The 115343-nt window shown below is 41.8% G+C and carries 98 protein-coding genes and 1 tRNA gene (1 of these 99 running past the window's edge); 30 read left to right on the top strand and 69 right to left on the bottom strand.

Annotation, left to right across the window (positions count from 1 at the left end):
* Positions 1-984, top strand: the 3' end of a protein-coding gene (locus AKG39_RS13170) for an HD domain-containing phosphohydrolase (protein WP_083439550.1). The gene continues 1512 nt to the left of window position 1, outside the view; the window shows 984 of its 2496 coding nt (coding positions 1513-2496); its start codon lies beyond the left edge, outside the window; its stop codon occupies positions 982-984.
* Positions 985-1111: 127 nt separating this feature from the next.
* On the opposite strand, the gene AKG39_RS13165 is transcribed toward AKG39_RS13170, so the two are convergent.
* Both AKG39_RS13165 and AKG39_RS13160 read right to left on the bottom strand, forming a co-directional pair.
* Positions 1112-1744: a DUF47 domain-containing protein gene (locus tag AKG39_RS13165; protein ID WP_050740863.1), complete on the bottom strand. Its 633-nt coding sequence runs from the start codon at positions 1742-1744 to the stop codon at positions 1112-1114.
* Between the two features lie 12 nt (positions 1745-1756).
* A complete protein-coding gene (locus AKG39_RS13160) occupies positions 1757-2809 on the bottom strand; it encodes an inorganic phosphate transporter (RefSeq protein WP_050740862.1) in 1053 nt (350 codons plus the stop codon).
* A 531-nt stretch (positions 2810-3340) separates the two neighbouring features.
* Here AKG39_RS13160 and AKG39_RS13155 point away from each other — a divergent pair.
* The 3 genes from AKG39_RS13155 to AKG39_RS13145 all read left to right on the top strand — a co-directional run bounded on the left by AKG39_RS13155 (position 3341) and on the right by AKG39_RS13145 (position 4478).
* The gene (locus AKG39_RS13155) at positions 3341-3652 is read left to right on the top strand and encodes a DUF6442 family protein (protein WP_050740861.1); all 312 of its coding nucleotides are present in this window, start codon (positions 3341-3343) and stop codon (positions 3650-3652) included.
* A gap of 6 nt (positions 3653-3658) precedes the next feature.
* Positions 3659-3868 (top strand): helix-turn-helix transcriptional regulator, encoded by a 210-nt coding sequence (locus AKG39_RS13150; RefSeq protein ID WP_050740860.1) that lies wholly within the window; start codon positions 3659-3661, stop codon positions 3866-3868.
* A gap of 88 nt (positions 3869-3956) precedes the next feature.
* A complete protein-coding gene (locus AKG39_RS13145) occupies positions 3957-4478 on the top strand; it encodes a YbaK/EbsC family protein (RefSeq protein WP_050740859.1) in 522 nt (173 codons plus the stop codon).
* 45 nt (positions 4479-4523) lie between these two features.
* Here the strand turns inward: AKG39_RS13145 and AKG39_RS13140 are convergent, their stop codons facing one another.
* The gene (locus AKG39_RS13140) at positions 4524-5438 is read right to left on the bottom strand and encodes a histidine kinase dimerization/phospho-acceptor domain-containing protein (RefSeq protein WP_341408271.1); all 915 of its coding nucleotides are present in this window, start codon (positions 5436-5438) and stop codon (positions 4524-4526) included.
* A 343-nt stretch (positions 5439-5781) separates the two neighbouring features.
* Here AKG39_RS13140 and cax point away from each other — a divergent pair, with 343 nt between their 5' ends.
* Complete coding sequence (gene cax, locus AKG39_RS13135; RefSeq protein ID WP_050740858.1) at positions 5782-6825, top strand: calcium/proton exchanger; 1044 nt, start codon at positions 5782-5784, stop codon at positions 6823-6825.
* 58 nt (positions 6826-6883) lie between these two features.
* On the opposite strand, the gene AKG39_RS13130 is transcribed toward cax, so the two are convergent.
* The 4 genes from AKG39_RS13130 to AKG39_RS13115 all read right to left on the bottom strand — a co-directional run bounded on the left by AKG39_RS13130 (position 6884) and on the right by AKG39_RS13115 (position 10230).
* Positions 6884-7681, bottom strand: coding sequence for an ABC transporter permease (locus AKG39_RS13130; RefSeq protein ID WP_050740857.1), 798 nt, complete (start codon positions 7679-7681; stop codon positions 6884-6886).
* Positions 7674-8597: an ABC transporter ATP-binding protein gene (locus AKG39_RS13125; protein ID WP_050740920.1), complete on the bottom strand. Its 924-nt coding sequence runs from the start codon at positions 8595-8597 to the stop codon at positions 7674-7676. The genes AKG39_RS13130 and AKG39_RS13125 overlap by 8 nt, the downstream gene beginning before the upstream one ends.
* A gap of 377 nt (positions 8598-8974) precedes the next feature.
* Positions 8975-9655, bottom strand: coding sequence for a response regulator transcription factor (locus AKG39_RS13120; protein WP_050740856.1), 681 nt, complete (start codon positions 9653-9655; stop codon positions 8975-8977).
* A gap of 371 nt (positions 9656-10026) precedes the next feature.
* Complete coding sequence (locus tag AKG39_RS13115; RefSeq protein ID WP_050740855.1) at positions 10027-10230, bottom strand: CsbD family protein; 204 nt, start codon at positions 10228-10230, stop codon at positions 10027-10029.
* A 168-nt stretch (positions 10231-10398) separates the two neighbouring features.
* On the opposite strand from AKG39_RS13115, the gene AKG39_RS13110 reads away from it, so the two are divergent.
* A complete protein-coding gene (locus AKG39_RS13110; protein ID WP_050740854.1) occupies positions 10399-11205 on the top strand; it encodes an EcsC family protein in 807 nt (268 codons plus the stop codon).
* A gap of 188 nt (positions 11206-11393) precedes the next feature.
* On the opposite strand, the gene AKG39_RS13105 is transcribed toward AKG39_RS13110, so the two are convergent.
* Complete coding sequence (locus tag AKG39_RS13105; RefSeq protein ID WP_050740853.1) at positions 11394-14807, bottom strand: bacterial Ig-like domain-containing protein; 3414 nt, start codon at positions 14805-14807, stop codon at positions 11394-11396.
* Between the two features lie 291 nt (positions 14808-15098).
* On the opposite strand from AKG39_RS13105, the gene AKG39_RS13100 reads away from it, so the two are divergent.
* Complete coding sequence (locus AKG39_RS13100) at positions 15099-15845, top strand: LytR/AlgR family response regulator transcription factor (RefSeq protein ID WP_050740852.1); 747 nt, start codon at positions 15099-15101, stop codon at positions 15843-15845.
* A complete protein-coding gene (locus AKG39_RS13095; protein WP_050740851.1) occupies positions 15842-17167 on the top strand; it encodes a sensor histidine kinase in 1326 nt (441 codons plus the stop codon). The genes AKG39_RS13100 and AKG39_RS13095 overlap by 4 nt, the downstream gene beginning before the upstream one ends.
* Positions 17168-17272: 105 nt before the next feature.
* Here the strand turns inward: AKG39_RS13095 and AKG39_RS13090 are convergent, their stop codons facing one another.
* The 3 genes from AKG39_RS13090 to AKG39_RS13080 all read right to left on the bottom strand — a co-directional run bounded on the left by AKG39_RS13090 (position 17273) and on the right by AKG39_RS13080 (position 20091).
* On the bottom strand, positions 17273-18250 hold the full coding sequence (locus tag AKG39_RS13090) for a uroporphyrinogen decarboxylase family protein (protein WP_050740850.1): 978 nt from the start codon (positions 18248-18250) through the stop codon (positions 17273-17275).
* A 205-nt stretch (positions 18251-18455) separates the two neighbouring features.
* Entirely contained in the window at positions 18456-19088 is a 633-nt protein-coding gene (locus AKG39_RS13085; protein ID WP_050740849.1) for a corrinoid protein, read from the bottom strand.
* A 199-nt stretch (positions 19089-19287) separates the two neighbouring features.
* Positions 19288-20091, bottom strand: coding sequence for a methyltetrahydrofolate cobalamin methyltransferase (locus tag AKG39_RS13080; RefSeq protein ID WP_050740848.1), 804 nt, complete (start codon positions 20089-20091; stop codon positions 19288-19290).
* Between the two features lie 476 nt (positions 20092-20567).
* Here AKG39_RS13080 and AKG39_RS13075 point away from each other — a divergent pair, with 476 nt between their 5' ends.
* Entirely contained in the window at positions 20568-21248 is a 681-nt protein-coding gene (locus tag AKG39_RS13075) for a TetR/AcrR family transcriptional regulator (RefSeq protein WP_050740847.1), read from the top strand.
* Between the two features lie 159 nt (positions 21249-21407).
* Here AKG39_RS13075 and AKG39_RS13070 read toward each other — a convergent pair whose 3' ends face one another.
* The 3 genes from AKG39_RS13070 to AKG39_RS13060 all read right to left on the bottom strand — a co-directional run bounded on the left by AKG39_RS13070 (position 21408) and on the right by AKG39_RS13060 (position 25826).
* Positions 21408-22289 carry a patatin-like phospholipase family protein gene (locus AKG39_RS13070; RefSeq protein ID WP_050740846.1) on the bottom strand — a complete coding sequence of 294 codons (882 nt, stop codon included), beginning with the start codon at positions 22287-22289 and terminating at the stop codon, positions 21408-21410.
* 221 nt (positions 22290-22510) lie between these two features.
* Complete coding sequence (locus AKG39_RS13065; protein WP_160316194.1) at positions 22511-24313, bottom strand: DUF4153 domain-containing protein; 1803 nt, start codon at positions 24311-24313, stop codon at positions 22511-22513.
* Positions 24314-24566: 253 nt separating this feature from the next.
* On the bottom strand, positions 24567-25826 hold the full coding sequence (locus AKG39_RS13060; RefSeq protein WP_050740844.1) for an HD domain-containing phosphohydrolase: 1260 nt from the start codon (positions 25824-25826) through the stop codon (positions 24567-24569).
* Positions 25827-26110: 284 nt separating this feature from the next.
* Between AKG39_RS13060 and AKG39_RS13055 the strand changes: the two genes are divergently transcribed.
* Complete coding sequence (locus tag AKG39_RS13055; protein WP_050740843.1) at positions 26111-26977, top strand: response regulator; 867 nt, start codon at positions 26111-26113, stop codon at positions 26975-26977.
* Positions 26968-27426, top strand: a complete 459-nt coding sequence (locus AKG39_RS13050; protein WP_050740842.1) for a chemotaxis protein CheX — start codon at positions 26968-26970, stop codon at positions 27424-27426. Before AKG39_RS13055 ends, AKG39_RS13050 begins: the two co-directional genes overlap by 10 nt.
* 285 nt (positions 27427-27711) lie before the next feature.
* Here the strand turns inward: AKG39_RS13050 and AKG39_RS13045 are convergent, their stop codons facing one another.
* Together AKG39_RS13045 and AKG39_RS13040 are read right to left on the bottom strand one after the other, a co-directional pair.
* Positions 27712-28497, bottom strand: coding sequence for a GIDE domain-containing protein (locus AKG39_RS13045; protein WP_050740841.1), 786 nt, complete (start codon positions 28495-28497; stop codon positions 27712-27714).
* 6 nt (positions 28498-28503) lie between these two features.
* Positions 28504-29172 (bottom strand): PspA/IM30 family protein, encoded by a 669-nt coding sequence (locus tag AKG39_RS13040; protein WP_050740840.1) that lies wholly within the window; start codon positions 29170-29172, stop codon positions 28504-28506.
* 505 nt (positions 29173-29677) lie between these two features.
* On the opposite strand from AKG39_RS13040, the gene AKG39_RS13035 reads away from it, so the two are divergent.
* A complete protein-coding gene (locus tag AKG39_RS13035) occupies positions 29678-31171 on the top strand; it encodes a carbon starvation CstA family protein (protein ID WP_050740839.1) in 1494 nt (497 codons plus the stop codon).
* A gap of 285 nt (positions 31172-31456) precedes the next feature.
* Here the strand turns inward: AKG39_RS13035 and AKG39_RS13030 are convergent, their stop codons facing one another.
* Positions 31457-32044 (bottom strand): hypothetical protein, encoded by a 588-nt coding sequence (locus AKG39_RS13030; protein WP_050740838.1) that lies wholly within the window; start codon positions 32042-32044, stop codon positions 31457-31459.
* Between the two features lie 361 nt (positions 32045-32405).
* On the opposite strand from AKG39_RS13030, the gene AKG39_RS13025 reads away from it, so the two are divergent.
* The 5 genes from AKG39_RS13025 (at position 32406) to AKG39_RS13005 (ending at position 37373) form a co-directional block, all read left to right on the top strand.
* Positions 32406-33326 (top strand): ribokinase, encoded by a 921-nt coding sequence (locus tag AKG39_RS13025; RefSeq protein ID WP_050740837.1) that lies wholly within the window; start codon positions 32406-32408, stop codon positions 33324-33326.
* 358 nt (positions 33327-33684) lie between these two features.
* The gene (locus AKG39_RS13020) at positions 33685-34509 is read left to right on the top strand and encodes an AraC family ligand binding domain-containing protein (RefSeq protein ID WP_050740836.1); all 825 of its coding nucleotides are present in this window, start codon (positions 33685-33687) and stop codon (positions 34507-34509) included.
* A complete protein-coding gene (locus tag AKG39_RS13015; protein WP_050740835.1) occupies positions 34510-35424 on the top strand; it encodes a DMT family transporter in 915 nt (304 codons plus the stop codon). It begins immediately after the preceding gene.
* A gap of 72 nt (positions 35425-35496) precedes the next feature.
* Entirely contained in the window at positions 35497-35931 is a 435-nt protein-coding gene (locus AKG39_RS13010) for a MarR family winged helix-turn-helix transcriptional regulator (RefSeq protein ID WP_050740834.1), read from the top strand.
* Between the two features lie 68 nt (positions 35932-35999).
* Entirely contained in the window at positions 36000-37373 is a 1374-nt protein-coding gene (locus AKG39_RS13005; RefSeq protein WP_050740833.1) for an MATE family efflux transporter, read from the top strand.
* A gap of 247 nt (positions 37374-37620) precedes the next feature.
* On the opposite strand, the gene AKG39_RS13000 is transcribed toward AKG39_RS13005, so the two are convergent.
* Together AKG39_RS13000 and AKG39_RS12995 are read right to left on the bottom strand one after the other, a co-directional pair.
* Entirely contained in the window at positions 37621-38091 is a 471-nt protein-coding gene (locus AKG39_RS13000) for an NUDIX domain-containing protein (RefSeq protein ID WP_050740832.1), read from the bottom strand.
* 353 nt (positions 38092-38444) lie between these two features.
* Positions 38445-40793: a GGDEF domain-containing phosphodiesterase gene (locus AKG39_RS12995; RefSeq protein ID WP_160316193.1), complete on the bottom strand. Its 2349-nt coding sequence runs from the start codon at positions 40791-40793 to the stop codon at positions 38445-38447.
* 246 nt (positions 40794-41039) lie between these two features.
* On the opposite strand from AKG39_RS12995, the gene AKG39_RS12990 reads away from it, so the two are divergent.
* The 6 genes from AKG39_RS12990 (at position 41040) to AKG39_RS12960 (ending at position 49338) form a co-directional block, all read left to right on the top strand.
* Entirely contained in the window at positions 41040-41441 is a 402-nt protein-coding gene (locus AKG39_RS12990; RefSeq protein ID WP_050740830.1) for a bacteriohemerythrin, read from the top strand.
* A 74-nt stretch (positions 41442-41515) separates the two neighbouring features.
* Positions 41516-41704, top strand: coding sequence for a hypothetical protein (locus AKG39_RS20105; protein ID WP_050740829.1), 189 nt, complete (start codon positions 41516-41518; stop codon positions 41702-41704).
* A 107-nt stretch (positions 41705-41811) separates the two neighbouring features.
* Positions 41812-44577, top strand: coding sequence for a methyl-accepting chemotaxis protein (locus tag AKG39_RS12980; protein WP_050740828.1), 2766 nt, complete (start codon positions 41812-41814; stop codon positions 44575-44577).
* A 156-nt stretch (positions 44578-44733) separates the two neighbouring features.
* On the top strand, positions 44734-45081 hold the full coding sequence (locus tag AKG39_RS12975; protein WP_050740827.1) for an encapsulin-associated ferritin-like protein: 348 nt from the start codon (positions 44734-44736) through the stop codon (positions 45079-45081).
* Positions 45082-45094: 13 nt separating this feature from the next.
* The gene (locus AKG39_RS12970; RefSeq protein ID WP_050740826.1) at positions 45095-45892 is read left to right on the top strand and encodes a family 1 encapsulin nanocompartment shell protein; all 798 of its coding nucleotides are present in this window, start codon (positions 45095-45097) and stop codon (positions 45890-45892) included.
* A 731-nt stretch (positions 45893-46623) separates the two neighbouring features.
* A complete protein-coding gene (locus AKG39_RS12960; protein WP_242852613.1) occupies positions 46624-49338 on the top strand; it encodes a methyl-accepting chemotaxis protein in 2715 nt (904 codons plus the stop codon).
* A 145-nt stretch (positions 49339-49483) separates the two neighbouring features.
* Here the strand turns inward: AKG39_RS12960 and AKG39_RS12955 are convergent, their stop codons facing one another.
* From AKG39_RS12955 to AKG39_RS12915, 9 genes are all read right to left on the bottom strand, one after another.
* Complete coding sequence (locus AKG39_RS12955) at positions 49484-51292, bottom strand: EAL domain-containing protein (protein ID WP_050740823.1); 1809 nt, start codon at positions 51290-51292, stop codon at positions 49484-49486.
* Between the two features lie 291 nt (positions 51293-51583).
* Positions 51584-52336, bottom strand: a complete 753-nt coding sequence (locus AKG39_RS12950) for a CPBP family intramembrane glutamic endopeptidase (protein ID WP_050740822.1) — start codon at positions 52334-52336, stop codon at positions 51584-51586.
* Positions 52333-52911 (bottom strand): TetR/AcrR family transcriptional regulator, encoded by a 579-nt coding sequence (locus tag AKG39_RS12945; protein ID WP_050740821.1) that lies wholly within the window; start codon positions 52909-52911, stop codon positions 52333-52335. The genes AKG39_RS12950 and AKG39_RS12945 overlap by 4 nt, the downstream gene beginning before the upstream one ends.
* Positions 52912-53152: 241 nt before the next feature.
* Positions 53153-53623, bottom strand: a complete 471-nt coding sequence (locus tag AKG39_RS12940) for a chemotaxis protein CheD (RefSeq protein ID WP_050740820.1) — start codon at positions 53621-53623, stop codon at positions 53153-53155.
* 13 nt (positions 53624-53636) lie between these two features.
* Positions 53637-54464: a CheR family methyltransferase gene (locus tag AKG39_RS12935; protein WP_050740819.1), complete on the bottom strand. Its 828-nt coding sequence runs from the start codon at positions 54462-54464 to the stop codon at positions 53637-53639.
* A 105-nt stretch (positions 54465-54569) separates the two neighbouring features.
* Positions 54570-56297, bottom strand: coding sequence for a methyl-accepting chemotaxis protein (locus AKG39_RS12930; RefSeq protein ID WP_050740818.1), 1728 nt, complete (start codon positions 56295-56297; stop codon positions 54570-54572).
* A gap of 266 nt (positions 56298-56563) precedes the next feature.
* Entirely contained in the window at positions 56564-56797 is a 234-nt protein-coding gene (locus AKG39_RS12925) for a FeoA family protein (RefSeq protein ID WP_050740817.1), read from the bottom strand.
* Positions 56773-57549, bottom strand: coding sequence for an HD-GYP domain-containing protein (locus AKG39_RS12920; RefSeq protein WP_050740816.1), 777 nt, complete (start codon positions 57547-57549; stop codon positions 56773-56775). Before AKG39_RS12920 ends, AKG39_RS12925 begins: the two co-directional genes overlap by 25 nt.
* Positions 57550-57577: 28 nt before the next feature.
* Positions 57578-58318 (bottom strand): GGDEF domain-containing protein, encoded by a 741-nt coding sequence (locus AKG39_RS12915; RefSeq protein WP_160316192.1) that lies wholly within the window; start codon positions 58316-58318, stop codon positions 57578-57580.
* A 733-nt stretch (positions 58319-59051) separates the two neighbouring features.
* Here AKG39_RS12915 and AKG39_RS12910 point away from each other — a divergent pair.
* Complete coding sequence (locus tag AKG39_RS12910; protein ID WP_050740814.1) at positions 59052-60140, top strand: GerMN domain-containing protein; 1089 nt, start codon at positions 59052-59054, stop codon at positions 60138-60140.
* 161 nt (positions 60141-60301) lie between these two features.
* Here the strand turns inward: AKG39_RS12910 and AKG39_RS12905 are convergent, their stop codons facing one another.
* Entirely contained in the window at positions 60302-60949 is a 648-nt protein-coding gene (locus AKG39_RS12905) for a hypothetical protein (protein WP_050740813.1), read from the bottom strand.
* A 260-nt stretch (positions 60950-61209) separates the two neighbouring features.
* Here AKG39_RS12905 and AKG39_RS12900 point away from each other — a divergent pair, with 260 nt between their 5' ends.
* Together AKG39_RS12900 and AKG39_RS12895 are read left to right on the top strand one after the other, a co-directional pair.
* Positions 61210-61407 (top strand): CsbD family protein, encoded by a 198-nt coding sequence (locus AKG39_RS12900; protein WP_050740812.1) that lies wholly within the window; start codon positions 61210-61212, stop codon positions 61405-61407.
* A gap of 118 nt (positions 61408-61525) precedes the next feature.
* The gene (locus AKG39_RS12895; RefSeq protein ID WP_050740811.1) at positions 61526-61729 is read left to right on the top strand and encodes a CsbD family protein; all 204 of its coding nucleotides are present in this window, start codon (positions 61526-61528) and stop codon (positions 61727-61729) included.
* A gap of 177 nt (positions 61730-61906) precedes the next feature.
* Here AKG39_RS12895 and dhaM read toward each other — a convergent pair whose 3' ends face one another.
* From dhaM to AKG39_RS12825, 14 genes are all read right to left on the bottom strand, one after another.
* The gene (gene dhaM / locus AKG39_RS12890; protein ID WP_050740810.1) at positions 61907-62290 is read right to left on the bottom strand and encodes a dihydroxyacetone kinase phosphoryl donor subunit DhaM; all 384 of its coding nucleotides are present in this window, start codon (positions 62288-62290) and stop codon (positions 61907-61909) included.
* A gap of 3 nt (positions 62291-62293) precedes the next feature.
* Positions 62294-62932 (bottom strand): dihydroxyacetone kinase subunit DhaL, encoded by a 639-nt coding sequence (dhaL, locus tag AKG39_RS12885; RefSeq protein WP_050740809.1) that lies wholly within the window; start codon positions 62930-62932, stop codon positions 62294-62296.
* Between the two features lie 108 nt (positions 62933-63040).
* Positions 63041-64033 carry a dihydroxyacetone kinase subunit DhaK gene (gene dhaK, locus AKG39_RS12880; protein ID WP_050740808.1) on the bottom strand — a complete coding sequence of 331 codons (993 nt, stop codon included), beginning with the start codon at positions 64031-64033 and terminating at the stop codon, positions 63041-63043.
* A gap of 181 nt (positions 64034-64214) precedes the next feature.
* Entirely contained in the window at positions 64215-64616 is a 402-nt protein-coding gene (locus tag AKG39_RS12875; protein WP_050740807.1) for a VOC family protein, read from the bottom strand.
* Positions 64617-64783: 167 nt separating this feature from the next.
* Positions 64784-65554 carry a tryptophan synthase subunit alpha gene (gene trpA, locus AKG39_RS12870; protein WP_050740806.1) on the bottom strand — a complete coding sequence of 257 codons (771 nt, stop codon included), beginning with the start codon at positions 65552-65554 and terminating at the stop codon, positions 64784-64786.
* Positions 65547-66731 (bottom strand): tryptophan synthase subunit beta, encoded by a 1185-nt coding sequence (gene trpB, locus AKG39_RS12865; protein ID WP_050740805.1) that lies wholly within the window; start codon positions 66729-66731, stop codon positions 65547-65549. Before trpB ends, trpA begins: the two co-directional genes overlap by 8 nt.
* The gene (locus AKG39_RS12860) at positions 66728-67336 is read right to left on the bottom strand and encodes a phosphoribosylanthranilate isomerase (RefSeq protein ID WP_050740804.1); all 609 of its coding nucleotides are present in this window, start codon (positions 67334-67336) and stop codon (positions 66728-66730) included. The genes trpB and AKG39_RS12860 overlap by 4 nt, the downstream gene beginning before the upstream one ends.
* Position 67337: 1 nt before the next feature.
* Complete coding sequence (gene trpC, locus AKG39_RS12855) at positions 67338-68111, bottom strand: indole-3-glycerol phosphate synthase TrpC (protein WP_050740803.1); 774 nt, start codon at positions 68109-68111, stop codon at positions 67338-67340.
* Entirely contained in the window at positions 68108-69124 is a 1017-nt protein-coding gene (gene trpD / locus AKG39_RS12850; RefSeq protein WP_050740802.1) for an anthranilate phosphoribosyltransferase, read from the bottom strand. The genes trpC and trpD overlap by 4 nt, the downstream gene beginning before the upstream one ends.
* Entirely contained in the window at positions 69117-69701 is a 585-nt protein-coding gene (locus tag AKG39_RS12845) for an anthranilate synthase component II (protein WP_050740801.1), read from the bottom strand. The genes trpD and AKG39_RS12845 overlap by 8 nt, the downstream gene beginning before the upstream one ends.
* Complete coding sequence (gene trpE / locus AKG39_RS12840) at positions 69701-71164, bottom strand: anthranilate synthase component I (protein WP_050740800.1); 1464 nt, start codon at positions 71162-71164, stop codon at positions 69701-69703. Before trpE ends, AKG39_RS12845 begins: the two co-directional genes overlap by 1 nt.
* A 459-nt stretch (positions 71165-71623) precedes the next feature.
* Positions 71624-72235, bottom strand: a complete 612-nt coding sequence (locus AKG39_RS12835) for a TetR/AcrR family transcriptional regulator (protein ID WP_050740799.1) — start codon at positions 72233-72235, stop codon at positions 71624-71626.
* A gap of 65 nt (positions 72236-72300) precedes the next feature.
* Positions 72301-73560, bottom strand: coding sequence for a glycosyltransferase (locus AKG39_RS12830; protein ID WP_050740798.1), 1260 nt, complete (start codon positions 73558-73560; stop codon positions 72301-72303).
* Between the two features lie 142 nt (positions 73561-73702).
* Entirely contained in the window at positions 73703-74455 is a 753-nt protein-coding gene (locus tag AKG39_RS12825; protein WP_050740797.1) for a SagB/ThcOx family dehydrogenase, read from the bottom strand.
* 186 nt (positions 74456-74641) lie between these two features.
* Between AKG39_RS12825 and AKG39_RS12820 the strand changes: the two genes are divergently transcribed.
* A complete protein-coding gene (locus AKG39_RS12820) occupies positions 74642-76012 on the top strand; it encodes a PhoH family protein (protein ID WP_050740796.1) in 1371 nt (456 codons plus the stop codon).
* 82 nt (positions 76013-76094) lie between these two features.
* Here the strand turns inward: AKG39_RS12820 and AKG39_RS12815 are convergent.
* The 3 genes from AKG39_RS12815 to polA all read right to left on the bottom strand — a co-directional run bounded on the left by AKG39_RS12815 (position 76095) and on the right by polA (position 79696).
* Positions 76095-76181, bottom strand: a tRNA-Leu gene (locus AKG39_RS12815).
* 220 nt (positions 76182-76401) lie between these two features.
* A complete protein-coding gene (gene coaE, locus AKG39_RS12810) occupies positions 76402-77013 on the bottom strand; it encodes a dephospho-CoA kinase (protein ID WP_050740795.1) in 612 nt (203 codons plus the stop codon).
* 40 nt (positions 77014-77053) lie between these two features.
* Entirely contained in the window at positions 77054-79696 is a 2643-nt protein-coding gene (gene polA / locus AKG39_RS12805) for a DNA polymerase I (protein WP_083439543.1), read from the bottom strand.
* A 196-nt stretch (positions 79697-79892) separates the two neighbouring features.
* Here polA and AKG39_RS12800 point away from each other — a divergent pair, with 196 nt between their 5' ends.
* Together AKG39_RS12800 and AKG39_RS12795 are read left to right on the top strand one after the other, a co-directional pair.
* Complete coding sequence (locus AKG39_RS12800) at positions 79893-80111, top strand: helix-turn-helix transcriptional regulator (RefSeq protein WP_050740794.1); 219 nt, start codon at positions 79893-79895, stop codon at positions 80109-80111.
* A complete protein-coding gene (locus tag AKG39_RS12795; RefSeq protein ID WP_050740793.1) occupies positions 80108-80851 on the top strand; it encodes a DUF3169 family protein in 744 nt (247 codons plus the stop codon). Before AKG39_RS12800 ends, AKG39_RS12795 begins: the two co-directional genes overlap by 4 nt.
* 59 nt (positions 80852-80910) lie before the next feature.
* Here the strand turns inward: AKG39_RS12795 and AKG39_RS12790 are convergent, their stop codons facing one another.
* The 16 genes from AKG39_RS12790 to AKG39_RS12715 form a co-directional block, all read right to left on the bottom strand.
* Positions 80911-82215: a helix-turn-helix domain-containing protein gene (locus AKG39_RS12790; RefSeq protein ID WP_050740792.1), complete on the bottom strand. Its 1305-nt coding sequence runs from the start codon at positions 82213-82215 to the stop codon at positions 80911-80913.
* A gap of 12 nt (positions 82216-82227) precedes the next feature.
* Positions 82228-83697: a helix-turn-helix domain-containing protein gene (locus AKG39_RS12785; RefSeq protein ID WP_050740791.1), complete on the bottom strand. Its 1470-nt coding sequence runs from the start codon at positions 83695-83697 to the stop codon at positions 82228-82230.
* A 401-nt stretch (positions 83698-84098) separates the two neighbouring features.
* Entirely contained in the window at positions 84099-90866 is a 6768-nt protein-coding gene (locus tag AKG39_RS12780; RefSeq protein ID WP_126981281.1) for an FN3 associated domain-containing protein, read from the bottom strand.
* Between the two features lie 533 nt (positions 90867-91399).
* Entirely contained in the window at positions 91400-94906 is a 3507-nt protein-coding gene (locus AKG39_RS12775) for a molybdopterin-dependent oxidoreductase (protein WP_050740789.1), read from the bottom strand.
* Positions 94907-94920: 14 nt separating this feature from the next.
* Positions 94921-96672, bottom strand: a complete 1752-nt coding sequence (locus AKG39_RS12770) for an NADH-quinone oxidoreductase subunit NuoF (RefSeq protein WP_050740788.1) — start codon at positions 96670-96672, stop codon at positions 94921-94923.
* On the bottom strand, positions 96669-97208 hold the full coding sequence (gene nuoE, locus AKG39_RS12765; protein WP_050740787.1) for an NADH-quinone oxidoreductase subunit NuoE: 540 nt from the start codon (positions 97206-97208) through the stop codon (positions 96669-96671). The genes AKG39_RS12770 and nuoE overlap by 4 nt, the downstream gene beginning before the upstream one ends.
* 289 nt (positions 97209-97497) lie before the next feature.
* Positions 97498-97995, bottom strand: a complete 498-nt coding sequence (gene ilvN / locus AKG39_RS12760) for an acetolactate synthase small subunit (RefSeq protein WP_050740786.1) — start codon at positions 97993-97995, stop codon at positions 97498-97500.
* A gap of 9 nt (positions 97996-98004) precedes the next feature.
* A complete protein-coding gene (gene ilvB, locus AKG39_RS12755) occupies positions 98005-99642 on the bottom strand; it encodes a biosynthetic-type acetolactate synthase large subunit (RefSeq protein ID WP_050740918.1) in 1638 nt (545 codons plus the stop codon).
* A 143-nt stretch (positions 99643-99785) separates the two neighbouring features.
* Complete coding sequence (locus tag AKG39_RS12750; RefSeq protein ID WP_050740785.1) at positions 99786-100955, bottom strand: DUF362 domain-containing protein; 1170 nt, start codon at positions 100953-100955, stop codon at positions 99786-99788.
* Positions 100945-101784: a CvfB family protein gene (locus AKG39_RS12745; protein ID WP_050740784.1), complete on the bottom strand. Its 840-nt coding sequence runs from the start codon at positions 101782-101784 to the stop codon at positions 100945-100947. The genes AKG39_RS12750 and AKG39_RS12745 overlap by 11 nt, the downstream gene beginning before the upstream one ends.
* Positions 101785-101871: 87 nt before the next feature.
* Complete coding sequence (locus tag AKG39_RS12740) at positions 101872-102318, bottom strand: hypothetical protein (protein ID WP_050740783.1); 447 nt, start codon at positions 102316-102318, stop codon at positions 101872-101874.
* Positions 102315-102812, bottom strand: a complete 498-nt coding sequence (gene coaD / locus AKG39_RS12735) for a pantetheine-phosphate adenylyltransferase (protein WP_050740782.1) — start codon at positions 102810-102812, stop codon at positions 102315-102317. Before coaD ends, AKG39_RS12740 begins: the two co-directional genes overlap by 4 nt.
* Positions 102775-103371, bottom strand: coding sequence for a 16S rRNA (guanine(966)-N(2))-methyltransferase RsmD (gene rsmD / locus AKG39_RS12730; RefSeq protein ID WP_050740781.1), 597 nt, complete (start codon positions 103369-103371; stop codon positions 102775-102777). The genes coaD and rsmD overlap by 38 nt, the downstream gene beginning before the upstream one ends.
* A gap of 8 nt (positions 103372-103379) precedes the next feature.
* Positions 103380-105419: an ATP-dependent DNA helicase RecG gene (gene recG, locus AKG39_RS12725; protein WP_050740780.1), complete on the bottom strand. Its 2040-nt coding sequence runs from the start codon at positions 105417-105419 to the stop codon at positions 103380-103382.
* 33 nt (positions 105420-105452) lie between these two features.
* A complete protein-coding gene (locus AKG39_RS12720) occupies positions 105453-107066 on the bottom strand; it encodes a DAK2 domain-containing protein (RefSeq protein WP_050740779.1) in 1614 nt (537 codons plus the stop codon).
* A 12-nt stretch (positions 107067-107078) separates the two neighbouring features.
* Entirely contained in the window at positions 107079-107423 is a 345-nt protein-coding gene (locus AKG39_RS12715) for an Asp23/Gls24 family envelope stress response protein (RefSeq protein WP_050740917.1), read from the bottom strand.
* A 140-nt stretch (positions 107424-107563) separates the two neighbouring features.
* On the opposite strand from AKG39_RS12715, the gene rpmB reads away from it, so the two are divergent.
* On the top strand, positions 107564-107752 hold the full coding sequence (rpmB, locus tag AKG39_RS12710; RefSeq protein WP_050740778.1) for a 50S ribosomal protein L28: 189 nt from the start codon (positions 107564-107566) through the stop codon (positions 107750-107752).
* Positions 107753-107816: 64 nt separating this feature from the next.
* On the opposite strand, the gene AKG39_RS12705 is transcribed toward rpmB, so the two are convergent.
* The 7 genes from AKG39_RS12705 to AKG39_RS12675 form a co-directional block, all read right to left on the bottom strand.
* Positions 107817-108452 carry a thiamine diphosphokinase gene (locus AKG39_RS12705; protein ID WP_050740777.1) on the bottom strand — a complete coding sequence of 212 codons (636 nt, stop codon included), beginning with the start codon at positions 108450-108452 and terminating at the stop codon, positions 107817-107819.
* The gene (gene rsgA, locus AKG39_RS12700; RefSeq protein WP_050740776.1) at positions 108452-109339 is read right to left on the bottom strand and encodes a ribosome small subunit-dependent GTPase A; all 888 of its coding nucleotides are present in this window, start codon (positions 109337-109339) and stop codon (positions 108452-108454) included. The genes AKG39_RS12705 and rsgA overlap by 1 nt, the downstream gene beginning before the upstream one ends.
* An 18-nt stretch (positions 109340-109357) precedes the next feature.
* On the bottom strand, positions 109358-111286 hold the full coding sequence (pknB, locus tag AKG39_RS12695; RefSeq protein ID WP_050740775.1) for a Stk1 family PASTA domain-containing Ser/Thr kinase: 1929 nt from the start codon (positions 111284-111286) through the stop codon (positions 109358-109360).
* A complete protein-coding gene (locus AKG39_RS12690) occupies positions 111276-112022 on the bottom strand; it encodes a Stp1/IreP family PP2C-type Ser/Thr phosphatase (RefSeq protein WP_050740774.1) in 747 nt (248 codons plus the stop codon). The genes pknB and AKG39_RS12690 overlap by 11 nt, the downstream gene beginning before the upstream one ends.
* Positions 112019-113050 carry a dual-specificity RNA methyltransferase RlmN gene (gene rlmN / locus AKG39_RS12685; protein WP_242852612.1) on the bottom strand — a complete coding sequence of 344 codons (1032 nt, stop codon included), beginning with the start codon at positions 113048-113050 and terminating at the stop codon, positions 112019-112021. Before rlmN ends, AKG39_RS12690 begins: the two co-directional genes overlap by 4 nt.
* Positions 113051-113256: 206 nt before the next feature.
* A complete protein-coding gene (gene rsmB, locus AKG39_RS12680) occupies positions 113257-114582 on the bottom strand; it encodes a 16S rRNA (cytosine(967)-C(5))-methyltransferase RsmB (RefSeq protein ID WP_050740773.1) in 1326 nt (441 codons plus the stop codon).
* Complete coding sequence (locus tag AKG39_RS12675; RefSeq protein WP_050740772.1) at positions 114582-115277, bottom strand: zinc metallopeptidase; 696 nt, start codon at positions 115275-115277, stop codon at positions 114582-114584. Before AKG39_RS12675 ends, rsmB begins: the two co-directional genes overlap by 1 nt.
* Between the last annotated feature and the right edge of the window lie 66 nt (positions 115278-115343).

Below are 115343 nucleotides of genomic sequence, written 5' to 3'. Positions count from 1 at the left end.
CGGCTGGACATCGAAAAAAATCTGCCCCTGACTATTGCCCTGCTGGACGTGAATGGATTAAAGCTCACCAACGATGCCTTTGGGCATTTGGCCGGGGATACTCTTTTGAAAAATGTAGCAGACCTGCTCACCAATGCCTGCCGGTCTTCGGATATCATTTCTCGCATCGGCGGGGATGAATTCACCATTCTCTTTCCCCAAACAGATTCCGATGAGACAGCAAAAATAATTAAATGTATTTATGAGGCCGCCGCTAGTTTGAATCCCAATACCATTGTGCTTTCGGTATCAATTGGCTGGGAAACCAAAACCGCCATGGAACAATCCATCAATGATCTTTTTATAAAAGCTGAAGATCACATGTATCGAAAGAAACTGGTTGAAAGCCAAAGCATGCGCCATCAAACCCTTCAGCTCATTATGAATACCCTGCATGAAAAAAACGAACGAGAGAAAAGACATTCGGACCAGGTGAGTATCATCAGCAAGCAAATCGGTGAAGCCATGAACCTCGATTACGAGACCATCAAGGAACTTGAAACCGCCGGTTTACTCCATGATATTGGCAAAATTTCAATCAGCGAGGCTATTTTGAACAAACCGGGACCACTTCTTCCATCCGAGTATGACGAGGTCAAAAAACATCCGGAAATCGGTTATCAAATCTTGAAATCTGTAGATGCCTATTCATCTCTGGCCGAGTATGTCCTGGCTCACCACGAACGCATGGATGGTCAGGGCTATCCGCTCGGACTAATTGGCGATAAAATTCCCCTGATCGCCCGAATCATTGCGGTAGCGGATGCCTATGAAGCCATGTCGTCGGACCGAACCTATCGAAAAGCCCTCACCCCCACTGAAATCATTAAAGAACTTAGGGATAATTCATTCACGCAATTTGATCCTGAAATTGTTGAGATATTCATTCACAAGGTATTAAATAAGCTGGCCACTGCCACGGGAACCATGGTTGAAGCAATCTAAGCTCGCTGTGAAGTACCTGCCTATCGATTCATTGGCTTTATCGCCCATACAAAAACCCCATAAGCAGTGCTGCTTATGGGGTTTTTGTATGGAAGACAAATCTTTCTTTTTTTTCAGAGCTTGGCGGTTAAGAATTTTTCAGAATAATTCCTGAAATAATGTCCGCCGCATCTTCAAAAGAATCACAGCTTTTTTCGAAGTAATCATAGATTCGGATTAAAGATACGGTATCAAGGGGATCTTTTCTTTCAATAAAGAGTTTTTTAACGGATTTGGTATATAAATCATCACCCAGATTTTCATATCGATTTATGAGAATAATCGCTTCGTGAAGGGCTTTGGGTTTTTTGAAATTTTTCAGGTCTTTGACGGCTTTATGAAGCTCTGCCGCCGATTTTTCAATCAGTTCCACAAATGAAAGCATCTCCGGCGCAATGGCTGAAATTTGATACATATCCATGTAGATTAAAATATCTTCGATTAAATCGATGATGGTATCCAGTGCGCAGGACAATGCAATAATATCTTCCCGTTCGATGGGAGGAAGAAAATCGCTGAACAGAAAGTTCATCATCACATAGCGCTGTTCATCGGCATTGCGTTCGATTTTATGCAGTTCGATGAGCTTTTCATCCAACTGGCTTAAATCATAGTCATTTAAAACCTCATTTAATAAGTGGGATGCATCAAGAATTAAATCGGATACGATTATAAATTCCTTATAATAATTATATCCTTTTGTTTTGGTTTTTTTAGCCATTGTATCTCCTTCTTAAAAAATTCTCATAAATATCAGGGCCATCAGAAAACCGATTAAGCCACATCCCGGGAATGTAAGCACCCAGGCCCAAACCATTTCTTTAACCGTTGACCAGTTAACCGAGGAAAAGCGCTTTGCTGCGCCAACGCCCATAATGGCCGTTGTCTTAGTATGGGTTGTGCTCACCGGTACCCCAAAAAGTGAAGCGATAAGCAAACAGGCGGAGGCTGCGACATCCGCACTAAATCCCTGATAGGTTTCCAGCTTGACCATGTCCATTCCTACGGTTTTGATGATTTTTAAACCGCCGATGGAAGTTCCGATGGCCATTACCAGGGAACACAGGATCATCATCCAAACCGGAATGACAAAATTGGTGGCATCCGAAGTTCCTTGTCCAAGGAAAATCCCCAGCATAAAAATCCCCATGAATTTCTGACCATCCTGAGCACCGTGCATAAATGCCATGGCTGCTCCGGCTCCAATCTGGCCTTTTTTAAAAAAGCCATTAGTTTGCTGTCGGGACATATTTTTGCAGATGCGCATCACAAATTTTACCACAATGTACCCAAAACCAAAACCCAGCACCGTCGAAGCGACGAGTCCATAAATAACCTTAATCCAGGCATCTCCGTTGATACCGCCAATACCACCCTGGAGGGCAATGGCTGCTCCGGATAATCCGGCGATTAACGCATGACTTTCACTGGTGGGAATCCCAAAATACCAGGCTGCGGTGGCCCATAGTACAATGGCAAAGAGCGCCGCGCACAGGGCGATGATTGCATCATCAGGATTCCCACTGAAATCAACCATGTTGGCAATGGTTTGGGCAACCGTCGCATTAATGGCAGTCATTACAAAAACGCCCAGGAAATTAAAGACAGCCGCCATCATAATCGCTTTTCTGGGTTCCATGGACCGTGTGGATACACAGGTAGCAATGGCATTTGGTGCATCCGTCCAACCGTTTACAAGAATAACCCCAAGGGTCAGGACTACAATTATCAATAACGCCGGATTTCCGGCGATATCATTGATAAACTCTGAAAAAGATAATGTCATATTTTTTTACATTTACCCCGTTTTCTATGCCCAATGAAAAAACAATTAATATAATTGTTTTTTCATTGGGCAACTTTTTAGCTGTTTTTTTGCCGTTCTCATTTTACTACACAAAACACAATAATAGAACTGTTTTTTTATAAATATGGACTGTTTTTTATTGTTTTTTTTTGCTGCTTCCATGTTGATCCGCGCATCAATTCATTCTGAGTTTTTACCTTTGACCAAAATAGCAATACCCCTGTTTGCTCTCATACCTGACCTAACGCAATTGAAAGCGTTTTCGGCACAATCAGCAGGAATAATGCATTGGAATTAATCATTGCGTAATTGAGAATCATTCAAAAATGTCTGGTTTAAAGTATTAAAATTTCAGCCGATTTTTAGGAAATGCTCAGAGACTGAATATATTTTTGATTGTCAGCAATGTTCCGCTAATTGACAAGTACAACTTCCATAATGTCTTCCATACTTGACATAGTGGTTGGCATCACGTATAATCATCTTATCAAAATGAAAGAAGGTTACAAAATGGATCGCAATGAAATTTTAACCCGTAACAAAGACAGTAAAGCCAAAGATGAAGGGCTTGTGTATGTTGAAGACAAGTCACGGCGCTACGGCGAAATCGGCTTAAGCATTATGTTTATTCTGCTGGTTTTTTATAATTTTGCCAAAGGTCTTCCCATCTATGACCTGCTGGCAATCTTCTGGGGATACCTGGGTATGAGCTACGTCTATAAGTACCGCGCCTCAAAAACAAAGGGAAACCTGGTCCCCGCTATTGCCGGCTTGATTGCAGCGGTTGTTTTTTTGCTGGATTACATCCTACAGACCTGGTAATCCCCGATGGAAAATAATCTGATTTTCAATAACCGGCTGCGCATGTGGCGTGCTGAAAAACGCATCACCCAGGAAGCATTAGCCGACATGGTAGGTGTTTCCCGCCAAACCATCAGCTCCATTGAAAATCTGCAGTTCTGTCCCAGCGCCAAACTGGCCCTGCTGATCTGCGTGGCTCTTGATAAAAAATTCGAGGATGTCTTTTATTTTGAGTGATCCTGCAAGCCGTTTCATGCGTTGTTTTAGAACGCTCAAATCTGTGATAATATATTATGCATAAATACAAAGAACAGGAGATAAAAGTATGGCAATCGAAAAAGTACGAGACTATTTTACCCAATGGGGACTGGCTGAAAAAATACTGGAATTTGAAACCTCATCCGCAACCGTAGAACTGGCCGCCCAGGCACTGGGCTGTGCCCCTGAACGGATTGCAAAAACCCTATCGTTTCAAGTCGATGATCGGTGCATTCTGGTTGTCACCGCCGGGGATGCCAAAATCAATAATGCCAAGTTCAAAGCCCAATTCCACACCAAGGCAAAAATGCTGGCGGCTGAAAAGGTGAATGATCTGGTGGGACACGATGTTGGCGGGGTTTGCCCCTTTGCGGTCAATGACAATGTGGCAATTTATCTTGATGCTTCACTGAAACGCTTTGAAACGGTTTTTCCGGCCTGCGGCAGCGGCAACAGTGCCATTGAACTTTCCATTGATGAGCTGGAGAAATATTCAAACAGCACCGACTGGATTGATGTCTGCAAAAATTGGGAAACCTCAACTGTTCTGGCGGCATCCATTCCTTCCCTGGCCGAAACAATTGCCTAGGATTACAAATCTAAACAGATAATCATAAAAAATGGACAGCATTTCCTACCCGGAGATGCTGCCCATATTTTTTTTAATAATTTTAGATTTGTCACACAATGGCAGTTCAACCCGTATTTCCAGAAGATTGTCCTGAAGCACGGCTTTTGCATGCCCCCGCATCTCCTCGGCCAGATGTTTGACAATGGACAGTCCGATGCCGGTGGTTTTTCCTCGGGCTTTGTCTGCGGTATAGAAGCGGTCAAAGACTCGGCTCACCTCAATCTCCCCGGGGGTTTTTACCGGATTTTGAAAGGCGATCACCCCATAGTCTTTGGCTCTTATTTCAACCTTAATGTTCCCGTTTGAATGGGCGATACAGTTTCTGATGAGATTTTGGATGATCCGGGTAGTCATTTCTTTATCGCCAAGTGCATACACCGCCGGGGCTTCTTCGATGGACACAGAAAGATTGTTCGCTTCAAGCACCGCCACCGCGGATGCCAGGCACTCCGCTACAAGCTGGGTGAGATTAAGAGGTTCGATGATCGGTTTGAACTCCCGATTCAATAAGTAGGAGTATTCATAAAAGTGTTCGATAAGACTCCCCAGTTCACCCACGTGTTTTTGGGCAATATTGAGTTTTCGCCGCTGCTCATCCGCGAGATCACCATTTTCCATGAGCTGCTGATAGCCCTTGATGGCGGTGAGAGGGGTTCGCAGATCGTGGGATATATTGGCAATGAGTTCCTTAAACTGCTTTTCTTCCCGAATGCCGTTAAGCCGAAGGGTTTCTTCGGCTTTCAGACTATTATTGATGTTGGCAGCCAGACGATTAAGCTCCGGGTTAATGAGTTCCAGCGTCAGGGGTTGTCGTGTTTTTTCAGCCAGCCGTTTTGCCAGCTGGGTGTTGATACTGTGTAATTGGTATTGAACATAACCCATATATAAAAACATAAGCAATAAGATAAAGCCAAGCACAATGGTCAATAGTTTTGCCTCCTTTTATTGATTGAATCTTCATCAAGCAGTTCATCGCAACCGTAAGTAACGTACCGCCAAACCTCTCTGTCGACATTTATTTATCGTTGTATGCTGCAAGATCGTACAGGCTATCGCCTGTTCAACCTGATGCACACAACATGATGAAATAAAAATTCGCAGAGAGGCTTGGCTACATTCAGTCCGGATCAACCTTTTTCAATTGTTTTTTTTGCCATACTGTGTTATTCTTTTGAAAGTGCTATGGAAAAAGTGCATTGAAATGATGCCTTAATCGCTGAATTAAGAAAAATCGAAAAAGCAAGAAAGATGTGAGCTAACAATGAAACTATTACGGTACCTGCTAATTTTTGTCCCTATAAGTATTATCGGTGATTTATTACATGTTTCTCCAACCCTGCTGTTTGTGCTTTCGGCCCTGGCGATTATCCCTTTGGCGGGAATCATGGGCGAAGCCACCGAAGAAATATCCTTTTATTCCGGCCCCCGGATCGGCGGATTCCTCAATGCCACCTTTGGCAATGCCACCGAGCTGATCATTGCGTTTTTCGCTTTGAAAGCCGGATTATTCGAGGTTGTTAAAGCCTCCATTGCCGGGTCAGTTATCGGTAATATCCTTTTAGTATTGGGGCTCAGCATGCTCGTCGGGGGAATGAAGTTTAAAAACCAGACTTTTAATAAACAATCCGTTGAGGTTTCGTCAAGTATGTTGTTATTTGCGGTGATTGGCTTAACCATCCCGGCAATTTTCACCCATACCGTAGCGGCGGATCTGCTCAATACCCGCTATGAGGGTTTAAGTGTAATTGTGGCTATCATTATGTTCGGCATTTATATTTTAAGTCTATACTTTTCATTCTACACCCACAAGGATATTTATTTTGTGGAGCCTGATGAAGGTGCCGTTGCCAAGTGGTCCCTTAAAAAAGCAATTATGGTTTTGATTGCCGCCACAGTGATCCTCGGCATTGAAAGCGAAATTTTTGTGGGGGCCGTTGAGCCCATGACCTCAGCCCTTGGTCTCAGCGAGTTTTTCGTGGGGATCATTATCGTGCCGATAATCGGCAACGCCGCGGAACACAGTACCGCTGTTGTCATGGCCTATAAAAACAAAATGGATGTGGCGGTGGAAATTGCCATTGGTTCCAGTTTGCAGATGGTACTTTTTGTCACCCCGGTACTGATTTTTCTCAGTTTATTATTTACCCCGATGTCCATTGTTTTCAATGAGTTTGAACTGGTAGCCCTTATTTTTTCGGTTCTCATTGCCAACCGAGTGGCCATTGACGGAGAGTCCAACTGGCTGGAAGGGGTTCAGCTTCTGGCCGTCTATGCAATCATTGCCGTTTCCTTTTTTATTTTATAAATGACCAGACAATTTGATTTGTAACCCTAAGCCCTGAGACTAACCTAAGTCTCGGGGCTTATTTTATTTCCGCCTTTCGAAAAGCACCGTAGGTAATCACCAGCATCACCGCCATGAATAAAAGGCTGCCGATAATTGCTGAGACAAGGTCCCCGGTTCCCGAATCCATGGTTAAAAAAATGGAATCCCCGCCAAATGGTGTTCTGGCTAAAATAGCATCAATGATTTCATAGCTTGCACTTAATGCGATGAGCTGGGCACTGAGAATGGTAATGGCATAATAAATGGCAACCACCAGAATCGGTTTTTTCAGCGCAAAGGCAAGGGGTACACAGACACTGAGCTGGGATGCATAGACAATCATCAGGGTCAGCATCACCATGAGCATTTTCAGAAAATCCGGTGCCGCAAAAGCATTACCGGATCCGCTTGTCAGAAGATTAAGAAATCCCAGGGCCACTGCATCCATGCCAAATTCAGAACCGTTCATTAGCGCAAACCCGGTGGCCAGGGCATAGGGCAGCAGCAAAATGGCAATGCCGTAGAAAAAAACGATGGCTTTACTGATGATCACCGCCATTCGGCTTGAGCCCGCAGCAATGGCGTCATGGATGGTTTTATTGTCGAAATCGCCGCAGATGAAGGTTCCTGCCAGGACTGCACCGAGAATGCTCATCATGTTAATATCCGAGAACATAAAACCGATGCCGGTCATTCCCACATCGAGTTTTCCTTGTGGTATTAAATAGGCCATGACCGTCAATATGAGGGCACTGAGGCCGGTGATGCCAACGAGTATCTTAATGGCCGTGGATTTTCCCAGTTTAAATAAATCGGCGCGGATGAGGTTAAGCATTGCCGCCACCTCCGATCACAGAAATAAAGTAGTTTTCCAGGGTATCTCCCTGGACACAAAAATTCGTCACCACAATGCCGTTATCAAAAATAGCCTGGGCCAGGGTTTGTTTATCATCCAAAAAATCATAAAGTTTCACTGTCTGATCCGGCATGACCTTGAAATTTCTTGTATTCAGCTGCATCTCCAAAACACTGACCAGCTTTTCCGGGGCATTACAGCTGATTAGAATGTGGTGCCGGCAGTTTTCTTCAAGCTGCTCCAGGGTAAGAGTCTGTTTGATCTCACCTTTATGAATGATGATATAATCCGTTGCGGTTTGGTACAGCTCCGGCAGATTATGGCTGGAAATTAAAATGGTCATTTGCCGTTCGTCGCATAGTTTTTTCAGAAGATTCCGGATTTCTACCACACCAATGGGATCAAGGCCGTTAATAGGTTCGTCCAGTATCAGCAGTTCCGGGTCCCCGATCAGGGCGGTGGCAATACCCAGACGTTGCTTCATCCCCAGGGAAAAGTTCTTCGCCTTTTTCTTCCCGGTGTCAGCCAGGCCCACCAGAGCCAGAAGTTCAGCCTCAATTTCCTGATTGGGAATTCCCCGCAACATCCGATGAAATTTGAGATTTTCCCGGGCGGTCATATTGGGCGACATCCCGGGATATTCAATCATCGATCCCAGCCGTTTGCGTTCGACCTGGAGTTCCCGTTCCCCTGAATATCCGAAAAGCTCTAGGCTTCCGCTTTTGGGAAAACTCAGTCCGGCAACCAACCGCATCAGCGTCGTTTTTCCGGCACCATTCTGTCCGATAAGTCCGTAGATTTTCCCGGCTTCCAAGGTAATCGACACATTGTGCAGTGCATCCGTGCCCTTATAAGTTTTTGTGAGATTGTTTGTTTTCAACACATAATCATTCATTGTATTCACTGATCCTCTCTTGACTTTTACGGCAACTGCAAACTGCATGAACTTTGCTGTTAGTTTAAATCAACAATTTTCAACGCCTCGGTTGAATAGTCAATTACTTTTTGTTTCACTTTAAGGACAATTGTTAATCGTTGTGTGCCACAAGATCGTACACCTTCGGTGTTCGCCTTGATGCCCACAACTTGATGTAACAATTGTCCTTAAAGCGTCTGTTGTTTTAGTAGACTGTTCAAGGGCAATAAAAATCACCTCATGTAAAATGGCGGCAAAGATCAAATTACTGTCGCAATTACCTATGATCTCAGTTTAGGATCAAAAGGTTTAGAAAAGGTTAAGGCTGGAAAGAAAAATGTCAGAAAAGGGATAATTCAAACCTTGCATAGCCGATAGCCCAATCCCCAGACGGTTTCGATATAGTCTTCTGTGGGATTGGCCTTCTTCAGTTTGCTGCGCAGATTGCTCATATGGGTTTTCACTGCATTGTCATCCCCTAAATAGTCATCCTCCCAGACGGTTTCATAAAGGTTAGCCTTGGTGAAAACCTTGCCCTGGTATTCTAATAAAAGTTCCAGGATCAGATATTCTTTAGCCGTTAATTCGATCTCCCTATCACCCACGCACACCCGCTTGGTGCTGTGGTCCAGAACCAGATCCTTGTACTTATAAACTTTATTTTCCTGAATCGCCCTCTGACAACGGCGGAGATTGGATTGGACGCGAGCTACCACTTCCCCTAAATCAAAGGGCTTGGTGATGTAATCATCCGCACCGATTTTAAGCAGGTCGATTTTTGTACCCACCAGTTCTTTGGCAGAAATGATGATCACCGGTACATTCGAAAAAGTCCGAACTTCTTTTAAAACCTCATCCCCACTTTTATAGGGAAGCATGATATCCAGAAGAATCAAATCATAGTTATGATTTCTAATTTCCCGGAGCCCATCCGTTCCCGTATAAATGGATTTCACTCCAAAGCCGGCATCGGTCAATGCTTCTGCCAGCATAAGATTCACATCATTATTGTCTTCAACAATTAAAATAGTGTTCATATCCGATATTTGATACCTCGCTTCACTTTTGTTAGTATTTATTCGATAATAAAATTATAACACTAAAGGAAGCGCTTTGTCTTCAACATCAATGTCGGTCTCGCAGAAAATAAATTTATCCTGATACCTCCCATAGGAATAGTCCTCTCATTTTCTTAAGCTTTGCTGAATTTCAAGTTTCTCTAAAGGTTGCCGCGTTAACATTAACCTATGAGATAAACATCTCTCCTTTTTCTTTTCATTCCCAATAAAAAAGCAACGCGCCCATCCGGGGTTCGTTGCTTTTTTTATTAGGAATGAAAATGAGTCCTGGGGACAACGATTTACCATTGTCCCCAGGACGGGTTTAGCAGCATGCGAATTATCGGCTGCTATTTTTTGAATTTTGCTTTCAGATCTTCAATGGCTTTTTCAGCGGCTTCTTTGGTCATGCCGTATTTTTCCTGAAGCTTGCCCATCAGAATTTTTGCATCGCCTTTAACCACATCAAGATCTTCGTTTGTGAGTTTTCCCCATTGTTTCTGAACTTCACCCTTAACCTGTTCCCATTTTCCTTCAAATATATCTTTATTCATTTTGTTTCCTCCTCGAAATTTTATTTTTATCTTTTATTATTATATAGCTTGATCCTTTAACCTAGCGCATTTTAGTTGAAAACGAATGTATATCTAAATTAAGACCTGACATAATGTCTATTATAAGAAACTCATGGTAATATGAGCTATTAGAATGGAGATAAAAAAATGAAAAAGGATCAAATATTGTTAAAACAGCTGACTATTGTTGAGAAACATGAACAAAAATTTTTAAATCAGAAAGAAAATTCATATATTAAATTGAAATTTACACCAGTTATCAATAAAATTCAAACCAGCATACCAGCCAAATTAAGTTCTACCCTGGATGTTGCTTTTTACAAGGGATTTCAGCTTGTCTTTGAAAAAGGGAATGCTTTCGTCGAAAAAACCTATAACAAAGACAAAATCGATTCGGAATATGATTTAAATAATTACGCCATCGATAAATATATAAATAAAAAGTATCTAAAAAACATTGACAAGCAATCAAAGCAGTCAAAGTTAATCAATGAATCTATTTCCGCCCTGGAAGGCGGCGTCCTTGGCTTATTAGGCATTGGCCTTCCAGATATACCACTCTTTATCGGCGTTATTATCCGAACCATCAATGAAATAGCCCTGTCTTACGGATATCAGTATCAGACCGATTGCGAAAAAGCCTATATTCTCTATTTAATCTGCGGTGCCATGGCAAAAGAAGATGCGCGTAAAGAATATAATGAAAAACTTGATCTGCTGGCTAATAATATCGATACAAATGCAGGCACCAGCGTTCATTTAGAAACCGTCATGAAAGAAACCTCGGACCTCTTATCAGCTACCCTTTTAACCGCTAAATTTGTCCAGGGCCTGCCGATTGTGGGTGTCATCGGTGGCGTCGTCAATCCTTTAATCATTAATAAAATCGGAAAATACGCCCGGATCAAATATCGAAAACGCTATTTGCATTCTAAGGTCAATGCTTGTGAGTAAATAAACCCCCAGACAATAAGCGATCTCATGGCTGCAACTATTATTTTTCAGCAATAAGGAAGCCAACGCATATTAAAAAAACCTCCATCCGCTAATCTGATGAAGGTTTTTTTAATTCTAACATTCTAAAACGCCGTCGTCTGTCATTCTATCTGCTGAGCAAGGCTTGTTTTTATAGTTACGGCAGCTCAGATTTTATTGGTTACTGTGATTACAGGTTTTTTGATCGGGGACGTCCCATAAAATACACTGACATCATATTTTGATGTGGTATCATTCCAAGTCACGGTGGCGGTTGAGCCGTATTTGATGAATACATTTACCGCGGCCTGCACCCACGCTGTCTTAGTTTCCTGATCCATTTGATTTGCTATCGGAATTTCATAAGTACCTGATTCAATGCTTTTAGCATCAAGAAACGCTTTGTCCCCATCAGTATAGTCGGTTGTTGTGGTATGCAGCATCGCCAGGTCGGTCCTGGTAGTGCCAGTATAAAACAGCGCCGGATTTCCAGCCGAATCTTCGGCATATAAATAAACAACATATTTTGTCAGCGGTGTTAAACCAGCTATACCTTCATAAAACAATGTCTCTTTATTCAATGTACCGGTTTTTGTTGGCGCAATCTTAATCTCCGCCGGGGTCATTGCCGCAGGTTGGTCTCCGGTATATGATTGAAGAACATAGTAATATGTCACGGCTTCGTTAAATTGAAACCGCAGCTGAAAAGAAGTCGGTTGACTGCAATAATATGCAATCAAACCTTCTCCCGATAATCTCGGCAACAGGGTGATATTGGCAACCGATTTTCCAGTATTTACGATTGTATAGTCTTCCGACGTACTGTAAATATTCACATAAACAAAAAATTTTATAGGATCTCCAGTTGGTAAACCGGTGACATCTGAAATGGTCAGTGTGCGCATTAACCCGGTCCCGGTAAGAGTTCCTTTCTGGGCACCATCCAGCTTAATGTTATCGATACTCAGACCTACCGGCTCCGAGTCAAAGGTTAGGGTTAATTCTGTGGTCATCGCCGTAGCAACCGAGCCTGCATTTGCATTTGCCGTTACCGTATAGTTCACGGATTTGGTAAATTTAAAATTTTCAGCCGGGCCGGCCGTTTGAGTCTCTGTTTCTGCCATTCTAACCTGCAGCGTTATTTTTCCGGTCAGATCTGGAAGGTTTGGTAAAGTTTCGTTATAGGTTGTCCAATGCGTTCCGTCTTCAGAAAACTCCATGGCAGCGGTCAATCCGGACATGGTATTTTTACTGTCATTACGTGACACATACCACAGCTCCGGACCATCAGCCTTTGTTACCGAAATATTAAAGCTTGCGGTCCTGCCACCGAAGGTTACAGTCAATGTCTGAACTGCGGCAAGGTTTGTACTGTCAAATCCTGAAACATTATTATCCACAATCGTCAGGTCTTCTTTCATACCATCACGATAGGTTCCAGTTACAACCAGACCCGTAAGGTCAAGGCTGCTATCGCCGATTTTGTAAGTGGTCTTTGTCGGCGGGGCTGTAACTGCAATGCTGTTAAGGTATGTAACGGTTATCGAACTGGTCCATGCCGATGCAAAGCAGTCTGATCCGGCCGGGTATCTTAAGCGAAATACTGTTGTTTTAGAAGAAAGTTGGCTTTCTTCATCGGGGAACGAAATTATTCCATTCCCATCAGCTGTCATGTTTGTAAATATTTCGGTACCAATAACGTTCAAGCAATAGGCTGTATTGGCGGCAGCTCCGACAATCTGATTAATCCCATCCAAAAAAGCTCCTGTCGGCGTTGCCGGGGCCGGGGGCCGGGCCGGTATATCCAACCATTGAACATTCCCTGCCGGCGTGTTTCCAGCCGCTTTGACTCTGAAATAAAGTGTTTTCGCACTGTCTCCCGGGTTTAACGGAACTTTCTCGCCTGTTCCCGTTTGGGAAGAAATCATTTCACTGTTATCCGCATATTCCACAGAATCAGGGACGATTTCAGCCGTTGTTTCGTTGCTGCAGTCAATGGTATACAACGGTGCCGGAGGCGCCGCCGGACTTTCTACCATTACTGCTGTTACTGCCGTTATCGCCCCATTATCGGCTGATGCGGCAGTGATGTTAGCCGTTCCCAACGCAACCGCGGTGACCAAACCATTGCTGACGGTTACCACTGTTTCATCACTTGATGACCATAAAATATTCTGATTGGTGGCATTTGTGGGTTGAATGCCTGCTGTAATGGTACTGGTTGTGTTCACCCCGGTTAAGGTCAGACTTTCTTTGTCGACAGTAATCCCGGTTACCGATACGGTATAGCTCCCTTCGCCTCCCGGTGTTGGTGCAAGAGGTCCCGGTATCACCTGGGGCTGAATAATAACCCCAGGTGATACGATCTGATACTCCGGCACTTTTTCGTAGGTTACCTCATCGGCATTGACTTCTGCATTTTTAATGGTGCCTGCACCTCTTATATGACTGGCTCCGTTGAAGATGATCCGATTTACTGTGGCCTTTGTATTCAGGCTGATCCCGCTGCCGCATCCCTCTGGAGCTACGATAATATTTTCGATAATGGTTGCGCCTCTCAACTCAAGCTGAGAGTCCGGCTGATTGATAAGAATACTTTCGAAGCACCCTTCAAGAACAACGTTTCCGCCGCCGGAGATGATGGTTTCACCATTAACCCTGAGATTTGTTAGGATCACCTCGCCGCTGCCAACTTCATCTTCAATGATTATATTGCCATCAATATTAAAATTCCTGAGCGTCACCCCGCCACCCTGGATGATAACATCTCCATGAATGGTTTCCGTTCCGCTTTCCGGCCCATAAAATCCGGCTTTCATAAAATATTGTGTTGTTTTATTTAACACCAATGCCTCAGAGGCAGTTTGGATGGCTGTCGTTGCCACATCAATCGCAGTCTGACTATTATGTCCATCCACCGCATCCTCATTCATGACAGTCTGAAGATTCTCCCAGGATTGCACTGTATAATCTGTTTCATTAAGTAGTTCAATGGCAGCTAGAATTTCATTATAGCGTGTTAAATTCACGATTCTGATTTCTATCCCTTCCAGCCGCAGACTCCGACCTTCGGTTCCGGCAGTTTCGCCATCGGCGGACCATTCTGTTTCCCAGCCGTCATTCTGCACGTGGGTTCGATACTGTACTGAATAATTGGGCATATTAACCAGTTGGATTTGAATGCCTTCCATCCTCAGGCACCGACCTTCGGTTCCGGCGGTTTCTCCATTGGCTGTCCAAGCTGTTTCCCAGCCATCATTCTGCACATGGGCCCGATAGTCAATCATCGCTCCATCCGGCACCGCTCCGGAGAGTTCAATCTGAATCCCTTCCAGCCGCAGACTCCGGCCTTCGGTTCCGGACATCTTCCCGTCTGCTGTCCAACCGGTTTCCCATCCATCATTCTGAATATGGGTCCGATAATTTACGCCCATTACCGTATTTTTCACGTTTTCCGTTGATCCTGCCGCTGTTTCGAGTTCGACTGTCTGGATTTTCGATGCTGTCGCAAAAACACTTGTCGAAAAGACCAGGGCAAACAACAGAAGCATTACCAAAATTTTAATTGCATTTTTCTCCACGTTTAACACCTCTCTTATTGTTCTGCCAGCTGCGACGAGTTATTAATATTATCTAAACATTATTTACGCCCGTTTAAAGCAGGTTCTAAACACTCTTACCAAACTTTTTTGATGTATATCGTCGCTCTTAACTTAATTTTATCCGAAATAAAAAATATAACAATATTTCCTGCCCCAACCGCATTTTACAGAGCCCCAATAACATCCCGATTACTTTCTACTCTTGCATCCTGACAGTCATTTACCTTATAATAAGAACAGACATCGACGACACAATAACGGAGGTTTAAAATGATTCAATGTCTGATCTGCGACGATGAAGCATCGGTAACAAATAATCTTTATGCGCTAATTGAAGATTACAACCGCCATTATCAAACAAACATTTGCTGCCAAGTTTTCAATAATCCCATTCTGGCGGCTGAGACCGTGCCGCAAGAAAAATATGATCTTTATCTGCTGGATATCGTGATGCCCAACATGACAGGTATCCAACTGGCCGAAACCATTCGAGCCAATGACAATAGCGGTATTATCGTTTTCCTGACAAGCTCACCTGAATATCACGCCGAAGCCTTTTCTCTGGAAGCTCTGCAATATCTACAAAAGCCCGTGAATCAATCCGCTTTTTTTCGAGTTCTGGGTCGTTCGCTTACTTATATCAGCCGACAGCGTTCCGCCGCCTATGTGACGATACAAACCCGAACCGGCATTTATACTTTAACACCAGAGCTAATTATTTATGTGGAATCCAACCGCCATATCCTGACCTTTTTTATTGATAACGCCTTGCCGGTAAAAACCCTCAGTGGTTCCCTGTCTTTGGAGAAACTCATGGGAATCCTTAATGATTCCAGCTTCTATGCCCCTTACAAGGGGTATATTATTAACTTTGAACACGTCAATTCCATGGACAAACATGGATTTACCATGTCAAATCAAACGACTGTCCCTATCTCAGAGCGTCAATATTCCAAAATTCGAAAAGATTATTCTGACTATCTCCTCAAAACCAGTGAAAGAGCAGAAAACAATTGATTTATCATTACCTTGGAGCGCTGCTGACCTTACCCTTGTTGTTTGCCATTTTATCAACCATTATCGAATTCAGATTTCCCAGAAAAAAGTGTATCCTTCTTATGACAGCTACCATTGCTTTCCTCTATTCACCAACGGCGGTGCTGATTCTGATGGGATTTAATCTGATGGAACTTTATTCTTATGTCTCCCTCAGCACCGGGGTTCCCTGTCTTTTGTGTTTTCTATACCTGGCCAGATACCGGGATGGCAGTTTTCTGTTTGCTTTTCTCAGTGTCTATGTGCTGGCTGCATTCGGCACCATCTTTTCTTTTATTGCCGCTATTTATCTGCCTTTTCAGAATGAAATTGAAATTATATTTTTGCATTTCAGTTTTCTTTTAATACTGTATTTAATTTTCCGATATCTCTTTCGGGCTAAGTACTTTCCAGCTGCAAGAGCCAGGGGCAACCTGTGGTCGCTGTACTGCCTGCTACCCCTGCTCAGTCTGGTGCTAATTAAAATGTATGCCAATTCTCCCGGCCAAAATTGGGACATTGGCAACAAAGTAACCCTTCCCTATCTCGGATTTATTTATCCCTATGCAATTCCTGCACTAGTCGTATTGTTGGTTCTTTTTTGCTGCATGCTCATTCTCATTATGCTGATGATTACCTCCAACCACCGCATTGCCATGGAACGCGAAGAAAAAATGCATCTTGATTTTTATGCTGAGACCCTGAATCAACGGCTTGCGGATACCGAAGAAAAGAATGACAACCTCCGAATTCTCCGTCATGATATTCATTTCCACATTAATGCGGTATCTTCTATGTTGCAGCAGCATAAAATGGATGATGCTGCAACATATCTTCATGATCTGGGAGGCGTTTTTAACCAGACCAAAATCGAAAAATACTCGGTCAATCCTTCGCTTAATGCCATTCTTGATTTCTATGCCCAAAAAACTGCAGAACTGAGCATTGGTTTTATTCATGCCATCAAGGTTCCCAGGGAAATGCCCCTGGCTGACATCGATCTGGGTGTGATTATTTCCAATGCACTGGAAAATGCCATCAATGCCTGTAATAAAATGTCCGATCAGTCAAAACCCTATGTGGACATAAAATTTATCAGACATCGCCAGCAATATATTTTGGATATTTGCAATCCCTATGAAGGATTGATTGCTTTTGATGATAACAGACTCCCCATTACCGAAAGGACTGGTCATGGATATGGTACCAAAAGTATCATTGCCATCTGTAAAAAATATAATGCTACTGTCGATTATCTGGCAGAAAGCGGGATATTTACCCTTCGAATTATGTTTACGGAATAACAAAAAAAGATCAATCCCGGCCAAGGGGGTCTAGGCCGAGATTGATCTTTTTTTGTTATCGGAGGGTAAATTTATTAGATGTTAAATCGTTATTATTGTTGATGTTTAGAACATTTCCTTGCTTAATCGGTCGATGACTGCGGTTGCTTCTTCATAGACGCCTGGGAATGAGCTGAAGTTTAAACCCTGGGTCAGGTTAGGAATGAAGTATAGTTTTCCGCATTCTTCGCAGGCTTTTTGGGTATATTCAGCAACGATTTCCGGTGTCCATCCGGGGAAATCAACCACACCGGTGTCAATGTCCCCCATGAAGGTGATTTGTTTCCCGTATTTTTCGATGAGCTCAGGAACGTTGTTGGTGGTCATAACGCCCTGCCAGATATCAATGCCCACTTCAATCATCGAAGGGACCAGGTTAACACCATAGGAGTCACTGTGGTGAACAATGAGTTCAACGCCATTGGCTTTGTAGTAACCGTAGATCTTCTTATAGGCCGGAACAAAGAATTCTTCAAACATTTCCGGCGAAACGAATGACGAACGCTGGCTGCCCCAGTCATCATGATGGAAAATACAGTCCGGATGCAGCCGGGCAATCATTTCTTTGGCATAAGCCAATTCATAGTCAACCAGATAATCGATAAGGTCATGCATGTCTTCCGGTTCTTCATACAGAGCCATTAAGGCATCTTCCATGCTCATCAAGTGATGGGTCATTTCAAAGATCCCGGGGGCAACAAAAGCAGTGACATATTCTTCATTGCGGTCAACCGCATTGGCGTGGGCAACAGCGGCAGCCCAGGCTTCGTCGGAAGTTTCAACGGCCGGCGCCTTCACTTGTTCGCGCCACATAGTAATATCTTTTAATACCTTATGGGCATCATCATGAATCGGGAAACCGCCTAATTGGCCTTCTGGCCAGGTAAAGGTAATACCCCAGCCATTTTTGATTGTCTGACCCGGGCCAACCATTGCTCCCAAAGGTGCTTCCATAATCAGATTCATAAATTCATATTGATTCACAAACCGGTCAGGATTTCCGCCTTTAATCGTTTCCAATAAATTCTGTCGTTTCGTTAACATAGTCATTCCTCCCTGGATTTATATTTGTTTATATTGTGACAGTCATTAATAATCGACCTTTAAACCGAACTGTTTGTTGTTATAAACGATTTTTTAACGTCTACGGCGGACATCACGGAGAGTATCCGCCGTAGACGCGGAAAAATTGTTTGATATCAATAAGCAGCGAGGAACGTCGTTTTTCTGTCAGTAGGTTTGGGCTGGATTATGCGATTGCCAGTTCTTTGGCTTTCACTGCGGCTGTTCCGGCATCAGGAGCAAATCCGTCGGCGCCAATTTCAGTGGCGTATTCCGGTGTCACCGGAGCTCCGCCGACAATCACCTTGAATCCGGTTAAACCGCTGGCTTTAATGGTGGCAACGGCTTCTTTAAGCGCTGGCATGGTGGAGGTCAGCAGACCCGAGCAGGCCACGATCTTGACATTGTCATTGTCTTTAATGGCCTGGACAAAGGTGTCGGCCGGTACATCAACGCCAAGGTCAACCATATCAAATCCGGCACTTTCGATCATCAGCGAGACCAGGTTTTTACCGATGTCATGTAAGTCTCCGGCAACGGTACCGATAATACAGGTGCCCAATTTGGAGGAACCATCGCCGGCCAGGTGGGGTTTCAGAACATCCACGCCTTTTGACATGGCTTTAGCGGCGATCAGCATTTCCGGAACGAAAATTTCTCCGGTTGAGAATTTTTCACCGACCACACCCATGGACTCAACCATTGCATCCAGAATATCCTGGGGATTATTCCCAGCATCCAGTGCTTCCTGTACCAGACCCGGAACGAGTTTGGATTTTCCTGCTTCTACTTTTGCTTTTACTTCTTCAATTTTAGACATTTTTTTCTCCTCAAATTATTTTATTTAGTAACCTGTGATGTGTCGTGCTGTCTGTTGATATAAGACAATTTTTCCACGCTACGTCGGACACTCTCCGAGATGTCCGCCTAAGACGTTACAAAATTGTTTATATCAACAGACAGCACTCTAAAGGTTGGTTTGTTGTTAGCTTCTAAAATTCAATTTTTATGATGGTTTATTATTTTACCGGTCCAAAGATGCCTTCGCGGTAGGCGCCGATATATTCCATGCAGTAGTCGTCTTCGCCCAGCAGGGCTTCGGTAGCAAAGATGATGCCCATTAAATCCCGGTTTAAAGGATCAAGGATGGCACTGTCCAGTCCGGCGTTCATGGCCAGAACCACAAAGCCCATGTTAACCATTTTACGAACTGGGAGGTTAAAGGAAATGTTGCTGACTGCACCGGTGACATGGATGGTGGGATACTGAGTTTTGATTTCTTTGATGACTTCGGTGACCATGGCAATGCCGTCTTCGGAAGTGCAGAGCATTTCAACCAGGGGATCAATGTGCATCCGGGCAGGATCGATCTTATATTCCTTGACTTTGGCCATTAAATCGGCAAAGACGTCCAGACGGTCTTTGGCGGTTTTAGGAATGCCTTTGTCGCTGTTTAATAGGGCCACACATTCCCATTTGGTGTCGGCGATGGCAGCAAATGCGGCGTCAATCTTGTCCCCTTCCAGGGATACGGAATTGAACAGTCCGGGTTTGTTACAGTAGTTCATGGATGCGATGCAGGTATGGACGTTAGGGCTGTCCACGGCTATCGGCAGATCGGTGGCATCCTGGACGATATCGATGAGCCATTTCATGGTTTCCAATTCAATGTCGTCATCCACCGATGCGCAGACATCAATGTAATCCACTCCGGCCTCGGTTTGTTTGATGGCCAGATCCCGAATAAAAGCGGCATTCTTTTCCTTAATTGCTTTGGCGGTTGATGGAATCGCCCCGTTAATCTTTTCTCCAATAATAATCATTTTTTTACCTCCCTGGTAATTTTTATATTAAGTAATTGCGGATACTTGGTTGAAATGGTTGAGGCATCATGACAAACAGGCGTACCTCTGTTTGCCACTGAAGCCTGGAGATAACAAGGGGCTTGAAACGTTTTATGATTTAGCCTCATTGTTTTACTATCTCCTTTGATGATGTTATTTGTCCGAACTCATTTAAAAAGGGGTAGTTTTTTAAACCAATATTGATAAATAACATGTCGCTTGTACGTGTATAGTATAGCACCACTGTAAAGGTACGTCAATGATTTTATTAAATGCATTTAATATTATTAAATCAACCAATTTCTCTTATTGATTAGTCGTTTTGAATAAATATATCGTAGTTTATTAAATGCACACAATATTTATTTTTGCGAATGGTTTACTTCTTTTCTTGTTGAAAATTTAATGATTCTGTGTTTAAATGAAATGAATTCAAATTATGAAAAGGAACGATTATGACCATTATTATAGAGAAAACCAACAAACAGCTTATTTACGATACCGCTAAAAATCTTTTTTTTACCGAAGGTTATCATGTGGGGTTTCGTCGTATTGCTCAGGAAATTGGCATCAGCCAGGGACTCATTACTTATCATTTTAAGAACAAACACAATATTGCCATCGAAATTTACAAAGAAGATTATCAAATCCTGTCCAGTTATCTCAAGTACTATGTTAATCCCGATGATGATGTTTTTTTATACATTGTAAGTTTTTATAAACTATGTATGTTAATTATAAAAGCAAATCCGGAAAAACTGGATTTTGTGATTGCCACTCAATCTGAGGACATTACGTATAAAGCCATTTATGCCGGGAGTCTCAAGCAAATTTACGCCAGGCTCATTGCTCAGCAAATGAAACCCAATGGCTATACCCCTGAAAAAAATCTCAGCCTTTTTCTGACCACAATCTACTCTGTCTATGAGGGTCTCCTAAAAAAACGCAGTACTGATTTTGAATTTACCGATGACGAGATTATAAGCCTTTCGGTTAATTTAATGTACTACTGCCTCGGTTACGATCAAGATCCCGGGCGGACCACTGATATCATCGAAAAAGCATCACAACGTGTGGTTGCCCTGCTTAAAAGCTATCCCCATTTATTGGATATCCACCGCTATCTCATTAAATAGAAACGCAAAAAAAAAAGCACCTGCATGGGTGCATTTTTTTTGTAGAAATAATCGTCCTGGGGACAATCGTAACATCAGGGGTCTGCATCATAGCGGACAGGCGTTAGCTTGTCCGATCATGTGGCAGACCACGATTTACCATTGTCCCCGGGACGTTTATTATTGCATTCCCAGAAAGGCTTTCCATTGGGGTAAATCCCGGCGTCCCTGGGCATAGCCCAGCTCATAGCTATGGGAGAGTTTGTCAAAGTCAATCTCCCGGTTGGATACCGGCATGGTTTCGGGGTACACGAGAAAGGCCTTACCATCCTTTTCCAAAGCTTCCAGTTCGTCCAACGTTTGATTGTAAATGATGTGACGCGTAAGCATGGCTTCAGCCACCTGGGGATGCTTTCGATAATAAGTCTTAATGAATCGTTGAAATTTCACCGGACTTTTCCGGTAGCCTTTTTCACGGGTGAGCACCACGAAGAACTTTTCGTAACCATCCTTTTTCGCAATGTCCAGAGCAATCCCGCCGCCCAGACCACCATCCACATAATAGTTTTCTTTGTAGTAGGTGGGAGGCATAAAAATCGGCATGGAGGATGAGGATCGCACAATTTTCATGAGGTCCTGCATGTCCTGGATATCATCCTTGGTATAGTAAATAACCTCGCCCCGGTCCCGGTGAAAAACCCCGATCCGGAGCTGGGCCGGATTATTCATAAATTTTTTAAAATCCAGGGGCAGTGATTCCCCGGGTAGTGAGGTTTCTTCATAAATATACTGAGAACGGAAAAAGCCTTCGCCTTTGAAAAAGGATTTCCAGCCTCCGAATTCGGGATCCAACACCAGGTCCACGAAGGAACGCTTGGCCCGCCGGGTATCTCTTGCCAGATAGTTGACACTATGGCTGGAGCCGGCTGAAATACCGGCAACGTAATTGAAATACAGCTCGTTCTCCAGCAGATTATTCAAAAATCCGGCAGTGTAGCTGGCCCGCATTCCCCCACCTTCAAATATCAATGCCGTATCGTTAATGTTATTAATCATTGTCATGGATCTTCTGTCTCCTCTTTCTTTTTCTGGTAATTATAAAACTAATAAACATCGAACAGTTGTTGCTTTACGATTAGTTTCCACAAACGATTTTGTAACGTGCAGGCGAACAGTCCTAAGACTGTACGCCGTGCAGTGTAAAAATTGTTTCGTGCGAAACTGATTGCAAAGCACACGGCACTTTCGCATTATCTGCTTTTTAAGTCTTTAAATTACCACGCTTATTTTATTTTAATGAGCACATAAAAGTCCCCGTTGTACACAGTCTCGGCACCTGATTTTTCAATATTCAAAAACATTGCCACCAGCGAAATATCGGCCTTGTCATTTCCCTGGGTATAGGTGGCCTCTTCGGCGGACATGGCGTCTTTGCTGGTGGTATAATTGCCACCTGCGGATGTATCGAAATGGTCAAAAACGTCCTGCATATTCACGGTGATTAATTCCTCACCTGCTTCATCCGTCAGCCTTAGTGCTCCCGGCGACGGTGTTTTTTCCTGGGTAAGGGTATAGATTTTTCCGTCTTTTTCAAAATCGCAGACCAACGACGTTGATTTCGTGTCCTGATAGTAGAAGTTTACCACAACAAAGGTATCATATCCACTTATGCTAAGCGGGGAGCCCTGATCGAGACTCAGATAAACGGATCCCTGGCCGTAGGGATTTTCCTGGTAGCGGTAAAACCCGAAGGTATTGTAGAAATTATCATAAAGGTCAAAATCCGCTCCCAAGTAGGGGATGTCTTTGGTGTAGCCCATCATGCTAAGATAACTGATGGTATCGGAAATGGTTTTTTTGTCTTCCTCGGAAACCGTTGCATTGGGGGTAACCGTATCGTCCCCGAGCATATTGTTTTCAATAAGCACCGAGGTGAGCATTGCCACCTGATTTGCCCGGCTGACGGTAAAAGCATCCACCGGGGGAATAATCGAAATAGCTGCAAAACCAATCAGCAGGGCGGCGATGATGCCGTTTTTGCGCACGGGCATCAAACTCAGCAGAACACCGGTTACTGCCGCAAAGATTCCGAAAAGAATCACATAATAACGGCCATAGGTGATTCCTGTATCCTGGGTTCTCAGAACCGAAGACACAATCTGAAACACCACAATAGGAACCAGCACTTTGGGAAAAATTTTGCGAAAATACACTGCAAATTTATTTTCCAGCCGACTGGACAGAATATAAACCAGAATGACCCCAACGGCAAAGCCTACCAGCATGGGTTCCAGGCGGTTGTCGGTCCAGAATGGCCCGGTGATATTGGTTGCGATGTAGATTACCAGAATCACCGTATAGACTGACAGCAGTGGGATAATGATATAGGATATCAGAATCTCCAGAAACTTCGGACAGCTGGCGGATCGCGTAATTTTCTCCTGATTAGCTTCGATTTCCTCGGGGAAACGGTTTTTATCGGACTCGCCCGGGTAAACCGGAATCAGGGACAGGAAATAAATGGGTGCAAAAAGCATTCCGACAATGTTGAGAGCATGAATATACGACTTTTCCGGGACCTTGAAAAGAAGCAGATCAACCGCTGCGAGAATCAGGGTGATTCCCAAAAAGATGACACCGGAGAAGAGCAGGGAATTAAACAGAGCCTTAAAGGCGATCATAAAACTTTCGTTGAAGCTGATCCTGCTTTTAATTACCGGCACCCAGATATAAGCAATCAAAAGCGCCAAAAGCGCCACGGATGTCCTGATCCATGTTTCAACGCTGGTGGTTGTGTATTGTCTGACAATGAGAAAATAACCCAGGGTCAGAACCAGGCAAAGACCCATCAGGGCCAGGCGATGGCTAGTTTTATAAAAAAAGCGTTCCCAGGCCGCCTGGAGGGTAAACCCGAGGCTTGCACCAACCACATAGGTCAGCAGATATTTAGTATAATCCACGTCCTGGTGAATGGCCATGGCATTGACCACGGCAGCAGCAGTCAGAAAAATTACCGTCAGGGGATAACGGGACAGAGCCTCATATAAGCCACTGAGTTTCTCACGAAGCTTTTCTGTGATTTTCATTGTCAAATCCTTTCCGCCTAAATTTTTCAGGCCAAACATCAAAGGAATCCCAGATCTGTATATTCGCAAAATCATTAATTACCAATATCTTTTATTTAATATTATACCCATTATTGATTAATTAGATTGATTAAAATAACTTTTATTTATAAAGTTGACAAATGAAACATTTCAAGCCATGATAAAAACCTCCCTGAAATCTTTTCGGAAGGTCTTTCATGCTGCCGATTGTTTTAATGAGTCCTTAACCCGATTAATAGTCCAAAGCCCGGGCAAAATCGTTATAGCGATTCCGCGCCTTTTTCTGGGCCTTAATCCGGACCTTGTTGATGTCCTGGTAATAGGCAACTAAGGTATCCACTATTTTCTCATCAATCTTTTTTTCCACTGACATTAATTGGAGAATTTTAATCACCGCATCTTTTTCCATTCCCTTGCGATATGGTCGGTTTTCGGATAAGGCCGTAAAAATATCCGCCACTGCCATAATCCGGGCACCCAGAGACAAGTCCTTCCCCTTAAGTTTAAAGGGATAACCTGTACCATCCAGTCGTTCATGATGCATGGATGCATACTCCTTAATGTCTTCAAGTCCCTTGATGCGATCCAAAAGAACATAGGTATGGTAAGCATGACCTTTGACTAGGGAAAATTCTTTGACCGTAAGTTTACCGGGTTTTTCTAAAATTTCTGTGGGAACCATTAATTTACCAAGATCATGGACATAACCCGCCACCTGAATTTTTTTACAGGTCATTTCATCACAGTTTGAATGCTGGGCTAATCGTTTGGCAACAGCTGACACGCCTTCACTATGAACCGCGGTGAAATTGCTTCTGAAATCGATGATTCGGGCAAATAATTTGGCAATGCCGATGAGCTCATCCATATTAACTGGCTGGTATTTGAAAATAATTTTTTTATAATAATTTCTACCGTTGGCAATGGATTCCAGATCATACCAGAAATATTCTTTTTCTTTGAGCCGTTTAAAAGCATTTACATAATCGGGACAAAATTTTGTTCCCGAAGCAGCTTTTATGCGATTATAAATTACATCGATTTGATCGATTATTTTATCCTCTTTGGAAATCAGAGTGGCAATGCGATCGGCTAAATGAATAAGGTGACTTTCCAATAAAACATCTTCCCCATCTTTTTTAAGACCATTGCCATGATCCCAATCCACATGATGAAATTTAATAATTTTAGCAATTTCGTGGAATTCCCGGTAATCCTTTAGAAGCATCCAGCCGATTTTCGCATGTTTATGAGGATTCAATACTTCGAATTTCAAAACATTAATCCGCTCCTGCATACTTAAACCGCCAATATCATGTAAAATAGCAGCTACGCTTAATTCATTCTGTTTCTCTTCATCGAATTTCAACTCTTCTCCCAAGTTATAGGTTATAAAAGCAACTTGTCTTTGATGATTATTAAGTTCCGGGCTTACCATGTCAGAAGCTCTTGATAATTCCAGGGTCAATTCCGCTAAAGAGATCATTGTCATTGTACCTTCCTTAAATGTTTTGGTAAAAAGCATTGTGCTATAGAATCATAATTGTGTCAAGTTAAAAAGCATCCGACTAATAATCAAGTTTCCCTTAACGCTTTTCTGTGGCTTTTAACTTTAAATATGTTCTTATTAATGGTCATTATAGCACAAAGGGTTTTTGTATCAAACAAAATCAATAGATATTTCAAAACCTGCAAATATATTACTTGACGTACACCCATTTTCAGAAATAGAATAAAGCATGCAAAAAATATCAATTATCTCAAAGGGGTGAATTAATGGGAAGTTTAAAAATAATGATCGTCGATGATTCAACTTTTTCAGTTGCGGTTTTAAAAAACATGCTGGAAAAAAGCGGTCATGAAGTGGTGGCTACGTCCTTCAACATGCATGATGCAATCGAACAAGCCAAGGCTGGAACCTTCGATTTGATTACAATGGATATGACCTTACCGGATGGCGATGGCATCGAATGTTCAAAAGAGATTTTAAAAAACACAAACGATGCAAAAATTATTGCCATCAGTTCCATGATGGATGAAGAAATCATTAAAAATGCTCTTGATGTAGGCATTAAAACCTACCTCCAGAAACCGGTGAATCAAAACGAATTAGACGCAGCCATTGAACGATTGTTTGAAGGTGAAGAGCTGTACGATATCTTGAAAAATAATTATGAAGATGCCTTTAAAGAATCCATCTTCAGCTTTTTGAAAAGAGAAATCGGCGGTGAAATCCTGATTGATGACAACGCACTCACCTCTGCAGCCACGAGAAATTCTTCGGGAATCTCAGTAACCATTGGGATCATCGGAAGACACAGCGGCAGATGTGTCATTGATATGTCTGAAGATACAGCTTTAAACATGACAAAGAAAATATTACAGGATGACGGCCAGTCCATTGATACGGCAATCGCTTTTATCAGCGAGTTTACCAATGTTGTTGCCGGCAATGCCTGTTCTCTTCTAAACGGATTAAATCGGTCATTTGGTCTTAGAGTTTCTCCTCCGACGGTTTTTCGGGGAAATGATATTACCATATCTCTTGGAGATTTTTTAAATAAATCCTACATTATAAAAACAGATCTCGGCGACGTTTTTATGAATGCAGGTTTTCAGAAAGTGATGAATGAATGGAAATAGAAATGATTAAACCCTTTACCACTGCCGTAACTGATGTTTTACCACAGTTAGGCTTTCAATGTGTTACACAAAAAGAAATCACCGTTAAAAGCAAAAAAATTATTGCCAGCGGCGTAGTTGTCACCCTGGGAATCGTCGGAGATAAGAAAGGCAATGTGGTTTATACCATTAATAAAGAAGGGGCAAAAAACATCGCATCAATTATGATGATGGGCATGCCCGTGGAAGAATTGGATGACATGGCCAAAAGCGCTCTTTCGGAGCTGTCCAATATGCTCACTGCCAACGCCGGCATTAATTTTTCAAATGATGGCATCACTGTGGATATCTCGGTTCCGACCCTGATGTACGGGGATGATATTGAGTTGAGCATGAACAAGGATGAAATCATTTGTGCTGAATTTGATGTTGACGGCATTAAGCTGGAAATCAGCATCGCCCTGGACTAACAGTAGCAATAAAACGTCCCGGGGACAATGGTAAATCGTTGTGTGCTGCAATTCGGACAGCCGATCGGCTGTTCGCCTTGATGCACACAACTGATGTTACCATTATCCCCGGGACTTACTTTTTGCTTTTTTCCAGTTTGAGAAAACTGTCTTGGGGACAGTGGTAAATCGTTGTGTGCTGCAATTCGGACAGGCTGTCGCCTGTTCGTCTTGATGCACACAACTGATGTTACCATTATCCCCGGGACTTACTTTTTGCTTTGTCTTTTTAGAAAAATGGTTGGGCTATATTAAAAACATGACTGCAATACCTGCAATGAAGCCGGCGGCGCCGATGCCCATGGCGATGAGTTTCTCGTTTTTAATATCGTCTAGTAATTCACCTTCGGATTTATATGTGACATGGGAAGATTTTTTTGTTGTTACGGCTCTGCCTACATAAAGACGGTCCGCTCTTTTATGGATTTCCCCAAGAATATACATGGGTTGATTTTCGGGCAGGATTTCCTCGAAAAAGCGATATCCTAAAAAGCGGGATCCCCTTGTCTTTGAAAAATTGAAATTAAAGTTTTCCTTCACCCAGTTGGAATCCTCGGATTCAAAGCGGTTGCAGCCGGGCATTAAATCGACGTCGCTACCGAAACTTTCGATATCGATATATACCTTTTCTTCGGAGCTGCTGTCTGAGAGATAAATTTCCACCGGGCTTTTTTCCCTGGATAAGGATGTTTCCAGCTTATCAGTGACAGTTCTGGTGTTTCCCTTATCGTCTCGTTCGGTGCGTGTCTCTTCATGAACCGAATATACTTCATTTTCATAATAGGCAACGGGACGCTGTGAAAAAGGTGCATCCACATCTCCGGTGACGCTGTTGAGCTTACCTTTAACCTCACTGTAATGCCGGTAGTTTTCATCTAAACTCGACAAATCACCGACAATATCCAGCACATCCTTAATACAGCTTGTTTGCTGAAACTGAATTTCCGCAACCTTTTTTGTATTCTTTTGAAAAACATAAACGGCGTAACCGATACCGGCCAACATAATCAGTAATCCAATAATAAATTCCATAGATGCCTAGCTTATTCCTAATTCTGCTTTAAGCTTGGCCAATTCATCATTCACCGCCGCATCTTTTTCCAGCGCTTCAAATTCATCTGTTAAACTGTTGTTTTCACCAGCCATTTCAGTGAAGGCCTGGGCTTCTGCTTCTTTGGCGCTTACCTTTTGTTCCATTTTATCAAGCTTTGAAAAAGCACTGGCGCTGTCGGTGCCACCCAATGAGGTACTGATACCCTTTTGAGCGTCTGCCATTTTTGAACGGGCAATGAGCATATTTTGTTTCATCCGGGCTTCTTCGAGCTTAGCTTTCAATTGGTGAACCTGATCTTTTAACTGGCCGGTCTGCATACTCATAGAATCATAGGCTGCCTGGAACTGAACCAGATTCTGATCCACGCTTGTTTTCTGAGCCAGGGCTTTTTTAGCCAATTCTTCGTTTCCTGCCAGCAAAGCAGTTTTCGCTTTTTTGCTCCAGTCTTCCGAGGATGCTTTGGCAGCTTCCAACTGTTTTAATGCCTGTTTTTCACTGCCCATCGCCGAACCCAATGCCTGGGTGGCGCTATTTACCTGGGCGTCCATGTCAATGATAATCTGTTTCACCATTTTTTCCGGATCTTCTGCCTTGTCCAACATGTCGTTTACGTTTGCCTTTAATAAATCTCCGAGACGTTCAAAAATTGCCATTCTTTCCTCCTGATGTTTTTTGTGTATAATGGACACTTAAAATGCCCGGGCTCATTGATTTTATGCGTTTTTTACGCAATTCGCATCAACTTTTCGTTCTTTTTCTACATAATCATATTAACAAATCCGGGAAAATAAGTCTATTTATTTTTTTATTATATTGCAACAAGAAGGATAAAAATTGATATCTTGTTTATCAAAAAAACATTAATCCGTCAAGTATGGTATAATATCAGTAATAAAAATATCGGCTGTAGAGTTTCAATTATAAAAATAATGATACCGAAGAGTCTATTTTTTTAAACAACATACATAGGTAATTGATCAAGTATAATATGCTTCATTTTTTGTTTATATGAAATAATTTTCCCGTATATATCTCATATTTCGTTGAATCGCGAGCCTGTAACGCTATACAAATTATTATTAGAAACTGACATCAAAGCAAGCGTAAGTTTTTATATACTTCTCAATTCCATGTAAATAAATATCGAAGGAGAAAGAATTGCTTACATTTATTATCGGAATAGCCATTTTAATTTTCGGAGGATTTTTCTACGGAAAATTTGTAGAAAAGATTTTCGGTTCCGACGATCGCAAAACCCCGGCCATTGCCAAGGCCGACGGAGTGGATTTTGTAGGAATGAAAAAATGGAAAAACCAACTCATTGAATTACTTAACATCGCCGGAACCGGACCGGTGCTGGGACCAATCCAGGGCATCCTTTTTGGTCCTCTGGCCCTTATTACCATTCCCATTGGCTGTGTCATCGCCGGCGCCACCCACGATTACATGAACGGCATGATATCGATGCGAAACGGCGGCGCTCAAATGCCTCGAATGGTCGGAAAATATCTGGGGAAAGGCACCAACCGCATTTATACCGTGGTATTATGGATTTTGATGCTCCTCACCGGAGTTGTTTTTATTTACACCCCTGGGGATCTTATTGTCAAGGATATCCTCAACATGAACGCCGGTCCTCAAAATATGACCATTTGGATCGTTTATGCCTTTATTTTTGCCTACTACTTCATTGCCACCTTTTTTCCCATTGATAAGATTATCGGTCGGGTTTATCCTATCTTCGGAGCCATTCTGATTATTTCCGCTATCGGTATCTTTATTGGAATTATCGGCGACGGCGGTGCCAATTTGGCAAACCTGTCCTGGTCAACGATGCCGAATCATCCCCTGGGCCAGCAATTTATTCCGGTGTTCTTTATCACCGTAGCCTGTGGTATTCTCTCCGGCTTCCACGGCAGCCAGTCCACGCTTATTTCACGAACCGTCACTTCCGAAAAAGAAGGTCTTGGCACCTTTTACAACATGATGATTGTGGAAGGCTTCATTGCCATGTGCTGGGCTGCCGGAGCCATGATTCTCTTTAACCGGGGAATGGATTTATCTACCGGTGCCACAGCGATGGTCGGAAATATTTCCAGGGAATTTCTGGGATCTGTTGGTTCGTTCTTTGCCATTCTCGGTGTGATTGTCCTTCCCATTACCTCAGGAGATACAGCTTTTCGTTCCCTGCGACTGATGGTGGGCGAAACCTTTAACATCGATCAGACCGTTGTTTCCAAACGAATCCGCACTACACTGGGAATCTTTGTTCCTGCCATTGCCATTCTTGGTTTTGCCAAATCCTCTCCTAATGGGTTTAATCTCCTTTGGCAGTACTTTGGTTTCACCAACCAGTTTGTCGCCATTTTTGCCCTAGCTATGGCTACAGTATACCTGAAAACCGAAGGTAAATTCGCCTGGATCACCATGATTCCGGGGATGTTTTACACCTTCATTGTCGTCAGCTACATCTCTCATGCACCCATTGGTTTAGGCCTCGAATCCCGTTTGGGATCCTTCATTGGCCTCGATCCCAGCAGCTATGCGATTTCCTACTCCGTTGCGGCAATCTGTGTTGTTCTCTATCTGGTTTTCGTCAGCCGCCGTGCTATCGACGGAGCAACCGAAATCCGTGAGCTGGTCTTCGTCTAAAACCATGAAGCTGTTTTTATTGGATTAATTGCAAACGCAGAATGATAAACTCGTCTTACCGATCAATGATAAATCGTTGTATGCGCGTGAATGCGGACAGGCTGTCGCCTGTTCGCCTCAAGGCACACAACTGATGTTATCATTGTCGGCAAGACTTACTTTTTGTTTTTACCCACAGTTTAAGACCAGCAAAAAAATATTTTCCTAAGACTCTAGGCGAAGCAAAAAGTAAGTCCTGGGGACAATCGCCAAACTCAAGGCCAGCATGAAAATGTTGGTCTTTTTTTATTTCTTTTGGGATAATATTCCGATAGTGGAACGGCCGGGCAATACAAAGGCATGATCGCCCAGGGTGACGCCGATTTTTTTGGATTGGTCTCCGAACATGTCAAACAAACGCGTCTGTTCCTCAGTTGACCACGCTTCTCCGTTTCCGGGAACATAATCCTGGGTATTGTCCCACCGAGCTTCTTTTTGAACCTCTTTAGCCACAAAGACTTTCCCCTTATTCACCAACAGATTCATGATGCCATCGATCATAATCTGGTCCATGGTATCGGTCAGGGTTTTGGCGTACTCATCGAGCTCCGTGCCCACGGTTACCATGTATGGGTAAACCCGGTCCCCTTTTTCCACATAGCCTCTTAACAATTCACTTCCAAAGCTCTCACCATTAACCGCTACACTGATGTCATTCTTTTCGCTGATATCGCCGCTGAAATAAATAGCCTTCAGCCGGGTGATTTCCCGGGTCTTTGCGAGCAGAGTTTCAACAATTTTCAATAAGTTTTTTTTGTTTCGAAGATTAAGTTCTTCATTCAATGTTTCCATGGTCAATTCATAGGGTATATCCGTAAATATCTTACAATCCATGTGTCTGCCTCCAATTGGTTACTTATTTTAGCTGAATTATAGCACACTATGTTTCCTTGATTCTTTATAAGTTAAGCTCAAATAGCAGTAATTTTAATTTGATGTGGAATCTGATTGACAGAAATATTTTGAAGTGATATGTTTGCATATATCATGAATGCATTAGGAAATTGCGAAAGTGATAAACAACGAACAATTGTTGCTTTACGATTAGTTTCCACAAACAATTTTGTAACGTGTAGGCGAACAGTTCATCGAACTGTCCGCCGTACAGTGTAAAAATTGTTTCGTGCGAAACTGATTGTAAAGCATACGGCACTTTCTCAATTACCTAATGAATAAATCTCAAGGAGGAAACAAAATGGCAGCACGAATTTTATTGGTCGGCAGCGTAATGATGGATCTCATACTTCGGTGTGCACGTGCACCGGAACCAAGTGAGAGTGTACTGGGACACGATTACAGCAATGCTCCCGGCGGAAAGGGCAGCAATGCCGCGGTGGCAGCAGCCCGAACAGGGGCAAAAGTCTCTGCCTATGCAACCATTGGCAAGGATTCCAACGGCGAATATCTTCTGGACTGTTGGAAGAAAGAAGGCGTGGATACCACCCATACCCTGACCCGGGAAGGTGCCAACACCGGTTTTGTGGCCATTACCCTTGAAGACAACGGACAAAACCGCCTGATTATCTTCCCCGGCGCCAATATGCTGACGCCTCCCGACGATTTAGAGAAAGCCTTTGAAGATCCTTTTGACGCCATTCTTCTGCAATTCGAAATTCCCTTTGAAACCAACGCCCGGGCGATTGAACTGGCCAATGAAAAAGGAATCATCACCGTTCTTGATGCCGGACCGGCCCAGGATTATGATCTTGAAAAACTTCCCCCAGTGACTATCCTCTCTCCCAACGAAACCGAAACTAAAGCCCTGGTGGGCATTTATCCTGGGGATATTGAAACCTGTCGGGAAGCATCAAAGAAGCTCATCGAGCGCAATGGCTGTAAGTTCGTTGTCCTGAAGCTTGGCGATCGCGGCTCCTATATCTACGGTGACGGTCTTGATGTACTGGTTCCCCCCTACAAGGTTGATGCCATTGATCCAACCGCCGCCGGCGATGCCTTCACCGGTACCTTGGCCAAGGCCTATGTTGAAATGGGTGACCTGGTTGAAGCCGCAAAATATGCCAATGCTTCCGGTGCCCTAACCTGCACAAAGCTCGGCGCACAGCCGTCGCTGCCGACTTCAGCCGAAATCGATGCGTTTTTAGCCGCCCAGAAATAAACTCCACTACGATGATTTAAATCGTCCTGGAGACAATGGTAAATCGTTGTCGGCTGCATGAGCGGACAGACAGAGTCTGTTCGTCATGATGCCGACAACTGATGTTACGATTGTCTCCAGGACTTACTTTTTGTTTATTGGCAAACTCGTCCCGGAAACAATGGCAAATTGTTTTCGGCTGCATGATCGGGTAGGCTCTGCCTGTTCGCCATGATGCTGACAGCTGATGTTACGATTTTCTCCAGGACTTACTTTTTGTTTATTGACAAACCCATCCCGGAGACAATGTCAATATCATACAAGCCTTTGCTTATCAGTTATGGTACACTTTTATCAATGAGCCGAAGGAGGTTTTTGAATGAAACAGGAAGAACGAGTCATTTGCTTTGATACCCAGCTGGAAATTGAAGCCTATGAATTTAAAGGGGTTATGCAGAAGTTCCCCAATCATTTCCATGAACACTATGTGATTGGGTTTATTGAAAGCGGGCAGCGGCGTTTGATTTACAATAATACGGAGTACATTGTGGGATCCGGGGATATTCTTTTGTTCAATCCCCTGGAAAGCCATACCTGTGAGCAGATTGACGATCAGGCCCTTGATTACCGGTGTTTGAATATCAAACCAGAAATTATGGAGAACATCGCCGCGGAAATCACCGGGAGGGTCTATGTGCCCCGGTTCACCACTCAGGTGGCTTACCGAAGCGAACAGGTTGATCTGCTGCGGGAGCTTCACCAGATGATCATGGCCGAACGAGAGGATTTTGAAAAAGAAGAACGATTTTATTTTCTCATTGTTCAATTAATCAAAGCTTACACTGAACCTGCCCCTGGTTCCGAAGACGAAACCAGTAATGCAAATATTCTTCGGGTCTGCGACTACTTAGAGAAAAATTATAATCAGCCTGTAACCCTAGATGATTTAGCGCATCTCGCAAAAATGAATAAATACTCACTGCTGCGATCCTTCACTCAGGTTAAGGGGATTACCCCCTACCGCTATCTGGAAAACACCCGGATTAATAAGGCCAAGATTTTATTGGAACAAGGTGTTGAACCCATCGAAGCTGCCATGGAAACCGGGTTTTCGGATCAAAGCCATTTCACCCGATATTTCAAGAGCTTTATCGGTCTGAATCCCGGCCAGTACCGGGATATCTTCAAAAAGGAGGACCAGTAATTGGTTGGTGCTGCAGGAACAAGGGACAATAACACGCTCGGTCATTTGGCGGCATTACTTAGCATTTTAATCTGGGGTACCACCTTTGTTTCCACTAAAATTCTGCTCCAGAGCTTTACCCCCATCGAAATCCTTTTTTTTCGGTTTATCATCGGACTTCTGACCCTAATTCTGATCTACCCACGTCGTTTGAAGGTTAACTTAAGAAGTCAGGAAATCGTTTTTGCGGCGGCGGGATTATCCGGGGTGACACTGTACTACCTTCTGGAGAATGTTGCCCTAAGCTATACCATGGCATCCAATGTGGGCGTGATTATCTGTATTGCCCCTTTTTTTACGGCAATTTTAGCCCAGTTTTTTTTAAAAGGGGAATCCTTAAACCCCAATTTCTTTTTGGGTTTTATTCTGGCCATCTCCGGGATTTTTCTGATCAGCTTCAATGGCACCGCAACCTTTGAGCTAAACCCCATCGGCGACCTGCTGGCGGTGCTGGCCGCCTTTGCCTGGGCGGTATATTCCATATTGACCCGAAAAATAGCCAGCTTTGGATACAATGCCATCCAAACCACCCGCCGGGTTTTTTCCTATGGCCTGCTTTTTATGCTGCCAACCCTGCTTTTCTTCCCTTTTAAATGGGAGCTTGGACGGTTTGCCAACCCAATTTACTTATTTAACATTCTTTTCCTGGGACTCGGTGCTTCGGCGCTCTGCTTTGTGACCTGGAGTTTTTCGGTGCGACTTCTGGGTGCAGTTAAATCCAGTATTTATATTTATATGGTGCCGGTGATCACCGTTGTCACTGCGGTAATTGTGCTCCATGAAAAGATTACCGGGATGGCCGGGTTGGGCATCCTTTTAACCCTTATGGGTTTAATGGTATCTGAAAGCAAGGTTGCCTTTAAGCAAAAAATCTGATTATAAAAATTGATCTTGACAAACTCAGCCCGTTATAATAAAATACATAGCATGCTAAGTAACGGAGAAGCTATGAAAAAGGAATCATTTATTTTAGGAAAAACCATCAAACAGCTGAGCAATCATCTTGACCGCAATTTTAATAAAGCTTTAAAGCAGTGGGAGCTCACCGCTTCCCAGTTTTCGGTGATTATGTATCTGTTGGACAATCAAAGCTCCGAAGTCAATCAAAAGACCCTTGAAGATGCCTTTTTGCTAAAGGGCCCAACGGTTACCGGAATTATTAAACGTCTGGTGGAAAAAGGTTTTGTTGAGCGCCGGACGGATAATCAGGATCGCCGGATCCACTACCTTGTTCTCACTGAAAAAAGTAAAGAACTTGAACCCTGTATGCATGAGGATATCAGCCGGCTTGAGGCAGATATCCTGAAAGGTATTTCCGAGGACAAGATTCAGCTGCTGGATGAGCTCCTTCATCAGATCATTGGAAATATTACCGATCAGTAGTCGGTGATATTTTTTTTAAGCCTATACTTAGCATGCTAACTAACAGAACACGAAAGGAATCAATTTTAATGAAAAACGATTTATTTGAAAAGTATTCAATTCCAAAGGCGGTCTTCACCTTGGCCATCCCCACCATGTTAAGCATGTTAGTCACCATTATATATAATATGGCCGACACTTTTTTTGTGGGTCAGACCGGTGATGCCAACCAGGTAGCGGCAGTATCCCTGGCTATGCCGATATTTCTGCTGCTGATGGCTTTCGGCAATATTTTCGGTATCGGCGGAGGCGCCTTTATCTCCCGGTTGCTGGGCGAGCGTAATCTCGAAGAAATTAAAAAAACTTCAGCCTTCAGTTTTTATGGTTGTATCGCTCTGGGACTCCTAAGCATGGTGGCTTTCCTGTTGTTTATGGATCCTATTCTTGCCATGGCAGGCGCCAGCATCAACACCATGGGTTTTGCCCAGGGCTATTTAACCATCATTGCCTATGGGGCTATTTTCATTTGTCTCCAGACCTCGCTGGCGCAGATTGTCCGTTCCATCGGTGCGGTTAATGAAGCCATGATCGGCATGATGATCGGAACCGTGATCAACATCGTGCTGGATCCCATTATGATTTTAGGAATGGGGTTGGGGGTCGAAGGCGCCGCCTGGGCAACGGTTATCGGTAATGTCTTTGCCGTGCTTTATTTTATCCATTACATTGTTAAAAAAAGCGATGTGCTGTCCATTAGCAGACATTATCTTAGATTTGAAGGTATCATCGCTAAAAACATATTTGCCATCGGTATACCTGCATCGGTCAATAATATTTTAATGAGTATCTCCATGATGTTCATGAATAAATACGCTTCGGCCTATGGCGATAATGTCATTGCGGCATTTGGTGTATCCAGCCGGGTTTTCACCGTGGTTGTGATGCTGGCACTTGGCCTGGCCATGGGAATCCAGCCGTTTATCGGCTACAATTATGCCCAGGGCAATTTTACCCGGATGAATAGTGCCATTAAGTTTTCAAGTATCGTCGGCATCATCATGGGTGTTATTATAATGGCGGTTTCGCTGGCTTTCCCCACCCAGATCGTTTCATTTTTTATTAATGATCCCGAGGTGGTGGAAGTTGGGGCATACATCCTAACCGTGCAAATGCTGGTGGCCCCTATTTTAGGCATCCAGTTTATTATTACCACGGTGTATCAATCTCTTGGCAAAGCCATTCCGTCGCTGATCCTTTCAGTTTGCCGGCAGGGACTGGCTTTTATTCCTCTGCTGATCATCGGATCCACCTTTTTTCAGCTTCAGGGCATTATCTGGACCCAGCCCCTGGCGGATGTTTTTTCAGTGATACTGGCAGTTGGCATGTACACCGTCACCTACCGAAAATTAAAAAAAACCATGACCGAACCGGTCGCAGTTGCTTTAGGCAAAGGCATCATTTAGCATCATCCATTAATCGTCTTACCGATCAATGATAAATCGTTGTATGCGCCTCAAGGCCCACAACTGTTGTTATCATTGTCGGTAAAACTTACTTTTTTGCTTTAATATAAATCAAAAAGTAAGTCCTGGGGACAATCGTAACATCAGCTGTCGGCATCATGGCGAACAGGCGTAGCTTGTCCGATCATGCAGCAGACAACGACTTACCATTGTCCCCAGGACGTTTTTTTTATACAGTCTGCAAAGCCTAAGCTTCTATCGCAAAGTTTTCAATCCGGCCTTCTTCATTAATATGAATCGTCCCATGAAAGAAATTATTGCCAAACACATGGGGTGAAATTTTTTGATAAAACTCACTGATGCCTTCTTTTTCGTAACTTTCTTCAATATTGCACCACTCTACATTGCCTTCATGGCTGGATTTTATGTTCCCGGAAAAGGAGTCTGATAAAAAATAGCAGGTTAACACATCATAGTCACGGCCCTGGGTGGAATTGTTGATGATTCCCTTTAACTCGGCTTGTTCGAGAACCAGGTTTGTTTCTTCAAACACTTCCCTTTTACAAGCGGTGAGCAAATCTTCTCCCGGTTCTTTTTTTCCCCCGACAATGGTGTATTGATTTTTTAGGGGCGGGAAATTTCGTCTGATCAGCATCACCTTTTTGTCTCGGACAAGGTAACAAAAGACAACAACAACATTCTTCGCATAGTTTTCCATGGTTCTCCTCTTTTCTTTTAGTATTAGGTACTTGCGGAACTCAGAAACTTAACCGCAAATAGACATTGGTTCTTTATACTAAAGATACCCTAAAAACATCCAAAGTTATCATTACTTCTCCTTTTATGACAGTAATATTAATTTTCCAGGTGCATCACAGAGGGTCTAGTCCATCTGACTGCATCTAAAACTGTAAAAACCGTCCCATGGACAATCGTAATATCAGTTGTCTCCATCATGAGCAGTACATTGGGTGGATTTTACCCTGACCCGGGGTTTAGTCTCGGGGTTTCGGGCGATTAATAATCGCCCCTTGTATACGAACCAAAATTTACAGAGAAAGCTAAGCAACCTCAACGCGCAGTCATAGATTTAAAATAAACGAATGGGATATCCGAGGTAAAGTTACCGTCCTCAAACAGAATATTTTTCTTCATTTTGATTTGAATCGCATACAGCGTTTTCATCAGTTCTTCCCGTTCATTTTCGTCAATTGAAAATTTAATGCCGTATTCATAAAAGCCATCTTCGGTTTCGTCGATCCATACCGGGCTTCCGTAGGCTTTGATATCGACCCCCAGTAACGTGGTTCTAAACTGTAGGGTGAATTCCCGTTCCAGCGGGAATTTAATATTAGAAATAAAACACAAACCCCCGGGACCAATGTTTTTAATCAATATTTTGGTATTCCCCACATTCATGTTTTTATCCTTAATTTTTAATATCATCAGATCCGCTTTTAATAATTGATGAAAGGCCAATCTGAAAAATTCACGCCGTTCTGCCCGCGGTTTAAATACAGTATTATTTATTAGCGTCGGCTTGCATTTGCCTTTTTTAAGAATTTTCTCGAACGCTTCCAACGGCAGGGGTCTGGAGTACAAATATCCCTGGCCGGCATAGCAGTTAATTTCACGCAAAAAGGATAATTGCTCCCAATTCTCGATTCCAACCGCAACCAGTTTGATCTTAAGGTCCCTGGCCAAATTAACAATGGTTTGGGCGATAATGGCCGTTGTTTTATCCGTCAGAATATTTTTTATAAAAGCACCATCCATTTTTAAAACGTCAATTCGTACGGTATTTAAACAAACCAGAGAAGCAAAACCGGTTCCCACATCATCCAGGGCTACTTTTATCCCATAGGATTCCAATCTCTGAATATCATGAATGGTTTTATCGCCCTCTTCAGTTAAGAGTCTTTCGGATAATTCCATGATCAGAAATTTCGGATCCAACTCAAATTCATCCAGTATGCTTTTGATATTTTCCACAAAATTCTTTTCATAAAATTGGATGCCTGAAAAATTAAGGGTGACGCTTATTTCTGAAAAACCATTTTTCAGCCACTTTTTATGATGTCTGCAGACTTCTCTGAGCATCCATTTGCCCATTTCAATGATCACCCCGGTTTCTTCTGCCAAATAAATAAATTCACCTGGGGACACCAACCCCCAATTCGGATGGTTCCATCGGATCAGGGCTTCGGCGGCGATGATTTCAGTGGTTTTGAGCTTAACCACAGGCTGATAATAAACTTCAAACTGTTTCTTTTCAATGGCTTTTCTGAGATCGGTTCGCAGCTCGAATTGTTTGTAATTTTGGATGCTGATATCCGATGAATAAAACTGATAGCAATTTTTCCCATCTTTTTTAGCCCATAACAAAGCAATATTGGCGTGCTTTATCAGTGATTCCCGATCTTTTTCCTCATCTGTCCGTTCATCTTCTGGTTTCGAATAGGCCTGGTAATGCTTTGAAAAAATACTGATCCCCATGTTTATTGTCACATCGAATTCATAAATATCAACCTTAAATGCCCGTGAAAACAAGTCGACAATGGACTTTGCCATGTCTTCATAATCTTCCTGGCTGTTTGAATTTCTGGCAATAATGCCAAACTGGTCTTCGGAATAGCGGCTGATAAAATTTTCATTCCCTAAAAATGCCTTTAGGCGAATCATCATTTGAATGATCATTTGTTCCCCGGACTTAAAACCCAGGGCGGCATTGATGTATTTTAATCCGTCAAAATCCAGCATAATTACAGCCAGCAAGCTGTCGTTTTCTCGAACTGTCTGACAGGAAGCCGACAGTTCCTGTTTAAAATAGGCACGATTGGGAAGCCCGGTCATTTCATCATGGGTGGCGCTATCGTTAATTTTCATTTCAACGGCTTTTTTTATGGATTTTTTTTCGGCTGTATTATGGCTTTTTTGACGTCCATGGTTGTATTTTTCTTCCCGGGCCTTTAAATTTTCATCCTGGATCTTTTCATTTGTAATGTCCTCAAGGATGCCGATCATTTTAATGGGCTGATTTTTTTCATCGTACAGAGCCTTGGTTTTTTCATGGACAAACCTGATATTGCCCTCCTTTGTTACAACGCGATATTCTAAATCATATTCCTTTCCCTCTGTAAGACCTTTGCTTGCTGTCTTCACCCTTTTCAAATCTTCGGGATGCACATAATAGTAGTAATTTTCCAAATTGGCATGAAACTCCTGGTAAGTTGTTCCCAATATATGATAAGCTTCATCAGAGATATAAACATAGTCTTCTTTGAGATCATGGGTCCAGCTCCCGATTTTGGCAAGATGCTGTACATAATTTTGATTCTCTTTTAATAATTGAAAACTCTTTTCCCAATCTGCCTTTACAAGAACTTTTCCTTTTATTTTATTGAATAGGTTTTCTCCCATAAAAGCCATATCTGCCCTTTCATTTGGTCGTTATTTTATAATCGAAAATCAGCATTAATTTTATCCATTTGTCTTGATTTTTATAACTTTGTTATATCACATAAAATCCTTCTATTCAACAATTCAAAAATAATTATTGATTGATATCATCAAAAATATCTCCTTACCCACCAGATAAAGCTCTTGAATTTATAGATAAGAACGATTATAATGAAGAAGAAGTTATAACAACGAGGAGGAACACAAATGGCTATCGCATGGACCCCTGATTTATCGGTTGGCGTGGAAAAAATTGATTCTCAACACAAAGTATGGTTTAAAAAGGCTGACGAGCTTTTTGAAGCAGGCAAAAGTGGAAAATCAAAGGATTTTGTTGTGCAGATGTTTGATTTTCTTGACGATTATACAAAACAGCATTTTCGTGACGAGGAAAACTACATGTCCAGCATTAAATACCCTGAAATTGCGGCACAAAAAACCGCCCATAAAAATTTCATCGCCGAACTTGACAAACTGAAGAAAGATTATCAGGCATCTGGCGGAAATATCCTGCTGATCATCAATGCCAATCAAATGATTATCAACTGGCTGACTCAGCACATTTCTTCCATGGATAAAAGCATTGGTAAATTTGCAAAAACCTTATAGTTTAATGGATACTTCGGGAATGACCATTAGCTCCTTGTCCGGGGACTCAGCATCCTATTGGAGCTGGTTGCCGAATGATGATCATTGCTGATTTATACAAAACTATTTTTTCAGAATACCAGCGCGGACTAAACCCACAAGCGCATTCGGAAAAATCCCCTGGGATTCGATTTTTAGTCGAATCCCAGGGGATTTTTCATCTCCAAACTCTATGTAAAGTTATCATGGAATATGACGATAAAACAAACGAGGGTAAACGTTAACAATTTAGCAGTGAACATTGAAATGACCAAATTTTTTGTGTGAAAAATAATGGCAGAGGTGATGAAAATCGTCAAATTAAAGCTCACTGCTAGGGTATTTTAATAAAATGTTTTTAATTAAACAGGAAAGTTGGTTGATTATGAAATGGTTTTATAATCTAAAAATCAAAACCAAGTTAATTACCGCATTTAGCTTGATGGGACTCTTCGCAATTATTATTGGCATTGTCGGAATTACAAATATTAAAGCTCTGGAAAAGTCGGATACTGAGCTTTATAATAATATGACGGAACCAATCGCTCAGATTGGCCAAATATCGACCTCATATCAGAGAATGCGGGTCATCGTCCGGGATATGATTATTGAAAACAGTCCGGAATTAATTAAGTCGAATACTGATAAGGTAGCCATCCGGAATACCGAAATTGATGCCGCCGCTGAAGCGTTTGAAAAGACCATCATTTCAGATGAGATGCGTATCGCTTTTGACGAATTCAAAACGTCCCGTGAGGAGGTTGCCATACAATTTGAAAAAGTTAAGGCTCTGGCAGCTGAAAATCGGGATACCGAAGCTTTTGCTCTCATGGCTGATGCCGGCGCGTACGAAATAGCCGCCAGCATCGAACAGACTGCCATTGAAAAATTGGTCCCCATGAAACTGGAAGATGCCCAGGCAAAGGCTGATGCAAACACAAATCAGGCAAACGCCACGGTTATAACCATGCTGCTGGTTATTCTTGCTGCCATTATCATTTCAATTATTTTAGGTCTTTTCATTAGTTCACTGATCAGCAATCCCCTGAAGAAAGCTGACCATATGATGCAGGAAATGAGTATGGGGCATTTTGGACTGCGCCTGAATATGGACTCCAAGGATGAAATCGGGGCAATGGCTCTGGCCATGAACAGTTTTTCCGATGATATTCAAAATGTAGTCATCGGAACCATGAACCAGATATCCGAGGGAGATCTGTCTGCCAACATCGAAATCAGAGATAATCAAGATGAAATCGCACCAGCCCTGAAGCAGATTATAGAAACCATCCGCGCTCTCGTTACTGAGGCAAATATGCTTTCTGCTGCGGCAGTGGCAGGACAGCTGCATACGCGGGGGAACGCAGCTGCCTTTAAAGGCGGATACAGGAAAATTGTTGAAGGCGTCAATGAAACCCTGGACGCCGTGGTGGGCCCTCTTAACGTAGCCGCGGATTATGTTGACCGCATCGGAAAAGGTGTGATTCCTCCTAAAATCACCGATTCCTACAACGGTGAATTCAACACCTTGAAGAATAATCTTAATGCCTGTATCGATGGTTTAGGCGCACTTAAAGAAGGCAATCGCATTCTTGGACAGATGAGCATCAATGATTACAGCGAAAAAATCGAAGCCGACTATCTGGGCATTTACGCGGAAATTGCCCATGCTATTAATGATATCCATCTCCGGCTCACCCGCATTGTTGAAATATCAACGAATATCGCCAATGGCAATATGTGTGACCTTGAGGTATTGAAAAAAATCGGAAAACGCAGTGACAATGATACCCTAATCCCAAGCTTAGTGGGAATGATCCAAAACATTGTCATGCTGGTTGAAGAAACTGAATCTATGGCCAGTACGGCGGTGGACGGCGACCTCGGCAGCCGCGGGGATACCAGCCGCTTCTCTGGGGAATTTGCCAAGGTTATCATGGGCTTTAACGAAACCCTGGATGCCGTCATTGCGCCCATCCAGGAAGCCTCGGACACCCTGACTGAACTGTCAAACGGAAACCTCCATGTATCAATGAATGGTAATTATAATGGTGACCATGCTCAAATCAAAAATGCCTTAAATCAGACCATCGACTTCCTCAGCCGTTATGTAGATGAAATAACCGGTACCCTGGAAGCCATGGGTCAGGGCAACCTCAATCAGGAAATCACCACTACCTATCTGGGAGATTTTCTGCCAATTAAAACTGCACTCAACGATATTACCACCAGTCTCAGCAATACCATGACGGACATTGACATTGCCGCCGCCCAGGTTGAAATCGGCGCCCGTCAGATCTCCGACGGCGGCCAGACCCTGGCCCAGGGTACCACTGAACAGGCCAGCTCCATTGAAGAACTCAGCGCCTCCATTGAAGAGGTTGCCGGGGAAACCAAGCGCAATGCCATGAATGCCAACCAGGCCAATGAACTGACTTTAAAGGTTCGCAGCAACGCCGTCACCGGCAATGATCAAATGCAACAGATGATTTCAGCCATGGAAGAAATCAACGCTTCCTCCAACAGTATTTCCAAGATCATCAAAGTCATTGATGACATCGCCTTCCAGACCAATATTCTGGCTCTCAACGCCGCAGTGGAAGCCGCCCGGGCTGGCCAGCACGGCAAAGGCTTTGCGGTTGTTGCTGAAGAAGTAAGAAATCTGGCCGCCCGGAGTGCCGAAGCTGTGAAGCAAACCACTGAGCTGATTGAAGGCTCCATTGACAAAGTGGAAACCGGAACAACTATCGCTGACGACACCGCCCAGAGCCTGAATCAGATGCTGACAGAAATTGAAAAAGTTGCCAATTTGGTTGGTAATATTGCCCGGGCATCCAACGACCAGGCATCCGAAATCGCGGAAATCACCCAAGGCATCGAACAGGTTTCCCAAGTAGTTCAGACCAATTCTGCCACCGCCGAAGAAAGCGCCGCAGCCAGCGAAGAGCTATCCGGTCAGGCGTTACTGCTTAAAGAAATGGTCGGCGCTTTTAACCTAAAACAGCAATTTGAAAGAAAAGCTCGAACTTCATTAGCTTCAAAGGTCACGAAGGCAAAGAACATCCCGGCTTCTGAACCAAGAATTATATTGGATGACATGGATATGGATAAATACTAGACCTTCCGGGGTATAGTTCAAGAGGCTGTTATTGCGCAATAGCAATAACAGCCTCTTTTTTTGATATCAGAAAAAATAATTAAATTCTAGTTTAATTTGAAGTTTTATTGGGTAGATTCATTAGTAATCTAAGGAAAACTGAAAGGAGGACATTATATGGCCCAGTATTATCATGAACCCTATGAAATTTTAGATGAAAAAACCAAAGACATTACCCGGGCAATCAATAGTCTTAAGGAAGAATTGGAAGCCGTCGACTGGTATAACCAACGAGTGAATGCCACCAAGGACCCCGAATTAAAAGCGGTTATGGCCCATAATCGGGATGAAGAAATTGAGCATGCCTGTATGGCCCTTGAATGGTTAAGAAGAAATATGGACAAGTGGGATGAAGAGCTGCGCACCTATCTTTTTGCCCAAAGTTCCATTATAGAAGCCGAGGAAAGTCAGGGTTCCAGTGAAACAAAGACATCAACAGGTATCAACATTGGCGATTTAAAATAAAAGGAGAAAAAATATGGATATGTTAAAGCGAACCTTAGCACCACTCACCCAATCAGCATGGGATGAAATTGATGGCAGAGCTCAGGAAGTTCTAAAAAGCCGATTAACTGCACGAAAAGCAGTAAAGGTCTATGGTCCCATGGGTTGGGATTTCACCACCTTATCCGAAGGTCGTCTTGATCTATTGAAACGGAATGACGGCGAAGTGGCAACCGGAGTTTTCCGGGTGAAACCATTGGTCGAAGCACGGATGAGCTTTACCCTCAGCCGATGGGAAATGGATAATGTTACCCGAGGCGCTAAAGACATCGATTTGACCAACCTGGAAGAAGCTGTGAAAAAAATTGCAGAGTTTGAAGAAAAAGCCGTTTATGAAGGATTTGCCGCAGGAAATATTAAGGGACTTAGAGAAGCTTCGGCCCATAAGAACATAACTTTTGGCAATGACGGTGCCCAGATTATGGAAGCTATTTCCACCGGCCTAATCGATTTGAAAGATCATTTTGAAGAAGGCCCCTTTGTTCTGATTGTGGGCGAAGAAGCTTACCGACGGCTCAACGCCGGTGCTCAGGTTTACCCTCTGCTCAAACGCATTGAATCTCTGATTAATGGAAAAATCGTTTTAAATCCTGTCATCGAAGGGGCTTATTTATTCCCCTATGACAATGAAGACTTTGAACTTACCATTGGTCAGGATTTTGCCATTGGCTATGAATCACACGATGATGAGACAATCCAGCTTTTCATTACCGAAAGCTTTACCTTCAGAGTGCTTGATGAAAATATTATTGTCAGTTACACAACTAAATAAACGCATTAATCAATAAAGGAATCTCAGTTATTCTTTTGACTTACTTAAAAACTCAGGACTGGATTTCTACAAATCCAGTCCTGAGTTTTTTACAGGTATGCCTGGCGGTAATTGCTGTTTGGCCTGGGAATGCTTCACAAGAAGCTTGGTGTCCTCGACTTATACTCCCTTGAAAAGATCACATTCTTTTTTAATGAAAGCTTTCCTTTGGATCTTTTATCCTACGGATTCAAAATCATTCTGTTTGTCGTATCATTATTATTGGGCCTCGTTATTTATTACGGTATTTTAGAAAAGCATAATGTATTTAAATTTATTCATTCCTTTGAACTCAGTTTTAATGACATTTGCTTGTCTATTACCCTGTTTTTATCACTGGTGCATGTTTATTTAAAGCTGACTGTGTAAGGTTTCATTTAAAGAGTTATGGAGCTTAATTCTATAAGCTCTTTTTTATTACAATAAAAATAGCACAAATTCGATTTCAAATCATAATTGATTTTTTAAATGAATAAATAATTCATTTTTTTCTAAATTCATGTTATTATAAAGCGATAAATTCATAGAAAGAATTAGTCTATGACCTTGATATACAAATTAAACTGATGACAATTGTGTGTAATATTTGGGAAAGGTAATAAACGGAGTCAATTTAATGGGCCAGCTAAATCATTTATATAAATATCCAAAATAAACAGGAAAGTTGGTTTGTTATGAAATGGATGTATGACATGAAAATAGGTACAAAGCTAATGGTGAGTTTTATAATAATCGCCACCATAATCGGGATCGTCGGTGTTATGGGAATGGTCAACATCAAAGCTTTGGAACAATCGGATTCTGAACTTTATGAACACATAACCATACCAATTCGGGAAGCCGGGCAAATTTCAACTGAATTTCAAACGCTGAGAGTCAGTCTTCGGGATATGATTATTGCCACGGATGCTCCGACTATTAAGGAGAATGCAGATAAGGTCATCGAACAACAGGCGAAAATCGATGCGATCGCCACAGAATTCGAAAAAGCCAATATGGATGATGAAATGAAGACGGCCTTAAATGAATTCACTATTGCCCGGCAGGAATATACCGGACATCTTGATGTCGTGATAAATCTGGCAACTCAAAATCTGGATGCCGAAGCTTTTTCATACTTGGGTTCCGGGAGCCCGGCAGCCCAGGCGACCAAAGCAGAACAGGATGCTATTGATAAAATTATGGCATTAAAATTGGAAGATGGTCAAATGAAGTCGGAAACAAATACCGCTCAGGCGAGCCGGGTTCTCACCACAATGATCATCATCACCTTAATCGGTATTGCCGCTTCAATCGGATTTGGACTTTTTCTTAGTTCAATAATCAGTAAGCCCTTAAAAAAAGCGAATCATATGATTAAGGAAATGAGTATGGGCCATTTCGCAACCCGTTTGAATATGGATCGAAAAGATGAAATCGGAGAAATGGCGTTATCCATGGACAGTTTTTCCGATGATATTCAAAATGTGGTCATCGGCACCATGAACCAGATATCCGACGGGGATGTTTCCGCAAACATTGAAACCCGAGATGACCAGGATGAAATTGCACCGGCTCTGAAGCTGATCATTGAAACCATCAGAGGTCTTATTGCCGAGGCAACCATGCTTTCTGCCGCCGCGGTACAGGGACAACTGAACACCCGTGGCGATGCCACCGCCTTTAAGGGCGGCTACAAGAAAATTGTAGAAGGGGTCAATGCCACCCTAGACGCCGTGGTGGGTCCCCTTAGCGTAGCAGCAGATTATGTTGACCGCATCGGTAAAGGGGTGATTCCTCCCAAAATCACTGATTCCTATAACGGGGATTTCAACACCTTGAAGAATAGCATCAATGCCTGTATCGATGGCTTAGATGCCCTGAAAGAAGGTAATCGCATTCTCGGACAGATGAGCCTCAATGATTACAGCGAAAAAATCGAAGCTCAGTATCTGGGAATCTACGCAGATATCGCCCAATCCATTAACAACGTTCATCTCCGGCTCACACGTATCGTCGAAATTTGCACCAATATTGCCAATGGCAATATGTGCGACCTGGAGGTATTGACAAAAATCGGTAAACGAAGCCAGAATGATACTCTAATCCCAAGCTTGGTGGGTATGATCCAAAATATCACACAACTGGTGGAAGAAACTGAAAATATGGCCAGTACCGCCGTGGAAGGTAATCTTTCCAGTCGCGGGGATGCCAGCCGATTCTCTGGAGAATTTGCCAAGGTTATCGCCGGCTTTAATGAAACCCTGGATGCCGTCATCGCACCCATCCAGGAAGCGTCTGACACGCTTAATGAACTGTCAAACGGCAACCTCCAGGTTTCCATGAATGGGAATTATCAAGGCGATCATGCGACCATCAAGCATGATTTAAATGAGACCATCGACTTTCTGAAACGTTATGTTCTGGAAATAGCGACAACACTGGAAGCCATGGGTCAGAAGAATCTGGATCAGGAAATCACCACCACCTATCCGGGCGATTTTCTGCCCATTAAAACCGCCCTCAATGACATCACCACCAGCCTCAGCAATACCATGACCGACATTGACATTGCCGCCGCCCAGGTTGAAATCGGTGCCCGGCAAATTTCCGACGGCGGACAGGCATTGGCCCAGGGAACCACCGAACAGGCCAGCTCCATTGAAGAACTCACCGCCTCTATTGAAGAGGTTGCCGGAGAAACCAAGCGCAATGCGGTCAATGCCAATCAAGCCAATGAGCTTTCGGTAAAGGTCCGCACCAATGCCGAAATCGGCAATGCCCAAATGCAGAATATGATCCTGGCTATGGGAGAAATCAACAATTCTTCACATAATATTTCCAAAGTCATTAAGGTCATTGACGATATCGCCTTTCAGACCAATATTCTAGCGCTTAATGCCGCGGTTGAAGCTGCCCGAGCCGGTCAACATGGTAAAGGCTTCGCGGTTGTTGCCGAAGAGGTCCGAAACCTGGCAGCAAGGAGTGCGGAAGCTGTTAAAGAAACTGCAGCACTCATTGAGGGCTCCATCGAGAAAGTGGAGGTCGGATCAAAAATAGCCGACAGCACTGCCCGGAGTCTGGAAGAAATGCTGAACGAGATTGAAAAAGTAACCGGCCTGGTGGGTACCATTGCCCAGTCATCCAACGACCAGGCTTCAGAAATAGCGCAAATCACCCTGGGTATCGAACAGGTTTCCCAGGTGGTTCAGACCAATTCCGCCACTGCCGAAGAAAGTGCCGCTGCCAGCGAGGAACTTTCCGGTCAGGCTTTAATGCTTACTGAAATGGTCGGTGCTTTTAAAATAAAAGGCAATCTCCAAAAGACAGTAACAACACCAACTGCTTCAAAAGCAGTAAGAAAAAATGACAATCATCCTTCCGAACCTACCATTAACCTGGATGATTTTGACATTGATAAATACTAGCAAACCTTTGACGTATGATGTTTTCCCGAAAATGATATTCTCCACCCTGCTTTAATATCAAAATTAATTTTGCATTAAAATAACCCCTTCGAATTCGAAGGGGTTATTATTTTATCTCGCTTGCTTATTAAATTTGCTGATTATTTTATTGCACTGTCAACTTTGCCTGGATCTCAATCAGAGTTTCAGTTAATTCTTCTCGCTCATTTTGATCAATGGTAAAATCAACGCCGTACTGATAAAAGCCTTGCTCGATTTCTTCAATCCATACCGGGGTTCCATGCGTTTCAATTTTTCTGTCAAACAGAATAGTTGTAAATCGAAGCGTAAATTCCTGTTCAATGGGAAATTTAATATTGGAAATAAAGCACAAGCCACTGGGCCCAATATTTTTAATCAGTATTTTTGTATTCCCCACATTCATTTTCTTTTCCAAAATTTTTATAATGGTCAGTTCGGCTTCAATAAATGGCTCGAAATCCAATCTCAAAGACTGTCGTTTTTCCTCGCTTACATCAATGGTTGTACGCTCCAAAAAAGCCGGGTCGCATTTTCCGCTTTTTAAAATATTCTCAAATTCGGTCAGAGGTAAAGGCCTGGAATAGAGATATCCCTGGCCGGCATGACAGTTAGCCTCCTGGAGAAAAGATAGTTGCTCCCAATTCTCAATTCCCACCGCAACCAGCTTTATTTCAAGATCCCGGGCAAGATTAACAATGGTCCTTGCAATAATGGCTGTTTTTTTGTCGAACATAATATTTCTGATAAAAGCACTGTCCATCTTTAAAACATCAATATTAAAGGTATTCAAATAAGCCAATGAAGATAAACCAGTTCCAATGTCATCAAGAGCTACTTTAATCCCTAAAGTCTGCAACCGTTGAATATCAGCCATGACTTTATCTCCATCTTTGCTCAATAAGCTTTCCGTCAATTCGATGATTAAAAATTTCGGATCAAACTGAAATTCATCCAGAATGCTTTTGATATTTTCCACAAAATCTTTTTCATAAAACTGGATGCTTGAAAAATTAATGGTTACCTTAGTTTGAGGAATCCCTTTCTGTTTCCAGTTTTTGCTGTTACTGCAGATCTCTCTGAGCATCCATTTTCCCATTTCCACGATCGCACCGGTTTCTTCAGCTAAATATATAAATTCCTGAGGAGACACCATTCCCCAATCCGGATGATTCCATCTGATTAGCGCTTCAGCAGCCAGAATTTCGGTAGTTTCAAGCTGAACCACTGGCTGGTAATATACTTCAAACTGATTTTTTTCAATGGCTTTTCGAAGGTCATTTCTGAGTTCAAATTGCTTGTAATTTTGGATGCTAATATCTGAGGAATAAAATTGATAATGGTTTTTTCCCTCTTTTCTGGCCCAGAGCAATGCAACGTTGGCATGTCTGATGAGCTCATCGCTTATCTGCTCGGAATCTTCATCATCCGCAGTCTTAGAATTCTCGATATCATGTGAAAAGATGCTGATCCCCATGTTCATTGTCACTGGAAATTCATATATATCCACCTTAAATGGCCGCGTAAACAAGCTTGCAACTGACTGGGCCATTGCTTCATAGTCCTCAGGGTTCCTTAAATCTTTGGCAATAATGGCAAACTGGTCCTCTGAATAACGGCTAATAAAATTTTTGATACCTAAAAAAGCCTTTAACCGGATTATCATTTGAATGACCATTTGATTTCCCGACTGTATACCCAAAGCACTGTTAATATATTTAAACCCCTGAAAATCCAGCATCATCACCGCCAATGACGAGTGTTCATTCCTTGAACTGTCGCATTGATTCATGAGTTCCTGCTTAAAAGAAATGCGGTTAGGCAGTCCTGTGAGTTCATCATGGGTAGCCATGTGATTGATTCTTTTTTCCATTTCCATCTTTTTAGTAATCTCTTCATTTTTCGTATTCACCCGGTTTACGTCAGCAAAAGCCATATATTCTCCCTGTCAGTGTCGCTAAGTTTGATTTTTTTTAATACCTCTAACATAAAGCAATAATTGGTAATTGTCAATACGAAAATCAAACAGAATCACTGATAACAAACCCCTTGCGGACATTTATTTACCGTTGTGTGCTGCAAGATCGTACAGGCTACCGCCAGTTCAACCTGATGCATACAACATGATAATTAAAAATCCGCAGGGGGTTTGTCAAATTACCTTATCTGCGTTCTTAAACACTCTTTTGATGTGTTTGAGATAATTCTATTATTTCAGTACTATCAATTATGCGACTCTAACTTCTTTCTTAAATTCAACTTTTCTCCACAAATATATCGCATACAGGCAAAGAATCAGAGTTTGAGCGATAAGCAGTGTAATACCCAGGGAACTGATAGTCTCCATGGTGATATTGGCAATGAAATCATGAAGGCCGTGCCATATAATTACCGGAACAATACTTTTGGTGACTACCACTATTTCCGCACAGACAAGGCCAAACAATCCTGCAAAAATAATCAGGATCACCACATATATGGGATCACTTCCGCTGAGGGCGGTGGCTGCATGGCCGATTCCAAATATTACCGAGGAAGCAATCACGGCATATTTCACCCCTTTTGCACTGAACACTTTAAAGATCAAACCTCTGAAAAATAATTCCTCGTTGATCCCCACAAATACTGTAAACAATAATAATAAAATAACCGTTAAAAACGAAATACTTGTATCCAAGCCATTCATAAAAGGCAGTATTTCAGCAACCAGCAGCGGCAGAAAAAACAGCACACTGGAATTTTTTGTGACATCCGGATTTCGAAACCCAAAGGCCTCATATCCTAATTTCGATTTTTTCATGATGAGAACCCCAAGAATAATTGAAATCCCAAACGAAAGAGTTTGCGTTATCAGGATCTGGGTCTCATTTAAACCGGCAACAACGCAGATGACTCCTGCCGCTGTTGCAAACAATATGGGGATGAACCCTAAAAGAATGGCACTTCTGAGTGGGTGACGCGTTGAAAACAATAGATTCATGATTTTTCCTCTTCTTTCTTAGCAAATTGATTTAGTAATCCCTTAAACACATCCATCAAAATCGTTTCTGCTTCCGCGTTACTGAAATGAACCTGATTCGTTGCTGCCAATGAACCAATCCCATGGGTTAACAGCCAGATGTCCACATACAGCTTTTTAGCATTTTCTTCATTTAAATGGGTCGAAGCTGCGATTAATTCAATCACTTCTTTATTTTCCTCCCCCGAAATCATATCCATAAGGCCATCGACCTGAATGAAGTCCGACATAAACAGCAATTTGAAAAGGTTCTTTTCTTCTTTGGCAAAATTGATATAGGCTAAGCCCATTCCTAAAAAAGGAATCTTATGGTTCATGCCATTAAGCATATAAGCATTAAAATTCTCTTCAACTTTTTGATAGAGTGCTTTTTTTAAATTCTCCATATTCTGGAACGTTCGGAATATGGGCTGAATTGAACAGCCTAATTCTTTGGCCAGTTCTCTGGCATTCACCCCCTCGATTCCGGATTTCCGGGCAATTTTTATCCCCGCATTCAGAATGTCGTCCTCTTTGATTTTAATTTTTGGTGGCATATATTTTCCTTTCTCATTAAACATCATACGTTATGTAACATTTGTTATGTATCATTTGTTATTTTACTATGAAAAAATTTATTTGTCAATAAAAAAAAGCTGAAATTAATCAGCTTTTTATAAACCCGTCCCGGGGACAATGGTAAATCTTTGTTCCCAATACTTACTTCTCTGTTTTAGCGATACTCAAATGTTAAAATTATTCAGACTATTGTGTTAATTGGCTGTCGGAAGTCTTCTATTACACTGCCATTAAATGATAGCATATGTTGATTTCCCCTTTTGAAAGTTCAAGTTCAACAGTTCTGCTGAGGGTTCCGCCCAGATCATCGGTATTGAAGCCCAGGCCTCGGCTGTTTAAAATTTTTTTTATCTGCTTTGTATTCCGCTGGCCAATGTTGAATACATCCCTACCTCTAACCGAACTGGCCCCACCAATCATGTGAATCCTGGTCCGGCTTAAATCGCAGCCATACTCCGACACCAAAGCTTTCATTAAAATGGGCAGACCAGTTGCTGCATAGTATCCCGGACGTCGCAAATCCTTTATGTGATCAGGTTTCCTCGGCAGTGCAACATGGATCATTCCTGCAACTTTTGGTTCTTGGCAGTAAAAAGTCACTGCCACACAGGATGCAAGGGCATAAGTAATCAGTCGATCCCCAGGATTCTTAATGATTCCCAATTCGCCAATTCCGATGATGGTATCCATGGATGTTTTCCTCCTAATCGAGCTTTCGGTAAATGGCGGGTTTAATGTATTTAAACTGGCTTATTTCTCGATTAAATGACTCTGCCAGTCCAATAAAGACATATCCACCATTCTCTAATTTATGGTGCATTTTATTGACAATGTCATTTTTTGTCGACTGGTCAAAGTAAATCATGACATTTCTGCAAAAGATGACATCAAATTTCTTTTTAAATGGAAACACCTCTTCCATTAAATTAAAGCGTCGAAAAATAACATTTTTCTTGATGGCGTCTACAACCACACTGCACTGACTATTCTGACTCCGAAAATATTTCTGTTTCCAGCTGGAGGGCAGGCTTTCAATACTTTCATTATCATACACCCCGTTTTGGGCTGTTTCCAATACGGTTTGGGAAATATCCGTTGCCAGCAGTCGGGTATCCCATTGCGATGCTTCGGCGCCAAAGAAATCAGCCATGATCATGGCCAATGTATAAGGCTCTTCCCCGGTGGAACTGGCAGCACACCAGATCCGGATGTCCCGGCTGTTGGCGGCCTGCTTTAGCTCCTTGAGATAGGGCAATACCTGATCCCGAAAATAATCAAAATGATCGGATTCCCGCATAAAATAGGTATGATTGGTGGATACTTTATCAATCAGAACATCGCTGGCCTCACCGGTGGGATCATTGATAAGATAGTCATAGTATTCCGTAAACGTCGTAAATCCAAGCTCAGCAACCAGCTTGTGCAATCTCCCGGTTAGCAGCAGCTGTTTTTCTTTTTTCAGTTGGATGCCGTATTGGCTTTGTATGAATTCCGATAGCAGTTGAAATTCCTTATCTGTAATGGGAATCATAATTTCCACCTTTTTCCTGTTTAGTTTCTTGCAGCTTTTGTACTGTATTAACAACTTTTATTTTTATAATCAGTAGCCTGTCAAAATTTCCAAGCCTGACTAATCTTAGTATTTACCAAATTCCGTTTCGCTCAATAGAATTTTTTTGCTGGCCGGCAGTTTTAGGCTGCTTCTGACCTGGGCCTCGACCGATTGCCGATTCTGCTCCTTCAGTCGTTCCATTAATTGTTGCACATCCGGATGCATTTCGTCAAGCTCGTTTCCAAACTCTCGAAATCCGGTGTTTTTTAGTGTGAAGCGAGTTACCTGATGTCTTAGCATTTCGGCCTGGCTGGCTAATTCCTCACTTGCTGCTGCGGTTTCTTCGGAAGTCGCCGATGTGGCTTGTACCACCATAGCAATCTGGGCAATCCCCTGGGTAATCTGATCCACGCCAATGGCCTGTTCATTGGTGGCAATGGAAATATCGTTCACCAGATCATAAACCTTCCCAATTGAATCTGCAATCTCAACAAGTGCACCGGCGGTTTGGTTGGCAATTTTCGTTCCACCTTCCACATTCTTAATGGAGCCCTCAATCAACACCGAGGTTTCTTTGGCAGCCTTGGCTGATCGTGCCGCAAGGTTTCTCACTTCCTCGGCTACTACCGCAAAACCTTTGCCGCCTTCGCCGGCTCGCGCCGCTTCAACCGCAGCATTCAGTGCCAGAATATTTGTCTGAAAAGCGATTTCGTCAATAACTTTAATGATTTTGAAAATATTGTTAGATGAATGACTGATTTCAGCCATTGACGCTAACATTTGATCCATATGGGCATTCCCGCGCAGAGCATTCTCCCTGGTGCTCTCTGCCAATTGGTTCGCTAAATTGGCATTTTGGGCATTGAGTTTTGTATGGCTGTTTATTTCTTCAATGGATGCCGTGAGTTCCTCGATGGAGCTAGCTTGTTCGGTGGCCCCTTGGGATAAGGCAATAGAGGAATCCGAAACCTGTTTGGAACCAATGGCGACCTGTTCACTTCCGGCGTTGAAGTTAACCATCACGTCGTTCATGTTGTGAGCCATCTGGGTAAAAGCTTTGGCCAAAATACCGACTTCGTCTTTGGTATTAATATCAATGCAAATATCCAGGTCTCCAGCCGCCATGCGGGTGGAGGCATCCACCATTTTTTGAATGGGTTTTTTAATGGTTGAGGTAATAAACAAACCCAGGACTATGGAAACCCCCAACCCGATGATGATCATAATGATGGTGGTTATCGTGGAAGTTCTGGCAATAGCGGCATTGCTGAGTGCTGTTTCCTCTGAGATCCCCAGCTTAATCTCCAGGATCTCACGGTAATTGCTTTCAATTTTTGCATGGAGCGTTTCATAATCCCCATTCTTCATCAGATTAATGGCTTCTGCCTGTTTTCCCTGTTTGGCCAGGGTGAAAATCTCACCCACCTCTGCATCGAACTGATCTTTGAGTACATACATTTCATCTGCCAGCTGGTTTGCTTCTTCTGTTACCAGGGTAGTTTGAAAGGTCTTTAAATTTGCATCAAATGTTGAATTTTGCTTTAATATGCTGCTTTCTGCAGCAGCAATTTGTTCCGGTGTTGTGGCCAGAACACCATCTTGCACATTTCCTAAAATTCCTTCAAACGCATCGACAATGTAAATCAGTTCTCCGATGGGTGCAGTCATTTTTTCATAAAGATAGGTATCCTGGCTTTTTATTTTTTGGATATTCACAACACCCATAACCCCAATTCCCAAGGCGATTAAAGCAACCACAGAAAATCCCAATATCATCTTTGTTCCTATTTTTAAATTATAAAACCATTTCATCCAATTCCACTCCCTCATTCATTTTGTAATTAATGCTTCTTTTAATTTTTAAGCGATATTTTTTTGTTTTACTTACGATTCTTTTTGTTAAGTGAAGCTTCCCATATTAATTCACTTAGGTAAAGTTTAGCATGATTCACTAAATTGTATGTTAAAAGCTCTATCCATTTAGAATAAGATTGTGTTAATTACTAGTAATCCAGTTATAAGGTATGCTTCTTACCGTATCCATAAAAAATGCAATATTACCACATAGATATAACTCCTTATGAGTGATATTTTGATGTCACCACTTGAATATTCGATATAATATCATATCCCAGAGCAATTTTGCTGCCTAAAAGTTCAATGGTCATGGGTCCATTGTATTCAACTGAGATCACCTTGATAAATGCTCCTTTTATCATACCCAAACAATAAAGCCGATTGATTAACTCCGGGCTTAGCATAAAATCTTTTAAAATAACAGTACTTCCTATTTGACACATGGATAACGGCATGTTTCCCTCCTATTTTTTAATTTTGAAGCGCTTTCCGTATTTAAGCCCATAAATTCTTCGATGATATTACCTAAAGCCAGGACCACCTTATGATCTAAAAGATGGGGTGATTCTTTTTGCACTTCTGTATATGCATTGTAATATGAAAGTGTCTTTCGATAATTTCGCTTACTGGTCATTGCATCGAAAACATCTGCAACGCCAACGATCCGTTCATTTAAATGTATCTGATTCCCCCATAAATTATTAGGATAACCGCTGCCATTCAGCCTTTCATGGTGATTGTTGACAATTTGAGCACAGGCATTGGGCAGCCAGATTTCATTTTTAACCATCTCATAACCAAGTTCTGAATGGGTCTTAATCACTTCATATTCTATTGTGCTTAATCTATCTGGCTTATCAAGGATTTCTCTTGGGAGCAATAATTTCCCGATATCATGGAGGATCGCACCTAAACCAAGCTGGTATAAAGCTGATGCACCAAGACCTAATGCTTTCCCAAGACAAATTGAAATTAATGACGTTCTGATGGAATGTCCCGACAAACAATTGCTGTCACAATTGGGAATTCTGTATTTTTCCAGGTCTCTAAAGGATAAGTTCATGAGTCTATTTATCATCCCATTGAGTTGCTTTCGAAACTGTATAGAAAAAATTTCCTGCTGGTCTCTGGAACAATACCGCTGACATGTATCATTTAATTGTATCGAAAATTCACAAATTTCTCTGGATGCTTTCTCTTCAGTCATGATAACAACCTTTCATACATAATCTTCATTATTTAAACCGGGCGCTGGTTACTTGATTTTTTCCATTTCTTTTAGAACAATACAACAGTTCATCCGCACGATCAACCAGCAACGTCTGTTCAATACGATCAAGTGTAACCGTTGAATTGCTAACCCCTGCTGAAACCGTAATCCCCATGCATTGACCCTCAAATTCAAATTGATACTGAGCAATTGCGATGCAAATTCGTTCTGCAATCATTTGTCCGAATAGTTCTTCTGTTCCCGGTAATAGTACTGCAAATTCTTCCCCGCCATAGCGAGCAGCAATATCCGATGTTCGAAGATGCTTCTTTATAATCTGCGCAACCTCTCTGAGCACATAATCACCATACAAATGTCCATACTTATCATTAACAGCTTTAAAATCATCGATATCAAATAGAATTAAGGCAATGGGTGCCTGCTTTGTCGCAATAAATGCCAAGGACTGATAAAAGGCCTGGTGATTCGACAAATCCGTTAAAAAATCTGTTGTGGCACGGTATTCGAGGAGTTGGTTCTTATATTCGATTTCAACCATTGCATAGCGATTGCGCTCATAGACATCATTCATTAAGTGATTGACTTCAGCCACAAATAAGCTAAACCCCAGAATTAAAGCAGCTTGAAAAAAAATAATGTTAATTGAAAAGGAATGGTTAAAAACGCAACCCACAATAATATAAAAGGCCGCAGCTGTGAAGCCATGAACCATGCTTTTTGTTCGGTGATTTCGCAAACTGAACATTAAAATGAACAGGCAAAAAATAGGAAGAGAGATTAAATAAAAATTTTTGAGACAAATACCGCAAACAGAGATAAAAAGTATATCCATCATACTTTGAAAATATCCTAAGGCCAGATTCTCGATTAGCTTTATCCGTTTAGCGGCGAATAAATAGAGTTCAACACCAACATATATTCCATAAATAATCAAAGTAAGTATCATCATTATTTTATTTACAGACTGTGTGTAGAAGCAAAATAATGATACTAATAAAAATATCAAACAGTGAATGCCAATGTAAACTTCGGTAAAAATATGATCTTTTTGTATTTGCTTCATTTGGTGTCCTCTCACATGTGTCAGCATAGGCTAATTATCAAGCGACAATATGTTAGCTATATCTAACATATTGTTTGTACAGTATAACAGTTTCTATTTTGCTTGGCAATACCTTTTTTGAAGATTTCTATTTTTTATGGTAATTATGTTCAGCATAAAAGCAATAATTTGCTTCTGAAGCGATTCAAACCTTCAATCCATTTCAATCAGCGGGTACAAAATAAATAAAGGTGGTTAATTGTCGACCAACAAATTATCTTTTTTTCAGTATGTGAAAAAGAGCAGACAAAGGGTATAACCCAAATAAGAAGATCCTGTCTGATGTCCATATTTTTTAGCCAAATCAAAAGATTCCAAAAATTTGTGTGGCCTGTTCTACCTGAAAACATTACTAAACCACCGGGAGGTGTTTAAAATGAAAAAAGTATTATTGGTGCCCTTAATTATTTTCATTCTGCTTGTTTCTTCTTGTTGTATTATTCCGAAAGATAATGGGGAATCAGATAATGGGGATATACAAAATGGCTACGCGGATAATGGGAATTCAGACAGTGCTGAATCCTTGAAAATTGAAGACTATTTTCCCATCACAGAAAATCGGCACATGGTCTACGAAGGCCAGGGCAACGAGTTTGCCGCCTACGATATGTTCATTGATTATGCCACCGACACAAAAGTTCAGCAGCGTGTCAATAACGGCGGAACTATCGTGGTGTCGGTTTTGGAAGTGAAGGATGGCCAACTCATAAAAATCCTGTTAAAACCTGAAACCTATTACCGGGAAAATATGCTTGAAAAAGGTGACCAGAATGAAGTTCTTTTAAGGGAGCCGCTGGTTAATGGGACAACCTGGACTTCTGAAGATTCCAAGGTTAGAACCATCACCAATATCAGTGCCGATGTGACGACGCCCTATGGAGATTATAAAGCCCTTGAAGTGACAACCACATCCCCCAACAATGGAACTGAAAAGTTTCTTGAATACTATGTGAAGGATCTGGGTCTGGTCAAATCCATCTTTAAGTCGGGCGAGCATGCCAGCGATGAAATAGCCTCGTCACTCAAGGAAATTACTGAGGATGCGGTGATGAAACAATCCATTGCTTTCTACTATCCCAATATCAATGATGATAAAATCTACTATCAGGTTAAGGACGTCGATTTTAAAACCAATGATATCACCCGAAATAAATTAGAAGCCGCCTACAAAAAAGATGCTCCCTGGCCAGTCCTTACACCAAACACAAAAATCAATAGTCTGTACCTGAATGAGGATGGGATGGTATACATCGACCTCAGTCGTGATTTTGTTACTGAAATGAATGCCGGCGCCGACTATGAAGCCATGATGCTCCAATCTATTGTCAATACCTTTGGCAATTACTACGGTGTCGAGCGGGTTCTTTTAACCATCGATAATCAGCCCTATTCCTCGGGACATATCGTCCTGGAACAAGGCGAGTATTTAACAGTGAATTGGATTGAAACGGAGCCTTTGGATTAATCAAAAATTTTTCTATTTTGCTATGTTTTTCTCAAGTTATATTGGCCAAATGACGATAATTAATATAAGCTCATAAGAATCAATATAACACATACTTTTATCAAGGAGGTTCTTACATATGAATCAGTAAAAAATCACCCCTAATCAAGAGGGTGATTTTTTTATGAATTTAAATTTTTTACATTCTTTTGATTCGAGCCTAACCTAATCACTTCCGTGAGATTCTTTCCAAAGCTTGTTGGCTGTGATTTCCCAATGATCAGCTGTGGTACTGCATTTATCACACAACGTATGGACATCTTCAGGATGTTGCATATCTGTTGATTTTGCTCCGGATTTGTCGACCATATCAATGCCAACCGGCATATATGTGAAAAACCATGCAAATTGCATGCGGAAGTCGGATCCAAAAGAATTGCCCATGGAATATTGCAGTTGTTTTGTTCTTTTGCCCTTTTTTGCTGTTGCCCACCAACCAGTGTTGCATTGACAAGAAAATTTTCCAGAAAAGTCTGCCGAACATCTTCATCAATGTCAGTAAACAGACTTTTAACAAGCTGATACCAGTTTCCGTCTTTATCTGCAATTGCAGATTTTATAGGTTCAATCTGTCTGGATAAGGTATCTTTTCGATCAAATTTTTCAACCCAATATATAATATTCGGAATGTTTTTATCCGGGTTGGAATTCAAATATGAAATAACTTTTTTCAGCCCGAAAGACTGTACCCTTTCTTTAATCGTATAAGCTGACATCTTGATTTCCTCCCTTAATGATATAATAATCAGTTCCGACTTTTTAATCATCATTAACGCCCTTCTTTAATGATGATTAAAGCTTGAACTTCATTTTTTTCAGCAACTGGTTTCTTTTTAATTTTAATACCCTTTATTTTGTTGTAATAACTGCTATAAAAAAATATTAGACAACATCATTTGCTTTTTCATTTCAATTACCACTGCGAAACTTAAATTAATGGATTTATGAAGATGCTTTGATTAACAAAAGATTTTCAGGGTAACATATACCAAGAAGCAATTAAGCTTCAAATATTTTAAGGAGGAACATCATGAATAAAGATATCTTTGAAGGTAAATGGGAACAGTTAAAAGGAAAGGCTCAGAAAAATTGGGGAAAACTAACCGATGATGATCTTGATAAGGTTAAGGGTGATGCGAAAATTCTGGCAGGTGTGATTCAGGAAAAATATGGGATATCCAAAGAGGAAGCTGAAAAGAAAGTTGATGAATTTAAGTGGAATGATTAGGATCGAAAATTCAAGGGGCCACCATTCCATACCCTTTTATTTTGGACTGATCTCTTTGCTGACACTTATTTAAAGTTATGCCCTTAAATAAGATCGCATGTCATTAAGGAGGACCAATATGCAAACAGATGATTTTGAAAGCAAATGGGAACAAATAAAAAAAGAAGTGCAGATTAAATACGGAAACGTATCCGATGATGATATCGACAATATTAAAGGCGATACAACAAAATTTGAAAGCATCCTTCAGGAACGTTGTGGAATTTCTAAAGAAGAAGCTGAAAAAATACTTAAGGAACACAACTGGAATATTAAAGACTAAAAAAGGGCAAGATATATTCTTGCCCTTGAGTTTGTTGATAGACCCGTCCTGGGGACAATGGTAAATCGTTGTCGGCGGCATGATCGGACAGGCTACACCTGTTCGCCATGATGCCGACAACTGATGTTACGATTGTCCCCAGAACTTGCTTTTTAAGTTTTTAAATAAGTTTGCTTATTAAAATTTCTTATAATTTTTTGCTGCTTTGAGAACCTCGATTACTTTTTCAAGGGGAGATCCGATGGTGGATTCGACTGCGCCGAAAATTGTTCCTTCGATGATTGGTGAATCTACGATGATAATTTTTTTATTGTCTGGTATCATCTCGATGGCCATTTCCGAACTCATAATGGCGCTCCCGAGATCAACCACAATAACCACACCATCATCGGATAATACCGATTGAATAGCTTCTGTTATTTTAGCAACATCGGTTCCGATTTCGCCATTATGCATACCACCTGCAGCGGCAATCTGAGCATCAGGGGCCATTTGGTGAGCCAGCTCTTTGGCACCTTCGGCAATCTTCTGACTGTGGGAAACTACAACAATACCTACCATAGTCTATTTACCTGATTTTTTAGCCGCTTCTTTGGCCGCTTGAAACAGGTAGGCCATAGAAGTGGCTCCGGGATCCTGGTGACCAATACTTCGTTCACCCAGATAACTGGCTCTTCCTTTAGTTGCAATAATGGTTTTGGTATATTCCACACCTTCCCATGCTGCTTTTTCGCCGGCTTCAAGGGCAACGGTCATGGAATTGCCTTCACTAATGCTTTTCTTAATGGCATCAATGGCTGGAATCATACTATCCAGGATGGTCTTTTCACCTTGAACTGCTTTCCCCCGAAATTTTATACCACCTACCCCTTCCTCAAAGGCACTGATTACATCCTGGTCGGATAATTCTTCTTTGCCTTTTAAAACCGTTCCCGCTTTCATAAATGCGGTGCCGTAAAGTGGACCGGAAGCTCCGCCGACGGTGGAAACCAATGTCATTCCCACGGCTTTCAAAATATCATCAATGTTTTTGTCTCCAAGGGTTGGTAATTTTTCACTAACAGCTTTAAATCCCCGGTTCATATTTATCCCATGATCTCCATCTCCGATGGCCTGATCAAAATCAGTTAATTCTTGTCGATGTTCTGCCATTTTATCTCCATAAATTCGGATAAAATCCAGTACCTCAGCCTTTGTTGCCATTCAAATTCCTCGTTTCTTTTTTAAATACGCCATTCAATAAATTGAGTTCAGACAATCGATAAATAGGGTCATGGATGATTTTCCATAACCTCTATTCAATAATTTCATTTACATTTTGAATGCAATGGTGTCTGCTTCTGCCAATAATAATTCTTTTAATTCTGCATCTAATTTTAACAGTGTAATGGAGGCACCGGCCATATCGATGGAAGTCATAAAATCCCCAACGAAGGTCTTGAAGACCTTCACGCCTTTTTCAGCTAAAATCTGCTGGACACGACGGTTCAGGATATACAATTCCATTGGCGGGGTAGCGCCTGCGCCATTAATCATCACGGCTACTTCGTCACCGGCTACTGGTTTCATATCCTTCAGGATTCTATCCATAAGATAATTTACAATTTCGTCCGCTTTTTGGATTGGTTTTCTTTCGGTTCCCGGTTCGCCATGGATCCCGATTCCCAATTCCATTTCTTCATCCGATAATTCAAAACCCGGTTTCCCAGCAGCCGGAACGGTGCATGGTTTTAAGGCAACACCCATAGTTCTGACGTTGGCAATCACTTTTTCAGCAGTGGCATGAACTTCTTCAATGCTTGCTCCGGTTTCAGCTTTTGCCCCGGCAATTTTATGAACTAAAATGGTTCCGGCAACGCCGCGACGCCCGGTGGTATATAGACTGTCTTCAACAGCGACATCATCGTTGGTGACAACATTGGCAACCTTAATGCCTTCAGCTTCGGCTAGTTCTGCTGCCATTTCAAAATTCATGATATCACCGGTATAATTTTTAACAACTAATAATACGCCTTTCCCGGCATCAACAGCTTTAATTGCTTCAAATACCTGGTCAGGTGTTGGTGAGGTAAATATTGCACCAGGAACAGCGCCATCCAGCATTCCTTTTCCAACAAATCCGCCATGAGCTGGTTCATGTCCGCTACCACCGCCGCTGACGATGGCAACTTTTCCGACTTTTTTATCGGTTCTGACCAGAACGTCAAATCCAGGGAGACGTGTCACATACTCAGGATGGGCAAGAACAATACCTTCCAGCATTTCATTTTCCACATTTTCAACATCGTTAATAAACTTTTTCATAAGACTTCCTCCTATAAATATTATTAGTATCTTAATTCATACTATAACATGTTTCTACCCTTATTAAAGATAAAAAATCCATTTTATGTTGTTTTTTTTAATACATTTAGAGTAATATTTATGGAAAATTGTTTTCACCTTTATGCTCTGTAATAGCGTCTTTCTCTTTACCCGGTGATTATTACTTCCAATTTAGTTCCCAGGTAATATCAAATTTATCCGTAACCATTGCCACTTTTTTTATTCCAGCAGCAGGCATGGGACCATACATTACCTGGCCAAACTCAGCAAGTCCTTTAAACACGAGGTCAAATTCTTCCTCAGTCTCAAAATTCAGGAATAAAGATATGGCCCATGAACTCATTGGCGCTATTTCTTTTTTCATATCCATAAACATGACGGTACTATTTTCCAATCTTAAGTGAGCATTTTGCACCTTGTCTTTTTCGGTGTATTCGGTGTTTTCAGTAAATTTTTCCAGCTTAATTAATTCTGAATTCGGGAACACTTTTAAATAATAATTGATGGCTTCTTCCGAATTGCCGCCTAGTCTAATCAATGGTGTTAAAAAATCATTTTTCATATCCGGCTCTCCTTTTAAAATAATAATTTTTCTGCTTGTGGTATGTTCCTTTGTTAATTATAAACTTTAAATACTTAACTTTTATTACCCCATTAGCATAGTACTAATCAATTTATAGAAACAGAGTTAATATCAGTACTGATATTAACTCTGTTTCTTTTTAATTACTATGAAATGGCATCTTTTAAAGACTTCACATATTTGAAGAGCACATCCCCGGCATTTTCCCCATGTTCGGCAATGATCCGGACGATGGCGCTGCCGACAATGACGCCATCGGCGGTTTTCGAAATTTCCTTTGCCTGGACAGGGGTTGAAATGCCAAAGCCAACTGCCACCGGTGTTTTCGATACCTGTTTGATATCGGCGATGATGGCGTTAATATCGGTTTTGATCTCGCTTCTGACTCCGGTAACCCCCATCGAGGAAACCAGGTAAATAAATCCAGTGGCATCTTTTGCCAATGTCTGAATCCGGTCTTTGGAGGTGGGCGCAATCAGGGTGATCACGTCGACGTCGTAGGCTGTGGCAACACCCAGAACTTCATTTTTTTCTTCGTAGGGCAGATCCGGAATGATAATCCCATTAATGCCCGTTTCCCGGCAGTTTTTGAAGAATTTTTCAACGCCGTAAACAAAAACAGGATTCATATAGGTTAAAAACACCAGCGGCATCTGGGTTTTGGTCCGCACCCGCTTCACCATATCAAATATTTTATCGGTGGTGGTGCCGACGCTGAGCGCCCTGAGATTGGCTTTTTCAATGACCGGTCCTTCAGCAATGGGATCCGAAAAAGGAATCCCGATTTCAACTAAATCCGCTCCGGCTTTTTCCATAGTGAGAATGAATTCTGCGGTTTTTTCCAGGGTTGGATCCCCGGCGGTGAGAAAGGCGATGAAGGCTTTGTTGTTTTTAAATATTTCCGATATCTTACTCATGGATGTCTTCCCCCTTATAGCGTGCAATTGCTGCCACATCTTTATCGCCCCGGCCGGATAAATTAATGATGATGATCTCATCCTTTGTCATGGTTGGGGCCAACACCATGGCGTAGGCCACGGCATGGGCGGATTCGATGGCCGGAATGATGCCCTCAGTTCGCGACAGATATTCAAAGGCATTCACCGCTTCATCATCGGTGATCGGCACGTATTCGGCTCTTTTGGTGTCGAATAGATTAGCATGCTCGGGACCGATGCCCGGGTAATCCAGTCCCGCTGAAATGGAATAGACCGGGGCAATCTGACCGTATTCGTCCTGACAGAAATAGGATTTCATGCCGTGAAAAATACCCAGGCTGCCTTTGGCAATGGTTGCGGCATGAAGGGCTGTGTCTACTCCTTTTCCGGCGGCTTCACAGCCAATCAGGCGCACGTCCTGGTCGGGAATAAAATTATAGAAGGCGCCCATGGCATTGCTGCCGCCGCCGACACAGGCGATGATGGCATTGGGCAGCTGGCCTTCTTTTTCAAGAATCTGTGCTCTGGCTTCTTTGCTGATAACGCTTTGGAAATCCCGGACAATTTCCGGGAAAGGGTGCGGGCCCATGACGGAACCCAGGACGTAATGGGTATCTTCAACCCGTTTGGTCCATTCCCGCATGGTATCATTCACTGCATCCTTTAGGGTCATGGTGCCTGAGGTCACCACGTTAACCTTGGCACCCAATAATTTCATCCGATAAACATTAAGCGCCTGGCGGTCGGTGTCTTCCTTCCCCATAAAAATTTCGCATTCAAAACCCATGAGGGCGGCGGCGGTGGCGGTGGCCACACCGTGCTGGCCGGCGCCGGTTTCAGCAATCAGCCGGGTTTTTCCCATGCGTTTTGCAAGCAGGGCCTGTCCCAGAACATTGTTGATCTTATGGGAACCGGTATGATTTAAATCTTCGCGTTTCAAATAGATTTTTGCGCCACCTAAATCCGCGGTCATCTTTTTTGCAAAATACAGCCGTGAAGGCCGTCCCGCATAGTCGTTTAGCAGGGCAGTGAGTTCGTCCTGAAAGTCTTTGTCTTTTTTATAAAATTCATAGGCGGTTTCAAGCTCGATGATGGCATTCATTAATGTTTCGGGAATGTATTGCCCACCGTGAACCCCAAATTTTCCTTTGCTCATAATTTCATTCTCCTTATTTTATCCACAATTTCAATGATTTTCTGCTGATCCTTGACGCCGTCAATTTCCACTCCGCTGCTGATATCCACACAAAAGGGTTTGACGGTATTAATGGCCTCTTCGATATTGCCGCTGTGAAGGCCCCCGGCTAAAAAGAAGTCACCTTCGTAATCATCCAGCAATTCCCAGTTAAAGCTCAGACCGGATCCTCCGTACTGATTTTTATCATAGGTGTCAAACAAAGCAAAGTCCGCACTGGTAGCTTTGACATCGGACTTTTGATTGATGCGCATGGCCTTAATAACTGGCAATGTCACCGATTCCCTAAGCCTGGCTATATATTCTTCATCTTCATCGCCATGAAGCTGGATCATATTAATGATGTTTTTTTCTGCCAATGTCTTAATCACTTCCCGGTCTGCGTTAACAAATACGCCGACTGCCTGTATTTTATGATCCAGGCACTCTTTTAAGATAGCGGCCTGTTCCATGGTGACCTGTCGCTTGCTTTTAGCAAAGACAAAACCAATGTAATCCGGCCGGGCTTGATTCACTGCCTCAATATCTTCCCGACGGGTGAGCCCGCAGATTTTTATTTTCGTCATTTTACAGTCCCTTTAGTTTCTTGATTTCTTGGGATTTATCCCCACTTCGCATCAATGTTTCGCCTATTAAAACGGCATTTGTTCCATTTTCACGGATTTTTTTTACATCTTCTGGTGTTTTTATCCCACTTTCTGACACAAAGACGATTTCCGGGGGCACCATTTTTCGCAGCGTAACGCTGTTTTCAATGTTCACCGCAAAGGTTTTGAGATTGCGGTTATTCACCCCAATCACCCGTGCTCCGGCTTTCACTGCTTTTTCCACTTCGGTTTCATCATGGGCTTCCACCAGACAAGACATCCCCAGCTTATCTGCCACCTGAATATAATGTCTGATCTGTTTTTCACTGAGGATCGAACAGATCAGTAGTATGGCATCAGCGCCGATGATTCTTGATTCATAGATCTGGGCTTCATCAATAATAAAGTCTTTTCTTAGAATCGGAATCATCACCTGCTCGCTGATCTCCAGGAGATAGGCATTGGCGCCTTGGAAAAATTCCGGTTCGGTTAAAACCGAAATGGCGCTGGCCCCTGCGGCCTCATAGTCTTTGGCAATCTGCAGATAGGGAAAATCTGTGGCGATGACGCCTTTTGAGGGCGAGGCTTTTTTCACTTCACAGATAAAGGCAATGTCCTCCCCTCGTAATGCTTTTTCAAATTCAAAAGGCGGTTTTAAAGGTTTTGCCTGTTCTTTTAAAACGTCTAGCTGATAATTTTCTTTTAACTGCACTACCCGAATTTCGGTGGATGCCACGATCCGGTCCAGTATCATGACACAACCTCATTGGTTAAGCGGATAAACTCATCCAGTTTTTTCCTGGCCAAACCATTGTCAATAAGGTCCTCGGCCATTTTCACACAATCCCGAAGGGTGATATCATTATGGGACATATATAAACAAAAGGCGGAATTCAGCACCACCACATCACGTTTCGGACCTTTGACGCCGTTTAGAATATCCAGGGCGATAAGAGCATTTTCCTCTTTTTCGCCGCCGATGAGATCAGATAGCTCACAGCGTTTCAGCCCCAGCTGTTCCGGGGTTATAAAAAAGCTGTTGATTTTGCCGTCCGCAATTTCACAAATAGTGGTAGTATCCGTCAGGGTGATTTCGTCCAAGCCGTCGTGGCCGTGAACCACCATTCCCCGTTTTACATTCAGCTTATTGAGGACGTTGGCCAGGGGTTCAACGAGGTTCTCGTCATAGACGCCCAGCAGCTGCATATTGGCGCCGGCCGGATTGGCCAGGGGGCCTAGAATATTGAAGATGGTGCGAATCCCCAATTCTTTTCGCACCGGTCCCGCATATTTCATGGAAGCGTGATAGGTTGGGGCAAACATAAAGCACATGCCGATTTCATCCAAATTTTTGGCACTTTGCTTGGCGGTTAAATTAATGTTCACGCCCAATGCCTCTAATAAATCCGCACTGCCGCATTTACTGGACACACTGCGATTTCCGTGTTTAGCAACGGGTACGCCGCCGGCGGCAATGACAAAGGCGGACACCGTGGAAATATTAAAGGTTGATACTTCGTCGCCGCCAGTGCCAACAATATCCAGCACATCGGTTTTCGGCGTGATTTTTGTGCATTTTTCCCGCATCACCATGGCACAGGCGGTGATCTCATCAATGGTTTCCCCTTTTAACCGCATGGCAGTTAAAAACGATCCGATTTGGGCATTGGTGGCTTCCCCGCTCATGATCTGATTCATCACTTCTCTTGTCTGATCTAGTGATAAATCTTTGCCGTTGACTAATTCGTAGATGGCTGCTCTAATCATTGTTACCCCCTCCGATCTTTAAAAAGTTTTCGATGATGGTATTGCCATCCTTAGTCAGAATCGATTCAGGGTGAAATTGCACCCCGTAAATATCATAGCTGCGATGTTTCACGGCCATGACCTCGCCTTCGTTGTCCTCGGCAATAATTAAAATATCATCGGGCAGGCTGGTTCGCTCGGCACACAGAGAATGGTACCGGCCCGCTTCAATGATCGGCGGAAGGCCTCGAAAGATGGGGCTGCCGTTGGCAATGTGAACCGTGCTTTGCTTGCCATGCATCAGGGTTTTGGCATAGGTTACCACCCCGCCAAAAACCTCGCAGATGGCCTGATGACCCAGGCATACTCCCAGAATCGGAGTTTTTTCCTTAAAGTCGGCAATGACGGCTTCGCAGATGCCGGCATCCTTTGGTCTTCCCGGACCCGGGGAAATAATAATATGACTGGGTTTTAAGGCATCAATTTCCAGCAAACTCATTTCGTCATTTTTAATGACCCGAATGTCAGGGTTAATTATTCCCACATATTGATAAAGATTATAGGAGAAACTGTCATAATTATCAATCAGTAATATCATTATTCCACCTCCTTGGCGCGTTCGAGGGATTCAATCATGGCTTTAGCCTTATTGTAGGATTCTTTATATTCATTTTCAGGAATACTGTCAGCCACAATACCGGCTCCGGCGGAGACATAAACCTTGTTGTTTTTCTTGACGGCCATGCGGATAGCAATACACATATCCATATTGCCCGAGAAATCAATGTACCCTACGGCTCCGCCGTAAACCCCTCTTTTCTGATTTTCCAATTCATTGATGATTTCAATGGCCCGTTTTTTTGGCGCCCCGGACAGGGTCCCGGCCGGCAGCACGGCAGCAATGGCATCCAATTGATCCATTTCGGATTTCAGCGTTCCGGTGACGGTTGAGGCAATATGAGAGACATGGGAAAATTTCAGAATTTCCTGATAGCCTTCTACCCTAACGGTGCCAAACTCGCTGATTTTTCCTAAATCGTTTCTGCCCAGATCCACCAGCATATTGTGCTCGGATAATTCTTTTTCATCGTTCATCATGGCTTTAATATTGGCCTCGTCCTCAGCCGGGGTTTTACCCCGGGGACAGGTGCCGGCAATGGGGTAGGTTGACAGCTGACCGTTTCGGAGGGACACCAGGGTTTCCGGCGATGCCCCGGCCACCTGGATTTTATCAAAATCAATATAGAACATATAGGGCGATGGATTAATGGTTCGCAGTACCCGATAGGTGGATAAAAGATCTCCCTGGAAGTCGGCTTCCATGCGGTTTGAAATCACGGCCTGGAAAATATCGCCTTGCACGATATGGTCTTTTGCTTTTTCGACCATGTCACAATAATATTCTTTAGTGAACAGAGGTTTAAATTCCGAGGTAAGACTGCCCTCAAAGTTCTTTGTGCTGTTGCAGTTTTTAATGAGGGCTTCGATTTCTTTGAGCTTAATGACGCCGTCGATATAATTCTCTTCCAAATCGTCGGTCTTGATATTCACGATGATGATGATCTTTTGTCTGAGGTGATCAAAGGCAATCACCTTATCAAACAGCATCAAGTTCATGTCATCAAATTCTTCGGGGTTCTGATTGTCCAGAACGAGGTTTCTTTCGGTGTACTTTACAAAATCATAGGAGATGTATCCCACGAAACCGCCGGTAAAAACAGGCAGAAAGTCTAATTTCGGACTTTTCCATTCTTTGAGGATGTTCCTGAGCACATCCAGGGGATGATCCGCCAGAATCTTAGAGCTTTGGCCATTTTTAATTTCAACCTCGCCGTCAGTGCATTTTACGCTAAGCTCGGGATCAAATCCCAGAAAGGAGTAACGCCCCCATTTTTCCCCGCCTTCCACACTTTCTAACAGAAAACACTTTTTACTGTTGGCCTTCAGGCATTTTAATACCTCAATGGGGGTTTTAATATCCGAATACAGTTCCAGGCTGATGGGAATAATTTTATTTTCATCACAATATTTTCTTGATTCATCAATGGTTGGTTTTATCATTTTTCTCTCCCTTCTTGACTATAAAAAAAAGCGCTCGTCCCTGACATTATAATAATGTCAAGGACGAGCGCAATAAATTCACCCGTGGTACCACCTTAATTTACAGAGAATCCCTCTGTACACTTATCAGAATACTATCATATTCCTTGCAACTTACGTATGCCTCACGTCACAGAGTACTCGAAAAATTAATTTTTCTTTGACTGCGCCCTCGGTGGTCCATTTGATGCTCTGCGTTGTGTAAGGCTCTCATCTCCCCTTACTCTCTGTAACTGCACGAAACACCGTTATCTCCACGTCAACGGTTTAATATCTATTAAATTCTTTTTATCATATGGTAATTTTTGATTTTTGTCAATCGTTTTTTGGTTGATAACGCAATCATTAAGCAAAAGAATGGTCATGCTTTTACTTGGATTCTTATTTATTATCTGTTATTATCTGTCCTAAATCTTTTTTTTACTTATTTGATATCCCCGATCTGATAAAGTCAATTATTTTATCGGTGATGTCGTCAATGACCTGATTCATCGCGTCTTCTTTGTTTTTCATTGCATCGATCATCATTTGTGAAGATAAAATGTGGATTGTTTTTGAAATAAAAGCCACATCCACATCCTTTTTTATTTCGCCGGCATTTATGCCTTCCTCAAGCATGAACTTATAACTTTCCGAAACATCGATGCTGCCGGCACCAAACAGTTCCTCCAGCAGTGGCATATTTTCATACATTCTTCGAGCAATACTATTGTATTCTGGTTTAGCGGCTGCAAATCCCGCCCCGGCCTTAAACAGATCCCTCAGTTTTTCAAAAAAACCGAGGTTGTTTCTGTTTAAAATCGGGTCCATATAAGTCATCTTCTCATCTTTTATCAAGAGGATAATGTATTTGTAAATATCTTTTTTATCATCAAAGTAATCATAAAAACTACTTCTCGGTATTTTTGCCTCACTGATGATGCTGGAAATTTTTACCTCGTTGAATGTTGACTGAGAAAACACACTTATTCCGGCTTTAATGATCTGATCCTGTTTCGCTGTTGTGAGATTTAAAAAAGTCTGTTTTGGCATATCCTTACCTCCTGTGCTTTCTGAATTTTATGCGACCATAATTGTTTTCATTGCAGATAATAAATTTAGATATGTTGAACAACTTGTTCAATATAATTAACGGCATTGTCAACGCCATTTTCAAGTTCAATGATGGTTTTTATATCCTGAGCCTTTTTGATAACACTTTCTGCTTCCATTTCTGTTAATGCCGCCACCAGATTCGACACTTTAATATTTTTTTCTTTAAGTGGCTTCAGGGCATAACCCAAAGAATTTAATCGATGTGCCCAAAAGGGCTGATCGGCGGAAAACGGAATAATTAATTGGGGCGCCCCGGAAATCAGGGCTTCCGCCATGGTTCCGACGCCGCCGTGATGGATAATTCCCTTGGCCTCTTTAAAAACTAATCGGTGCGGAGCCTTGGCAATTGCAAAAATGTTTTCCTCATCCTCAAATACCAAACCGCTGGTTCCGGTTAAGATAATCCCGCGATTATCGGTTTCCTTTAAAGCCTCGATAAGCTTTTCCTTAAACGCCCCGGGGTCTTTTAAGGGCATACTGCTAAAGGATACCACAATGGGCTTTTTACCGGAAGCTAAAAACTGCTCCAAATTCGCATCCAGAGAATTTTCCAAAATATCCAGATAAAAAAATCCGGGTAAAAAGACATGGTCGTCCCAACTGGTCACGTCCTTAAACAGAAACGGACTGATGGGGTAAATAATGGGAATCTCTCCGCCCTTGTTTGTAAAGGTGAGCGCACTGGATTTCCTTTTATCAAAACCCAAAGACTTTGCTCTGAAATCATTAATATCTTTGATGTAGCCTGATTCGGCAAACAGGTTGGCTTTATAGGTCAGCTTATTTAAAACGCTTCCAAGATTTTTTTCGGGAAACATGGCTAAATTCGGAAACTCGGTAATCGGATAGGTAATGGGGACCGGGGGCATGCTGACACAGGGGATATCCCGATAGTTTGCAATATCCACCGCAGCAAGGGCTTTTGGGTGATAAATAATGATATCCCCACCCTCTGAGGCCGTTAAAAAATCATCCATGCTCTTCCGATAGGCAGGATTCACCACTTCTTTGGCATACTTCATCATTTTAAAAAGATTGAAGTTTCCCCCGTTAAAGATTTTTCTACCCTCTTCGCTTTCTAAGATTGCCATGAGATCAGCGGTTGCCTCATGAAAAGCAATGCCGTTATCTTCTATGAATTTTTTAAAGCTTTTGCCCGTACAGATAAGTGCTTCATGACCCTTTTTAATCAGCCCCCGGGCAAGCGCCACATAAGGCTGAACATCACCTCTTGTTCCCAGCGTGAAAATAATAACTTTCATTGGTGCACCTCATCTTCTATATTAAATTAGATCCGACGACAGTGTCGTCATTATGAAATTATAATATCACCTCAGCCCTGATTCGTCAATATCCAATATTGACTGGTCCTGACTGAGGTAGATAAATGTCCATTTTAATTTTTTAGATCTTTCCCACCGGCGCCATATAAATTACAAATTCCTCGTCGCCGTCCACTTTCAGTAGCAGGTCAGCCGCCTGCTGATTGTATGCGGCAATGGCACAAGTCCCGGCATTTATACTTTCGCAGGCCAGATAAAGATTTTGGCACACATGACCGGCATCCAAGGCAATCACTTTGTAGGAAGCCTCTGCGTAGCGCCATTCCATGCGGTAGGGAATGGTTGTCCAGATAAAGGTCACTGCACCCGCTCCGGCCAGATTTTGATGTAATGCTGCTTCAGTCATCTTTTCTTTGAGCTGATCCGGTGCGGATTCCAATACCAGCTGATGGACAGACGGCAGATAGCGGTAGATTCCCTGTTTCAGACCATCCACATTAAAAACCACCAAATAGGTTTCCAATGCATGGCGATTTCCTGCCGACGGCACCGTTCGCAGAGCTGTCCCATGCCGCTGTTCCCGCACCCCCTGGGTTGACCAGAGCAGGTAAGCCAATTCTTCTAGGGATAGAGGCTGACTTTTAAATTTGCGCCGTGATTCCCGTCTGGCAATGGCGGTTTTCACATCCACTGCTCCGATGGTTGTCCACTCTTTGGGAAAGGGCAAACTTATCTTTTGCGCTTCCGGTGAACTTGGTCTTTCAATGGGTGGTGCTTCGATGCCGAGACTCTGTTTGGTATTGCGAAAATCGGTTTCCTGGCGGATATCATCTTTTAAAAAATACCTTAATGCCTTTGCTTTCTCATTTTTCAATGCTTTGTCCTGCCTTTCATTTTTTAGTTCACTACGCCAAATAAACAAATTCCGATTGATTTGTTTTATTATACGATTGTTTACCACAATTTACAAATTTAACACACTCATAACCTTTTTTTTCTTTGCTTAGGGTAAACTCAAATTGGAAGTGAAAAGCATAAAATAATTTTACGGAGGTTTTCTATGCAAAAAACGTACGTTCTCGATACCAATGTGTTAATTCAATCACCCCATGCCTTACTGGCTTTCGAAGAAAACAAAATTGTTCTTCCCATCGCCGTTTTGGAAGATTTAGACAAACTTAAAAACGAGGATGGTGATCGTGGTACCAATGCCAGACAATCGATTCGATTTTTGGAGCAATTGAGAAACCAGGGCAATCTATTCGAGGGTGTGGAACTTGAAACCGGCGGAATACTTAAAATTGAACCAAATTTTTCCTCGGTAGCGCTTCCCTACGGCTTCCAAAGCAATACAAATGACAATCGCATTTTAAAGGTATGCAAGGGTCTTATTGACCAGGGCGAACCGGTGATTCTGGTTACCAAAGACATTATTCTCCGGCTCAAATCCCAGATGCTCAATATTTCCACCGAGGATTATTTTGCCGAACAATCCCCGGTATTCGATGATCAATACACCGGCAGAATTGAAGCCTACACACCTGACGATAAATTAGAAGAATTTAAGAAAAAAGGAATTTTACCCGAACACCTTTATACCATGGACAGCAATAAAAACAAATCTCAGCTCGCCCCGGAAAATAATCAGTTTTTTATTATTCATTCTGATATTAAAGAGAAAAAGACATTCCTTGGCCGCTTTAACGGGAAAAAAGTTGTTCCCCTAAAAAGTCTGGATCAGGAGCCCTTTGGTGTCAAACCCAAAAATGTGGGACAGCGTTTTTTACAGGAAGCGCTGCTGCAGGACGCCGAAACTGCGCCTTTGGTTATCGTCAAGGGTGCCGCCGGAACAGCCAAAACGTTTTATGCTCTTGCCGCGGGACTGCATCAAACTCTGGAACATGATTTTAAAGGGTATCGAAGAATTTTAGTCACTCGCCCTAATGTTCAATTCGACGACGAAATTGGTTTTTTGCCTGGCAGCGAACAGGAAAAAATCGCGCCCTTGTTGCGACCCATCATCGATAACCTTGAGGTATTATTGGACCGCAGTGACAAATCAAAATATCAGAATGAAGTTGAAATACGTCATAAAATAGAAGAACTTTTTGAACGGGGTGTGATCAAAGCCGAAGCCATGAATTTTATCCGCGGCCGCTCCATTACCCACACTTTTTTAATTATCGATGAGGCCCAGAACCTTACCCCTAAACAGGTTAAAGGGATCATAACCCGGGTCGGAAAAGGTACTAAAGTCGTTCTGCTGGGCGATCCCCAGCAAATTGATCATCCTTTGCTGGATGAGAAAACCAATGGTTTAAGCTACGCTTCTGAAAAAATGAAAGGCAGCCCTTTGTGTTTCCAGCTTACGATGCTTGCCGATGAGTGTCTACGCTCGGCATTGGCTTTTGATGCAGCGCGAAGAATGTAACGATAGTCTAGACCAACTTCAATTCTATTCAAAAAAAATAAAGTCGATTGCAAATTGCAATCGACTTTTAATTCGTTTTTATTGGTGCGAGGAAAGGGATTTGAACCCTCACTGCATCATCTGCAACAGATCCCTCAAACCTGCGTGTCTGCCGTTCCACCACCCTCGCACAAATGGTTGGGTTTTTAACCCTGAAGACTATTATAAAGTATCTCCCGGAAAATAGCAATCATAAAATGGAATTATTTATAAATTTCAATCAGACTGTCCGCAAGTTCTTATTCCAATGATATCATTTTCCTTGTCTGCCCCAAGATCTTTCATTCCAGCTGGTTGCCATAATTGTTCCGCAAGCAGATTAATGTGCTCCCCAAAAGAAGTCGTGGCGGCTATGCATTTTTTACCCAGGGCTTTCGGTTGGTGAAATAGACATTTAATGTGATTAACAGATCATCCAGTGTGCCATTATTGACAATGATGATGTCTGACCCTTCTATTTTTTCTGGATCCTTCATTTGCATATTAATTTTTTTCTCCGCCAATTCTCTGGATACTCCGTCTCTTTCCATAATACGGTTGATCCGGATTTCTTCGTCGGTAACGACCAGCATGATTTCATCAACAGTATTCTGAAGATTCACTTCAAAAAGCAGCGGGCAATCGAAAAATATCATGGGCATTCCTGCACTTTCATAATAAGCTAGCTGTTCATCATAGAGCCTTTTAACTTCAGGATGAACAATGGCATTTAGTTTTTTACGGATGTTCTCATCCTCTGCAATCATTTCTCCCAATAAGCCGCGGTTAAGCTCGCCGTCCTTTGTCAGGCAATGAACCCCAAAGGTATCAACAATTCTCTCAAGCCCTATGCTGCCCTTTTTAACCGCCAATCGTGCCAGCGCATCCGCATCAATGACGATATATTTAAAACGCTTTTGCAGGATGGTGGTAACCGTTGATTTTCCCGAGGCGATTCCACCGGTTAATCCAATGACTTTCATATTGATCCCTGTTCCTCTCCTATATTTTGCCTGCTGCGGTCTATTTTAAGTCAAACCAGGAGGATCCGCTGTGAACATCCACGGTCATAGCTACACAGAAGTCGGCAACCCCTTCCATTTCTTCCTTAATCAATCGTTCAACCTGGACTTGTTCATCTTTTGGGGTATCGATGATGAGCTCATCGTGAACCTGGAGAATCAGCGCTGCTTTGAGATTTTCTTTTTTTATGCGGTCATATACTCTGAGCATAGCCAATTTGATAATATCTGCCGCACTTCCCTGTATGGGGGTGTTTAAAGCCATCCGCTCCCCGGCCTGAACCAGCATGGCATTTCTGGAATTCAGCTCTGGAATATAACGCCGGCGGCCCCATATGGAGGTGACATAGCCTTTTTCCTTGGCTTCTTTTACCACATTGGCCAAATAAGCCTGGATCTTGGGATATCGGGAAAAATAACGATCGATGTATTCCTGGGCTTCTTTTCTGGAAATCCCCAGGTCTTTCCCTAAACTAAAAGCCTGCTTGCCATAAATGAGTCCAAAATTTATGGCCTTTGCATGACCACGCTGTTCTCTAGTGACCTCTTCGAGGGGCGTATCAAAAATCTCAGAAGCGGTTCTGGTGTGAATATCCTGATCCTTTTTAAAGGTATCAATGAGATTTTCATCCCCGGACAGGCATGCCAATACCCGCAGTTCAATTTGATTATAATCCGCATCAACTAGTATATGATCCTGATCCGATGGTACAAAAACACGGCGAATCTCCCGGCCCATTTCTGTTTTTACCGGAATGTTCTGGAGATTCGGATTGGAACTGCTTAATCTTCCGGTGGCAGCCACGGTTTGGTTAAAGGTAGAATAAATCTTATGGGTATCGGCATCCACAAAGGTCATCAGTCCCCGACCATAGGTTGAATCCAGTTTGGAAAGGGTTCGATAGTCAATAATTTTCTGGACAATTGGATGAAACAGCACCAGCTGTTCCAGCACATCAATATTCGTAGAATAACCGCTTTTAGTCTTTTTAATCACCGGCAATTTAAGGTTTTCAAAAAGAACTTCTCCCAGCTGCTTGGGTGAATTGATATTAAAATCAGACTCCCCTGCCAGCTCATATATTTCCTGGGTGAGCAGTGTGAGTTTCTTTTCAAATTCAGCAGAAAGCGCCTCCAGCTGTTCTAAATCAACGGTAAAGCCCAATGTTTCCATAGACGCCATCACCCGCAGTAATGGTATCTCAATGGTATTATACAGATCAGTCATGCCTGTTTCTTCCAACGCTTCTGTCAGCACCGCCTTAAGATGATAAACGGTGTCGCAATTCTTAACCATATATGTTGCGAGCAGGGCTTCATCCAATTTATCGGCATTAACCAGACTTTTCCCTTTTCCGAACAGCTCCTCGTCATTTAAAACATCCCGTTTTAGGTATTTATAGGCCGCTGATTTAAGATCATAACGCTGATCCCCGGGGCTAAGCAGGTAGGCAGCAACATAGGTATCGAAGGAATCTTTGATGTCATCTATCCCATTTTTATGAAAAATATGAATAAGGTTTTTTAAGTCCTGGCTGGTGAATTCCAGGGTTTGAAAGTTCGGCAGATCCCCAACTTTTTGAAAAAAGCCAAGTTCTTCCACACCCACCGGATTAAGGTAGTAATAAATTTCCTGGACGCGCAGGGTTAGATATGTCTGGTCCTCTTCCTCGTGGTAATATACGGTGACCTCGTTGGTTTTTGCTAAAGCCTGAATCAGTGTATCCATTTCCGCCATGGTTTTCACCCATTCAAATTCCACCGGTTTTTGAATGGTATCCACTTCCTCGGTGGCCTCAATTTTTGATAGTAGCGTGTTGAATTCCAGCTCTTTAAGTAGAGCAATACTTTCCTGGTTAAACAGGGGCTGAAAGCTTAGGGCTTCAAAATCTTCAAATCCCGGGACATCCACCACAATGGTTCCCAGCATTCTGCTGAGATAGGCATTTTCCTTTCCATTAATCAGCTTTTCTTTTTGCTTACCTTTTTCTTCATCAATATGTTCATAGAGATTTTCCAGGGTTGTATATTTTTGAATGAGTTTTAAGGCGGTTTTCTCGCCAATTCCCGGAATGCCGGGGATATTGTCGGATTTATCGCCCATCAGCGCCTTTAAATCAATGAGGTCCTTGGGGGTCAATCCGTAATTTTCCTGTATCCAGGCTTCGTCAACCTCATCCAATTGAGAGATTCCTTTTTTGGTGAAAAGAACCTTTGTCCGTGGTCCCACCAATTGGAAGGCATCCCGGTCCCCGGTGATAATTTCAGTATCATAGCCCTTTTTCGACCCTAAATTTGCCAGGGTACCAATGACATCATCCGCCTCATAACCTTCCACTTCCAAAATGGCAATTCCCATTTTCTTAAGGAGCTCCTTGAGGATGGGAAATTGTTCCTGTAAATCCTCGGGCATTTTATGACGCCCGCCCTTATATTCATCATAAGCCAGACTTCTAAAGGTAGGGGCATTTAAATCAAAGGCCACCCCTAAATAGTCCGGCTGGTATTCGTCCTGGATTTTCACTAAAATATTCACAAAACCATAAATGGCATTGGTTGGTATTCCCTTTGAGTTGGACATTTCACGGATGGCATAAAATGTTCTGTAGATGAGGCTATTGCCGTCAATAAGTATGCTTTTCATTTATTCCCCTTCTTGGTCTGTAATCTTTTCTTAATATTATACCAAAAGACCGGACCTGTGAACATTGAATATCTTGATTAATTATTTTTTATTAATTCTTGACAATGATTGTTGTCAGCGTTATACTGTTCTTGACAAATATAATTGTCATATTGACAAGGATCATTTTCACAAATGAAATGCGGAGGATTAAATCATGGCACTTGAAAATCGTTTAAAGGAATACCGTGCCCGAAAAAATCTGAATCAATCGGATTTGGGAAAGCTGGTCGGAGCTTCCCGGCAAACCATCAGTCTCATTGAACGGGGAGATTATTCGCCATCGGTTGTTCTAGCCTTGAAGATTGCCCGAGTTTTTGATACAACCGTCGAGTCATTGTTTTTATATGAAGAAGATAAGGAGGAGCTACAATGAAAAAATTAAATATTACTCTCAAATTTTTTGTGATCATGATCATTTCAGGTATTTTCGGAGGGATACTCGGAGGCAGTCTTGTCATGGGTGAGGAGGTCATTACCGGCTTCTTTATAAACCTTGAGTCATTTATACTTAAATACAATTTGATTATACAAGCCGTTGTTCTTGGCATTTTTGCACTGATTATTCTTATCATCTATTTTAATGTAAAAAAGAAACTGTCTGATATTAAAGAAGATGACGAGGAATACCTTGACGGCCTTGACCGTCAGCTTAACTTTTTACTGCCATTTATTTCGGTGGATATGATTTTGAGCTTTTTCTTCTTTGGTATTTCCATTTCAAACTTCACGGAAGAATTTAACGTATGGCCCCTGATTATTTTTATAGCCAACATTGCTTTTACCCTTGTGCTGACCACTAAAAGCATAAAATTAACGAAGCTGCTATATCCCGAAAAAAAAGGAAACCCTTTGGATTTCAATTTCGACAAGGTTTGGATTGAAAGCTGTGATGAAGCGGAAAAATACGTAATTTATAAAGCTTCTTATAAGACCTACCAGCTTATGAATTATATGTACAGCGGAGCCATGGTGGTTTCACTGCTGATTTCCATTATCATCAACATTGGCATCTATCCCTATTTAGTGATTACCGTTCTCTGGATCACCCAGACCCTGATCTATACGTTTAATGCTATTAAATATCAGCGGGGGCAGTTGGAAAATGCCAAATGATTTTTACATTAACAAACAAGCTAGCCATCACAAATTATGTGGTGGCTGCTTTGTTTGTTTTATTCATTATAACGAACAGATTCACGGTTCTCTTTGAGCTTGGTATTTTCCATACTTTTGAAGTCGCGATTCAATTCAGCCTCTGCGTACACATAAAAACTATGACGCAAATAATGAAAAACCTCTTTGAATACTGTCACAATACCAAGCTCAGTCACGGATAATGTCATTGTTTGATTGTCTTCATCAATAATTATAAATTCAATGCGTTTGTCTTTAACTAAATATCGGATGCTTACCCTTTCTATGGAACTGATAAAAATATCTCTCAAAAAATAATGTTGTGGCCGTTCTTCTACATTTTCATTTTTTTGCGCAGCCACTTTTTTTGTTCCACTTTTTAGGTGAGGCTCAAAGGATTCTTTTAGCTGTTGATGCCTTTGATCCGAAGCATAAAATTTTATTGACTCGCCCTCTTCATGTATTACTTCAAGAATCGGCAGGTTTTTTTTTGTTTCAGAACTGATATTCTTTTCGACCAACCGTTCACAGCGTTTTATAATGGATCGGGCTTTATCCCGATAGTATTTAATTATTTGTGGATTGTCTGATATAATGGCACTTTCAAAATCACGGTCTATGGTAATCACCTGTTTTGTTGTAATAAAATAATTCGGAACAATAATACTGATGTCATCATAAATCTTTGTTCCTGTATAAAAGAAATAGGGCTCATATACAACATTATCCAGACACTTCAACGGGAGAATCATTTTAAGAATATCCAGGTTATTTCCCAATCGCTTCTTATTCACAAGCGGAATAATATTTTCAATTTTTCCGCATTTAGGTTGTTCCCTTGCGATTCTAATAATGGATTCATATAAAAAAAAATGTCTGAAATTGATTGACATAATAATATGTGCTCTTTCCTGAAGACTCATTTCTTCACTGAAACAGCTTCGAATCAACGCTTCGATATTCACTTGACCTTTTACAATTTGAATTTTTTCATAACAAACTTTATTTTTCATGCAATACTCTGTCTCAGCTGTATTTTTTTTATTCAAATTACTATGATTGTCTAATGACTTATATAACGAAAAAATGTCGGTGGTGTTCTTAATTAAATCTTTATCCGTGCATTCTTTTTCATAAAGCGCATACAGTATATTTCTTTTTTCTTTTGTAAGATTAAGCACCATCATCATTCTTTGAAAGGTTTTTAATTGTATCTCTCTTTTTCCGGTAAAAAAATGTTGAAGCGTTGTACGGTCAATGTCAAGCTCTTTTGCCAATTGAATAAATGAAATTTTTTTCTCCTGAATGATAACTTTAACCACTTTGCCCAATTCCTGTCCCATTCTTACCACCCCTTAAACTCTTGATAAACGGTTTTCGCATTCACTGATTATTTTATCAATTTCGGCAAGGGTTGTCTCCTCTGCCAAAACATACTCACTGCCTGGAAGGCTGTCCATAAAATCATCAAATGCATTAATAATAGACTCTTCCTGTAACACAATGGTTTTGAAAACCAATTTTTCATCGTTTTTATAATGGAGTATCAATCGGATTGCTGTGTATTCATTCACAAATTCGATGGAAGAATTTAGAAATATTTTTTCGTCATTCAATGCGTAAGCTTTCCGCTTATTGGTACTGAGATCTTCTCTCAATTGTTTAACCAGCATCAATCGCTCAGCTGGTGTGAACGGTATGCTGACCTCGTCAGGAAAACAGATACTACCATCAAACATAAATTGCCTGAGATTTTTCAGTGAGAAAATATTGATCATTGAAAAATTTTCACACTGGAAGTTTTTATAAAATTTTTTCGCCGCTTCAAGCAGTTCCTGGTAATACAAAAAGTCTTTGTTGATTTTTTGTTCAATCAATTCATTTGTAAAATAATAAGCGAAACAGGGCAATGGTTCTATTACCTGCTTTGATTTAAAACTATTATCCAATGAATAAATTTTGAAAAGATCACTGCTTTCATCGATGAATGACTCGGTATTCTCCATGATCATTCTGTAACCGTCTTTGTAAAGCATTAAGAACTCAGGATTATGATATAAAACAGCACTCTTGAAATCTCTTGAAATGGTGATGACACGGTCAGATGTCAGGATGAAATAAGGAAACAGAGCACTTTGTTCATAGTTCAAGTCCTTTGATTGATAATAATAATTCGATTGGTACTCTACGTTATCCAGCAAGGATAATGCAATCAAGTATTTAAGAATACTCAGACCTTTATCCCCAATAGTCGCATCATATTCTTTTGATAAATTAAGTACATCCTGCAATACCAAACTCTTGTGATTTCCCAACATTTGCTGAAAAATATATTGATAAATCTGCAGATAATCATAAGGAATTGCCATTTTTAATTGGGGTGTTTCCGAAAAAAACAATTCCTTATCAATACTGTTTTGAATGATTTTGAACACTTCACTTTCGCCGTTAAAAATCTCTGGCTTTTCCGAAATTGTATCAACATGATGCCTCCCCTCTTTCAAACTTAATTCTTTTGAAAAGGGGATTTTATATTCCGTTAATTCAGAAATTGTTTCAATTAATTCAATAATTTTCCTACGATTAAAATAAACCCGTTCCCCGACAGTCGCCATCTCCAGCAGTACTTTCAGGTCTTCCTCCTGTGTTACCGAAAGGCGTAAGACCTTACACATATTTTTGAAAAAATTTTTAGAGGGTAAGCGTTCCCCTGATTTTACCCGCTGCAAAGTTGACCGACTCAAATTTCCCATTTCAGCTAAAGATTGTACGGTTTCACCACTTTCAGAAATGAGTTCTTCTATTTTTTTACTCAATAATGACATGCTGTACTCCGATCATAATTTTAATGTGCTCCAATCTGTAAAAGTATCCCAAATCGTTGCAATTTCTTCGTTTATAAAACCAAATTTAAAATTTCGACTCTTCTTTTGATGTCATTATTCTATGCCATACTTGATCTTTTTTTGATTATATATTAATAATTCTTTCTGTTCAATATATTTTTTTGCCTTATAATCACTTAAGTGCTTTCAATATTCCACAAAAATAAATAAAAACTAGTACAAGAGCAAATTTATTCATGTAATATCGAAACAAAAACAGCCAGCTTAGCCGGATCTTTGATCCCCGACCAATACTGGCTGTTTTTTTCTTTTACTAAGCCTAAATGTAGTGAACATCCAATCTGGATCTGGTTTCTTTTGCCATTGACTACTGTTTTTTCCTATTCTTCTGTAATCTCAATGGTTTTAGACCCACTAATACCCGTCAACTCATTTACTGCTGTTACAATCACTTTCCCTGCTCCTTTTGCTGTCAATAAACCCGATGATGGTTCAATTGCAGCCAATTCCTCAATGTCTACTTCACTGTTTTCCGATTCCACCTTCCAAACGATACTTTGATCCGCAGCATTTATTGGATCTGCCAGAGCAATTAGCTGAAGTGCACTTCCTTTTGCAACAGTATCAACATCATTCTCTGTGGTGATACTAATTGATTGCAACGCGATCGGACCGCCAATGACAATATATGCATGTCGACTTTCAAGCACCTGCCTGTCATCACCTTTTCTGAGGCAGGCATAAGCAGTAACAATCATTTCCGTTTTCAGGCTTTTATCCGTCACTTTAATCTCAAATGTTCCCGTCTGATTTGCCGCCAGCTGATCTTCCCCCAGTTCTGAACCCAACAGGTCTGACAAATTAATATATTGCCCCATTTCATCTGTAAATGAGCTCCTGTTCACTTCAATCGAATCTCCAAATGCATTCACAGTCACTTCTTCATTTTCTTCCATAGGCCGCGATAAACAAATCCACGCGTCTGAATGATAACCATTCAAGCCAGCCTTTGCTTCCTCACTTAAATTGCCGGCATAAGACACATAAAACGTATTAACTTCCGCCCTCACCTTAAACGCTTCAGTGTAAGCCGCAACAGCTTTCTCAAAAGCCTGGGATTTGACTTGTATTGCTTCCATTTTATCAAGATACCACATCTCGTCGACTTTCACCAGAATGGCATCTGACGTTATCGTTATATCCGTTTTCAGGCTTTTATCCGTTACCATGATGTCAAATCCACCGCTTTGATTGGCAGCCAGCTGGTCATTACCCAGAGTTAGTCCCAGTAACTGGGATAATCTGATTTGGGTGCCATCCGGCTCTGATAACATACTGCTGTTCACCGTCACATTATTCCCAAAAGCATTAATCAATATTTCTTCGCCGGCAACCAACGGTCGACTCAGATAAATCATTGCATCCGAATAAAAACCATTCAAACCAATCTTGGTTTCCTCACTTAAATTGCCAGCATAGACTACATTAAATGCATTATCATTCACCGACACTGTCAGTGCATCGCGGTAAGCAGCAATTGCATTTTCAAAAATATGAGATGTAAGGCGTAGCCCTACCCCTTTATTAATGAATTGAATCTCGCCGCCTTTCACTAGAATGGCATCGGCAGATATCGTCAGATCTGATTTCAAACTATTGTCCATGACGGTGAGGTCAAACCCGCCGCTTTGATTGGCGGCCAGTTGGTCATTACCCAGGGTTAGTCCCAGTAACTGGGATAATCTGATTTGAGTACCATCTGACTCTGTTACCAAACTGCTGTCCACTGTCAAATTATTCCCAAAAGCATTAATCATCACTTCTTCTCCGGCAACCAACGGCCGACTCAGATAAATCATTGCATCCGAATAGTACCCTTCTAAAGCTGCTTTCACTTCATTACTCAATTGCTCCGCATACGTAACAGAGATTTTATTCTCACCTGTTGTTAAGGTGAGATTATTTTGGTATGCTTCCATAAATAATGGATACAAGGAAAAACCAATTCCGTTATTATCACGATATACCCATGTTCCGTCACCTTTTAAAAGTCCCTTCCAGGCCGCAACACCAATTGGCGATTCCAGATTTTTTTCTGTGAAACTTATTTGAACATTTGCCGTCTGGTTTGTTGCCAGTGGGGCGTTATCGGGAGAAATACCCAACAATTCCGTGAGCCCTATTCTATTACCTGCAGACACTGTAAAAGTACTTTTCGTAATGACCGCTTCCTTTCCATAAGCACTCACTTTAATCGATTCACCGGTCTCCAGTGATCGATCAAGAGAAATCTCGGTATCCCCATAAAGTCCAGCCAGGTTCGAGATATCATCCGGTGATAATCCACCCTTATGGGTAATTGAAAAGCCTTCACTGCTATTCGTAAGGATCTCCACCGAATCATCATAGGCATCAAAACCCTTTGGATTGATTGACATCCCGGTATACTTATCCAGATATTCAATATCACTATTTTTCACAAGAATGGCCCTGGCAGATACATTCAGTTGTTTTTCAAGGGTATTATCTTCAATTGCGATCGCAAACGATCCCTCCTGGTTCACCGCCAGGTTTGTCTCACCCAATTCAATACCCAACAGTTTTGATAGACGGTAGCATCTCTTGTCAACATCTTCAGCTGTTGTAATGTTCGTAATAATAACGTCTTGACCAAAAGCATTAACCGTCACCGTTTCATTCTCCTCAAGGGCTCTGTCCAGATAAATCTCAGCATCCGAATAATAGTCATTCAGTTTTTCCTGATCCCCAGGAGACAAGATACCTGAGTAATTCACTAAAAACTTGTTACCTTCGGTACGCAATTCGATGCTATCCTCATAAGCTTTAAAACTCGGCTGATAAAGTGATAAACTAATTCCATTATGAAGATAAACACATTCATCATCATTTTTAACCAGAATCGGATTTGCATAGACACCAATGTTGCGATTTAAACCCTCTGGCGAGCAAATAATTTGATCATCACCGAATTTTGATGCCGCCTCTTGGGTGATGCCCATCAGTTCAGATAGTTTAATCTGAGTTTGATTATTCATCTTCTCTTTAGTGAGTATCGTTGTTTTTCCCAATGCCGATACTGTAATGGTCTCATTCTCTTCCAGATCACGGGTAAGATAAAGCAACACATCTGCCTGATACCCTTTTAAGCCCGTTTTATCAGATTCTGAAAGATTGCCATCATAAGAAACAATTATTTTTGAATCATCAGCAGATACAGAAACCGTATTCATATAGTCTTCCATCCATGTTGGATATAGGGACGTACCATTTGCTTTCCCTGTATCGATTATTTCTGCATTTCCCTTAGCCAAAATAGCCTCGGCCCATATATAATTAGTTGAATTTAATTTGATATCTTTCAAACTGATCTTTTGATCACCCTGTTGGTTCGCTGCCAGGTTGTCGGGACCCAAAACAACATTCATCAATTTAGATAAGCGGATCTCCGTTTTCTCTGCATTCTCCATAACCGTACTGCTGGTCAAGGACATCTCTTTTCCCAGTCCAGAAATGGTGATGGATTCGTCTGCTTCCAACGCACGATTAATGTGAATAACCGTATCTGTATAATAACCGGCTAAGCCCTGTTTTTGTACTTCTGTCAGATTACCCGCATAATTGAATAAGAATTCGGAATTCTGGTAATCAACAGTGATCATATTAGAATAGGCATCCAACCAGAAAGGTAGTAACTTGAGTGCATATGCATTTGTAAAATTCTTAAAATACTCCTCACCATTTTTGCTTGTGCAGGGACAGACCGTAACATATCGTTCGATTTTTGTACTGATATCTTTGACGGTAATAATAATTGTCGAATTCTGATTTTGAACCAGATCACAATCAACTAATTTACGGCCTAGCAGTTTAGATAGCAAAATTTCTTTTCCTGCGAAGTCTTTATTGGATACTTGTTTTGTAGCACCGGCTACCGTTAATTCCAAAACTTCACCATCCGACAAAGGCGTATCGATTTTGATTACCAAATCTGCATACAATCCACTTAAAAGATTTTTTTGAATCTCTGTCAACTGGTCCGGATATGTCACAGTACATGTATTATCTTCAAGACTCAAATTTGGAGTATAGGAAAACAATGCTTTCATATATTCATTTGCCTGCACATCGTCTTGTGCACGCTTAATGCCTTCAGTCAATGCCGCCTGAATTGCAGACTTATTTGCAAAATCATCCTTCTCAAGCAGAGATTGACTTACAATAGATTTACCCATATAATCCAATTTTTCAAATCCTGTCAAATTCAATTTCAAGGCATTTTTCATTACTAATTCCAAAATAGCGACATTGTTGTTAGCATTATTAAACTCCGCAACGATCAAGTCTTCAGCCGATGGATCCGATGGTGTGGGAGTATCCGAACCAATGACATTTAGGTTAAACCTGGTTTTCTCATTTCCTAAGCCTCCTCCTCTAAATGCAATACTTGATGGACCAAGAATATTGCTGCTACTATTATCGACAATATCTTTTACCAGATCGGCCGGGATATCAAATGTAATTAAACCCACTTTTCCTGCCGTACCAATTGCCTCACTGGACGGCTTAATGATCACAGCCGATCTATCATTTTGATCAACCTCAATTGTTCCGTAAGAGGTATTCGTTCCCGGTATTAAAATTTTCAACTCTTCATCAACTGATACCGGTTCATTCATTTGAACACGGATTTGACTGGTTTTTGAATTTTCAAGAACATCAATCCCAAAAATTCCATCACTATTCTGTACTGCTTCAATCGTTTTACCTTCAACCTTAGCGGAAATACTTTTAATATACGGATGAATTGAATCTGTTACCTCCACTAAGAATAAATCAAGATAATTGCCATGAATACCTGATAATGAATTCCCATCTAAATCCGTGATTGCGTTTTCCGGTACTGAAAAAGCAAAATAACCCAATTTATCAACCATGGCAATTTCGTCTGATAAGGGTGTTATAAGTAGCTTCGTATGACTTGCATCAGCATATTCGATTTTTCCGTAATCAAATTCCACATTATCAAGCTTTAATCTGACTACCGGGTTCTCATTTAAAACGACTTCTTGATCCATCTCGACAAGAGCATTTTTGATAGTGCAATAGCGTTCAAGAAACAATATACCACTTTTCCCATCAGATTCAATTTTAGTCCCATCATTTAGAGTCACTGAAAGATCTTTTGGTGTCGGACCATTAAATGGTGTCACTGATAATTCGAAATCCAGTAAAGGTTTAGAACCATCTATTCCCTGTACTGAATTCTGGGGTATTGAAAACAAGTAGTCATCCAGTATCGATTCATGATAAGCTGCAATTTTAAGTATTTTGCTGTACATTTTACCGTTGATTTCAGTTGGATTAACCAATTCTAGCGCTCCAAAATAACTGGTATACCCATGTGATGTTAACATGAGTTGTGCTCCACTCTCAACTGTGACAAAATCACTTGCTTCTATCGTGATCTGAGAAATACTAACATGCTTCTCCACAGACAAACTGAACTTTCCATCCGTTAATTGAGCCTCTTTCCCACCCCCATCAACGATTGCGGTCAATTTATCATAAGAAACATTTTTTACAACTGCGGCATTAAAAATAATTTGTTTTTCTTTTACATCAGCATTATGATAACCTGCTTTAATGCCAATCGCTTTAACTGAAATAGTCTCGCCTTCCCGTTTACTTGCTGTTATATTAAACGAAACAGTATATCTTATGGAATCTGATGTTGGATTTGATCCGTCCAGTGTATAGTAGATCTCTGTATCAGAGGTTGTTGTTGTTAAATTTACGATAACCGACCCACTATTATCAATAGATGTCGTTTGACTTGGATTTGTTTGAATTTCAATAGAAGCAACAGTTGGTATTGCAATCGGCGTCGGACTTGGTTTTGGCGGAGCCGGCGGTGTCACAACCGGCGGTACCGTAACCTCTGGCGCCACGACTTCTTCTTTGGGTGCTTGTTCGAAGGTAACATCATCGGAATTGACATTGGCCTTCTCAATGGTTCCTTCACCCTTCATATCAACCCCAGTATTCAGTTCGATATTATTTACTGTTGTTTTCTTGTCCAGGGTAATTTCAGATCCTTTTGCATTTTCCGCCACAACCATATCCTTAATGGTTGTTTCTCCCTGGGTTGAAATCTTTACATCCGGGGCATCGATCTTCACATTCTCGAAGGCGCCTTCCAGAATAATGTCCTCACCCTTTGCGTCTTCCGAAACCACCACTTCCAAACCGGCTGCATTGGTTGCCACGATCCGCACCTGGCCGCTGGACGTCTGCAGAATGGTAATTTTATTGTAGTCGCCGCCATTAATATGGATACTGTTTTTACCCCCACCTCGAATAAAAGTATCCCCATCCACAGTGATGTTGTTCAATGTCACATCCCCTTCACCAACGCCTTCACCAATGGTCAGATTCCCCTTGATATGAAGGTTCTGCAAGGTTACATCTGGCGTATTGATTGAAACATTGTCTTCAACGATTTCAACTCCGGTTTCAGGACCAAAGATTCCAGCTTTGTTATAGATCGTTGTTGGCGTTGCTTTTTTAACAATTTTAACTTGCAGTTCTTCCAAACGCAAACTCGACCCGGTGGTCCCCAGTTCTTCGCCATTTTTAACCCATCCCCAGTCTCCGTCAACCTGGGGAATATTCCCCATATTCTGGACATGTCCGCGGTAGTAGACGTCATAATCCGGTAAATTTTCAAGCCGGATTTTGATCGATTCCACACGTTGACTTTTGCCGGTGGTCCCCGCAAAATTTCCGTTTTTGACTGGTGTCATCCAACCTTCATTTTGAACATGTACTTCATAAACAATGTTCGCCTCTTCCGGCACATTGCCTGTCAGTGCGATCCAGAATCCCTCAGTCCTGAGGCTTTGTCCCCTTGTTCCAAGAGCCTCAGGCCCCATCACCAGGTTTCCCTCGGGTTTTGGCATATTCCCCTGATTCTGGATATGACCCCGGTATGCCACCCCAATTTCCGCTGTTGCTGTTTTATCAGCTAACTCATTAGCCGCAAACACACCGGTAGAGAAAAAAATTGACAGTATCATAATCATAAACAACATTCCAGTTATTATTTTACTCTTGAATTTTTTTTCCATTATTTTTATCACAATTTCCCTTTCATATTTTGAATTGTTTAGTAGAGACTACGATTAAATAAACAGATATGCTTCTTACTTAACTTTTGAAATTTTAACAGATTAGCCTCCTCTACTGCTATTATTTAGAATTTATATCTTTTTTTATGAATTGAACGATTGCTTTAAACTTTAACATAATAAATCAGACAAAACAACGTGTGGCATATCGTGTGCCAAAACTATTTTAATTTTTCAAAAATTGAACAAATCAAATACCATTATTATTATTTGTTTCTTTATTTTAAAATTTTGGTATTTCAATTCCGGCAAAACGACTTCGCTGGTTTGTCTTTAAGCGCCATCCATCACCTCGACTGTCCCTGAAGTTAGTTCAATAATATTTATTAAAAGCGATCTTCCTCAAAAAATAAAAAGGCCTGACTCCGATAAAATATCGGAATCAGGCCTAAGTTGTATATTTTCTATTTTTTCCTCTGTCTATTTGACAGTGACAATTTTAAATCTGTGGTAGCTTTTAAATTTACACATAGTTACTGTTTAATCACCTTGTTCAATTCCCCCTGAATTTCATTCATGAGGTAATCGGTATAGGGAATCTCGGTAAAGAGTCTACCTTCGGTGTAAGGTTTAAGGATAACGGTTGCTTTTTGGGTGGTTTCGGCATTGAGTATTTCGCCAACACCAACATTTTTAAAAGCTGGATTGACTTCTCCGATTGCTTTTAATATTTTTCCCGGGCAGGGGGATCCTAAATCTTTTGATAGGATTTCGGCTATACCCTGAAGCATGTTAATCGTACTTAATTCAAATGGCTTCTCAACTGATTTTTTGACCTTCAGAAGCCGTCCTTCAGTGTTAACAAAGGTTCCATTGACTTCCGGGAAAGCCAACGCCGGCAATACCACATCGGCTTTTTCACAGGCCTGGGTTAGGTGAGTATCCTGAACCATTAAAAATTCATATTGACTGAGGTCGGCATTTGGATCTTCTCCGAAAAGGAGCAATCCTTTGGCTTCTTCCAACACTGACTTTGTATTCACAACCCCAAGTGTATTAAGACCCACGCTATTATTTTTAATAGCTACTCTGAAAATACCACGTCGTGGTCCTTCAGCTTTACCTAAAAGACCGATGATATCCCCAGCCAGGGCTGCTGTTTCAGGCGTTACATATTTATCACCCAGAACAATGATCGGGTTCTTAGCCTTAACAAGTCCCGCTCCGATGACCTCGGCCTCTTCGCAAATATCGAAGCTGTCCAATGAAGCTTTTAAAGCTTCGAGGTTTTGTGCATCTTCATTGATTTTGCCATTTTCTAAAACGTATTTCGTAATTTCTCCCATAAATTCCAGGTCGTCGCATTCGGTGATAAATTCATCCCCGATATGGTCAAAACCTGCTGCATCGGGATTAATCACAAATATTTCCGCTCCATTTTTAGAAGCCTGGGTTAATTTGTATTTGACGATGGGATTATTCACCGGCAGGAATCCCAATACTAGAATCACATCCGCTGATATCAATTCATCCATATCATGAATCTCGTAATCGCCCTTAAGCACTTCGGTTTCGCCTTTAAAGGCATTGCTGAAGCTAAAGGTTTCGGCTCGGAGGGTTTTGGCGAGCTCGGTCATAGTGAAAATTTCTTCATTGGTGTATTTAGGCGAGATTCCCATTTTTAGGCCAGCTACACCATACCGTGCAGTGATACTCTGGGATTTTTTGGCAATGGTCAAAAGGGCATCATACCAACTGACTTCCTCAAGTTCCCCTTGTTTATTTCGAATAAGGGGGGTAGTAATACGGTCTCCCCATTGGACTAAATTGGTGCCAAAGCGTCCGCGCCCACACATAACACCCTGGTTAATTTCTTTATAGTTACCCTGGGGAACAGCTTTGATAATGGTATTTCCCATGGATTCAATGACGGTCTGGCAACCTGCTGAACAATAGCCGCAGGTGCTGTCGGTTTTTTGAGTATTCATGGGGATTTGTTTAATCCCGACCAGACCTTCTCTGAGTGCACCAGTGGGACAAACACTGATGCAGAGTCCGCAGCTCACACAGCCTGATTCAGCCAGTGGCCCTTTTAAAGCCGGTTCGATGGTCGTTTCAAAACCACGGTCGACCAAACCGAGAGCCGAAGCACCGACGATGTCATCACAGACCCGGACACAAAGGCCGCAGGTGATACACTTATTGTTGTCACGAATCACAAAGGGGTGATCATCCTGGATTTTTTGCTCGGGATTGACGCCCTTTATTCGGGCAGGTTTCACATCGTATTCATTGGCATAGGCAAAGAGCTTGCACTCAAAGAAGTCCTGACAACCGCATTCCAGACATCGGCTTGCTTCAGCCACGGCCTGTTCCGGAGTGTAACCTTCAACCACTTCCAGAAAATTATCATTTCTGGCGTCGGGGGTGAGGTGAACCATTACCGGACGCTTATTCTTCTTGATGCTTTCAAGATAATCCTGATCCACATGTTCTTTTTTAACATAGTAAGGCTCCCGATAAGCAATCTCGTCGCCATTTATATAGGCTTCAATGAAAGGAACAGCTTTTTTAGAATCGCCGATGGCTTTGATCAGAATGGAGGCGCCGTCATTAATACAGTCTCCGGCGGCGAATACCCCTTCTAAATTGGTTCTGAAGGTTTTTTCGTCGGCGGCAATAGTATTCCATTTGGTAAGATTAATTTCCTCTAAACCTTTTGGGTTAATTCCCTGTCCGATGGCTAAAATCATCGTATCAATATCAATGATTTCTTCGGCACCTTCGATGGGAACCGGACGGCGTCGCCCGCTGGCATCAGGTTCGCCCAACTCCATTTTCTGAAGTCGTACCTGAACCACTTGACCGTCCTCACCTTTAATAACCTCAATGGGGTTGGTTAGATTCTTGAAGATAACCCCTTCTTCCTGAGCTTCGGTGATTTCAATTTCTTCAGCAGGCATTTCGGCAATGGTCCGTCGGTAAATGTTGTAGACTTCTTTGGCGCCTAAACGCACCGCCGTTCGGCAGGCATCCATGGCGGTATTTCCGCCGCCCACAATGGCCACTTTTTCACCTAAAACAATGGGTTCGTTATTGGCTACCTGCTGGAGCAGTTCGATCCCTCCAATAACGCCTTTGGCGTCAATGCCTTCACAGCGCAGCCCCGTGCTGGTCCAGGCGCCCAGAGCCACAAAAACCGCATCATGGTTTTCGCGAATGCTGTCAAATGTAATATCCTTGCCCACCCGGACGTTATTTTTAAAGACAACTCCTAATTCTTCAATGAGCGCTGCTTCTTCATCTACAATTCCCTTGGGCAGCCGGTATTCCGGAATACCATAGCGCAGCATGCCGCCCATTTTTGGCATGGCTTCGTAAATGGTCACGGCATGGCCGGATTGGATCAGGTAATAGGCAGCGGTAAGACCACCTGGACCGCCGCCAACAATCCCAATGGATTTTCCGGTGGGTTTTTTAACCTCCGGCAAAAACATGTCATGGGTTAAATCGAAATCCGTTGCGAAACGCTTGAGCCAGGCAATCGATATGGGTTCATCCACTTCACCCCGACGACAGGCTGTTTCACAGGGGTGGGGACAGACACGGCCGATACATCCCGGCAGTGGCAATTGCTCCTTGATTAGTTTCAGAGCTTCCTCAAACTCGCCGTTGGCAATAAGTCCCACATATCCCTGACAATCGGTTGTTCCCGGACAGGCAAGCTTACAGGGTGCCACACAATCGCCAATATGCTTGGAAAGCAATAGCTCGAGATTTGTTTTTCGCGATTCGAAAACACGTTCAGTCTTTGTGTTAATGACCATGTTTGGAGAAATTTCAGTGGCACAGGCTTTAAGGAGCTTTGGAATACCTTCCACTTCGACCATACAGAGTCCGCAGGAACCAAAAATTTCCAGCCGTTCATCATAGCAAAGTGTGGGAATGTCGATATTGTTTTCCCGGGCAATTTCTAAAATCATTTGTCCCGGAAAACCGGTAACTTCTTTTCCATCAATATTTAATTTAAATTTTTTCATTTTTCCACTCCTTCCTAGTCCACTAATATGGCATTGAATTTACATGCGGCATAACATTTTCCGCACTTGATGCATTTATCCTGAAGGATATTATGGATTTTTTTCTTTTCGCCTTCAACGGCTTCCACTGGGCATTTCTTTTTACAAGCTCCACACCCGACGCAATTTTCTTTAATAACGCTATAGGTTAACAGCGGTTTACAGCTCTTAGCCGTACATTTTTTATTGTAGATATGATCTTCATATTCGTTTCTGAAATATTTCAGGGTAGTTAACACCGGGTTTGGCGCGGTTTGGCCCAGACCACACAAAGAACCTTCTTTAATTTTATAACACAGTTCTTCAAGCAGCTCAATGTCACCATCGACGCCTTGACCCTGGGTAATACGGTTGAGAATTTCCAGCATCCGCATGGTCCCGATGCGGCAATAGGTGCATTTTCCGCAGGATTCTTTACAGGTGAAATCCAAAAAGAATCGTGCCATATCAACCATACAGGTAGTTTCATCCATAACGACCATGCCTCCGGAGCCCATAATGGCACCGGTTTTGGTAATTTCGGCATAGTCGATTTCAGTATCCAAAAGAGCAGCCGGAATACAGCCGCCCGATGGCCCTCCCATTTGCACGGCCTTGAATTCTTTATTGTTTTTAATACCGCCACCAATTTCATAAATAACATCCCGGAGTTTCAACCCCATGGGAATTTCCACCAGGCCGCCATGAGCAATCTTTCCAGTCAAAGCAAAGACCTTGGTGCCCTTACTTTCTTTGGTGCCAATGGCAGCATAGGCTGCTCCGCCGTTTCTGAAAATCCAGGGGACATTGGCAAAGGTTTCCACGTTATTAATGTTGGTAGGTTTGTTCCAGAATCCCTTTTGGGCTGGAAAGGGAGGTTTTAACCGAGGCATCCCCCGTTCCCCTTCCAATGAGGCAATGAGCGCGGTTTCTTCGCCGCATACGAAAGCCCCGGCCCCGGCTTTTATGCGCAGATCGAAATCAAAACCGGTATCAAAAATATTTTTTCCTAAAAGCCCTTTTTCCCGGGCCTGATCAATGGCCAGCTGCAAGCGAATAATAGCCAGCGGGTATTCGGCACGAACATAAACAACCCCTTCGTTGGCACCTATGGCTTTAGCGCCAATGAGCATTCCTTCGATAAGAGCATGGGGATCACTTTCTAGCACACTTCTATCCATAAATGCCCCAGGATCACCTTCATCGGCATTACAGACCATGTATTTCACATTTCCCGGAGATTGGTAAGCGGCATTCCATTTAAACCAGGTTGGAAAACCAGCCCCGCCCCGACCCTTAAGACCGGCGATTTTAACGGTTTCGATAATTTCTTCAGGGGTTAATTCGGTAAGACATTTTTTTGCCGCAACATAGCCCTGGACGGCCAGATAGTCTTCAATGCGTTCGGGATTAATAATCCCGGAGTTTTTAAGAACAATCCGTTTCTGTTTTCCGATCATGGTAATGTCTGCATCGGTAATCTGTAAATGTTTGACCGCTTGTTTATCCAATATATGCTGTTCAACAATTTCTTTGACATCATCAATGGTTACATTCACAAAGGTGACCTTAATCCCCTCATCGTCAAATACATCAACAATGGGCTCAAGATAGCAGGTCCCAATACAACCCGTTTTATCGATGGGAATATCAAGTCCTTTTATGGCAAAAATTTCTTCAAAGGCATGTTGCACTTTATTAGCTCCCGCAGCAATGCCGCAGCTTCCTTCGCCAATCACTATTTTCATTTTTGATCCTCCATAGTACTATTCTTATCCTTAATTTCCGCCAGAATATTTTTGGCTTTATCCACGGTAAGCTGACCATAGGTATCATCATTGATCATCATCACCGGTGATAGGCTGCAACAGCCCAGACAGGCAACGTTATTTACAGTAAAAAGCCCATCCTCGGTGGTTTCGCCTTCTTCAATATTCAGAAATTCCAAAACGGCTTCCTCAATCATCTTCGCTCCATTGACATGACAGGCGGTTCCCTGGCAGAGCATAATCAGATTTTTTCCAATGGGTTTAAATCGAAATTGGGTATAAAAAGTAGCAACACCATAGACTTTTGCTATGCTATTGGAAGTTTCAATAGCAATATAACGCATTAATTCCACGGATAAAAATCCATAAATCTCCTGGGCCTTTTGTAAAATAGTAATCAGACTTCCCGGGACATCGGCATAGTTATCCAAAACAGGATCCAGATTCTCAAAGGGATTGATTTTTTCATCATGGCAGCCACAACCGCAACCATGTTCATGTGTTTCATGACTCATATAGTAAAACTCCTTTCGAATTCAGCAGACAAAAATATTTGTAATTATTGATTCTTTATAATTATACACTTTTTTTATGAGTAAAAAGAGGGTAATTTATAGTTTTATTTAAACTTTCCCTTATCTTAAAGTAAGGAGTTGGTTTACATACAATAAAGTGCCCGTTCTTGCTGGGTTATTGTTATTCGTGAGTCAAGCTACCCCAAAGGTATTCAACTTAACGAACGACAGTCATAATCAGCAAAAATCGGACACTTTATAAAAACTCCGCAACAATTGCACAAATTTTTTAAATAGTTAAGGTTTTAGCTCCGCGTTGCAGCCCGGTATCCCCTGAACGGACAAATTCCAAAATACCGTAGGGTTCAACCATATTAAAAAAGCCTTCAATTTTATACCGTGTTCCGGTGATTTCAATCACCAGGCTTTCTCTGGCAACATCCACAATATTGGCCCGGAACATATTGGCAATTTCAACAATCTGGGATCGTGTGACATCATCGGTTTTCACCTTGATAAACACAAGTTCCCGAGTAATGGACTCTTCGGGTTTTAATTCAATGACCGTAATGACATCGATGAGCTTATTTAACTGTTTTTTAATTTGTGTTAAAATTTGTTCATCTCCGGTAACGGTTATGGTAATTCGAGAAAATTTTGCATTTTCGGTTGTTCCAACGGTGAGGCTGTCGATATTGTAGCCACGTCTTGCAAAAAGTCCTGAAATACGACTAAGAACGCCAAAATTATTTTCGACGAGTAATGACAAACAGGTTTTTTTCTCCATAGTATCTCCTTATATTCGAATGAAATCGGGATGCACCTGACATTGAATCAGGGTTGGTCCCGGGTGGCTAATCGCTTCGGGCAGAACCTTATTGAAATCTTCATTTTTATCCACCTTAAAGCTTTTAATTCCATAGGCTTCCGCCAGCTTCATAAAATCAATATCAAAATTAATATCCGTTCCACTATAATGCCCTTTTCCGTAATTGTCAAATTGGAGCTGTCGAACCATGCCCAGTTTTGAATTGGTAACCAAAATAATATTCACGTTCAATTGATGTTCGGCAATGACCCCCAGCTCACCCATACTCATTTGGAAACTGCCATCGCCACAGACAATAAAGATCTGCTTGGGCTGATCAAGAGTTGCAAAGGCTGCCCCGTTGGCTGCCGGAATACTGTATCCCATGGTCCCCAATCCACCGGAAGTAAAGTATTTTCGGTCTTTGATAATCCGATAATACAACGCTGACCAGATCTGGTTAAGTCCAACATCCGCAACCACCGTGGCATTATCCGATGTCATTTCAGACATCGATCTGAATAAAACTTTAGGATTGATTAAATCACTACAGGGTGGATCGGCATCATAAATCAGTGGAAACAAATTCTTTGTTTCTGTAATTTCAGCCAGCCATGAACTATGATCCTTTAACGTATCTTTTTGAATGAGATCGGTTAACACTGTTTTAGCGTCCCCTACGATGGGAATATTTGTTTCCATGTTTTTGCCGATTTCAGCCGGATCAATGTCAATGTGAACAAATTCAGTGTTATTTTCAAAACTTGAAAGTTTGGAAGTGGCCCGATTGGACATGCGTGCGCCAACATTGATAATTAAATCTGCCGCATTCATAACCACATTTGAATATTCAAAGCCGTGGCTCCCAACAATGCCGCAATACAACGGGTGATCTTCTGGAAAAGCCCCAATTCCCATGAGTGATGTGATCACCGGAATATTGTTTTTTTCTGCAAAAGCCATGAGTTCCTTTTGGGCGTGGCCTAACACGACACCGCCGCCGGCATAAATAACTGGTTTTTCTGCTTCCTTGATTTTCTTTATGGCTCTTTTTATTTGACCGCTATGGCCGCTGAGGTTCGGCTTATAACCTAAAATATCAACTTTATCATAGGTCAAACCCGTTTTGACATTTTCCAATTGAACATCTCTGGGAATGTCAATAAGCACCGGTCCCGGACGGCCGGTGGAAGCAATATGAAATGCTTCTTTGATGATTCTCGGAATGTCTGCTGCATCCTGTACCAGATAACTATGTTTCGTAAAAGGCGCCGTTGCCCCGGTGATATCCGCCTCTTGAAAGGCATCGGTTCCAATCAGGGCACGATCGACCTGGCCTGTGATCGCCACAATCGGTATGGAATCAAGGTAAGCGGTTGCAATACCGGTGACCAGATTAGTGGCACCCGGACCTGACGTTGCCAGACATACGCCGACTCTCCCGGACTCACGGGCATATCCACTGGCATAATGCGGTCCTGCCTGTTCGTTTCGCACTAAAATATGTTTTATTGGGGATGTTCTGAACGCTTCATATAGAGGTAAAACAGCACCTCCCGGATAACCAAACACATACTCAACATTTTCTCTTTCGAGACACTTTAAAATTAATTTTGATGCTAACAGTGGAATCACTCCCTTTTTTAGTATTTCGAATTATCATATAAAATTTTAGAGGATCTGTCAATGTAATTTTTTTTAATTCAAGTATATTTTCTAAAAAAAATCAGGTCTATCCGCGATAGACCTGATTTTCTTTAAATCATTTTTTATTTGTAAACAATGAGCTTTCCCAGCAACGGTGTTTTCACAGAAATTGCACCTTCCGGACACATTTCCTGGCAACAGTAACAGCGAATACAACGGTTGTAATAATAGAGCGGATAGCGTCGGCGCTTGCGATCCACCATTTTAATGGCTTTTTTCTCCAGCGGACAGCTTTCTTCACAGATTCCACAGCCAATGCACTTGTCCTTATCCACCACTGGTTTTCGTACCAGAAGACCGCGAAGACTTGATAAAGAGCCCAGACCTGATGTCTTTTTTTCTTCAGCTGGTTCCCGGACAACATCAAAATCCGCGTTGAAAAACTGATCGATTGGATCGCCTAAAAGTTCAATTCGATCGAAGGAATAGTTGCCCAGTTCCATTTCTTCTCCAAAAACATTGGTCGGAACAAAGCTGGGTTCCAAATTAATCATTCGGGCAAACGTAGCATCTAAAGCCACGGGATCATCAGAAACCAGCAGAACCTTCATGGGAACAGCTTTTCCGGAGGCCGGGCCGTTTCCTTCCATGGCCATAATTCCATCCATAATAAACAGTCGCAGCTTGGGACTCAGATAGCGATTGAGATCCACCAGCATCTTAGAAAAACTCAACGGATCAGGATAACAGGCATGGGATGTGCCTTTATTAAGTCCGTAAACACATCCAAATTGATTTTTCACAGCTCCGGTAATCCGCGTCAAGCCATGGGTTTTCATTTTCGCCAAACTGATGATGGCATCGCTTTCCAGTACGCCGGTGGCGATTTCAAACCGTTTTTTCACCAGTCCCAGGTAAAAATCCACGGTTTGCCCATGGGTAAAATCAAGCATGGGAACCTTATGTTTATCGGCGATCTCGGTTAGACCGCTTTCCCTGGCAACCCCGGCGGGCGAACCAAATCCCGGCGAATCGCCATAGGCCAAGTCACTCATCCCTGCTTCTTTCAGGATTCGGATCATGGCTTCAAAAACAGCGGGATGGGTGGTAGTGGCTAATTCTGGTTTCTTTGCACGTAATAAATTAGGTTTCAGTAAAATTTTATCCGCCTTTGAAACAAAGGTTTCAATTCCCCCAAGTAAGTCAATGGCGGTTTTCAATTTCTCATAAACCAGATTATCATCATAGGATTCACATCCCATAATCACAACACGCGACTTATTATCTTCCATTTTTTTCAATGCCTCTTTCTGTTATACGAATCTTTTTTTCCTTTAACAATTTACCGACAGCACGTTTGAAAGAACTTTTACTCATGTTTAATTCTTTCATAATAATCTGAGGACTTGTTTTATCATTATAAGGCAACAGTCCCTGGTTTTCATTAATTTTTGTCAGGATTAAAATGGCATCTTTGGGTATTTCTTTATATGATTTTTTATTTGGGGTTAAAACCAGCTTGCCGTCGTTTCGAACTTCCGAGATCCGGGCGTAAACTTTTTCACCGCAAAAAATATCGGTATTGGTATCTTTCATCAGAATCAACCCATGATACATGTTTTCCACGGCCACAAATGCGCCCAATTCAGGATTGATCTGATAGACGTAGCCTTCAACCCACTCACCAATTTTATGAGGTGAATCCACCTTAAGCAGCGGGTAAATTTTCATGGTTACACAGAGGCGATCACTTTTATCTAAATACAGATTAACCAGATAATCCCGACCCTTTGCGATTTTAGTGGTTTGCTCGTTATATGGCAGCAAGAGATCTTTTTCAAGTCCCCACTCCATAAAAGCGCCAACTTTGGTAATATCTGCAACTTTTAAAGTGCCAATCTCACCTAATAATATTTTAGGACGTCGGGTAGTCGAAATTAATCGATCCTTTGAATCCCGATAAATAAATACTTCAATATCATCACCTGGTCTCAGATTCCGGGGAACTTCTTTTTCCGGGAGCAAAACCACATTTTTTTCATCATTTCCATCGTATAAAAAGGCGCCTATAGCTGTAATTCTGTTTATTTTCAGTATTTGGATTTTTCCTGTTTCAATCATTTATTAAACCTCGTTTTTAATTTTTATTCTTTCTTTATTAGTAAGTTGAAAAAAGGGCGTGTTCTTCACACGGCCCCAACCCAACAATTATTTCATGTTTTTTAATTCTTTTCGGTTTTGTTCGACCAGATCGTTCATTTCCTTGAGCTGCAGCTGAAAACTATATAGGAGTTTATCCGCATAACTTTGGGTGCCTATTTTCATTGCTTTTGCACTGGCATTGGCATTTTTCATAATTTCATTGGCATGTGCCGATGCTGTTTTTGTAATCTCATTGGTATCGATTAATTCTTTGAGACGTTTCTCGGCTTCGGCTTTAATATGATCTGCTTCGCTTTGAGCTGCAAACAGAATCTTTTTTCGCTCAGCCACAATTTTTTTTGCTTCTGTCAGCTCCATCGGCATGGCATCTCGAATTTCATCAATAATTTCAATCACTTCTTCTGGATTAATCAATGCCCTAGAGGAAAAGGGAAGTGTATTCCCTTTTTCAATAATATCTTCTAATTCTGCTAATAGTTCTATAACCCTCATCTTATACACCCTTCCTCATACTTTTTTTGGATCGCTTTTTCCACATTTACCGGTACAAAATCAGATACATTCCCCTGAAATTTCACAAGTTCCTTTACTAAGCTAGAGCTTAAATACGAATATTTATTACTTGTCATCATAAAAAACGTTTCAATATTATTATCAAGATGTTTATTTGTCAACGCCATTTGAAACTCATTTTCAAAATCTGTCAAGGCTCGAAGCCCCTTGACAATAATATTGGTTTTTCTTGACCTTACATAATCGATGAGGAGACCGTTACAAGTATCAACTTCAACATTATCTAATCCCTCTAAACTTTCAGCAATCAATTGTGCGCGTTCTTCGCAGCTAAAAAGATAATTCTTGCTTTTATTTACCATGACACAAACAATCAGCTTGTCAAAAACAGTTGCCGCTCGTTGAATGATGTCGAGATGACCTTTGGTGAGAGGATCAAAACTCCCCGGATAAACTGCTATTTTTAAACTCATTTTTCTCCCTACAAAAATAACTTATCTTAGAATTACCATATTTTTTTGTTTTATAACATACTAAATTATTTTTTTCTAATGGCATTATAACAGATTTCTCTGATTCTATCACTACTTTTCCATTCTCAGATAAAATTTCTTTTTCTGAAATCATTTCCAATAACTCACCAAAACTATCACCTTGAATATAGGGTGGATCCATAAAAATAATATCGCAGACGGCCTTATTTTGATGGAACATTTCAATTCCTTTAATGGCAGTGGTTTGAATAATTTTTACTCTGGATTCATATCCCGTAAGGGCAACATTTTTTTTAATAATTTCAATGCTCTCCCGGGAACTGTCGAAAAAATACGCCATTTCAACCCCTCGGCTTAATGCTTCAATGCCCATGGCGCCGCTGCCTCCAAAAAGGTCCACAAAAACTTTGGCATTCCTTAAATCAGCCTGAATGCTGCTGAAAATTGCACCCTTTATCTTATCGGTGGTTGGACGAATCTTATCTCCGGATATACCAACCAAAATTTTCCCCCGCTTCTCTCCTGCTATAACCCGCATTCCGCCTCCTAATTTAATGATATTTCTTCAATTTCCTTGAAAAATGTTTGCAGAACACTATCCCGAAATACCATCATTTCTTTATCTCCTGAAGAAAAAATTTCCCTGGCTAATTCCCTTGTTTTTTCAATAAGCGCCAGATCCTCCATGGGATTGAGCACTCCAATATCCGGAAGCCCATGCTGCTTGAATCCAAAATAGTCACCGGGGCCTCTTAATCGATAATCCTCATCGGCTATTTTTTTACCGCTGGTGTTTTTAACGATCACCTTCATTCTGGCAAGAGTCTCGGGACTTTTTGAATTGGTCACCAGAAAACAATAGGATTGATGTTCCCCTCGACCAACCCGGCCCCTCAGCTGGTGGAGCTGGGATAGTCCAAAACGCTCGGCACTGAGGATGGCCATGGCACTGACGTTGGGAACATCGATTCCCACTTCGATAATACTGGTTGCCACTAATATATTAATTTTTCCGAGATTAAATTCCCGGACAATCTGCTCTTTTTCATCATTACCCATACGACTGTGTAAAAAACCGGTATGATAATTTCTGTCAAAGCGTTTTGCAATATCGATATAAACTGATTCAATATCCGAAACTTCATTCATTTCTTCAGAAGCTTCAATAAAGGGACAGATTACAAAGGCCTGCCGGCCTTTTTTCATTTCATCTTCCAGAAAACCATATATTTTATGGAGGGATGCCTCATCATAGCAGTAGGTTTTGATGGGTTTCCGTCCTTTGGGAAGCTCATCGATATACGATACACTGAGATCCCCATATAGAATCAGCGCCAGGGTTCTGGGGATTGGGGTGGCACTCATCACCATGGTATGCGGTTGATTTCCTTTGAGTGACAATCGTCCCCGCTGTTTGACACCAAACCGATGCTGTTCATCGGTGATCACCAACCCTAAATTATAATAATCCACTGCGTCCTGAATGAGGGCGTGGGTTCCAATTACCACCGATGTTTCGCCGTTGGCTACTCGCTCGAGGATTTCTCGTCGTTCCTGGGTTTTCAAACTGCCGGTAATGATTTCAACCGTGACTCCGGTATTCTTAAGGAGCTCTCGAAAGCTGCGGCCATGCTGCTGAGCCAATATTTCAGTGGGGGCCATGTAGGCAGTTTGATAGCCGTTTTGGGCCATTAAGCAGGCTGCAATCACCGCAATTACAGTTTTTCCTGAGCCAACATCACCCTGAACCAGCCGATTCATCACCTGCCCACTGTTAAAGTCACTTATCATGTCATCAATGACTGATTGTTGACTCTGGGTGAGCTCATAAGGCAGATTGGCCATCAGGGCATTCATTCCACCGAAATGGGTAATCGAAATATCCGAATATTTTACTCGCGCACTATTTGACATGATGCCCATATTAATTTTTAAGGCTTCATTAAATTTCAAACGTTCTCTGCCCTTTGAAACGTCCGCCATTGTTTTTGGAAAATGGATGGATTCCAGGGCCGAAGCCATTGTCGGCAATTCATAGGTTTGGCGAATGGATTCCGGAAGCTTGTCTTCAACGATTAAATGATCACTGAAAATCTGAATGAGCATTTTTCGAACACCATCTTTGGGAACTCCTTGAATTTTTTTATAAACAGGAGTCAACTCAAAAAAACGCCCCGGGTTGTTCGCCGGTGCAAACTGGGGGTTCAGTAGTCTGAATTTTTCGCCTTTTTTTTCAAGTTTACCATAAAAATAATATTCCTGATTTTCTTTCAGTGTTCCTTTTAAATAAGGCTGATTAAAAAACACGCCGGTGATTTTGGCTTCGTCCCATAACAACGGAATGCTGAAAATGGAAAGACTGCCACCCAAACGCTGAACCCTGCCCTGGCCTAAAACCAGGGCTTTTATGGACAATACCCCATCCTCAGTAAATTCATCAAATGATTTCAATACGTTTCGATCAATATATTTCCCAGGGTAGCAGTTCAGAAGGTTTCCAACTGTCTTAATCTGATGATCAGCCAGTGCCGCCCCCCGTTTGGGTCCAACACCTTTTAATGTTAATACTGAATCCTCATAGTTCATGGCTGCCTCCTGGTTTCAAGGGATCAAAATTTTTTATTCGACTGACAGAATATAATAATACAACGGCTGTCCGCCGTAATGAAGTTCAACATCACAGTCTTCAAAAACCAGAGCAATTGCATCAGCCAAAGCCTGGGCATCTTCTTCTGAGGTATCTTTACCATAATAAATCGAAATGAGTTCACTCTCGTCATTAACCATTTCAGTTAAAAGTTCTTCAGTGACCGAGCGAATGTTTTTCCCGATGAATTTTATTTCTCCTCCGGAAATCCCCATGACATCTTCTTTTTTTATTTTCAGTCCATTGATTTTGGTATCTCTTACGGCAAATGTCACTTCACCTGTTGCCACATTGTTAATAGCTTCACTCATCGCTTTTTCATTAACCAATGGTTTCGCATCCGGTGAAAAAGCCAACATCGATGAAATACACTGGGGAATGGTTTTCGCCGGAATCACATAGACCCGCTTATCAGATATTTCGCTGGCTTGTTTAGCCGCCATAATAATATTACTGTTATTGGGAAAAAGAAATACGACTTCGGCATTTACTTTATCAATTTCATTTAAAAAGTCCTGGGTGCTGGGATTCATGGTTTGTCCCCCGGAAATGACCCGGGTGATTCCTAAATCTTTGAAAAGCTTGGTCAGGCCTTCGCCCGGTGAAACGGCCACAAAGCCATAGGGAACAATTGGCTGAACCGCCGCGGTACCCTTACCGGCAAACTGCTCACGCATATTGTCAATTTTAATTCGGGACAAGCCGCCCAGACTTCCGGCCCGTTCCAAAGCAAGCCCGGGATTATCGGTATGGAGATGCACTTTTATAACATCGTCATCTTTAATGACCAAAACGCTGTCTCCCAATGTATAAAAGTATTCTCTTAAATTATTATCATCAACTTCCAAAGCATTTTTTATAATAAATTCGGTGCAATAACCAAAGGTAATATCCTCAGGTTTCATATGTGAATCATCCACAAATTTATTCAGGTCACTGGTTATGAATTCGATTTTTTCTCCCAGTTCCTGATTTGCAAATGCCTTTAATGCGCCTTCAACAATACAGATCAGGCCCTGGCCTCCGGCATCAACAACACCGGCTTCTTTTAGGACCGGCAGCATTTCCGGTGTTTTTAGAAGGATGTCTTTTCCGTGTTCAAGAATTTTGATCATGAAAATTCCCAAATCGTCGTATTTTTTCGTGTTTGCCATGGCAAATTCGCCCATTTCCCGGGCAACAGTGAGAATGGTGCCTTCGGTTGGCTTCATAACGGCCTTATAAGCCACATCTGCCGCCAGTTTCAAGGCATTGGCAATGACTTCAATATCCAGGTAATCTTCACCCTTACAGCCCTCTGCAAAGCCCCGCAGCAATTGGGAAAGAATTACCCCGGAGTTTCCCCGGGCCCCGATGAGTGCCCCTGAGGATGCTGTTTTTGCGACGCCGTAAACAGTCAATTTTTCAATCTTATGGAGTTCGGATACCGAATGGGTAAAGGTTAGCGACATGTTTGTGCCGGTATCCCCATCCGGAACCGGAAACACATTTAGCTCATCCACAATTTTTTTATTGATTTCGAGGTTTTTAGCTCCGTACTCAAACATTTTTTTGAGCATCTCGCTGTCAATTTTTTGGGTTTTCATTATGTCCTCCATTTATACACGCACACTCACAACGTTCACGCTGATTCGTTTTACTTTTAAAGATGTTTGTTTTTCGACATTATATTTCACATTTGAGATAATATTTTCGGCAACCACAGAGATTTTTATGGCATATTCAACAATCACATAAAGATCAATGATTAATCGTTCATCTTCAATTTTCACCCCAACCCCTTTGTTCGCCTGGTCACCGGACAAGATTTCAATTAATCCATCTTTTCCCCGTTTATGCGCCATTCCGACCAAACCGTAGCACTCCATGGCTGCATTTCCGGCAATATCTGCAATAGCCTTTCTGGTAATATCTATAGATCCGAGCTCACTGTTAATTTTCATTTTTTTATCTCCTTTTGTTTTGTCTTCCTCTATTTTACATAATTCTTTGAAGGAAGTCAAAAATTCTATTGCTTTATTTTTATTTTTCATGATATAATACACTTTGTTTTATAAAAGGTAAGCGTAAGGGAGGTTATGTCATGGCTAAAGAATGTTTTATATGTAAAAAAACCGTTGTTTCTGGCAACCAGGTTAGTCATTCAAATAAGCACAGTAAACGCGTTTGGAAACCCAATTTGCAAAGAGTAAAAGTTGTTATTGAAGGCACACCACAACGAATCAGTGTTTGTACACGTTGTTTGAGATCTGGAAAAGTCGAAAGAGCTTAGTCTCTTTTTACTTCAGACGAATACAACGGAGTCTTTCTTAATTGAAAGGCTCTTTTTTTTACCCTTAATCCTTGGGAAGATCCACAAGCAATATGCCTTTTTCAACAGAGATTCTCTGTTTTTCAAGGGCTACCACGTTACTGATACCATAGGTGTTTTTCATGGTCATTCTGCCATTAACAATGGGATATTTAAATCCCTGGATATTAATGCCTTCATTATCACCTCCCAGAGGTAAGAGTGAAATGACCGTTCCAATGGGAAGTTCCAGGTTCATATCGCCACACATTAGAAAAATACAATTCTTTTCATCAATAATTTTCCCGGTAATTCCAGCTTCGAGTAATCGAGTCAACAGGTATATATTTCCTAAGCTATGATCGATGCGTGTTCCCAGTGCGCCAAAAAGAATAACTTCTTCAGGGTCCATTTCAATGGCGTGACTGATGGCCAATTCCGTATCGGTTTCATCTTTACAAGCCGGATAACGTTTCATTTCAACCCGCTCATAGAATTTCAAGGTTTCCTGACTGATTGAGTCCATGTCACCCAAAATTACATTGGGAAACAATCCAATTTTTTTTGTAAAATTAGCGCCGCCATCAACGCAGATAATATAGGGTTCTGGTACTGTTTTTAAATAGTCTTTATAAAAATCCGGATCTCCGTATCGTCCATTTGTAAAAATCAAAACTTTCATTAGCGTTGTTCCTTCTTTATTTCTTCCAATAAGTACAGATAATGCTCATAGCGGGTTTCGCTGATGTCTCCGGCTTTTAAAGCTTCCAGTATTTGACACCCTGGTTCACCCTGATGCAAACAGCTTTTAAATCGACATTCACCTCTGGAAAATTCCGGAAAATACTCTCGGAGTTCTTCGGCTTTTATGTATTCCGATAATTTATAGGACGAAAAACCCGGCGTATCCAGCAAAAATCCACCACTTCTCATTTTTAACAATTCAACGTGCCTGGTGGTATGCTTTCCGCTTTTCAGCTTCTGGCTAAGGGTTCCGGTTTCCATGGTTTGATTTGAACAGAGGTTGTTTGCCATGGTTGACTTCCCAACCCCCGATGGACCAGCCATAAAAGCTGTTTTATGGCTGATTTCATGGGCGATCTCATCCATAATGTCCAGATCTGTGTCGCTGAAAAAAAAGAGCTTATATGGGGTTTTACTGTAGATTTTTCGTAGCGTTTCTTCCTGTTCGGGGCTGGCCAGATCTTTTTTGGTAAAGCAGATCAGGGGTTCCACATTCTGGATTTCCGAGCTGATCAGAAGCTTGTCCAAAAGCAGTAAATTAGGCTTAGGACTTGTCATTGAAAAAACAATAAGGCCAATGTCAACATTGGCCACCGGTGGTCTGACAAAAATATTTTTCCGCGGTTCAACGGATTCAATGGTCCATTCTCCGGGGTTATCGGATTGAATCACCACTTCATCCCCTACGGTAGGTACTATTTTATGATGACGTAGCAATCCCCGGGCTTTACATTCCACAATTTCATCACTGGATCGAGGCTTCACATAATAGAAGCCCCCGATTCCCTTGATGATTTTTCCAACTTGTTTTTCTTCTGCTAGCAAATGCCAGGCCTCCCATTTCTAAAAATCAATGTAACTGCTGCCGGCACTTGTTCCGTCAATAAAGACTTCATAAACCTGTCGACCCACGCCTTCCACATTTACTGAAAATGTATCATTGGACATGTTAACGCCTTCGTAAACAACTTTTTCACTCTTGTCCGCTGCGTAGAGAACAACCTTAACTTTTACCGACTTTGGAGGGGTCGATTTCTCATAATCACTGACTTTAACGGTCAGCTTCTGGGTTGAAACTTTCCCGCTGCTGACAATAATGGTAACTGCAGTGCTTCGTTCAACGCTTGCACCTTCAGCTGGCGATTGGCGTATAACCATACCCTGAGCATAGTCGGTGCTGGATTCATACGAAACCGTACCGGTGGTAAGTCCGGCATTTGAAATGGAACTTCGCGCATCGGTTTCGGTTTGACCCACGATATTTGGCACAGTGACAAGATCTTCACCCTTACTCACATAAATAGTAATCTTTGTGCCTTCATTAACCGTTGTTTTCGCTTCCGGATTCATCTCAAAAACAATATCTGCATTATAATCGTTGTTGTATTCACGGATGATTTCTCCCACCACAAAGTTTGCGGCTTCAATGGCCGTTACAGCTTCTGATTCGCTCATTCCAACGACGTCAGGAATTGAGGCGGTTTTTGTCCCCCGACTCACTGTAACTTTCACGGTTTTACCATTTTCCAACTCTTTGCCACTTTCCGGGTTTTGGGTAATAATCAGTCCTGCTGCTACCTCGGAGTTGTAAACTTCTTTTTCAACCTCAAGTGTCAATTTCAATTTTTCAAGGGTAGCTGTCGCCTCGACCACTGTTTTTCCCTTAATATCTGGTACCTGGACGGTTTTCCCGGTAAAATATCCATACACCGTAATTCCCATCACGATGATTGCGATAGCTGCAAAAACTGAAATAAGAATGATGTTGCGTTTCTTTTTTCGGGCTGCAACTTCCTGTGGTGTCTCATAATAGTATTCATCATCCTCTTCATCCTGATCCGCAGGAATTGTTTTATGACTTCCAGTATTTTCAACATGAAAGAGGCCTTCCCGGACAATCTGTGTGTCATTGCGTCCATTTCCATGTCCATGACCATCATTATGGCTGGGATTGCTATTTTCCAGAATGATTTCCAGATCTTCCATCAGCTCGTCGGTATTCTGATAGCGATCGGCAGGTTTTTTCTGGGTAAGCTTTATAACAATGTTATTAACCGCGTCCGGAATTCGTGGTTCCAGTACTTTTGGTGGTACAATTTCCTCTTGGATATGCTTAATGGCAATGGTCACGGTATTTTCTTCATCAAAGGGTAGTTTTCCGGTTAATAATTCATAGTATAGAATTCCCAATGAATAAAGATCGGAACGTTCATCCACAAAGCCACCACGGGCCTGTTCCGGAGAAATGTAATGCACCGAACCCATGGTCTGATTGGTCATGGTCACGGTGGAGCTGGTTATCGCTCTGGCAATCCCAAAATCGGCCACCTTTGGTACTAAGTCCCGAGTTAATAAAATATTATGGGGCTTGATATCCCGATGAATGATTTTATTTTCGTGAGCACATCGAAGCGCATTGGAAATATCCATCACAAACTTCGTTGCTTCAGCATATTCCAATCGGCCCTTTCTCATGAGATATTGTTTAAGGGTAATACCGTCAACATATTCCATAATAATAAAATATATATTATCCTGAACCCCAACATCATAAACACTCACAATGTTTGGATGCGACAAACACGCAACTGCCTGGGATTCCCGATCAAATTTCTTAATAAATTGTTCGTTTTCAGTGTATTCCTCTCGGAGTACTTTTACCGCCACGTAACGATTGAGTTTCAAATCACGAGCCTTATAAACGTAAGCCATACCGCCACGCCCAATAAGCTCAATGATTTCGTAACGTTTTACTAATGTTCTACTGAGCATTTAAGACTCCTTCCAAAGGTTTGAAAAGCACAACGGTAATGTTATCATTCCCTCCATTTTCATTGGCTAAATCGATGAGTTTTTTTGCACTTTCCTCTAAATTATTTTCATTCACTATCGCCTGCATTTCATTGTCGGAAACCATGTTGAAAAGGCCATCTGAACAAATGAGATAGACAGCCTGAGGATCAATATCATAACGGTAAAAATCCACTTTAACTGAATTATCTGTTCCCAAAGCCCGAGTTATCACATTTTTCTGAGGATGAATTTCCGCTTCTTCCTGAGTGATTTTCCCTTCATCGACTAAAATCTGAACCAGAGAATGATCCTTAGTCAGCCGGGCAATTTTCTCTCGGGTTATACTATAAGTTCGACTATCTCCAACATGGCAAATGCACAGATCATCCCCGTCGACAATACACATGGTTAAGGTTGTTGCCATACCTAACCGTGCCGGTTCATCATCTCCTAATTTTTTCAAAGCCATGTTAATGTCATTGACAAATGACATCATTTCCTCGGGATCAAAATAATTTTTTATTCGTGATAAATTGTCTTTAATAAAATCCACTGCTGTTTTACTCGCAATTTCGCCGCTGCGATGACCGCCTAAACCATCTGCCACTGCAAAAACATAGGATACTCGATCAACATTTTTTATAGTCGCTGCCAAATAGGCATCCTGGTTCACCTTTCTCTGAGACCCTATATTAGATCCATAGGCACATTTCATACAATCACCTTATCCTTATTTCCTTTTTTTCGAAGCTGGCCACAGGCCGCATCTATTTCTCTTCCCATTTTTCGTCTCATGGTAACGTTAATCCCTCTTTTTTCCAGTTCTCTGAAGAAAGAATCCAACCGTGAACTTTCTTTGTAATCAACTTCCCCCACCTCATTTAAGCCAATAAGATTTAAATGGTTTTGGGTGCCCCGCAAAAGCTTGACAAGGCCATTGATATCCACGTCACGGTCATTAAAACCTTCCATCAATGCATATTCATAGGTTATTTGTCGGCCAGTTTTTATAAAATAATCATCAATAGCGGCCAGTAATTCTTTTAAGTCATACTTATTGGCAATGGGCATTAAGTCTTTTCGTTGCTCCTGAAAAACAGAATGCAGGGAAATCGCCAGGTTAATCTGTAGATTTTCTTCTGCCAGCAATCGAATTCCCGGAACCAGGCCACAGGTTGACAGACTGATTTTGCGCTGTCCAATTCCAAAACCGGTATTGGCAATGCGGATAAATTTAAGCACCTCAACATAATTATCAAGGGGCTCTCCAATTCCCATAATGACGATATTGGAAACTCTGATTTTTTCTACTTCTTCGATTAAAAATATTTGATCCAATATTTCTCCTGAAGTCAAATCCCTAATTTTTCCGCCCTGGGTTGATGCACAGAACTTGCATCCCATATTACACCCGGCCTGAGTTGATACGCACAGGGAAGCGCCGTGCTGATAATGCATCAGCACCGACTCAATACACTCTCCATCCGAGAGTTCAATGAGATATTTTTTAGTCCCATCCTGTGAATCTTCCTGGGTACGGATGATATTCCCATGGATTAGCGTATAATTTTGGGATAGATTTTCTCTGAGCTTATTGGAAAAATTTGTCATTTCACTAAAATCGTGAGATTTTTTTTGATACAACCACTGAAAAAGCTGTCCGCCTCGATATTTTGCTTCTCCATGTTCAACCATCAGGGTTTCGCACTCTTTTAGATTTTTTCCAAAAATATTTTCCTTCAAGCTTTCACCCCTATTCCTTTGGTGAAGCATTGTAATCAAAACGGCTGCTTCACATAATCTTATTTATTATATCAAAAATCCCCTATTTTTACAATTTATTCAGGATCTTTTTATTTCAGAACTTAATTAATTAAATAATAGTGCAAAAATAAAAGCCGCCTTATTCCTAAAGCGGCTGAGTTACTGGCAAACCTCATTGCGGACAATTATTCTTTTGTTAACAGGCAGATAAAAAATCCATCACTCTGATCCGTCAGTGGACTGGTAAAGGTATAGTCATTACCATTCTGATCCGGAACCACTTTCATTTCAGGGTGCTTCGTTAAAATAGCTTCAATCTGATTTTCGTTTTCGTCTTTATTGACCGTACAGGTTGAGTACAAAAGCTGTCCCCCGGGTTTTAAACAGGAGATGGCGTTTTCCAGAAGATCCCGCTGAATTTTCACAAGCGCTTTTCTTGCTTCTTTGGTCATATGATAGCGTATTTCCGGCTTCCGCCTGAGAACGCCGAGCCCTGAACAGGGCGCATCCAGCAAGATCTTATCAAAAGCTTCCTTGTCTTTTTCCAATAATTCACTGCCATCATGCTCTTCAAGAAGAATGTTTGTGCACCCCAGCCGGTTACTTGCTTCAGCAATTAACTGCAATCGTTTGGGAAAAATATCCCGGGCAATAATTTCGCCGGTATTCTCCATGAGCTGACTGAGATAGGTTGTTTTGCCTCCCGGGGCTGCACACATATCCAAAACACGATCTCCCGGCTTTGGATCCAATCGTTCAACGGTGACCAGTGTCGCCTGATCCTGGATGACAAAATGACCATCCCGGTAAAGCGGCGTTTCTTCAATGCTGTTTTCAAAAACACTGAGATTCGTAATGTGAATGGCATTTGGAGATAATGTCCCTTGAATGGGTTCCACTCCCAGAGCTTCCAGTTCCGCCATAAGTTCTTCCATGGAAGTCTTTAAGCCATTGCACCTTATGGTAAATGGCGGTTTTTCATTCAGCAGCGGAATAATTGCTTCTGCTGCATGGGTACCATAGGTTTCATAGTATTTGTAAACAATCCACAGGGGCAATGAATAACGAATGGAAAGTGCTTCTTTTTCATTATCCCAGTTTTCGAATTTAAAGTCTTTACCTTCTTTTTCAATTTTTCTCATAATACTTCTCAGCACACCATTCACAAAGCCTTTAGCCTGGGGCTGGACTTCAACGGTCATCTTGACAGCCTCATTGACAATGGCGTAATCTGGAATTTTATCAAGAAAATAAATCTGGTAAAGAGCAATTCTTAGAATTTCCCTTACTTCTTTGTGAAGTTTTTTTATGGGCGTACTGCTTTGCTGTTTAACAAGGTAATCCAAGTAGCTTTGGTTTTGCAGGCATCCGTAAACAATGTTCAAATAAAGTCTTCCGTCCTCGGCTTTAATATCATTGGCGGCAAAAACCTTTTTCAATTCCAGGTTCGAATAGGCCCCCTCGTGATTGATCCGCAGTAAGGTCTCTAATGCTTGTTGGCGTATATTCATTAATTTCTCCCTCTGAGAATTAATAGTCGGACAAGATTAAGGAGAGCCATGAGTGCTGCAGCCACATAGGTTAACGCCGCAGCTCTTAAAACTTTTTTTACGCCGACTTCTTCTCCTGGCTGAATAATATGATTCTCCACCAGGGTTTTGACAGCTCGGCTGCTGGCATTAAATTCCACCGGTAGTGTAATTACAGTAAAAAGCAGGGCTAAACAAAAAAGTAAAATTCCCAGATTCATGAAAGTAACCCCCCACCCGCTTTGGCCAAATAAAAGTCCGATAAAAAAAATCGGCCAGGCTAAATTGGAAGCAAATCCTGAAACTGGAACAATAAAATTCCTGAAATGCAGTGGCCAATAACCATCCTTGTCTTGAAGTGCATGTCCTGTTTCGTGGGCTGCAATTCCAACTGCAGCGATGCTGGCTTTTTGAGAAACACCCTGGGAAAGGCGCATCACTTTTCCTCTTGGATCATAATGGTCGGTCAGATTGCCGGCAATATCTTCAATACCAACATTTTTAAGATCGTTGTTATTGAGTATCGCTCTGGCGGCATCCGCACCGGTAATCCCGGTTTTGGTGGGTACCTTACTATAGGTTTTATAGGCACTACTAACCTGATATTGGGCATAAGCTGCAAATATCAGTCCTGGGATAAGTATTAAAAACGACAGATAATATTGGGAAAAAAACATAGTCTCATCCTCCTTATTTTTATTTAACTTAGGTAATTGCGAAACTACCGTGAGCTTCGCTGCCAG

It is taken from the genome of Acetobacterium bakii (assembly GCF_001263355.1).
Taxonomy (GTDB): Bacteria; Bacillota; Clostridia; order Eubacteriales; family Eubacteriaceae; genus Acetobacterium; species Acetobacterium bakii.
This window is presented reverse-complemented; position numbering and strand designations above follow the sequence as displayed.

Excerpts from the sequence above, each read along its gene's own strand:
- AKG39_RS13165 (WP_050740863.1), bottom strand. The coding sequence starts at position 1,744 with ATGGCTAAAAAAACCAAAACAAAAGGATATAATTATTATAAGGAATTT.
- AKG39_RS13160 (WP_050740862.1), bottom strand. The coding sequence starts at position 2,809 with ATGACATTATCTTTTTCAGAGTTTATCAATGATATCGCCGGAAATCCG.
- AKG39_RS13155 (WP_050740861.1), top strand. The coding sequence starts at position 3,341 with ATGGATCGCAATGAAATTTTAACCCGTAACAAAGACAGTAAAGCCAAA.
- AKG39_RS13150 (WP_050740860.1), top strand. The coding sequence starts at position 3,659 with ATGGAAAATAATCTGATTTTCAATAACCGGCTGCGCATGTGGCGTGCT.
- AKG39_RS13145 (WP_050740859.1), top strand. The coding sequence starts at position 3,957 with ATGGCAATCGAAAAAGTACGAGACTATTTTACCCAATGGGGACTGGCT.
- cax (WP_050740858.1), top strand. The coding sequence starts at position 5,782 with ATGAAACTATTACGGTACCTGCTAATTTTTGTCCCTATAAGTATTATC.
- AKG39_RS13130 (WP_050740857.1), bottom strand. The coding sequence starts at position 7,681 with ATGCTTAACCTCATCCGCGCCGATTTATTTAAACTGGGAAAATCCACG.
- AKG39_RS13125 (WP_050740920.1), bottom strand. The coding sequence starts at position 8,597 with ATGAATGATTATGTGTTGAAAACAAACAATCTCACAAAAACTTATAAG.
- AKG39_RS13120 (WP_050740856.1), bottom strand. The coding sequence starts at position 9,655 with ATGAACACTATTTTAATTGTTGAAGACAATAATGATGTGAATCTTATG.
- AKG39_RS13115 (WP_050740855.1), bottom strand. The coding sequence starts at position 10,230 with ATGAATAAAGATATATTTGAAGGAAAATGGGAACAGGTTAAGGGTGAA.
- AKG39_RS13110 (WP_050740854.1), top strand. The coding sequence starts at position 10,399 with ATGAAAAAGGATCAAATATTGTTAAAACAGCTGACTATTGTTGAGAAA.
- AKG39_RS13100 (WP_050740852.1), top strand. The coding sequence starts at position 15,099 with ATGATTCAATGTCTGATCTGCGACGATGAAGCATCGGTAACAAATAAT.
- AKG39_RS13090 (WP_050740850.1), bottom strand. The coding sequence starts at position 18,250 with ATGTTAACGAAACGACAGAATTTATTGGAAACGATTAAAGGCGGAAAT.
- AKG39_RS13085 (WP_050740849.1), bottom strand. The coding sequence starts at position 19,088 with ATGTCTAAAATTGAAGAAGTAAAAGCAAAAGTAGAAGCAGGAAAATCC.
- AKG39_RS13080 (WP_050740848.1), bottom strand. The coding sequence starts at position 20,091 with ATGATTATTATTGGAGAAAAGATTAACGGGGCGATTCCATCAACCGCC.
- AKG39_RS13075 (WP_050740847.1), top strand. The coding sequence starts at position 20,568 with ATGACCATTATTATAGAGAAAACCAACAAACAGCTTATTTACGATACC.
- AKG39_RS13070 (WP_050740846.1), bottom strand. The coding sequence starts at position 22,289 with ATGACAATGATTAATAACATTAACGATACGGCATTGATATTTGAAGGT.
- AKG39_RS13065 (WP_160316194.1), bottom strand. The coding sequence starts at position 24,313 with ATGAAAATCACAGAAAAGCTTCGTGAGAAACTCAGTGGCTTATATGAG.
- AKG39_RS13060 (WP_050740844.1), bottom strand. The coding sequence starts at position 25,826 with ATGACAATGATCTCTTTAGCGGAATTGACCCTGGAATTATCAAGAGCT.
- AKG39_RS13055 (WP_050740843.1), top strand. The coding sequence starts at position 26,111 with ATGGGAAGTTTAAAAATAATGATCGTCGATGATTCAACTTTTTCAGTT.
- AKG39_RS13050 (WP_050740842.1), top strand. The coding sequence starts at position 26,968 with ATGGAAATAGAAATGATTAAACCCTTTACCACTGCCGTAACTGATGTT.
- AKG39_RS13045 (WP_050740841.1), bottom strand. The coding sequence starts at position 28,497 with ATGGAATTTATTATTGGATTACTGATTATGTTGGCCGGTATCGGTTAC.
- AKG39_RS13040 (WP_050740840.1), bottom strand. The coding sequence starts at position 29,172 with ATGGCAATTTTTGAACGTCTCGGAGATTTATTAAAGGCAAACGTAAAC.
- AKG39_RS13030 (WP_050740838.1), bottom strand. The coding sequence starts at position 32,044 with ATGGATTGTAAGATATTTACGGATATACCCTATGAATTGACCATGGAA.
- AKG39_RS13025 (WP_050740837.1), top strand. The coding sequence starts at position 32,406 with ATGGCAGCACGAATTTTATTGGTCGGCAGCGTAATGATGGATCTCATA.
- AKG39_RS13020 (WP_050740836.1), top strand. The coding sequence starts at position 33,685 with ATGAAACAGGAAGAACGAGTCATTTGCTTTGATACCCAGCTGGAAATT.
- AKG39_RS13010 (WP_050740834.1), top strand. The coding sequence starts at position 35,497 with ATGAAAAAGGAATCATTTATTTTAGGAAAAACCATCAAACAGCTGAGC.
- AKG39_RS13005 (WP_050740833.1), top strand. The coding sequence starts at position 36,000 with ATGAAAAACGATTTATTTGAAAAGTATTCAATTCCAAAGGCGGTCTTC.
- AKG39_RS13000 (WP_050740832.1), bottom strand. The coding sequence starts at position 38,091 with ATGGAAAACTATGCGAAGAATGTTGTTGTTGTCTTTTGTTACCTTGTC.
- AKG39_RS12995 (WP_160316193.1), bottom strand. The coding sequence starts at position 40,793 with ATGGGAGAAAACCTATTCAATAAAATAAAAGGAAAAGTTCTTGTAAAG.
- AKG39_RS12990 (WP_050740830.1), top strand. The coding sequence starts at position 41,040 with ATGGCTATCGCATGGACCCCTGATTTATCGGTTGGCGTGGAAAAAATT.
- AKG39_RS20105 (WP_050740829.1), top strand. The coding sequence starts at position 41,516 with ATGATGATCATTGCTGATTTATACAAAACTATTTTTTCAGAATACCAG.
- AKG39_RS12980 (WP_050740828.1), top strand. The coding sequence starts at position 41,812 with ATGTTTTTAATTAAACAGGAAAGTTGGTTGATTATGAAATGGTTTTAT.
- AKG39_RS12975 (WP_050740827.1), top strand. The coding sequence starts at position 44,734 with ATGGCCCAGTATTATCATGAACCCTATGAAATTTTAGATGAAAAAACC.
- AKG39_RS12970 (WP_050740826.1), top strand. The coding sequence starts at position 45,095 with ATGGATATGTTAAAGCGAACCTTAGCACCACTCACCCAATCAGCATGG.
- AKG39_RS12960 (WP_242852613.1), top strand. The coding sequence starts at position 46,624 with ATGAAAATAGGTACAAAGCTAATGGTGAGTTTTATAATAATCGCCACC.
- AKG39_RS12955 (WP_050740823.1), bottom strand. The coding sequence starts at position 51,292 with ATGGCTTTTGCTGACGTAAACCGGGTGAATACGAAAAATGAAGAGATT.
- AKG39_RS12950 (WP_050740822.1), bottom strand. The coding sequence starts at position 52,336 with ATGAATCTATTGTTTTCAACGCGTCACCCACTCAGAAGTGCCATTCTT.
- AKG39_RS12945 (WP_050740821.1), bottom strand. The coding sequence starts at position 52,911 with ATGCCACCAAAAATTAAAATCAAAGAGGACGACATTCTGAATGCGGGG.
- AKG39_RS12940 (WP_050740820.1), bottom strand. The coding sequence starts at position 53,623 with ATGGATACCATCATCGGAATTGGCGAATTGGGAATCATTAAGAATCCT.
- AKG39_RS12935 (WP_050740819.1), bottom strand. The coding sequence starts at position 54,464 with ATGATTCCCATTACAGATAAGGAATTTCAACTGCTATCGGAATTCATA.
- AKG39_RS12930 (WP_050740818.1), bottom strand. The coding sequence starts at position 56,297 with ATGAAATGGTTTTATAATTTAAAAATAGGAACAAAGATGATATTGGGA.
- AKG39_RS12925 (WP_050740817.1), bottom strand. The coding sequence starts at position 56,797 with ATGCCGTTATCCATGTGTCAAATAGGAAGTACTGTTATTTTAAAAGAT.
- AKG39_RS12920 (WP_050740816.1), bottom strand. The coding sequence starts at position 57,549 with ATGACTGAAGAGAAAGCATCCAGAGAAATTTGTGAATTTTCGATACAA.
- AKG39_RS12915 (WP_160316192.1), bottom strand. The coding sequence starts at position 58,318 with ATGTTCAGTTTGCGAAATCACCGAACAAAAAGCATGGTTCATGGCTTC.
- AKG39_RS12910 (WP_050740814.1), top strand. The coding sequence starts at position 59,052 with ATGAAAAAAGTATTATTGGTGCCCTTAATTATTTTCATTCTGCTTGTT.
- AKG39_RS12905 (WP_050740813.1), bottom strand. The coding sequence starts at position 60,949 with ATGATGATTAAAAAGTCGGAACTGATTATTATATCATTAAGGGAGGAA.
- AKG39_RS12900 (WP_050740812.1), top strand. The coding sequence starts at position 61,210 with ATGAATAAAGATATCTTTGAAGGTAAATGGGAACAGTTAAAAGGAAAG.
- AKG39_RS12895 (WP_050740811.1), top strand. The coding sequence starts at position 61,526 with ATGCAAACAGATGATTTTGAAAGCAAATGGGAACAAATAAAAAAAGAA.
- dhaM (WP_050740810.1), bottom strand. The coding sequence starts at position 62,290 with ATGGTAGGTATTGTTGTAGTTTCCCACAGTCAGAAGATTGCCGAAGGT.
- dhaL (WP_050740809.1), bottom strand. The coding sequence starts at position 62,932 with ATGGCAACAAAGGCTGAGGTACTGGATTTTATCCGAATTTATGGAGAT.
- dhaK (WP_050740808.1), bottom strand. The coding sequence starts at position 64,033 with ATGAAAAAGTTTATTAACGATGTTGAAAATGTGGAAAATGAAATGCTG.
- AKG39_RS12875 (WP_050740807.1), bottom strand. The coding sequence starts at position 64,616 with ATGAAAAATGATTTTTTAACACCATTGATTAGACTAGGCGGCAATTCG.
- trpA (WP_050740806.1), bottom strand. The coding sequence starts at position 65,554 with ATGAGTAAGATATCGGAAATATTTAAAAACAACAAAGCCTTCATCGCC.
- trpB (WP_050740805.1), bottom strand. The coding sequence starts at position 66,731 with ATGAGCAAAGGAAAATTTGGGGTTCACGGTGGGCAATACATTCCCGAA.
- AKG39_RS12860 (WP_050740804.1), bottom strand. The coding sequence starts at position 67,336 with ATGACGAAAATAAAAATCTGCGGGCTCACCCGTCGGGAAGATATTGAG.
- trpC (WP_050740803.1), bottom strand. The coding sequence starts at position 68,111 with ATGATACTGGACCGGATCGTGGCATCCACCGAAATTCGGGTAGTGCAG.
- trpD (WP_050740802.1), bottom strand. The coding sequence starts at position 69,124 with ATGATTAGAGCAGCCATCTACGAATTAGTCAACGGCAAAGATTTATCA.
- AKG39_RS12845 (WP_050740801.1), bottom strand. The coding sequence starts at position 69,701 with ATGATATTACTGATTGATAATTATGACAGTTTCTCCTATAATCTTTAT.
- trpE (WP_050740800.1), bottom strand. The coding sequence starts at position 71,164 with ATGATAAAACCAACCATTGATGAATCAAGAAAATATTGTGATGAAAAT.
- AKG39_RS12835 (WP_050740799.1), bottom strand. The coding sequence starts at position 72,235 with ATGCCAAAACAGACTTTTTTAAATCTCACAACAGCGAAACAGGATCAG.
- AKG39_RS12830 (WP_050740798.1), bottom strand. The coding sequence starts at position 73,560 with ATGAAAGTTATTATTTTCACGCTGGGAACAAGAGGTGATGTTCAGCCT.
- AKG39_RS12820 (WP_050740796.1), top strand. The coding sequence starts at position 74,642 with ATGCAAAAAACGTACGTTCTCGATACCAATGTGTTAATTCAATCACCC.
- coaE (WP_050740795.1), bottom strand. The coding sequence starts at position 77,013 with ATGAAAGTCATTGGATTAACCGGTGGAATCGCCTCGGGAAAATCAACG.
- polA (WP_083439543.1), bottom strand. The coding sequence starts at position 79,696 with ATGAAAAGCATACTTATTGACGGCAATAGCCTCATCTACAGAACATTT.
- AKG39_RS12800 (WP_050740794.1), top strand. The coding sequence starts at position 79,893 with ATGGCACTTGAAAATCGTTTAAAGGAATACCGTGCCCGAAAAAATCTG.
- AKG39_RS12795 (WP_050740793.1), top strand. The coding sequence starts at position 80,108 with ATGAAAAAATTAAATATTACTCTCAAATTTTTTGTGATCATGATCATT.
- AKG39_RS12790 (WP_050740792.1), bottom strand. The coding sequence starts at position 82,215 with ATGGGACAGGAATTGGGCAAAGTGGTTAAAGTTATCATTCAGGAGAAA.
- AKG39_RS12785 (WP_050740791.1), bottom strand. The coding sequence starts at position 83,697 with ATGTCATTATTGAGTAAAAAAATAGAAGAACTCATTTCTGAAAGTGGT.
- AKG39_RS12780 (WP_126981281.1), bottom strand. The coding sequence starts at position 90,866 with ATGGAAAAAAAATTCAAGAGTAAAATAATAACTGGAATGTTGTTTATG.
- AKG39_RS12775 (WP_050740789.1), bottom strand. The coding sequence starts at position 94,906 with ATGAAAAAATTTAAATTAAATATTGATGGAAAAGAAGTTACCGGTTTT.
- AKG39_RS12770 (WP_050740788.1), bottom strand. The coding sequence starts at position 96,672 with ATGAAAATAGTGATTGGCGAAGGAAGCTGCGGCATTGCTGCGGGAGCT.
- nuoE (WP_050740787.1), bottom strand. The coding sequence starts at position 97,208 with ATGAGTCATGAAACACATGAACATGGTTGCGGTTGTGGCTGCCATGAT.
- ilvN (WP_050740786.1), bottom strand. The coding sequence starts at position 97,995 with ATGGAGAAAAAAACCTGTTTGTCATTACTCGTCGAAAATAATTTTGGC.
- AKG39_RS12750 (WP_050740785.1), bottom strand. The coding sequence starts at position 100,955 with ATGGAAGATAATAAGTCGCGTGTTGTGATTATGGGATGTGAATCCTAT.
- AKG39_RS12745 (WP_050740784.1), bottom strand. The coding sequence starts at position 101,784 with ATGATTGAAACAGGAAAAATCCAAATACTGAAAATAAACAGAATTACA.
- AKG39_RS12740 (WP_050740783.1), bottom strand. The coding sequence starts at position 102,318 with ATGAGGGTTATAGAACTATTAGCAGAATTAGAAGATATTATTGAAAAA.
- coaD (WP_050740782.1), bottom strand. The coding sequence starts at position 102,812 with ATGAGTTTAAAAATAGCAGTTTATCCGGGGAGTTTTGATCCTCTCACC.
- rsmD (WP_050740781.1), bottom strand. The coding sequence starts at position 103,371 with ATGCGGGTTATAGCAGGAGAGAAGCGGGGGAAAATTTTGGTTGGTATA.
- recG (WP_050740780.1), bottom strand. The coding sequence starts at position 105,419 with ATGAACTATGAGGATTCAGTATTAACATTAAAAGGTGTTGGACCCAAA.
- AKG39_RS12720 (WP_050740779.1), bottom strand. The coding sequence starts at position 107,066 with ATGAAAACCCAAAAAATTGACAGCGAGATGCTCAAAAAAATGTTTGAG.
- AKG39_RS12715 (WP_050740917.1), bottom strand. The coding sequence starts at position 107,423 with ATGAAAATTAACAGTGAGCTCGGATCTATAGATATTACCAGAAAGGCT.
- rpmB (WP_050740778.1), top strand. The coding sequence starts at position 107,564 with ATGGCTAAAGAATGTTTTATATGTAAAAAAACCGTTGTTTCTGGCAAC.
- AKG39_RS12705 (WP_050740777.1), bottom strand. The coding sequence starts at position 108,452 with ATGAAAGTTTTGATTTTTACAAATGGACGATACGGAGATCCGGATTTT.
- pknB (WP_050740775.1), bottom strand. The coding sequence starts at position 111,286 with ATGCTCAGTAGAACATTAGTAAAACGTTACGAAATCATTGAGCTTATT.
- AKG39_RS12690 (WP_050740774.1), bottom strand. The coding sequence starts at position 112,022 with ATGAAATGTGCCTATGGATCTAATATAGGGTCTCAGAGAAAGGTGAAC.
- rsmB (WP_050740773.1), bottom strand. The coding sequence starts at position 114,582 with ATGAATATACGCCAACAAGCATTAGAGACCTTACTGCGGATCAATCAC.
- AKG39_RS12675 (WP_050740772.1), bottom strand. The coding sequence starts at position 115,277 with ATGTTTTTTTCCCAATATTATCTGTCGTTTTTAATACTTATCCCAGGA.